The organism is Pseudoalteromonas tunicata (assembly GCF_002310815.1).
Taxonomy (GTDB): Bacteria; Pseudomonadota; Gammaproteobacteria; order Enterobacterales; family Alteromonadaceae; genus Pseudoalteromonas; species Pseudoalteromonas tunicata.
In genome coordinates this window covers 3,384,940-3,500,282 of the sequence record NZ_CP011032.1, presented here as the reverse complement: position 1 = coordinate 3,500,282, position 115,343 = coordinate 3,384,940, and the positions used below count along the sequence as shown (strand labels likewise).

The following is a 115,343-nucleotide window of genomic DNA, read 5'->3' as shown; positions in this document are numbered from 1 at the left end:
TTATAAAAAAACAACAGTTACTCGCATCCTACTTAGTTTATTTGGTGCGGTATTAACGATTTTTAGCTTGGTATTTGCGTTAGATTTACGGTGGCCGAATGAGCCATCAAAGTTAGTGATCAATGAGCCACATGATGTAAAAGCTCGGATTTTATGGGTGGACGATCATCCTGAAAATAATGAAATAGAGCGTAAGGAACTGCTTGCTAAAAAGTTTGGTGTTTATCTTACTAAAACAACCCAAGATGCGATGACTTTACTTTCGCTATATCGTTACGATGCCATCATCACAGATATGGGCCGTGAGGATGACCCGCTAGCGGGTTTAAAATTTATAAAAATGGTACGCCAGCAGTCACTCTCAACCCCTATTTTTCTTTATACAATAATGCCATCTCAAGCACTTCAAACGACCGTTTTAAATGAAGGAGGACATGGTGTTGCCACTACATCAGAGTCTCTTTATCAATTATTAGATAATTTGGCATACTAGATTTACATAAAGTACCGCAAATTTACTCTTCTGATTTAAAACTAGCTAGAGCCATCCTTAAAATACAACTTGTTGATAATATTAAAATTCAAAGTAATTCAAGATGTTTCAAATGCAGGGTTCAAAGTTGTCTTATACATTGGAATGCAGCTAGAACCTTATAAATTTTAAGTCGCATACGTCTAATAAACAGTATTTCTTCGAGAACTGATTAACTCAATTTTTCAGAAAATCAGTAACAAGTAGTCAGTTTGTTACTAAAAAACGAATAATTATTCTGCGTTCTTTTCATGTGTACAGAAAAAAGAGCGAGGATTTGACGGCTTAGCCTATTAAGAATGCAGGCAAATGCAACGAAATAAGTAAGACGTAAGCAGTTGCTTTTACGATTACTTTGGTGACCGAAGGTAATGTTCCGTTTAGCGTTACCTTTTTATTTATAATTAATTTATCAATTGGAATGAAAAATGAATATTCACCCTGCAATGAAATCATTTTCATTACTTGCATGTTTTTCTGCAGCCTTGTTATTAAGTGGTTGTGGTGGAAGTGATAGTAGTGATGATACGGTCAACCCTCCTGTAGTACAAAATCAAAAACCTCAGGTTTCTATCTCTGGTGATAAGTCAGTAGAAGAAGGTAAATCCTTAAAGCTAACAGCCCAAGCAACGGATGCTGATGGTTCAATTGCAAGTTATGCGTGGTCAATTAAGTCTGGACCAACTTTTGATTTGGGTATTAATAATGCGTCTGAATTCAGCTTTACTGCTCCGGATGTTGATGCAGATAAAAATCTCGTACTGTCTGTTTTAGTAACCGATAATCAAGGGGCTACGGCGTCTGCTGATTATGCGATTACCATTAAACGTAAAGTATCAACAGTGACCATTACAGGGTTAATCACAGATAAGCCTTTAGCAAACGCCACTATTACAGCTAAGGTTGGTGATGAAGAGTTTGCAGCCACATCTGATGCGAATGGGGTGTATTCAGTCACTTTAACGGTTGATGAGTCAGCACAAAATACATTGGTGCAGTTGTACGGTATTGGGGACAACGCAAATAACCCTGAAGTTGAATTCTATTCACAACTTAATTCAGTGAGCGTGTTACTAAGCGCTGCAGGAGAGGATGCTGTACTGAATAAAGATGAGTTATTTGGCGTCAATGTAACGAATGTTAGTACTGCTGAATATGCGCTATTTACCCGAGCTGGGCAAATTCCTACCAATGAACAAGAGTTAGCCATTGCCCGTCTTGCTATTGATGCGCAAGAAAAATTAACGCTCGCAGCACTGATTAAAATCGTGGTTGATTCTGACGATAATACATTTGTTTTGCCTGAGGGTGTGACATCAACATTTGATTTAGTTGATGATGTTAAAACCTCAAGCGAATTTATTATACAAGTTAATCAAGTTGATCCGACTTTGATTGATAAAACCATCGAAGAAATTAAAAAAGACGATACCTTAGTTGACAATGGGAGCTTACCGTTAGCAGGTCAATATTTAATTACTAGTCCGCAATATTATGGTGCAAAAAGTACGCAACTAGACCTGAACCAAGATGGGACAGGAACATTAACTGGTGAGACCAAAGTTGCAATTACTTGGGTACAAGCAGCCGATGGTTTTGTCACTCTAAATAGTGTTTCGCCTTTAGTAAATATTTTATCTGGCTCGTGCAGTATCAATAATACCTTTATTGATAATTGTCGCTATCAAGCTATCAATCATAAATTTAGAATTTTAGCTGAAGATAAAACATCAAGAAGTATTGAATGGTTTTATAAAGAGCAAGTGATTGATATTAATTTAAACCAAGTTGTTCAAGAGACTGCTACTAACTCTTTGATGACCATGATAGATAAAAATCAAACCCTAACGGTCAGTGCTGCCGACATTGAAGGTAGCTGGTATATTGATGATCTCATTCAAAATAATGGTCAGTTATTTGCTGGTCAATTTGTTTTTCAAAATGATGGTAGTGGTGAACTATTTTTTACAGATGGCTCAGTTAGTTTAGCCTTTCAGTGGCAGCTAGTTGCAAACCGCTTAGAAATATTGGGTGATACCTTTACCCATCAATTGTGGTTATTTAAAGATATTAATAAAGGCTATCAGTTTAGCAGTAATGTTATTACTCAAGATGCCCAGTCAGTATTAACTCGTACAGGCTTAATGATAAAGCAAGAAGATGTATTTCTTAATGTGAATAGCGCGGTTGGTCGTTGGTCGATTGATTTGGGCTTTAAAGTGCCTGGCAATTACGGTGATCTTGATTTTTACGACGATGGTTCTATGACTATCAATTTACAGTTAAATAGAGATAGTTGGGGATTAAAAAGTGGTGAATTGGTTAGAGATCGCTTTTATCACCCAGATTTAGGTTTGGTGGGTAAATGTCCTGCAACGTATCAATGTCAGTTAGCTCGAACTGTTGTGCATAAATTGTTAGCTGTTGATGGCGATAACTACTTGGTGACTCGAAATTGGTTTGAGAATGACAACCCAATCGATGATAGCAATAATTGGACTAATGGGGTTTATACCGGTCCAACAGGATTAACCTTCGTTTCTAATGATGTATTAAGTTATCTCTATACCCCAACGCAGGGAGTGGCAGAGTTTGCTGGATATTGGCTCTATGGTCTTAATCTTTATACCGTAGAGCAAGGCGTGGTTAACACTCGTTCATTTAATGAAGTGTATGTTACCGGGCAACCAACTCAATATAATATTTATGCCAAAGAGTGGGGTGCTGGTGATGCGGTTGGTACCTATAAGGTGAAACAAGGCCAACTTCAAACTACAATTGCAAACCAAACTTATTTTTATGAAATTAAGGCGTTTGATCGTAACTTCTTAACGGTATGCCGTTTTACTGCTGGTGGCTCGTGTGCAGCAGGTGAAACAGTAAAACTATACTTAAATAAAGAAATGGCGATAACTGATGCTACCACCCCTGTAGCGCAAAGCCACCCATTAGATGGCACCTGGTATGACCCGACAATACCTGAATTTATTCTAATCTTGCAAAATGGTAAATGGATTCAAGTTGAGTTTGCAGTGGATGACCTTGGTACGGCAGATGAGTTCCCAGGTTATGAAATCGGTAATTTCACTTGGGATCAAGCAAGTGGCTCTTTTAGTGTTGATATCTTAGAAGATACCAATGGGGTTTTAGGTTATGACTCTGATCTGACCCATACAATTACCGTCGCAGGTGATAATTTAACTATTATGGCATCTGATGGTGAAGTACTTAACCTAAAAAGGGTGATTTCAGCTTCTAATTCATTGGTTGGTGGATATACCGGGGGCGATATTTCGAATAATCGTTTCTTTGCAACTGTGATGCTAAATGAAGGAGTTGTTGTTGAGCTTGAGCACGAAGTTGGCAATTTTGGAATTAGAGCGTCAAATTATACTCATAATGCAACAACAGGATATTTCACTTGGACACCATTTGTCGATCAAATAGCAGATTCTAGTTCTGATGCCATTGTGCGCTCTCAAGGCGATAGATTGCTTTGGAAGGATAATAATGAGTTTGGTGCTATGAAACGTACTTCAGTAACAACAACGCAGCCTTATTTTAATGAAGCGAGTGTGCTTGGCTCATACAATTTATTGGCCAATGGCCAGAATGTACCTTTTAGCCTGCAATCTGGAGGCAATATGTTGCTTGGTAGCGGTGTAGATGCAATTGCATATCAGTGGCGCATGGAGCAAGGCCAATTGTTAGTTAATGAAATAACGCCGGATACAGGAACTGAAAGTGCAGGCTTTATTTTTTCACCTACGGCGTTAAATGGCACAGGCTTTGATATCAAGTTATTTAGCTGGGATCAACCCGTTGCAGCAGGTAACGATCCTGTAAATCATGACTTTATTGATGCTTCAATACAAAAAGTCTCTCAAAACAAAATATTGCTTAATACTGTTCGTCCAAAACATGCAGTTCAACTGTAATTAAAAAATAAGGATAAGGCACTCTTTGAGTGCCTTTTTAGGTTTGAAAATGAAATATAACTATTTAATCGGTTTATTAACCATTCCATTTTTGGCAAATGCAAACAGTAATCCCTCTTTTTCTGAAGTTAAAATTGGTTTTGAGGCTATACATTACAGCGAGTCACTGGGGGAAGTCGCAGGGCTTGGGAGGTTAGAGCAATCGGTTTCTGTGATGAATCCAGCTATTCGACAGATCTCTTATTCTGGTATTAATGAAAATTGGGGATTTTATATCGAAAGCGCTGCCACAATCGCGACTGAAATAGAAACAGAAACTTGGGGTATAGGTGAATTTGGTGATATTCAAGAAAATGCCTTTAAGTTAAAAGCCAATGAGATAGGTGTTAAAGCGGCCTATAACTTATCAAAAGCGATGCAATTTACGTTTGGCGGTAAAATTTATACCTCAAGCTTCACTCGTTCTAATTTTAAATTTGTACAGCCAGGTGCTGATGCATTTGATAAAGCGTTGATTGCCTTAGCTGATCCTTCCGATGATGTGGTAGCACGTTTTGTTTTACCGGGCCAAGGGTATGATGATCGTGATAGCGCGCAACAAAATAACCCTAATTATTTGGTGCCTGTCGTTTCAGTCAGTGAAGATCAAATGGGGGTGCTGTTAGTTGCAGCATTAAGGTATGACAGCCATCTTGCTGATAGTTTTAATAAAGTAAGTTGGTATATTGATGGTGAATTAAGCACACCTATGTATTCACAAACGCAAAATACTCAATATGAAACAACTACATTAACAGATAGTTTTAATGGTTATGGGGTGAGCGCAAAAGCAGGGGTGCGTTATCATGTATTTGACAATATGGCTTTAATGCTTGGAGTTGATGCGCTTTATAAAGAGCGCAAGGCGGTGACGGATACGTTAGACAGTGGTGGTAGAGTGCGTGTACCAGAAATTGAATACAGTAATGTTGCTGTGACAGCTGGGATCCACTGGAGCTATTAATATGAAGATTTTACCAATAATTTTGACCGCATTAGTATTGCTTTTACCTGGTTGTAAAACGTTGGAGTCAGTCCAGGATGATTTAGGAAGTTTGACTTCGAACATCATGGGCCCAGATGCCACCCCTGAGCAAATTGCAGCTGCATTTAATGAAGCGAATAAAAGCTTTAGCATTGCTAAAGAACAAATTAACATCGCCGAAAATGAAGAGTTAAATGCGTTTGATAAAACACGAGTTACCGAAGCACAAAAACTTTGGCAAGAGCTCGAGGCTGACTTTTCAAAAATTCAGGCAGACAAATCCAATATATTAAGCCGTAGCTCCTTGTTTTCCTCTCAAACAAATTTACAGAAAATAAATGCCAGTAGTGCAAAAATATTTGAGTTAATTACCGCAGCCACTCAAGTTAAGGATCGGATTTTATTGGTCTTAAAGCCTGTTAGAGATAACTTTACCGTATTAAATAATCTCGATACTGCAAAGAGCTTTCCTGAGCAATTTGGCAAGTTAAATGCTAAATATCAGCAATTAACTGGGATGTTAGCGCAAGGTCAAGATGTCCAAGTTGAGGCGTACTTACCGACCATGTTGGCAAATCAACTCGACCTTGAGAAGAATGCAGTGGTTGAGTTTTATTTAGCGCAAGTTATTGCTGAAATTAAGGTTATCGCAAATTCAGACAAGGCAAGCATGTTGCCAAGTACCTATGCACAAGTGCGAACATTGTTAGATGATAGCGTCTTATTTGCCAAAACGAATAACCGTGATTACCAAGCGATTGAAATGAAGCGTGATGAAATCCAACATCACTTAAATCGGATTGATAATTTGTATGCGCAACACCAAGCGTTAAAGTTGGTCAGCAAAGATCTGTCTTTTGAGAATTATCTGCTCGATATAGAGCAAAGTTTATTTTCTTTAACCCAAAAAGCGGGGCTTGGTGATAAGCGTCACTTAACATTTAAACAGCAATTTGAGCTCTTAAAAGAGAAATTTTAATCAGTTAGAACAATAGATCTAGATCTATAATTGCAATCACATTGTATTGAGGTAATCTGTAAGGCTAGACTTATTTTGTCTAGCTTTTTTGTTTGTCTTACAATAAGTTAATTTTTGAGAGTGTTATGGAAGCGTGGTTTCATTGGTTTGATTTAATAGGTGTTGCGGTTTTTGCGATATCAGGCGCATTGGTAGCTCATCGTAAAAAGCTTGATGGTTTTGGTGTGATAGTGCTCGCTGCTGTGACAGGCATTGGTGGTGGTACCATTCGAGATGTCATTCTCGATGCGCCGGTATTTTGGTTACATAATCCTAGTTATCTTTACTCAATTTTAGGTGCCTCGTTATTAACTATTTTTTGGCTTAATAAGCGCGGGAGTATGCGTAAAATTATAATTGAAAGTGCAGATGCGCTGGGCCTAGCATTTTTTGTCGTTATGGGCGTCCAAAAAGCGCTAGATTACGGTATGCCTAATATCACAGCAGTGGTGATGGGAGTGATTACGGGTTGTTTTGGTGGCATGATCCGCGATGTGCTTGCTCGTTCAACACCTATGGTATTAAAAAGTGAATTGTATGCAACAACTTGTATTTTTGGCGGGATTGTTTATACCCAATGTTTAAATTTTGATATCGCCAAAGAAATAGCCATGATTGCCGGGATGCTGGCGACTTTATCACTTCGTGCAGCAGCTATAAAATGGCGCTTGAGCTTACATGTTTTTAAATATCCAAATTGATCATTACTGATTTTTAACATCTGCAATTAAATTACTAAATAAAAAGTTTGCCTGCTGTTCAAAGCAATGAGGAGCAGGCCATACTGAACGTCATTTTTATAAAATAATCATTGAATTAAATAGTTTCAACTATCTATCCAATTTGTATCAATACCAGTCAACAGGGGGTATTCCCTGAGTAGCTAGTTTTCCTTTTTAAGTTATTTTTTTCATCTTTTACTCATAAGAATAAAACCAGTTTGGCGCAATAGTCCAATTTGGACCATGAGTGGCGCAAAATGAAATATATTTTTAGTAAGTAAAACGCTAAAGTTCACAAAGCGAATCAGATAACAAATCCTATTATTGAAAATGATTTTTTAAGTGTGCTTTCTATCAAAGCAGAGGGTGATGTCAGCTTTGTTGACTAAGGAATTAAGTTATAAATCACTATTATTAAGGAGCGACAGCTTTGTACTTTAGTGGTATTAGCTATCGTTTCAGTAACAGAATAATCAACTTAACAGATTGACCAGGAAAGAATAAAAAGAGGTTAAAAATTGACTTCGTCAGAATAAAAAAATATCGTACCCTTTTTGGGTTCTATAAAAATGATGAAGGAGATAAATTTTGAAAATAAAAACCATCTTAACTGCGCTATTTGCAACGACAAGTTTTTGCAGCTTTGCACAACAAACACTAACTGATGAGTATGGCTTACTGATTGATTCCTCCCATATAATCTCTATGTTTAGCGATGATAGCACTGAGTCTGCTATTTCCTCGGCTTTAAGTAGTATCGGCAATACTTGGAGTATTAATTCCACTGAAATGTTACGTACGTGTGAATGGTGGGAAGGTGAAGAGCCTTTGGGGACTATTGGTTCGAAGATTAATCAATCATCTTCTATTGATAACGCAGAGGCTATTCAGCGAACATGTCTTCAGTGGTCTGAATATCCAAAGTATTACTATGGTACCGCCCATATCTACTTAAGCAATGATGGGCAGCTAGATAAGCCAGTCGTTGTGGTGCAACCTTACAATGTTAATCTTGAAGATTCTGGTTATTCAGAACAACAATTTTATAGTGATATCAATCAAGGGGGGCTTGCAACTAGTTTAAGAAGCGCAGGTTATGACGTAATTTTATATCGTTATAAACAGCAGGACAGAGGGGTTGAGTTCAATGCTGATGGTGTTAAACGTTTGTTAGATGTGATTAATGACAAATCGGGGATCTCGTCCACATCACTTGTTGGGTTATCGATGGGGGGAGTGGTAACTCGTTTTGCTTTAAGAGAGCTCGAAAAAACAGGCTCGCTTAATAAAGTAGCTACTTTTGTCTCATTTGATGCACCTCACCTTGGCTCGAATTTTCCGCGCTCTATTCTCGACAATACAAATCGATTACTAAGCAAAATTGATACTAGTTTATGCGGTTTAAAAGGTGTCTGTCGTGATGCGCGCAGGAAATTAGAAGCAATAATAAGTAAACTCAATACTAAAACGTTCAATGAACTGATCATCAATACACCTTCAGGTTCTAGTGACAGAACTGCACTTTTATCCAAGTTGGCGAGCTTAGGGCATGTACAAACGATTCCTTCATTAGCACTAACTAATGGTGCTCAGAGTAGTACGCAAGGAGCTCCAAATTCGATTTTAACGTCTCATTTTAAGCTATACCGAGCATGGTATAATGGCGGTAGTGAATATTTTAAAGTATATACCACACCTAGTGTTGATAACGTATCGGGTGGCTACGCCGATTTTTATCAAGTTTTCTCTGATTTAATTGCAGGGCAAGAGCATCCAATTACACCTTATGTCACAATAGGTCAACGTCACTCTTTCGTTTCGACTCTTTCAGCTCTAGCTGGTAGTGAAAATTACTGGACTGAAGTTGCAGCCTATCCAAGTAACAATGAAGAACATATGACTTTAACATATGCGAAAGCCCGAAAAATCAGAGAGTGGTTAGATACATACCAATATTAATCATAAGGAAGTATTAATGATCAAAAAATTTGTCATGGCGCTTAGTTTGCTTGCTGTGAGCTGTTCACAAAATCTCTATGCTGATGTCAGTGTTGGAGCTGGCTATCAATATGGTGGGGCTTTAGGGGTAAAATATTCTCAAGTGCATGACAAGCATATTGTATATGCTTCTGCAGGTTTAATTGGTGCAGCTTTGGGATATCAGTATGTTATCTCATCGGACCGTAGACATATTGTAGGTTTTGCAGTTGGAGGTGAGGTATTGACCAGTGAAAAGGGGTTTTTAGCTTTAACTTATAATTACTTTTCTGAAAATGTCGATCAATCGGGCTGGACATTTGGTGGAAGTATCGGTGTAAGGCGCACGGATGTGCGGGTTTATGACAAAACTAAGCTTGATATTTTTGGCACAGAAGAAGTTGAATCAAAAGGCTTAGTGGGTATCCACTTAGGGTATCGGTTCTAACAGACATGATGTTCAATAAAAGTGGCATCCTTAATATTTAGTGAGGATGCCACTTTGTTAGCGCTGGAAATTTCCTGTGCTTAGCTTAGATAAAATAGTGCTGGTGCTTAGATGTTTTGTAATAACCAAACTAAACTGTAAAAATCTATTTAAACTAAAGGACATGGAATGTCTTTAGCTCGTATTTATTCTCGTGCCCAAGTTGGCATTCAAGCTCCGCAAGTAATTGTTGAGGTTCATTTAGGAAATGGCTTACCTTCATTTAATATCGTTGGCTTACCTGAAACATCGGTTAAAGAAGCGAAAGATAGGGTACGAAGCGCTCTAATTAATTCTCAATTTGCATTTCCAGATCAACGAATTACAGTCAATCTTGCTCCTGCCGATTTACCTAAAGAAGGTGGGCGATTTGATTTAGCGATTGCCATTGGTATTTTGATTGCGTCTGAGCAACTCACTTGTGCTGATATTGGTCATTATGAGTTTTATGGTGAGCTCGCACTCAGCGGTGAAATCCGCACTGTATCGGCTATTATTCCAAGCGTTATGGCTGCCACTGCGGCACATCGTTGTTGTGTCTTACCAAGTGAAAATGATCCACTTGCCAGTTTAATTGAAGGTTCAAATCGTAAATCTTGCACGAGTTTGCAGCAAGTTTGGCTTGATTTAAGTGGCCAAATTCCACTTGCCTTTAATCAAGGTTATCAGGCTAATGATCCTCACAATGAGATTGAATCGATACTTGACCTTAATGAGGTCAAAGGACAGCAGCAAGGCAAACGCGCGTTAGAAATTGCCGCTGCTGGTCAACATAATTTATTGTTTTTAGGACCACCAGGAACCGGCAAGTCGATGTTGGCACAGCGTATGACAGGTATAATGCCGCAGATGAGTACCACTGAAGCACTTGAAACCGCAGCAGTTTATTCCATTACTGGCCAGCAAATTGAATTAGCAAATTGGCGCAAGCGACCTTACCGAAATCCTCATCATACGTGTTCAGCGGTAGCGCTGGTGGGTGGTTCATCGAATCCTCGGCCAGGTGAAATTAGCTTGGCACATAATGGGATTTTGTTTTTAGATGAGCTGCCGGAATTTGAGCGTAAGGTACTTGATAGTCTGCGAGAGCCGATGGAAACAGGTAAAGTGGTGATCTCTCGAGCAGCTCGTCAAGCTGAGTTTCCTGCTAATTTTCAGCTTATTGCGGCACTTAATCCCAGTCCAACAGGTTGTCACACCGATAAGCGTTCAACTCCTGACCAAGTATTAAAGTATCTAAGTAAAATATCTGGCCCGTTTTTAGATCGAATCGATTTACAGGTTGAATTACCGAGGTTACCGGCGGCACAACTTCAAAGTGTTGAACATGCAGAGTCTAGCGCGCAAGTTAAAGGGCGAGTTATTGCAGCCTATGAAATACAAATAAACCGCCAAGGAAAAGCTAATGGGCTATTGAGTAATAAGGAAATCGCTAGACATTGTTTTTTAGCTGAGCAGGAATTACAATTTTTAGCTCAAGTGAGCGAAAAGCTAGGGTTATCACCTCGTTCATATCATCGAATTATCAAAGTTGCTCGTACCATTGCCGATTTAGCTGCAGAGCCTCAAATCCGATTAGCTCATTTAAAAGAAGCAATTGGTTATCGTGCTTTAGAAAGGTTGTTAAACCAGTTATCTCAGTATTAATTATGACTTTCTGCACTTAGTGGTTTGCACCTGAATTTACCAACTGTTAACATGCTGTTTGTTGATATTTATAAGGAGAAAGATATGAAAAGGTTAGCGCTTTTACTCGGTTCACTATTGAGTGTGCCAGCGGTAGCAGATGCGAATAAAGCAATGGATCTCTATCTTAATCAAAATTATCAACAAGCGTTTAATCTTTTTTTAGATACCGCTCATTTGGGTCATGCAAAAAGCCAATTTAATATTGGTGTGCAATATCTTCGAGGTCAAGGAGTAAAGGTAGATCCTATCATGGCTTATAGCTACTTAACTTTAGCACTCGATAATGGTTTTATGATGGCTAAACAGGCACGTTTGTCGGTTGAGAAAAGACTGTCAGAAACGCAATTACTTGAAGCAGAAAAAAGAGCCCAAGCATTAATTAAGCTCTATGGCGCAAAAGGCACTGATAACTTAGAAAATAAATTTGTTTATGCTCGAAGTGTTAACCCAACCCCAAAACGGACTATTAATCCTGATGCTGAATATCCGTCTGGGTTTACGCGAGATGGTATTCCAGGCTTTGCCTCGTATTTATTCGATATTGATCGCAATGGTGTCCCAAGAGATTTAGTCTTACTGCAGTCCTATCCTGATGCCGCATTTGGGCAAAGCATTAAAGAAAAATTAGAAAATTCTCGCTATCAAATTTTAAAAGTATCCGGTACTTTGCGCACTTTTACTAATGCTCAGTTTAGTGGTGTATTTCGCAGTGACAGCATGTCGCCTGAAACGAAAGCTAATATTGTCAGCAAACAAAAACAATTGTTAGGCCAAGCAAAAGCCGGTGATATTAATGCACAAGCCGAGCTAGCCAGTATGCTCACTTTAATGGGTGATGTTGTCGAATATGTGGTTGAGTTGGCGCCTGAACAAGTTGTTGCTGCACAAGAGTTACCAATTCGAATTTTCTTTAAAGACGAAATGCAACCAAGTTTCAGTTATGATCAAGATATAGAGGGGAATTTTCATAATTTCAGTTATTTGGTTTGGGTTGATCCTCAAGGTAAAGTGAGCAAGAAAAAGCCATTCTATAGCCATGTTGTTCCACAGCAACTAATTGATAATGCACTCGCTACTTTAGAAAAATGGCAATTAACCTATTTAGAACCACAAAAGGTAAAAGCTGAACAAGGCCCTTATCTGGTTGAGTTTTTTTATAATAATGAACCGAAAAATACCCGTTTTTCAAATTATTTAACGCGTAGCAATGTCAGCATTAAGGCTGTGGTTAATAAACCAAAAGAGCAGTTAGCCGATTATTGGCGTAAAGAAGCTGCAAAAGGAGGGCACGCCGAAAGCTTATTTTTATTAGGGGCTAACTGTAATTTGCCACTTCTTTCTGTTGCTGCAAAGAACGAATTTTTACCTGCGCAAGTACAAGCAGCAAAATGTATTTTGCAAAATGATGAGCTGACAACAGATGAGCAACAGCTTGTTGAGAATTGGTTGCAGCAAGCATCAGGTAAGGGAAGTTTAATCGCTAAACGAGAGCTGGCAGGTCTATACGCACGCACATCAAATATGCGTAGTGAATTAGAGCAAGCAATAGCGCTCGGGAAAGAGGTTATTGATGAAATTGATGATCCTTGGATGTTAGAATTTATGGCTGCTGCGTATGCAAAATTAGGTCAATTTGAAGATGCTGTTTCTTTGCAAAAACAAGCGGTTAAACAAGCATGGAGTAAGGACTATTTTATGGCGCCATTCGAGCAGCGTTTGATGGCTTATGAGAACTCTGAAATAGCGCCATGGTAGTGGTTACTTTATTTAACTATATGATTTCATTAACCCAATGAAATCATATACCCTTTACCTCGCACCGTCACAATTCGTTTTTGATCCTTCTCATCGCCAAGTTTCTTTCGTAAACGACCTATTAGCACATCTACGGTTCTGTCAGCTGGGCTCCAATCGGTTTGACCAATTTCTTCAGACAGCTTTTCGCGAGAAGTTGCTTTTCCAGCATTTGAAATCAAGCAAATAAGTACTTTATGCTCTGCTTCAGTGAGGCGCATTTCTTCGCCATTACCACAAATTAAAGTGCGATGCTCTGGGTGAACTTTAATATCAGCGTATTCGATATAGTCTTCTGAATCATCATTTTCAACTACTATACGTTTACACAATGCACGCATCCGAAGCTCTAGTTCTAACAAATCAACCGGTTTACAAATATAGTCATCTGCACCTTGCGCTAATCCTGCGATGCGGTCTGATTGCGAATCGCGGCTTGAGAGCATAATGACACCAATATTAGTAAAAGCATTAAGCTCTTTGGCGAGCAATAGACCATCTTTACCTGGTAAAACAATATCAACAATGGCTAATTGAATCGCTTGTAGGGGATCGAACTGGCGGGTTTGTACTATTTCTAGGGCTTGAGTTCCTGTCGTATCAATTACAAAGTTGAAGCCGCTACCATTAAAATGGCTTTCTATGCGCTTAACTAGTAACTCGTCATCTTCGACCAATAAAACTCTAACTGTCATTATTATTTATCACAAATATTGGGGAAATAAAATTATACCATCAATCTAACTTGTTCATAAAAACAAGGCGATAGTAATTTTGTATGTAAATGTAAACAATTATAGACTTAAAAGTCCATTATACGAACCAAATGCCTAAAAATGGACTAACACAATCGGTTAGCCCATTTACGAACTGCTATTTGACTTACTGTTTTGGGTAAAGTGAGTCCCACCATTGTGGTTGGTCTTTAAGTTTGGCATCAAAATAAGCCAGCATGGTATTCCACCAGTGAAAACGTTGCTCGCGAGTAATTATTTGATGGTCAGCACCTTTGTATTCAACTAACTCGACATCCTTATTGAGTAATTTAAGCGCGGTGTACATGTTATGGCTCTCACCTTTTGGTACATTCGTATCGGCATCGCCGTGGATGAGTAAAAGAGGCGTTGTTACCTTATCGGCATGAAACACTGGGCTGCGCTGGCTGTAAAGTTCAGCATTGTTCCAAGGGAAGCTGTTTTTAGATGCCTCGCCAGAGTATAAGTAACCCCACCAACCTTGGCCCCAGTATGATGTAATGTTTGAAATACCAGCATGGGCAATTGAAGCGCTAAACATATCTGTTTTTGTGGCAAGTAACATGGTCATAAAACCACCGTAAGAAGCGCCTAAGTTACCTACTTTTTTAGCATCGACATAAGGATACGATTTTAAGAATGCCTGTGTGCCTTGCATAATGTCATTGGCCGTAAATTCGCCCCACGCATTTACGTGCTTAGCTGAAAAGTCTTGGCCAAATCCTGTTGTTCCAGTAGGTTGTAAAACATAAACGACATAACCATTTGCTGCCCATAAATTAAATGGATAACGACCAGTGAAACCACGAGTAACTGGTGAGGTGCCGCCATAGTAGTAAACTAATGCGGGATATTTTTTATTTTGATCAAGGTCATGCGGTACATACACTCGACCACTAATTTCAACGCCATCTTGATTAGTAAAGTTGAACTCTTCAAGTTTAGCGATGTGAGAGTTTGCGTAAAACTCAGCGTGAGAATCCCATAAGGTTTTTGCATTATTCTTTTTTAAATTAATGTATTGCAAACGTTGTGCTGAAGATGCATTGCTGCCCGTTACTAGTAATTGCGGATTTTTATCTTTACTGATTGCAAATCGCTCAACGACATCAAGGTCAGTATTAACTTTTTTGAATTGGCTTTTTTTACTGTCAAATAAATACAACTGTTTAGTATCTTTTTCTGTAACCGAAACAATAGCATCTTTGTTATTAAGGACGCTAAAGCTCTCGATAGCAGGATCAAATTCTTTTGATAGCGCAGTGACTTTTTTTCCATCGAAGCTGACGTTATAAAGTTGACCATCGTAATTATTGGCTAATAAGCTGGCATCGATAGCACGCCCAGCGCCTTGACTAAAATCCGGACCTGCACTAATAAATAAACCATTTTTATGATAACGAGCTTGGTTAAAAGTACGGTATTGGCCAATGAGTGTTTCACTATTGTCGGCCAGGTTTACCTCAACCAGTTGCGTTAGCATGTGTGGTGGGGCTTGGTAATCGATAGGATTACGACTTAACAAGACGGTATTACGCTCGGCATTAAAATCTTCCAAGCTATGGCTATGAGATTGACTGCTTATTTGTCGGATTAAACCAGAAGTAATATCGAGTAAATAAACTTGATTGCTATTACGGGCATACGACCAGCGATCTTCTAAACCTTGATAATGTTTTGTAAGGCCGTTATTTGAAGGTGCACTTTTATACCACGAGAATATCAAGGTTTGTGGGTCAAAAAACGCAAAGTTGCTTGCGCCGTCTAATTTGTCGGTAATTACCTTGCTCGCTAAGGTTTTACGATCAAGACTGCGTAGTTGCCCGTTGATAACATAAATGAGGCTTTGATTATCTGGACTCCAAGTGAATCCAGACGCTTCGCCATTATCCCAGCTATAACGTACTTGATATTTCGCATCTCGTAACTGCGTGGTTTTAACCGCTTTATCACCATTTTTATCATCATAATGGATTGATGTAATCACCATAGCTTGCGCATCAGGAGCAAGGCTTAAGTTGCTTATTGTTGTTGCATCAAAAAGTTGCTTGGCTGAGAGTTGATTACTTTCTGTAATAAGAGAGACCTTATCGTGCTCAGCTTTACCTGTAAAATCTAATGTAACTTTGTTCCAATCAACCACTTGCTCTGCAAGTAAAAGTAAATGGTATTCACCGGTTGGCAAGGAAAGCTCAATCGACTTATCGCTGAGTGTTTTTGGCTCGCCATTAATAAATAACGTGCCTTTATCAATGCCTGCAAAGGTCATTTTACCTTGAGTGAAGCGCTCAACGGCAACGCTAAACTTGAGCGCTTGGATCCCAGGTACTGTCAGCTGCTTAACACTAGCAAGTGATTGCCAAGTTAATTCGTTACCAAAAATACTGATGTTGGTGCTGTTTTTAGTAAGCTCTGTTGCTAGGTTGGCCAATATTGCAGCTTGTTGACTGGTTTCGTAAGGTTTTAGTTGGCTGTGCTCGGCAATTGGTCCGATATAATTGATGTTCTTTTTATCTAATTCAAGAGCATGTAATTGCGTACTCAGCGCAATTAAGCAGGCTGAGGTGAGTAGTTTTTTCAGCATGGGGTTATCCGATAATTTGAAGTGGGTTCACTATAATCATTTTTAAGTAGTTGCGGCACTATTGTGCGATAAATCGGTGCAGATAAACGATAGTTAGAGATAAATTTGTCTTGATTTAAAACTTACTGGTCTGACCTTTGTTGGTTGTTATTAAATTGTAAAACAATTATTGTTAGATAAAAAAATCAAAATAACCGTTTTTATGAGATAAAAAAAGTAAACAGTTTGCATTATTTGGTTTTAATGACGAGAAATCTGCCATTTAAATGCATTAAAATTCTTCCAATAAATATGCCTTTTTGTAGGAAAGATATGAGTGCTTTAAACAACCAGAATTTATTGCAGCTACGTTTTTTAAATCAAAACATCATTGCTCAAGTAAAACCCTCTTTTAATAACCTGCCATCTAATCCGTATGCTGATGGTGCATTTCGTTTGCGCCGTTATTCAGTGGTTAAAATGATTAATGGTCAGTTGACGCTACAACCAGTAAAAGCGTTTGTGCAAAATGATGATATAAACAAATTCCAAGGTAATGTTGAGCGTGTTTATGAAAATCTCTCTAACGAGCTGCTAGCCACTGCGGGCATGAATGAAATTGTCAGTGAGTTTTGTCAGTTAAGTAATATTCCCCTTGATTCTGAGATAGAAATTCATCAATTTCGTATGTTAGCGATTGACAGTGATACGCCTCCAGCACCTGAAGGTATTCATCAAGATGGTTTTGACCATGTTTGTATTTGCGGGGTTTCACATGAAAACATCGAAGGTGGCGAGTTATTAGTATATGAAAATCGCGATGTAGAGCCTTGTTTTAAAATGGCAATAAAAGATGGCATGTTTGCACTAATTAACGATCGCCATGTTTGGCATAACGCGACACCTATGAATAAAATCGATGCGGAAAAAGTCGGTTATTTAGATTGTTTTGTACTTACGGCTTAAGAGATTTTAATCATGAATGTAGCGGCTTTACGTCAACAATTTCCAGCTTTAAATCAAAATTATAATGGGCAAACTCCTATTTTTTTTGATGGTCCTGGTGGCTCACAAGTGCCACAAACTGTGCTTGAGGCAATGAATGCTTATTTGGGTTTTTATAATTCAAATTTAGGTGGTGCATTTTTCTCAAGTGAAAAAACCGTCGATTTGATGCTTCAAGCGCGTCAAGCGGTTGCGGATTTGCTTAATTCACCAAGTGCCGATCAAATCGTATTTGGCGCGAATATGACGAGTCTAACTTTTAGCTTTAGTCGAGCAATTTCAAGAGATTGGCAAGTGGGCGATGAAATTATCGTAACGAATGCAGATCACTTCTCTAATGTGTCATCATGGCAATTAGCCGCCGAAGATAAAGGCGTTAAAGTCAATACCGCACTCATTAATGAAACGGATTGCACCCTCGATTACGATCATTTTACGAGTTTGCTGAGCGATAAAACCAAACTCGTTGCTGTGACTTATGCATCAAATACCACAGGTTCAATTAACGATATTAAGCGTATTGTTGAAGCTGCACATAAAGTTGGCGCCTTAGTTTATGTTGATGCTGTGCATTTTGCACCACATGAACTAATAGATGTGCAAGCCTTAAATTGTGATTTTTTAGCATGTTCGGCTTATAAGTTTTTTGGCCCGCATGTTGGTATTGTTTATGGTAAACGCGAGCATTTAGAAGGGTTTACGCCTTATAAAGTGGAACCTGCTAAAGATGTAATCCCTGGCCGCTGGGAAACTGGTACGCAAAGTTTTGAAGGCTTGGCAGGGGTTATCGCAGCAATTGACTACATTGCTGCTATTAGTGAGCTGCCAAAAACCGAGCCTCGTCGAATTCGGTTAGCTGATGCATTTGCTATTAGCAAGGCGCATGAAATAGCACTGAGCCATCATTTTTTAACACGTTTAACTGAATTTCCACAAATTACCTTGTTTGGTATTAGTGATATTGAGCGATTGGCTGAGCGCACTCCAACTTTCGCATTAACGTTTGCGGATCACACTCCTAATCAAGTATCACAGTTTTTAGGTCAAGCAGCGATGTGCGTTTGGGATGGTCATTTTTATGCTCAAGGTTTATGCGAGCAACTAGGGGTTTTGCATACCGGTGGAGTGGTTCGTATTGGTTGTATGCATTACAACACTATTGCTGAAATTGATGCATTGTTTGAGCGTATTGCCTTATTGTTGAAATAAAAAAGAGTAGCTAAATCTTAAAGGCGATATTCGAAAGACTATCGCCTTTTTTGTTTTGGTTAATTGCGTATTTTTTGTTCCTAAATTTAAATTGTTAGGTGATGATAGTTAAAGTGAATTCAAATGGATGAGAATATGTTCTTTTTTACATCGCAGCAGCAATATTTCAAATCACCAGTGAGCACAGTCGTATGCGAGTGTCAGAATAAAGTGAATATGCAAGCTGTTAGTCGATTAGATTATGTCAGTTTTGGCATTATTCCTTTCTTCGCTTATCGTATTACCCGTTGTTACGAATGCGCGACATGCGGCCATCAGCAAGATAACATCCAAGTAGATAAGTTTATTCCTTGGTATCAGATCGCAACAAAATTTGTAGGTTTAATGATTCTAGCAACTGCCATGCTATTATTTTATTTTCAATATCAATATGATAAAAATCTGCAAAAATCGATTATTGAGACACCTCAAGTTAATGATTTTTATTTAATTGATTACAGCCTATTTCGCCAAGAAAGCTATTATCAAAAGCAGTTTATGGTTGTAAAAGTGATAGCAGCAGATACCAGCCATATAGCAGTTCAATTAGCCAATTATCGTTATCAACGTAAAAACCAAGTTATTAAAGCCATTAAACTTGATAACTTAATTAAGCCTTATTATTTCTCTAAGGAAATAGAGCAACTCAAACGCGTTCGCGTGGCTGAGCTTTTTGAACAAGGCGTTAGTGCGTCAAGCGAAGCTTGATGCATCTTGCAGGGTGCAAGTCCCTGTCGGGTAAGGTTTAACTCACCACCCGTATCGAGTGTTGCGCCTATGGCGGAGCTGTTTTTTTTTTTCAGCGAACAAGATAGGTGAAGCGTACACAGAGAATTAAGTAGGCCACAGGGGATCCGTGTCCCTGAAGTGCTGAGATCGCTCCGATAAATACAGTCTGACTGACGAGGTTTGTAACGCCACTGAAGTCCAAGCAAAGCAACCGTAATGAGTGAGGTTGTGGCGAGTCAGCGGAGTTATTAAGCCGTGGCATGTTTAAAGAGATGCATCAGGAACTTGAGAGAGCCAAAGGTGTTCCGCAAGGACGCGGTAGGGAAGCTAAGTCAAAAGCAAGGCCAACGATGACCCTTTGGCAGTCAGACCAGTTCGTAGTAGTTTGAGACGGGAAAGCCGATCACATGGCGAAGGGGCTGGCAGTTATATCACGTGTTTAGCAGACACATAGGCCGGACAATGTAGGGCTGGACTCACTATGATAACCGAACTAAACGCGATCACATTTAAATCACAGCGCCACCCCAAACACAGGTTTCAGAACTTATACGGATTACTAAGGGAAGATTTCCTGTATCAAAGTTGGGGTCAGCTCAATAAACAAGCAGCCGCTGGTATTGATGGCATCACCATGCCTGCTTATCAGCAGCAACTTGTTGGCAACATTACTCTTATCAAGCACTACGTGCAGAGGGGCTGACTTTATTTGGCGGCATTGTTGAAATGCCGAGTCGTCCTGAAGCTCTTTATAAAGGTTTTAAGCCCAATAAAGCCAATCAAGATGGAATTTATTTTTATCAACAAGGGTTATTTGCTGACGCATTTGAAAATTTTACTGTGGCTGCCGAGCAGGGCGATATGTATGGTCAGGCCAATTTAGCTTCATTGTATCGAGATGGTGAAGGGGTTCAGGCTGATTTTTCCAAGGCATTTTTTTGGTACCAACACGCTGCCAAGCAAGGTCATAAACAAGCGAGGATTGAATTAAACCAACTGTGTAGTAATCAAGTTAAGTGTTAAGGGTATTTGTTATTTCAGTTTCAATAGAAAATATTAATAAACTGCGGTTCAAGATAAGATATTTACCAGCGTGTTAGTTAAGATTAAATATATAAATTTTTCATTTCTAGCCAGAGATTTTTAAGGGCAACAAGACTGATTGGCGCGTCAATTGGATATCTACTGTACGTTAATCTAGCGCTGATAGTGTTGAAATAGCTGCCTGAGATAGATTTATTATCCAGTACAGATTACGTGTTCGGCTGTATCAATAAATGTTTAAATGGGGATTTCAAATAAATTTCATGCTTTTTATTACCTTATCTGGTTGTTTATTGTGCAGATTTAAAGCTGATTGTAAAAAATGATAATACAAAAATAAAAGTAGAAAATATCATTTGTAAGATATATCTCACTTTTTATGTGAGATTATCGCCATGTTTACGTGTACGTAAAGTCTCTTTATCATCTGGTTGTAATACTTAAGTCTATGTAATTAAAATAAATCAAAAATCAGCTGAATATTTCTTTTATTTATTTTATATAAATTAGTTGTAACAAAATTATTAACAAGTATATTAATGCCTGTCGCAGAGACAAACAAAACAACATGGAAAGACGTAAATACGGAAGTTATAGCGATAAATTTGCGTAAAGGGGACTGGAACTTTAAGGCTATTTAGTTTTAAGTTCACAAAGGAATGCTAAGAAAGCGTTAGGAAGACCGAAAATAATAAAATTCATGGAAGTTTAATAATAAAAACAATATGGATAGTAAAAAAATAATAAAAATATGACTGAAGACAAAGATCAAACAGTCGAAGGGAGAGGTGTCCAGGTTACTAGGCACTCGAATTAGTAGGCGGTAGAGCAATCTACCGCCTTTTTATTTTGTTTTTTGTTATACTGCACCCATTCACCTGTTAACCCATCATACTATGACTTATTGCTGCACACTTTGTGGTGCTGAAGCTGTATCACACTTTCATACCGATAAACGCCGTGAATATGTTCAATGCTCAGTTTGCCATCTAGTATTTGTTCCTGAAGCTTTTTATCTCAATCGAGAAGATGAAAAAGCGATGTATGACAATCATGATAATAATATCGAGGATTTGGGCTATCTGCGTTTTTTACAGCGAGTCATTGACCCTCTCGTTGAGCAAATTACGCCTAATAGTTCAGGGCTTGATTTTGGCTGTGGACCAGGTCCTGCTTTGGCACATATGTTGACTGAGCAAGGTTATGAGATGAACGTGTATGATATTTTTTATGCTCCAGATAAAACTGTATTACGGCAGCAGTATGATTTTGTCACTTGTACTGAGGTAATCGAGCATTTTAATCAACCTGCAAAAGAGTGGCCGCTATTGCTGTCATTGGTTAAATCAGGTGGCGTTTTGGCATTAATGACTAAACTTGTGATTGATCATGCAAGGTTTTTAAATTGGCATTATAAAAACGATCCAACTCACGTTTCTTTTTTTAGTCGGGCAACATTTGAATTTTTAGCAAAACGAGACAATTTAATGGTTGAGTTTGTTGGTAATGACGTAATCATTTTTAAAAAGCCATAACGAAATCCCTCCTATTGATGTAAAATACACCCAATTACTGAACGGTTGAAAGCAAATGAGCAGAACGAAAACACGTAAAGGCGGCAGTCTTGCCCCAAAAAAATTAAGTAAAGACAAATTAAAAGAAATGCGTGCACTAAAAGAAGTGCGTGCTAAAGCAAAAACAGGCAATAAACCTGGTACGCGTAATGCTGTTGAAGGCAAAAATAGCCAACAAGAAACGAATGTAAAAAAAGATAGTCAACCAGGAAAGGGCAGTAAAAAGCCTGTTAGCCTAGTTGCAGGTGCTGCAGCTGTAATTGTGCCAGAGCCAGTGCTTAAACGTCATTTAGAGCCACAGGTCGAGCTTAAGAAAGTTGTGCCAGTTGAGTTGTCGCCTGAGCAAGAGTTAGAGCAATTAGAAAATGACCAACGTTTACTTGATTTAATTGATCGTCATGAAAGTGGTGAATTATTAGTTGGTAAAGATGCTAAATACTTCAATACCAAAATTGCGCGCCATCAAGCCCTTTGTGAATTACTGGGTATTGAAGATGAAGATGATGATGATGAGCAAGGTGATGATTTATATAGCCAATTTTTATCAAACAATTTAGCTGATGAATGGCTTGATGATGACGAGGATGATAAATGAGTGTGCTATTAATCGTAAGCTTGATTTTAGGTGCGATTATTATTGCAGGGTTGGCATTTTATGCTGGCCGTTTATTGCTCCAAGTAAAAGTACAAAATGAAAAAGTTGCTGAAAAGAAGGCTCAATATCAAGCTCAGCAAGCGCAAAAAAACCTAAAGTTATCAGACAGCATTAATTTAATTGCCAAAGCAATGAAGGAAAAGCAGTGTGAATATTCTGAAGGTTGTTTGCGAATTTGGGTATTAATGTCGCAATACCAGTTTGAACAAGAGCAAGATTTAGCTCTGGCTTATCCTGGTGTTTTTAAAATGTATGATGCAGTGAAAGAAATGCCCACTCATCAGGCGCGTAAAAAATATTCAAAGAAAGAAATTTTTCAGCAAGATTCTTTACGTTGGCGTAAAGAAGAAGAATTTGAAGCTGAAATTATGCAAGATTTGGTGTTAATCATCGAGCGCTTTCCTGCAGACCCTGCCACAAAAACGGTGATTTAATCGTTTCAGTTGTAAAAAGAGCGACCATTGAGTCGCTCTTTTTTATTGCATATCACTTATTAAGGCTAAATTACTTGTGAAAAACGAGTGAGTTTTGCTTGGCGCTGTAAATAGGCATCAAAAGCCATACAAATGATGCGAATAAATAAACGCCCCTTTGCTGTTACAGTTATCGTCTTTGGTTCAACAGACAGCATATTGTCTGCTGCTAGAGTCTGTAATTGCACTAAAGCTGATGCAAAGTAGACTTTAAAGTTAATACCATACTGACGCTCAATCGTTGGTATATCAAGTGTGAAGTGGCAAATTAATTGGCGAATAACATCGGCTCTTAGGCAATCGTCATCATTTAATGTCAGCCCTTTACAAACCGCAATACCAGAGGTTTCAACCGCTTGGTAATAGCCTTTGAGCTCTTTGGGATTTTGAAAAATACTATTGCCAACTTGAGAGATTGAAGACACACCTAAGCCGAGTAAATCACAATCTCCATGTGTGGTATAACCTTGAAAGTTACGATGTAAAAGACCTTGTTGTTGGGCTATTGCTAAACTGTCATCTTTTTTAGCAAAATGATCCATTCCAATTAAGACATAACCTGCAGCGGTCATTTGCGCTAGGGTATTTTTAAACATTGCCAGCTTGTCAGTGGCGCAAGGCAGGTCTTGGTCTTTTATTTTTCTTTGTGCGGCAAACCGATCGGGAAGATGGGCATAGTTAAAAACAGAGACTCTATCAGGTGAAAGGCTGATAAGTTGATCTATCGTCGCAGCAAAGCTCTCAGGTGTTTGTAATGGTAGGCCATAAATCATATCGGCATTAACCGATTTAAAACCAAGTTGGCGTGCTTCAATGACTAAGTTAGCAACATTTTCGGCGCATTGTTCACGGTTTACGGCCTTTTGTACATCATCATTAAAATCTTGAATACCAAATGATACTCGGTTAAATCCTAATTGAAACAGCACGGATAGCATATTCTCCGCAAGTGATCTGGGATCAATTTCGATTCCTTTTTGCGCATCTGCTTTGAACTGAAAATGCTGGTTTAGCATGTTAATTAGTCGAGTCATTTGTGCTTGATCTAAAAATGTTGGCGTGCCACCACCTAAATGAAGCTGTTCTACTTCGTAATGCTGATAAAGCTTTGCCTGCGCTGTTATTTCTTGTTCTAAATAATCGAGGTACAAGTCTGCTTTGTGTTGATGGCGTGTCACAATCTTATTGCAGCCGCAGTAGTAACACAGCTGATGACAAAAAGGGATATGAATATAAAGAGATAGCTTTTTATTGTTGGTTTGCGCCAGTGCGCTGAGCATATCTTGTTTGGAAAAGCCGTCATTAAATGACAATGCCGTGGGGTAAGAGGTATATCTTGGGCCAGATACGTTATATTTTTTGATCAGAGAATCATCCCAATCGATAGTATTTTGCACGACGAATGCCTTAAATAATGCTGATGAATGAGGCTTAAATTATAAGTGGCGAGCTCAAACATAGTTTGATCTGGCACAAGCTAACCAAAAGTAATCGTAAAAATACTAACGATTAAATATGAAAATTTATTCAGTTTAGGCATTTAAAAAAGAGTTTATAAGGTGGTTGTTTTTAGTACTAAGTGATGGTGAGGAAAAGGTTTTTATCTGGTCATATCTGTTATTATTTTTCGTGATATGTGGGTTATCCTTCATTAATAATGGTTTTTATGGTGAACTTTGATTTTAACTTGTATCAATTGTAAGAGTGCTTATTTCGGTTATAGATAGGTGTTTTTTTATAGCGTTTTACGTGGTATTTGTTGGTTTTATATTCATAATTTTGTTTATTAATATGCATAAATAAGTTGTTAGTAAGGGGAATTTCTGTGAAAAGGGGAGTAAAATCACTAAAATTAGGTAGAATATAGGCAAATGATCGTTTTTTGTTGTTTGACAGTATTTTACTTGAAATTCTGCTTAATACAGGTATCGTTAAACTCAGTAGCGAATTTTATCTCACTCTCACACTTAACTTCTTGCAGGAAAATATCGCCTCATGTCAGACTTTAGAGAACAAGCTTTAAAATACCACGCCGAACCCGTTCCAGGTAAAATCAGTATTGAATTGACTAAACCAGCTGAAACAGCAAAAGATCTTGCGCTAGCTTATAGCCCTGGCGTTGCTGAACCTGTTCGTGAAATCGCAGCAAATCCAGCCGATGCTTATAAATATACCGCTAAGGGCAATTTAGTTGCTGTTATCTCAAATGGAACTGCCATTTTAGGATTGGGTAATTTAGGGCCATTAGCATCTAAGCCCGTAATGGAAGGTAAAGCACTATTATTTAAGCGTTTTGCTGGAATTGATTCTATCGATATTGAAGTAAAGCACCGTACTACCGAAGACTTTATTAATACGGTTGAAAATATTGCTGATACATTTGGCGGTATTAATCTTGAAGATATCAAGGCACCTGAATGTTTTGAAATTGAAAAAGCACTAATTGAGCGTTGTGATATCCCAGTATTTCATGATGATCAGCACGGTACAGCGATTGTGACGGCTGCAGGTATGCTTAATGCGTTAGAAGTTCAAGGCAAAAATCTGCACGATGCACAAATTGTTTGTTTGGGTGCGGGCGCTGCTGCAATTGCATGTATGGAGTTGCTAATTAAATGTGGTGCTCAGCGTGAACATATTTATATGCTTGATCGCAAAGGTGTTATTCATACCCGTCGTGATGATTTAAATGAGTATAAAGAACTGTTTGCAAATAATACTGATAAGCGTACCTTGCAAGATGTAATTACCGATGCCGATGTCTTTGTTGGTGTATCTGGCCCTAATTTAATTTCTGCTGATGACTTAAAGTTGATGGCTGATAAACCAGTGGTATTTGCTTGTTCAAATCCAGATCCTGAAATTCATCCTGATGAAGCTAATGCTGCGCGTACAGATTTAATTATGGCAACAGGTCGTTCTGATTATCCAAACCAAGTTAATAATGTTTTGTGTTTTCCGTTTATTTTTCGTGGTGCGCTCGATGTTAGGGCAAAAAGGATTAATGATGAAATGAAAATTGCTGCTGTAAATGCAATTCGTCAAATTGCTAAAGAGCCTGTGCCTGCTGAAGTATTGCAAGCTGCCGGTGTCGATTCGTTAGAATTTGGCGCACATTATATTATTCCAAAACCAATGGATCCGCGTTTGTTGCCACGTGTAGCATTAGCGGTAGCGCAAGCTGCCGTAGCTTCAGGTGTTGCGCGAATTCCTTTACCTGAAAATTACATGCAGTAATTTTTACGTTAAAAAAAAGCCTCAACTTAGTTGAGGCTTTTTTTATTCGTCTTCTAAAACGGGTAATTCTAAGCCCATTCTGAGCATTATGTCGCGCACTTCGGCTGGAACGTGCTCAGGGTTATCTTTGCGTAAATCTTCATCATTAGGCAGTGGCTGACCAGTAAAAGCATGAAGAAATGCTTCACATAACAATTCACTGTTGGTGGCGTGGCGTAAGTTATTAACTTGGCGACGAGTGCGTTCATCGGTTAAAACTTTTAATACATTTAGTGGGATAGAAACGGTAATTTTTTTTACTTGCTCAGATTTTTTACCGTGTTCTGCATATGGGTGAATATATTCACCATTCCATTTTGTTGCCATAAATATTGGTTGCCTTAATTGAACTGCGTGCCTTGTTTGCCAATGTTGTAATTATTAAAAATCCCAAAGAATATTATCTATAATCTAAAGTTATTGGCTTTGTCGTGGCGAAATTTTATCGGTTTAAAATATATAGTCAAATACCATTTATTTAGCTATTTAGACGTATAAATGTTTTGACTTCTGCCTTGTGTTAATTTAACCTTTTAGACGTCTAAACATCTAACTGTTTGTGGGTTTTAAAATGAACGATACCAAAAAAGCGACTATCGCAGTCCGTAAAGGAATAGAAGCTGATAAACATCACGGCGCAGTCGTGCCACCTCTATATTTATCAACAACTTATTCTTTTGCCGATTTTAATACCAAGCGCGCATATGATTATGGCCGCAGTGGTAATCCAACTCGAGATATCTTAGCTGAAACATTAGCTGAGCTTGAAGGTGGCGCAAAAGGTATAGTTACCGCAACAGGCATGGCTGCGGTTCATTTAGTGACTCAGCTGTTATCAAGCCAAGACACTTTAGTGATCCCTCATGATTGTTATGGTGGTAGTTATCGTCTTTTCACTAGTTTAGAAAAGCGTGGCTTATTAAAATTAAAAGTTGTTAATTTTACTCTAGATAAGAGTTTTGATGATATTGAACAAATTAAACCTAAGTTAATTTGGATTGAGACGCCAAGTAATCCGCTTTTACGTTTAACTGATATTGCTAAAGTTGTTGCTACAGCAAAAAAATGTGGTGCTTTAGTTGCTGCGGATAACACGTTTTTATCGCCAGCATTGCAAAATCCTATTGAATTTGGTGTTGATGTTGTTGTGCATTCAACAACTAAATATATTAATGGACACTCGGATGTTGTTGGTGGTGCGGTGATTGCTCGTACTCAAGAGCTTGGTGATGAGCTTGCTTGGTGGGCTAATAATATTGGCATTACCGGCGCACCATTTGATAGTTATTTAACTTTGCGCGGTATTCGCACTTTGAATGTCCGGATCAAGCAACATGAGCAAAATGCCTTTTTAATCGCCGAATATTTAGAGCGTAGCCCTTTTGTTAAAAGTGTTTATTACCCTGGGCTTGAATCTCACCCGCAACATCAATTAGCTAAACAGCAACAGCGTGGTTTTGGCGGTATGGTTAGTTTTGATATTAAAGGTGATATCAACGATGCAGCTCGTTTTTTAACTAATTGCAAGCACTTCACCTTGGCTGAGTCTTTAGGTGGCGTTGAAAGCTTAATTTGCCATCCAGCGACTATGACTCATGCAGGAATGGATCCTCAGGCTCGTTTAGAGGCTGGGGTAGGTGATACTTTAATTCGTATTTCAGTGGGTATTGAGGATATTGAAGATTTACTCGCAGATTTAGAGCGAAACTTTTCTGAAACTCGCCCTGGTGAAGATAAGGGCCAGCCAGTAGCTGAGCCAAAGCCAGTTAAAGCAGATGAGCAAAATAACTCTTCAGCCGCATTTTGTTTTAGCCCTGCTCACGTTGCATTATGGTAATTTAAGATGACTCGTTCAGTACACAAATTTGGTGGTTCAAGCTTAAGTAGTGCCAAGCGCTATCATGCAGTGACTAATATTATTTTACAGCAAGCGGCACTTGGTGATGTTGTTGTAGTTTCAGCCGCAGGTAAAACGACTGATACCTTAGTTAAGCTTTGGCAGAGTTATCGCCAAGCCGATCAGCAGGCTATATCGGATGTTTTAGCATTACTTTCGGCAAATCAGTTTGAATTAATTGCTGATTTATTAACTGATTCTTATAAAGATTCAGCGCTTGAGCTGTTGGATGCCGAGCTTATTTCGATAGGCGAAAAAATTGCCTCGCAACATTTACAAGAGGCTCATCTTTTAGCGCATGGTGAGCTGTGGTCTGCACGGTTATTAGGTTTATATTTACAGCAGCTAAATGTTGCAGCACAAAGCTTTGATGCCAGAGAGCTGCTGACCTTAGCGCAAGGTGTATTGCAACATGAGAAAAACGTAATTGCCTGTGGGCAATTTAGTGCAACAAAATATAATGTTGTTACAGGTTTTATCGCAAGTGATGAACAAGGGCAAACCATTACACTCGGTCGTAATGGGAGTGACTATAGTGCGACTTTATTTGCGCGTTATATCTGTGCTGAGAGTGTTTCAATTTGGACTGATACCCAAGGTGTATTTAGTACTGATCCTCGCAAAGTAAAACAAGCGATTCGTTATGGTAAAATTTGCCGTGGTCAAGCAAATTTGCTTGCTCGTTTGGGAAATCCAGTTTTACATGCCAAAACACTAACCCCGCTTAAAGACACTGATATTAAACTTGTTGTGCGCAGTAGTTTTGATAGTAGCAGTGCGGCGACTGAAATCGTAAAAGAAGGATTTGCGAAACAAAAACGTTTTATCACCAATCTAGATCATTACGATTTATTAAAAGTTGCAGATTTACATGAAGGTGAAGTGGGTGAGCTAAGTCGGATAGTACAGCACGCACTTCATCATTTTGTGGAAAAAGATGAGGTATATTTACTTGTGCCAGCTGCTTTAGGTCATCAAGTTTTAACTCTGTTGGCTGGGCGTTGTAATCTAGTTGAGTCAAATGTGTCGGGTATTGCCTTGGTGTGTCAGCATGGAGATGGCCATCAATTAGCGCAATCGGCAAAAGTAATTTTGGCAGAAAATAACGTTAATTTACGTTTTATTTATAGTCATGAAGATTATTGTATTCTGCTTTGTGAGCAGCAGTTAGATACTGACAGATTAACAATTTTGCATGATAAGTTAGTCAGTGTTTCACAAGAGTTGGCTGTGGTTGTGGCGGGCTTGGGCAATGTAGGTACCGTATTCTTAGAGCAGTTAAAAGAGCAGTTAAGTCGTTTAAATCAATTATTGCCCGTGAAGCTGGTTGGCTTAATACGCAGCGAGCAAATGTTATTTAATCCTACTGGGATTGATGTGCAAAATTGGCAAGCTGCTTGGCAGACTCATGCGGTGTCATACCATGAAGCTGAATTATTAAGTCATTTAGCTGAGCTAGATTATGAGCATAAGTTAGTGATTGATATCACAGCAAGTGAGCAGTTTAGTCAATTGTATCCTCAGTTTGTTGCTCATAACTGCCACCTTATTTGTGCCAATAAATACGCTGGAACAGCTCCACTTGCTTGGTATGAGCAATTACAACAAAGCTTAAAGCAGCGTAACTTGCAGTGGCGTTATAATACGTCGGTTGGAGCTGGGTTACCGATTAACTTTGCATTAAATGATTTACAAAACTCTGGTGATAAAGTGCAAAGGCTTAGCGGTGTTTTTTCTGGTACGTTATCTTGGCTTTGCAGCCAATATACCGCTGAAGTGCCTTTTTCTGAATTAGTTATGCAAGCCAAAGCGATGGGTTATAGTGAGCCCGACCCGAGAGAAGATCTTTCTGGCCGAGATGTACAGCGTAAGTTACTTATTTTAGCCAGAGAGTTGGGTTTAAACTTAGAGCTTGATGACATTGTGCTTTCGCCTTTAATGCCCGAAGCTTTAAGTAACGGTGATTGGGAATTTTTTGTTGATAATCTTGCATTACTTGATACTTATGTCAGCGAGCTTGCTGCAAAGGCTGCGTTAGAAGATAAAGTATTGCGTTATGTTGCTGAATTGGTTTTATCGGATGATAAAGTGACAGCTCAAGTTGGCTTGCAAGGTGTTGCGAAACAAGATTCTTTAGCAACCTTAAAGCCAGGTGATAACATCTTTGTCATTAACAGCCGTTGGTACCAAGATAATCCTTTGGTGATCCAAGGTCCGGGAGCCGGCAAAGAGGTGACGGCTGCGGGTGTGCATTCTGATTTATATTGGTTATGTGTTTCGTTAGCTAAATAACCTACACTAAAATAATAAAAAGGCGCTATTGCGCCTTTTTTGTAATTAATTTTGAGTTGTTAAAACAACTCATCATCTTCCGGCTCTGGTGAGCTCACTTCGAAAATAGCTTCTGCTTTTGGTTGTGCATATTGAGTTGGCACCGTTTCTTTGGTAAAAAACTCAAATCCACTTGTATGGTCTGTTTTATCGCTTAATAATCCTGATGCATAATCAATACGCACCGAGATTAACCCATCGGGTTGGTAAACATTTGAAATTGGCATGTCTTGTAACGCAAATTCCATAAACCCTATCCAAGCTGGCAAAGCCGTTTTCGCTCCCGATTCACCAAGAAAGGTTTGATTTTTATCTAAGTTACTGTTGTAACTTGTTCGACCAAGGCTAATTCCAGGGCTGTCAAAACCGACCCAGGTTGTGGTAAGCAGGTCGCGATTAAAACCAGTAAACCAAGTATCCACAGCATCATTAGTGGTACCAGTTTTACCTGATAAATCATGGCGATTTAATTTTTGAGCGCGCCAGCCCGTACCTCGCCAAGAGGTTTTATGTTTCCAGCTACCGCCACCCCAGATACCACTTTTTAAGGCATCTGCAATTAAAAATGAGTTTTGGACGCTGATCACGCGCGGGGCGTAATGAAAACTATCCTTAATTTCATCGTTTGAACACTCAGCGCAGGCTACTAAAGGTTGTGCTTGTCTGATGGTTTTGTTATTTGCATCATCAATACGACTAATAAAATATGGCTCGATTAAATGACCGCCGTTGGCAAAAGTTGCCATTCCAGTTGCAAGTTCAAGAGGGGTGAGTGAAATACTACCAAGCGCTAGTGATTCATTACGTTGGATATCAGCTGGATTAAAACCAAAATTTAACAGGTAATCAGCGGTTTTGCTTAGTCCCACAGCCCTTAACAATCGGACTGAAATAACGTTTTTAGATTCTCCAAGTGCGCGTCTAACACGGATTGGGCCAACATAAACCTCAGGATCATTCTTTGGCCGCCAAGCCGTGCCATTTGTTTCGTCCCATTTATTAATTGGAGCATCATTTACTATGCTAGCAAGGGTGAATCCATTTTCTAATGCGGCAGAATAAATAAAAGGTTTTATGTTTGAGCCGACCTGCCTTTTGGCTTGTACCGCTCTGTTGTACTGACTTTGTTCAAAGCTGTAGCCACCAACAATGGCTTTTATTGCGCCATCTTGTGGGTTTAAAGAGACTAGCGCGCCAGATACTTGCGGAATTTGACTTAAACTCCATTGCCCATCCTGCGCTTCTTTTAACCAAATTGCAGCGCCAGGATTGAGTATTTGACTAGCACTTGAAGGAGCGGGACCTTGTTTACTATTGCGCAAGTATGAACGGGCCCATTTTAAACCATCCCATTGAACGGTGACAAAACGACCATCTTTAACGAGAGCTGTGATTGATTGGTCTTGAATATCTGTGACTACAGCAGCCTTTAAATCATTAAACTCTTTAATCTGAGCCAAATAATCGAGGATGTCACGAGGTGCCCAAGCCGCTTGCGTTTCAAAATCCCACAGATGAAGGTGTGGGCCACGGTAACCATGGCGAGTGTCGTATTGCTCTAAATTATCAACAACAGCCTTTTCGGCCATTAACTGTGTATTAGCTTCAATCGTGGTGTAAACCCGAAATCCTTTGTTATAAGCGTCCTCTTCACCAAATTGCTTGACCATTTCGGCACGAACCATTTCAGAAATATAGGGAGCAGATACTTCAATTTCAGCACCATGGAATTTCGCTGTGATTGGTTCTTTGATAGCTTCTTGATAAACCGCTTCAGTAATATATTTTTCGTCAAGCATTCTCGCCAATACAATATTACGGCGTTTTTTAGCTCTTTGAGGATGTCTAAATGGATTTAGTGCCGATGGTGCTTGGAGTAATCCTGCAAGCATTGCATGTTGCGAAAGTGTTAGTTCACTAATGTTTTTGCCAAAATAAACTTGTGCTGCCGCGCCTACTCCAAATGCGCGATTGCCAAACTCCATTTTGTTCAAATAAAGCTCTAAAATTTCATCTTTGCTCAGTAGTTGTTCAATATGAAGTGCAATAAAAATTTCTTTTATTTTACGGATATAGGCTTTTTCTCGGGTTAGAAAAAATCCCCTAGCAACTTGCATTGTCAGAGTGCTTGCACCTTGCTTTTTTTGTCCTGTAGTAATAACGACCAGCGCTGAGCGAATAATACCAATCGGGTCTACGCCTGGATGGTCATAAAAGCGGCTATCCTCAGTTGCAATAAGAGCATTTATTAGATTCTGTGGTATTTGTTCTATGCTTAATGGTATGCGTCTTTTTTCACCAAACTGATTGATTAGTTTGCCATCTTTTGTAAATACTAGTAGTGGAGATTGGAGCTGGACGTCTTTTAATACTTGTACACTAGGGATATCAGATTTAACATAATAGTACAAAGCTATTATGCTCAAAACACCTAAAGTGCTACAAATGATAAGAAAACGTAAAATGTTTTTAAATAAAGTCACTTAAATATCCTTAAACAGACTCCCATTTAGGTTTTAACACTGGTAGTATATCCTGATTAAAAAATGAATTAAAAATTTTTCGCTAGATTTTATAAAGTTATTATAATTATAAAAAAAAAGGATAGCGTTAGAGTTATGTTAACGAAACTAATAAAAAAGCCTGCTGTATGGATGGTTGGAATCGATATTGGTTCACACTCAGTCAAAGCTGTCTTATTAAGCCAAAAAGATGCACATTATCGTTTAGAAGCGATTGCTATTGAACCAATGCCCAAAGGGGCAATGGTTGAGCGCTCTATTCAAGATATTGAAGCTGTCTCTCGAGTTATCAGTAAAATTCGAAAAAAAATGCCTAAAGCCGTGCAACAGGCGGCTGTTGCTGTTTCTGGTCAAACAGTTATTACCAAAGTCATTTTTATGGATGTGGCTCTGACTGATAGCGAATTGGAATCTCAAATTGAAATTGAAGCTGATAGCCTCATACCTTATCCGTTAGATGAGGTAAGCCTTGATTTTGAAAAGCTTCACATTAATGAAACTGACCCGTCAAAAGTAAATGTTTTATTATCAGCTGCACGTACAGAAAGCATTGAAGCGCGTGTAGGTGCTATTGATGCAGCAGGTTTTGAGCCAAAAGTGGTTGATGTTGAAGCTTATGCTCTCAGCAGAACTATAGATTTATGTTACGCATCATTACCTGATGATGCCGTTAACAAAATTGTGGCATTTATCGATGTAGGTGCGTCATTGACTTTGGTTAGTGTGGTTCATAATGGCCAAACGATTTATACCAGAGATCAAGTGTTTGGTGGTGAACAATATACCAATACTATCGTTTCATATTATAACAAGAGTTTTGATGAAGCGGAGCTTGCTAAAATCAATGGTGATTTACCGCCAAACTACACTTTTGAAGTATTAGCTCCATTTCAAACCGCATTCTTACAGCAAGTACGTCGAGCTGTGCAGATGTTTTTGACAACAAGTGGTAAAGACCAGATAGATTATATTGTCTTGTCTGGAGGGACCTCTTTAATTCGAGGTCTTGATAAGTTACTTGTTGATGAATTAGGAATTCACTCTATTATTATCGACCCCTTTAATGGTATGGAACTTGCTCCAACAATTGACCGAGAACAATTGGACAAGAATAAGGCGCAATTGGCAGTTGCAACAGGATTAGCCTTGAGGAGTTTTTCATCATGCCACATATAAATCTGTTGCCTTGGCGCGAAGCATCGCGAAAAGAGGCCCAAAAACAGTATCTCTCTATTTTATTTTTGGTCACTTTAGTTTCATTTGGGTCAATGTTTGTTATCAGCATGGTCTACTCATCCATGAAGGAAGGGCAAAATTTACGAAATGGCTTTTTAACGGCCGAAATAGTGGTACTAGATAGGCGAATAGCTGAAATAAAAGAGCTTGATAAGAAAAAAGAGAGCTTACAGCAGCGTATGCGTCTTATCGAAGAATTACAAAGCAGTCGTAATTTGGGTACCCAAATTATGGATGAACTTGCCAAAATGGTACCGTCAGGTGTTTATTTGACAAGTTTAGAGCGTAAAGATCGTGCACTTCAAATTGTAGGCAAGAGCGAGTCAAATAATCGATTATCTTCAATGCTGCGTCAGTTAGAAGGCTCCTATTTATTTGAAAAGCCGGTCATGCAAGACATTGTCGCTGTTGAAAAACAGTCTCGTTTGTTAAGTGATTTTAAGATGCAGTTCAGTGTTAAGCCGTTTGAAGAGATAGGAGAGGCTAACAAATGAATATAGATTTAAAATCACTCAATGAAATAGACTTTAGTGAGTTAGATTTAGAAAATATTGGTTCTTGGCCCCTAGCCGTAAAATTTATTGCTGCAATAGGCGTTGCGTTAGCTGTGTCACTTTTAACTTATAATCTCTTTGTTTCCGGTGAAATTGAAGCTTACGATAATGCGGTGGTAAAAGAAGAAGAGCTGCGGACAACCTTTAAAGTTAAATATGCTGTTGCAAGTAATTTAGAAACTTACAAACAACAAATGATTGATATGGAAGATAAGTTCTCTCAATTACTTAAACGATTACCAACCTCTAATGAAACGCCTGGTTTACTCGATGATTTATCTTATGTTGGTACTACAAGTGGTTTAACCTTTAATAAGATTGGTTGGTTACCTGAGATAGAAAAAGAGTTCTATACTGAGCTACCAATAAAAATAGAGGTTGTCGGTAGTTATCATGAGTTTGGTGAGTTTGTTAGTAAAGTAGCTCAGCTACCTCGGATTGTAAGTTTGCATGATTTTAGTATCGAATCTAAAGGTGATGAGCGTTTACATTTTAGTGTAGTTGCAAAAACATACCGTTATGAGGAGGCTCAATAATGAAAAAAGTCGCCTTGGTTGTGTTGCCTCTATTACTTACAGGTTGTTTTGATGATATTACAGAACAGCAAGAGTTTATTAATCAAGTTCGAGCTGGAACTAAAGCAAAAGTTGAACCGATTCCTGAAATAACTCAATTTGAGCACTTTGCTTACAATGCACAAGAGCTTAGAAGTCCATTTGTGGCACCAAAACCTGAAGTGATTCAAGATAATTTATTACAAGTTCAAAATTGTTTACATCCCGATCCAAAGAGGAAAAAAGAGCCTCTAGAAGGTTATCCTTTGGATAATATTAAGATGAAAGGTACATTAGGAAGTGGCTTAGATACTTGGGCGTTAATCACAGCTTCAGATGATACGCTTTATCGAGTGACACGCGGTAACTACATGGGGCTTTATCACGGTAAAGTTTTGCAAGTTAAAGGTAGTTACATTGAACTATTAGAAATGATACCTGATGGTGCAGGATGTTGGAAAGAACGCCTGACAAAAGTAGAAATAGTGGAGGCGGGTAATGCATCCAAAAAATAATATAGGGCTTAATTATATGCACAAGGGAATAACTAAGTTGAATCAACGTCTATCAGCAATTATTAGTTTGTTGTTTATACTGATGGCATCTTCAGCGAGTGCCGTGCCTCTATTATATGATGTACGATACAATCCACTGTTAGAAGGCGAAACTGAAATTGAATTTGTATTCGATGAAGAAGTTTATATTGAGCCGAAGATTCAGGTATTTAGTGAACCAGCTCGTATCGAATTATTTTTCGATGAAGCTGATTATGAAGAAAACCTAACTGAAGTTTTAATCAACAAAGCGGGTGTAAAAAAGGTAACAAACGAATTTGTTAATGATGGTTTTAAAGTAACTATTTACTTAGATCATTTAAAAATTTACCAAACGCGCACAGATAAAAACTTGTTTTATCTCCATGTTTCAGATAATCCGACTCAAGATGTTGCTGAAACAAATACAATTGATGATTCTCAAACGTATATAAATAAGATTCAAGCTGTAGATTTTCGTCGTGGCGAAAAAGGCGAAGCGCGTATTCTAATTTTCTTACAAGAAAACATGGCCGCAATTGATGTATCTGAAAAAGCAGGCAAGGTTGTCGCTGTTTTCCACAATACAGATATTCTTGATGATTTATTATACCAATTAGATGTAATGGATTATGGTACGGTTGTAAATACTATCGAAACATTTAAAGATGGCGCAAATAGTCGCATTGTCATCGATACAACAAGTGAGTTTGATTATAACTATCAGCAACTTGATAATATCTTTACCCTTACGGTTGAAAAAGATACGTCGAAGAAAAGCTTTCTAGGTGATGGTAAAAATTACCAAGGCAAACCAATGTCACTTAACTTCCAAGACATTTCCATTCGTTCGGTATTGCAAATTATTGCCGACTTAAATGGTTTTAATCTAGTGACAAGTGATTCGGTTAATGGGAATGTAACCTTACGTTTAGATGGTGTACCTTGGGACCAAGCACTTGATATCGTGCTTCGAGTTAAGGGATTAGACAAACGTATGGATGGTTCGATCTTAATGGTTGCACCAACAGAGGAATTAGCAGCAAGAGAAGCCAAAGAGTTAAAGGCTAAACAACAAGTTGAAAATCTTGAGCCTCTATATAGTGAATACATTCAGTTAAACTACGCTAAAGCTGAAGACTTTTCGACATTACTAATATCTCAAGGTAACTCAATTATGTCTTCTCGAGGTGCGGTTTCAGTCGATACTCGTACCAATACCTTATTAATCAAAGATACTGCAAAAAGTATTGAAAATGTTCGTCGCATGGTTGAAACCTTAGATGTTGCTGTTAAGCAGGTTGTAATTGAATCTCGTATGGTAACAGTCCGTGATAGTGTGCAAGAAGACTTAGGGATACGTTGGGGGTTTAGTGATCAACAATTAACTGATGGTATTGCGGGTACTTTGGCAGGCGCTCAAAAAATTTCAAATGGAGTTATTCCAACCTTAGCTGAGCGTCTTAATGTTAATTTAGCGGTAACAAATCCGGCTGGTAGCATAGGTATGCATATTGCTAAGCTTGCCGATGGTACTTTAATAGATCTTGAGTTATCAGCTCTTGAGCAAGAAAATAAAGCCGAAATTATTGCAAGCCCGCGAATTACAACTGCAAATCAAAAGAAAGCACGAATTGAACAAGGTACTGAGATCCCATATGTACAAGCGGCTTCTAGTGGTGCTACAACGGTTGAATTCAAAAAGGCAGTATTAAGTCTTGAAGTAACGCCTCATATCACTCCTGATAACAAAGTAATATTAGACTTGGTTATTACGCAAGATACTCCTGGTGATACTGTACAGACTCCGACAGGTAATGCAGTGGCTATTAATACCCAAGAAATAAGAACGCAGGTATTAGTTGAAAATGGCCAAACAATTGTGTTGGGTGGTATTTACCAGCAGCAAGTCATTAATAGTTCTTCGAAGGTACCATTGCTTGGTGATATCCCTTATTTGGGTGCACTGTTTAAGCGTACTAGCGAGAAAACAGAGAAGAAAGAGTTGTTGATTTTTGTAACTCCGAAGATTTTGAAAGACTAAAACAAAATAAAAAGGCCCTAAAGGGCCTTTTTATTTCATTTCACTTGAAATCCCTATTCGAATACTGAGATAATCAGCCCCTTAATTTTTGGGGCCAGCTCAGTAGGCGGGGTTTATTTTAAATTTTAGAGTTAGATTGTAATAAACAGATATGGCTGAAAAACGTAATATATTTCTAGTGGGCCCTATGGGTGCAGGTAAAAGCACCATTGGTCGTCATTTAGCAGATCAACTTCACCTTGAGTTTTTCGACTCTGATCAAGAGATCGAACGTCGCACGGGTGCTGATATTGCTTGGGTTTTCGATATCGAAGGTGAAGAAGGCTTTCGACGTCGTGAAGAGACAGTAATTTCTGATTTAACTGAAATGCAGGGTATCGTATTAGCAACTGGCGGTGGTTCAGTGCTTAGTAAAGATGTCCGTAATAAGTTGTCAGCACGTGGTATTGTAGTTTATTTGGAAACTCCAATCGAAAAACAAGTGGCTCGTACGCAAAGAGACAAAAAACGTCCTCTATTGCAAACTGAGGAAGATCCGAAAGAGGTTCTTGAACGCTTATCTGAAGAACGTGTACCTTTATACGAAGAAGTTTCAGATATAGTTGTTCGCACTGATGAACAAAGTGCTAAAGTAGTAGCCAACTTGATTATAGAAAAACTCGACTTTTAAGAGTTATGGAGAACCGCTTATGCTTGAATTGACCGTTAATTTAGATGAGCGTAGTTATCCAATTTATATTGGCCCCGGTATATTTGAAGCCGGGGTTAACCTTCTTGATTATATCAAAACGCGACGTCCTGTTGTTGTTACAAACGAGACTGTAGCGCCACTGTATTTAGATTTATTATTAAATAAATTAGCGCCTTGTGAGCCTTTACATATTGTATTACCTGACGGTGAGCAATACAAAACATTAGAGTACTTTGAGAAAGTAAGCGCATTTTTATTGGAAAATAATTGTGGCCGCGATACTTGTCTAATTGCTTTAGGTGGTGGTGTCATTGGTGATTTAACTGGTTTTGTTGCTGCTTGTTATCAACGAGGTGTGCCGTTTATTCAAATACCCACTACGCTTTTATCACAAGTTGATTCATCTGTTGGAGGAAAAACCGCAGTAAATCATCCCTTGGGTAAAAACATGATAGGTGCATTTTATCAGCCTGACTTAGTCTTAATTGATACCAATAGTTTAATAACCTTGCCTGAGCGTGAGTTTGCTGCAGGTATGGCTGAGGTTATCAAATATGGTTTGATTTATGATACTGAATTATTTGCTTATCTTGAACAGCATGTTGAGCAGATAAAAGATCAATCGACAGAGCATTTACAGCATATCATTTTTCGTTGTTGTCAGATTAAAGCTTTAATTGTGGCAGAAGATGAAACTGAACAAGGTCAACGCGCGTTACTTAATTTAGGTCATACATTTGGGCATGCTATAGAAGCGCAAATGGGATACGGTAATTGGTTACATGGTGAAGCTGTTGCTGCAGGTATGGTAATGGCAAGTAAGCTAAGTTATCAGCGTGGGAAATTATCAAACGTAGAGCTACAGCGAATTATCAACTTGTTAATAGCATACGACTTGCCAACACTTTTCCCTCAAGAAATGGGTTTAGACGTTTTTGTCAAACACATGAAAAAAGACAAAAAAAATAAGCTAGGAACCATTCGTTTTATTCTTCCTAAAAATTTTGGTCAATGTGAGCTTGTTTCTGATGTAACAGAAGCTGAGTTAGAGGATTTGATATCTTCAAATGCAGGCTAGGATTTTACCAAGCAGACAAGCCTTGGTCGATCGTATCGAATTACAATATGAATATGGCCAACCAATTATATCCTTATTAGGTCAAGCTGGGCTTGGTAAAAGCTATTTGCTTGAAACCTTTCTTTCTAATAAGTATCCTGAATTAACAAAAATCTATTTATCTGTGCATAGTAAAAGCTCTGAACTTGAAATTATGCAACAAATATTAGAGCAGAGTTTTAAATCTCCTCTTATTGATCAATCGCTTTCACTTTGCGAAAATTTTAAAGAGTTGAGCTTTAACCATGCATTAGGGCCAATTTTGTTGGTGATAGATAATGCCCAATATTTAAGTGAAGAGCTGTTGAGCGATATTGAGCTGTTAACTCAATATCATCAAGTACTGATTTTAACTGCTTCGGTAAGTAGCTTGGCATTTAAACAAGCAACCACTATTTATCTTGAGCCTTTAAGTGGTTCTGAGAGTAGACAGTTTCTTGCAATGTATTATGAACATTTACCACATTCGTTTGATCCAGTTTTTACGCATTTTATAGAAGCCGCGCAAGGGAACCCTAATTTATTACTGAATTGGGGTGAAATGAAGGTTGATACAAAAACAGCTGATCCTATTGTAAAAAAGCATCAATACCTAAGCTGGCTTATTTCATTACTTATTTTATTGGTTGTAGTGATTGTGAGCTTTTTTTACTTCTTTTTTGAGGTGCCACGGATTTTACCTACTCAAGCTGAGCCTCAAGATTCACCTCCAGTGGTGCTTGTTTTAGACAAAGATGATACCAGTGCAAATAACATGGAAGAAATTGCGTCTAAAGAGTCTGTAAGCTCAGGTGATGATCAAAAGCTTATAGCTCAGGCTTTGTTAGATTCAACGCCAGTAGCGCAAAGCGATATGCTTAGAGCGACTGACGAACCTAACCATACTTTACAGCCTCTAGACATCGCGGTGAGTGCTCAAGAGTTAAAAAGTGCACAACCTAAACAAATCTTAGCTGAGTTATTACAACCCAAGGCTGATGAAAAGTCGGACTTAGTTAGATTAGAGCAGCCAAATGAGCCTATAACCTCTGATGAGAAAAACGCCGTTTTATCAACACAAAATATAGAGCAAGAGCAGAATGATTTAGTACATTCTGACTGGTTCAAAAAGCAAGATGAAAAATTGATCATGCTGCAATTAATAGCCCTTAGCAATGAGGACGTTTTAATTGAATTTTTGGCAACCCATGAATTGATTGAACCAAAAGTCTATCAAACAATACGTAACGATAAAGATTGGTGGGTTGTGACCATTGGACCATATCAGGATATTTCACAAAGCCAGCTAGCTAAAGGAAAGCTTGACCCGCAGTTACTGCAATTGCAGCCTTTTTCTAAATCAATCGCTACAATTAATAATGAAATCGCTCGCTTAAAACGTAAGTAATCTCCTCATATTTAGGGTAAAATTGCCCAATCAAAAAGATTGTTAATTAATAAATGAAACAAAAAACACGCGCTTTTTTAAAATGGGCTGGCGGAAAATATAGTCTAGTTGATGAAATTACGGCTCGCTTACCTGAAGCTGAAACATTAGTAGAGCCTTTTGTTGGGGCTGGTTCCGTTTTTCTAAATACAGATTATTCACATTACGTGCTTAATGACATCAATGCCGATCTTATTAATCTGTATAAAGAGTTAAAGCATGCGCCTGATGAATTTATTAGTGATGCAAAAAAGTTATTTGTTGATTTAAATAATTACAGTGATGCTTATTATCAATACCGTGTGCAGTTTAACGCTAGCCAAGACGCGTATGAACGAGCTGTATTGTTTTTATATTTAAACCGTCATGGTTATAACGGCCTTTGTCGTTACAATTTAAAAGGGATATTTAACGTACCTTTTGGTAAATATAAAAAGCCATACTTTCCAGAAAAAGAACTATATTTTTTCGCTGAAAAATCACAAAAAGCGACTTTCACCTGCAAAGGCTATGCTGATGTATTTAATGACTTACCTCGCTCATCGGTAGTGTATTGCGACCCTCCTTACGTTCCTCTTAGTAAAACAGCCTCGTTCACTGCCTATGCGAAAGGTGGTTTTGATTTAGATGATCAAGCTCAGTTGGCTAATTTTGCAGAGCGAGCGGCATTTGAGCAAGGGATCCCAGTGTTAATTTCAAATCATGACACTGTTTGGACTCGCAAAATTTATACTCAAGCCTCATTAGACATGATCCAAGTGAAAAGGACAATAAGCCCTAAAGGTGGTTCTCGCAACAAAGTGGGTGAGTTGATGGCACTTTATCGCTAATAAGCTAAAGGTGATTAAGGCACAACAAGTTGAACAAATCCATAAATAAGGCCAATAAACAAGATTAGAGCGATAAGTGCAGTAATTATGATTGGTAACGGAGAGAGTTCTTGAAAATCTTGCTTTCTTTTTTGCTCGCTTTGAACACCGAGAAATCCGGCAAATACACTTTGGAGAATGGCAATGAAGCGGTTCAAGCTATTTGACAGGTATATATTGAGTTTTTGAGATTGAGCTATCTTGCTCAGATTCACTCAATAATTCTAGTAAATCAAGATAATGAAATTGCGCACTTCTGCTATCGCCTTTTAACCAAGCGAACCAACTTTTATTTGAATCGGTATTTAAGCGACATTGAGCAATAGCACGATTGTAAGCATAAACATTATCATAACTACTAGGGCAGGCGCAGCCAAAATTTTGGCCGGAGGTTGAAGTAAATACTGAAAAAGTTGAAGCCGAAAATAAAACAATTGATGAAACAATAGTTACCCGTTTTAATCCTTTTATTTTCATTGCTAAAGCCCTTTAAGCATAAACGTGCCTAAAGCTTAATCAAAGAAGCATAAAAAGACAAGGATGGTGTAAATAAAAATTATACTCGCCTATCAGATTAATGAAATGTTAAATGTTTGTAAAGGTGAAATTTTAAATAAAATAGGTTACATTATCAGCCCGTTCAAAGTGAGGTGACTATGTCTAAATTTTTAATTGCTCCATCAATTTTATCGGCCGATTTTGCACGACTCGGTCAAGATGTTGAAGCTGTTTTAGCTGCGGGTGCAGATGTTGTACATTTTGATGTGATGGATAATCACTACGTGCCAAATCTCACAATTGGACCAATGGTGTGCCAAGCGCTTCGTAATTATGGAATTACAGCGCCAATAGATGTTCATTTAATGGTTAAGCCGGTTGATAGCCTTATACCAATGTTTGCCGATGCGGGAGCCAGTATTATTACGTTTCATCCTGAAGCCAGTGAGCATGTCGACCGCACATTACAATTAATAAAAGATCATGGTTGCCAAGCTGGATTGGTGCTTAATCCTGCAACTTCACTTAGTTATCTTGAACATGTAATGGATAGACTCGATGTTATTTTATTGATGTCAGTTAATCCTGGCTTTGGTGGACAAAGTTTTATTCCTCATACGTTAGAGAAATTACGTCAGGTGAAAGCATTAATTAATGCCTCTGGCCGTAATATTCGTTTAGAGGTCGATGGTGGAGTAAATGTTGATAATATTAAAGAAATTGCTGAAGCCGGCGCTGATATGTTTGTCGCAGGCTCAGCGATTTTTAATCAACCAGACTACAAAGGTGTGATTGATCAAATGCGTGCGCAATTAGCGTTAGTTAAATAAATTAGAGTTTCACTTTGCTCAACGCCTTGAAGCGATTAAAATTGCGCAGCTGAAAAATCTATTATTGACCTCCTATGCTTAGTGAGGTGCCATTTTTGAAAAAGAAGGAATAACATGACTAAACCTGTTGTATTAAGTGGTATTCAACCAACTGGTGGAATGACGATTGGTAATTATATTGGTGCAATCAACCAATGGCTTACGTTGCAACAAGATCATGATTGTTTCTTCATGTTAGTTGATTTACATGCAATTACAGTGCGTCAAGAGCCTGCGGTTTTACGTCAGCGTGTACTCGACGGGATTGCACTTTATGCTGCTTGCGGTATCGACCCTGAAAAATCGGCATTATTTGTTCAATCTCAAGTGCCTGAACATGCTCAATTAAGCTGGGTGCTTAATTGTTATGCGCAAATGGGTGAACTAAACCGTATGACGCAGTTTAAAGATAAATCAGCAAAAAATGTGAATAATATCAACGTAGGTTTGTACAGCTACCCGGTACTTCAAGCGGCTGATATTTTATTGTATCAGGCTGATCAAGTGCCAGTCGGTGAAGATCAAAAGCAGCATTTAGAATTAACACGTGATATCGCCAATCGTTTTAATAATTTATATGGTGATGTATTTAAAATTCCAGAGCCTTATATCCCGCAATTTGGCGCACGCGTAATGAGCTTGCAAGATCCAAGTAAAAAAATGTCTAAATCAGATGAAAATCCAAATGGATACATCATGCTATTAGATGAGCCTAAGCAAATAGAAAAGAAACTAAAAAAAGCAGTCACTGATTCTGATGAACAAGCACGTATTTATTTTGATCCACAAGAAAAAGCGGGTGTATCAAATTTATTGACGTTACTTTCTGTCGCAACAAAACGTTCAATCGAAGAATTAGTACCTGATTATGAAGGCAAAATGTATGGTCATCTGAAAAAAGATACCGCAGACGCCGTTGTATCTATGATTGAGCCAATTCAAGCTCGTTTCAAAGAAATTCGTAACGACCAAGCTTTATTAAACCAAATCATGCGCACTGGTGCTGAAAAAGCAGGCGTACGTGCTGAGAATACATTAAAAGCTGTCTATGACGCTGTAGGATTTATTCCTCGCCAGTAAGTGAGTTTAATAAAGATAAAACCAGGCTGATTTTGCCTGGTTTTTTATTTTTGGAGTAAATTTTATGTTGTTGATGATCGATAATTACGATTCATTCACTTATAACTTAGTGCAGTATTTTCAACGCCTTGATCAAGAAGTGGTGGTTAGACGCAACGATAAGCTTGATTTAGCTACAATTACTCAATTAAATCCCGATCATATTGTTATCTCTCCTGGTCCAAAATCTCCTACTCAGGCCGGAGTTTCGTTAGATGTGGTTACACATTTAAAAGAGTATTTTCCCATTTTAGGCATTTGCTTGGGTCATCAAACCATTGCTCAAGCCCTTGGTGGGAAAGTGATTCGTGCAAAAGAAGTGATGCATGGTAAAACATCGATTATTAAACATAATAATCAGGGGGTTTTTAAAGGGTTGGTCAATGACTTAACGGTTTGTCGCTACCATTCTTTGGTTGTTGCAGAACAATCTTTACCTGAGCAGTTAACTGTTACTGCTTGGACTGAAGATGCTCAAGGTCAAATTGATGCAATTATGGGATTAAAACACCGTTTTTTACCTTTAGAGGGGGTGCAATTTCATCCTGAGGCAATTTTGACTCAATCTGGTTTGGAATTATTAGCTAATTTTATAAAAAGTTATTAGATACTCTTTTTCAATTATTTCATCATAAACTCAGTTTTAAGCGTTCAAATATGATGAGTTTGGGCTAAATGATTTAGCCAATTAACTCTTCGATTACAGTACCTATTTGTATTTTTCTCAGTTTAACATTTAAGCTCTCTGCTTTATCTGTTTTCTTACTTAACCTAAGTGCAACTCTTGTATTTTATAGGTCAAATCGTTGACTTCGCTCTGATTTAAATGGTTCAAGTAGCTATATTTATTGGTTTATCACTGAATTTGAGTTTGTTAACAAATTTAATATAAAAAATTCTTGGTATATTAATGCAATATTAGACGATGATGTTAAATCAAGCCGCCAAGTGCAGTGTTGGGGGTTGGCGAGATATGGGCGTAAATACTTATTCATATTCATTGAAATAATATCTTATCCCTTGTATATAAAGGCTTATAGCGCTTTTTGTCGCAAGACATTAAGTGTTTTTTTTGAAATAATGATACTCAAATTAGTGGTAGTTTTAGTGCTAACACCGTGCAACAGATAAAGGTTGTAACCTTCTTTATCTGTTTGTACTCATACATAAAGGAAAAACAATGACTGTAAATCGTGAATTATTCGACGAAGTAATGGTACCTAACTACGCTCCATCAGCGGTGATCCCTGTCCGAGGTGAAGGCTCTCATGTTTGGGATCAAGCCGATAATGAATATATAGATTTTGCTGGCGGTATTGCAGTTAACTGTTTAGGTCATTGTCATCCTGCTTTAGTTAATGCGCTAAAAGTTCAAAGCGAAAAATTATGGCACGTTGCGAACGTAATGGCGAATGAACCCGCTATTCGTTTAGCTAAAAAATTAGTTGATGCGACGTTTGCCGACAAAGTTTACTTCGCAAACTCTGGCGCCGAAGCAAATGAAGCCGCTTTAAAACTTGCCCGTCGTTTTGCGCTTGATAATTATGGTGAGCACAAATCACAAATTATTGCTTTTAACCAAGGTTTCCACGGTCGTACTTTTTTTACTGTGACTGTGGGTGGTCAAGCCGCTTATTCTGATGGTTTTGGCCCAAAACCTGGCAATATTGATCACTGTAACTACAATGATTTAGCTGCTTTTGAGGCGCTAATTTCAGATAACACCTGTGCGGTCATGCTTGAACCTTTGCAAGGTGAAGGCGGTATTATCAGCCCTACAGTTGAATTTATTCAAGGCGTGCGTGCGCTGTGTGATAAGCATAATGCATTGCTTATTTTTGATGAAGTGCAAACAGGTGTTGGTCGTACCGGTCATTTATACGCTTACCAAGGCTTAGCTGTAACTCCAGATATTTTAACCACGGCAAAAGCGCTTGGCGGTGGTTTTCCAATCGGTGCAATGTTAACCACAACCGATATTGCGAAGCATTTAAAAGTAGGGACTCACGGTTCTACTTATGGTGGTAACCCACTGGCATGTGCCGTAGCAGAAGCCGCTTTTGATACTGTAAATACACCAGAAGTACTCAACGGTGTTAAAGAAAAAGAAGCGTTATTTCGCCAGTTATTTACACAAATTAATGATAAATACCATGTGTTTAAAGAGATGCGTGGTGAAGGTTTATTGTTAGGTGCCGTGGTCGCAGAACAATACCAAGGAAAAGCGCGTGATTTTATGCTGGCAAGTATCGATAACGGCTTAATGGCGCTGGTAGCTGGCGTAAATGTTGTGCGTTTTGCTCCATCTTTAGTGATCCCAGAAGCGGATATTCGCGAAGGTATGGCGCGTTTTGAAAAGGCTGTTGCGCAAGTAGTTAACGCACAATAATTAATTTTTGATGGGTAAATTTTGTTTGTTTACCCATTTTATACCGTCACTGAATTTGAGGGAGTAAGCGCGCTTATGATGATCATTCGCCCAATCCGAAAAGATGATTTTCCCGCACTGCTAGAAATAGCAGAAGAATCGGGCCATGGTTTTACTTCTTTACCTGTTAATGAAGAATTATTAACGAAAAAAATAGCCCGTTCAGAAGCCTCATTTGCAAAAAATGTTTCGCAACCTGAAGATGAAGGTTATTTGTTTGTGATTGAAGATACACAAACGAAGGAAGTGGCAGGCACCGCGGCAATTGAAGCCGCCGTTGGATTAGATGATGCTTTTTACCATTACCATTTAAGCAAAGTTATTCATTCATCACGCACTTTACATGTTTATAAAGCGGTTGATATTTTAACCCTTTGTAATGATTACACTGGTGCGACTGAATTATGTACTTTATTTTTACGCGATAAATATCGCAAAGATGGTAACGGAAAATTATTGTCTAAAATGCGCTTTATGTTTATCAAAGCTCATCAGCAACGTTTTGCTGAAACAGTACTTGCAGAAATGCGTGGTATTTCAGATGACAGTGGCCGCAGTCCTTTTTGGCAATGGCTTGAAGAACATTTCTTTTGTATGGACTTTCCAACCGCAGATTACCTAACTGGGATTGGCCAAAAAATCTTTATTGCCGAGTTAATGCCGAAATACCCGATTTACGTCAATTTACTAAGTAAAGAAGCGCAAGCGGTGATTGGTCAAGTACATGACAAAACTCGTCCCGCTATCGAATTATTAAAAAGTGAAGGTTTTACCTTTAACGGTTATGTTGATATTTTTGATGCAGGTCCGACGGTCGAAGCTAAAGTCGGTAACATCCGTACAGTTCGTATTTCTGAAAAGCGTAAAGTAGTGATTGGCCACAATTCTGGTGGTCGTCAAATGATGCTATCAAATGATGGTTTAGTGGAGTTTAGAGCAACGTTAGCCGATTTGCATGTTGTGCTTGATTCAGATGAAATCGTTATCTCACAAGAGATAGCAGATGCTTTATTACTTGTTGCAGGCGATACGTTAAGTATTGCCGCACTTTAAGCTATAGGAGAGTCGTAAATGTCTCATGCAGCTCAATTTATTAATGGTCAATGGCTAGAAGGTCAAGGTGCATTATTTAGCTCACTTGATCCGGCTAAAAATTCAGTTATTTGGCAAGCGAACGCTGCCGATGCCAAGCAGGTTGACTTAGCGGTTAACTCTGCCCGTGAAGCGTATTATGTCTGGGCAGACCTATCATTTGCAGAGCGTCTTGCTGTAGTGAAAAACTTTGCCTTACAATTAGAGGCGAATAAAGAGCAACTAGCCCAAACAATAGGTTTAGAAACAGGTAAACCTTTGTGGGAAACTCGTACCGAAGTGGCTGCGATGATAGGCAAAGTAGCTATTTCTGAAAAAGCGTATTTAGAGCGTACCGGCACAGTCGAAAATCCAATGCCGCAAGGTAAAGCATTTATTCGTCATAAAGCACACGGTGTAGTTGCCATTTTTGGCCCTTATAATTTTCCTGGGCATTTACCTAATGGTCATATTATTCCTGCATTACTAGCTGGAAATGCTGTGGTATTTAAACCATCAGAATTAACGCCTTTAGTCGCTGAGCTGACTCTTAAACTTTGGCAGCAAGCAGGTTTGCCTGCAGGTGTGATTAATTTAGTTCAAGGTGAAGTTGAAACCGGTAAAGCGCTGGCGTCACATCGAGGGATTGATGGCTTGTTTTTTACTGGTTCATCACGCACTGGTCACTTTATTCATCAACAATTTGCTGGTCAGCCGGGGAAAATATTGGCGCTTGAAATGGGGGGAAACAATCCTCTTATCGTTAAAGATGTTGCTGATACTAAAGCTGCAGTTCACGATATTATTCAATCTGCATTTATTTCTAGTGGTCAGCGTTGTACATGTGCTCGTAAGTTATTTTTAAGTGCCGATCAGCAAGGCGATTTAATATTAGCGCAGTTGATTAAAGCAACTCAAGCGATAAAAATTGGTCACTTTGATGATGAAGATCAACCGTTTATGGGATCAATGATTTCTGAAGCGGCTGCATTATCAATGGTTGCGGCACAGCAGCAGTTAGTATCCCTTGGTGGCAAAATACTTGTTGAACTTAAGCATATAGCAGGAACAGGCTTTGTTACTCCTGGTATCATAGATTGTACTGATGTAAAGGATTTCCCTGATGATGAACATTTTGGCCCTTTGCTAAAAGTATTTCGCTTTACCGATTTTGATGCTGCCATTGCGCTTGGCAATGACACCAGTTTTGGTTTGTCGGCTGGTTTATTAAGCGATAATCAAGCTGATTATGAGCATTTTTTACGTCGAATTCGTGCTGGTATCGTTAACTGGAATCGACCAATTACAGGTGCATCGAGTGCGGCACCATTTGGTGGAATTGGTGCTTCAGGTAATCACAGAGCAAGTGCATTTTATGCCGCAGATTACTGTGCTTACCCCGTAGCTTCGGTTGAACTTGAGCAAGTGAGTTTACCAACAAGTTTAAGTCCTGGGCTTGTGCTTTAATTGTAAATTCCAAATGAAAAAAAGCAGCTTTGGCTGCTTTTTTCATTTAAATTGTTTGCTAGTAATTACGAGCTCTTTCTGCTTAAATAACTAGCAAAGCTTAAGCAAATTGAGATAGGAAAATTTATGGTAACTAATACGCAGGGTTATGATGATCTCATCATGTATTTGACTCAGCACTTATCTTTATTTGAAAAACCAGGCCAAGTTGCGCCAGGTGCCCCTACGGTTATTTCATTCATTGAAGACTATATTGCCGAACAAATAATGAATTTTTGCCAGCAACATAAAGGTTTGAATACTGAGCAGCGCAGCCTCATTGTGCGTGAAATTGATGGTATTGTGTATGACTTACAAGAAGTACTCTCGGGCGTGATTAATCAACCAATCACAATAGAACAAAAAGAGTTTATTGATGAGTTTATTTGCCTAGTGAAAAACCTTTTCGATTCTGCTGTTGCGGATGCTAACGTCTAATTAAGGTAACCATAAAAGTGAAATATCGCTTTTTTGTTGCACTCTAAAATCAAATCCATACACTCTGCTGGTAGCCTTTTTTGGCTTAATAATTATCAGGAGAGCGTAATGCAAGCAAATGTAAAATGGGTTGAAGGTGATACGTTTATCGGTCGTTCTGCTTCTGGGCATAATGTTGTTTTTGATGCGGGTCATGACAGTGCTGCACCAAGTCCGATGGAAATGGTTTTAATGTCTGCAGGATGCTGTTCTTCAGTGGATGTGGTGAGTATTTTACAAAAATCAAAACAAAACTTTACCAATGTAGAAGTGCAACTTACAAGCGAAAGAGCAGAATCAGCACCGCGAGTGTTTACAAAAATGAACTTACATTTTGTTGTTACTGGTTATGGTGTTTCAGAGAAACATGTGGCCCGTGCTGTTGAATTATCAGCTGAAAAGTATTGTTCTGTAGCACTGATGTTAGATAAGACGGTAGATGTCACCCACAGTTTTGAAGTGCTAGAAGCATAATAGCCGAAAAAAAACTTTTTACTGGTCGTGTATTCGTATAAAATCCTCAGTCTTTTTAATGCTGCTTCGTGCAGATTACTCAGCCAGAAGTGAGGGTGGTTTATCGTGAACGAACCATTTACCAAACTTAAGCTCCATGGTTTTAATAATTTAACTAAGAGCTTAAGCTTCAGTATTTACGACATTTGTTATGCAAAAACTGAACAACAACGTAAAGAATATATTGAGTACATTGACGAACAATATAATGCGGATCGCCTAACCGATATTTTAGGTGAAGTTGTTGATATTATTGGTGCTAATATTTTGAATGTTGCGCGCCAAGATTATGATCCTCAAGGGGCGAGTGTCACAATTTTAGTCTCTGAGGAGCCTATTATTAATGATGTTGATCAAGACGAAAAGCCTGGTCCTTTACCTGACTCTGTTGTTGCCCACTTAGATAAAAGTCACATTTGTGTGCACACTTATCCTGAGTCGCATCCTCATGATGGGATCTGTACCTTCCGTGCTGATATAGAAGTGTCAACGTGTGGGGTTATTTCGCCTCTTAAAGCGTTAAACTTTTTAATTCATTCTTTAGAATCTGACATTGTGACGATAGATTATCGTGTACGTGGTTTTACTCGTGATGTGCACGGGAAAAAGCATTACATCGATCATGCTATCAATTCGATTCAAAATTTCATGACCGCAGACACCCGTGATGCCTATCAGATGGTGGATGTGAATGTGTATCAAGAAAACTTGTTTCACACCAAAATGATGTTAAAAGAAACGGATTTAAATACTTATTTATTTGGTATTACAACCGATGACCTAACTCAAGCTGAAGAAGATGAAATTCGTGCAAAACTAACGCGTGAAATGCAAGAAATCTTTTATGGTCGGAATTTACCAGACCCAGTTAAAGTTTAAAGAAAAAGCTGCTTTTGCAGCTTTTTTTATCGCTCAATTTTAACCGTTAAATAGGTAAACTACTCGGACTTAGGCTCGCCAATCCTCGTTTTTTATTGATGATATCTTCTATCAGTGGTCGTAATAATAACTCCATTGCTAACCCCATTTTTCCTCCTGGTACCACCATAGTATTGCGGCGAGACATAAAACTGCCATCAATCATTTGTAGGTAATAAGGGAAGTTAACATCTTCAATGCCGCGAAAACGAATGACGACAAAGCTTTCATCTAATGATGGAATATCTTTAGCACTAAATGGATTTGATGTATCAACCGTTGGTACGCGTTGAAAGTTGATATGAGTCCGTGAAAACTGTGGTGTGATGTGATTAATGTAATCATCCATACTACGTACAATCGAGCCCATAACTGCTTCACGAGAGTGCCCTCGTTCAGTGGTATCGCGGATCATTTTTTGGATCCACTCTAAATTGATAATTGGCACCATGCCGATGAGCAAATCAACGTGCTTAGCAACATCGTGATTCTCATCAACAGCGCCGCCATGTAATCCTTCATAAAAGAGAATATCAGTATTTTCTTCAAGAGGTCGCCAAGGGGTAAAGGTCCCAGGGAGTTGATTGTATGGAACTGCCTCGTCAAAGGTGTGCAGATAACGGCGAGTTTTGCCGGTACCCGTTGCGCCATAGGTACTAAAAAGCTCTTCTAGCGCGCCAAAGTCGTTTGCTTCAGAGCCAAAATAACTGATATGACGGCTTTCTTGTTGTGCTTCGCGAATTTTTTTATCCATTTCAGGGCGGGTATAGCGGTGGAAGCTATCTCCTTCAACAAACGCTGCCTCAATATTCAAACTACGAAAAATATGTTTAATCGCATTCGTAGTGGTGGTTGTGCCAGCACCAGAGGAACCTGTAATAGCAATGATCGGATGTTTAGCTGACATAAATGTACCAATAAAGTTAGTCAGACTTTTATAAAGCTATGTGGTCACGAGGTCAAGCTTGTTAAGCATATAATGGCTGTGATACAACAAGTGATGGAATAGTTAATCTGATGAAATCATGAAAAAAATAATAATATGCAGCGCTTTTATTAGTGTATCGGCTTGGGCGGCCGGCCCGATGGGAAGTGATATATTTATCGCTGACTTAAAACAAAATGATGTGCTCAGCGTTGACAATATCACTCAGCGATTAGGTTACGATAACCAGCCTTTACTAACCCCTGAGGGGGTTTATTACACTGCGGGATTTGAAAAAAATCAGCAGTGGCAAACCGATATTATGTTTTATGACTTTGTTACAAAACAAACTAAAAACCTAACCCAAAGTGATGTAAGCGAATATTCACCGACTTTAATGCCTTCGTTATCTGCACTGTCGTTAATTGTTGTTGAAGAGGATGGCGCGCAAAAATTATGGTCTTATTCTTTAGCTGAACCACAAAAACGTATGCGTATTTTTGAGAGTATTGCTCCGGTTGGTTATCACGCGTGGGGTAACAATAATGAATTAGTAATGTTTATTTTGGGTGAGCCACATACTTTACAGTTTGCTCAGTTGGGTAAAGAAACGAGCAAGGTGATAGCGCATGATATTGGCCGAACATTAACTTATAGTGCTTCTATTGAGCGTTATGCTTTTAGTTTGTATGAAAATGGCACGCAGTGGCTTGCACAATTTAACCCATCAAACGGGCAAGTCGATAAATTATTGCAATTACCACTTGAGGTTGATTATTTCGCTTGGCGTGAACAGCAATTAGTTTTTGCAAAACAATCAAAACTTTATACTTGGTCAGCGCCTCAAGCAGCCCCTAAATTATGGCTTGATTTATCGGCTTATTGCCAAACTAAAATCACACGGCTTAATTTTTCAGTAGATGGTAATCAATTTGCTTTTGTTTGTGATGAATTAGCTGTTGAACAATCGCAGATCTGATGCAATAAAGCTTGAATAGGGCTAAGCTATGTATTTAATCAAGGAAAGAGGCCAATAATTTGGCCTCTTTAGTAAATAACCTCCGTGCTAGATAAGAGATTATAGTGTTTTTAAGTAGCTATTTACTGATGCAACCTCTCTAGTACGAAGGTTTATACAGTCAGTGACGCTCTCGTTTAATTTGCTTAATGAGCGGGAAAAACCGGCAACCTCTTCTACTTTTGGCGCAAAAAATGCCGTTGTTTTGTCTAAATCAGCTTGGCTACAACCACCGCCTAAATAGTTTGGCAAGCTTGGCAGAACAAATGGCGGCAGCTTTTTACTCACTAGCGCGTAATTATCCATCACCCATTGCTGAAATAATGCTTTGCGTTCTTTTTTGTATAAGTTGCCACCCATCACATAACGCATATCCGAAGCGGTTACTTTATCACCTAAGGTATAATTAAGCGCCTCAGTTTGAAGTGCAGCTGATTTGAAATAACTTAAGTTAACCAATAAATTAGTTCTTTTTTCAGGATCTTGGGTTGTTTCAAAAGCAGTTTGATATGCTTTTAATAACGCAGCATCACCATTAAAAGCTGCAATTTTTAAATATGTGCCAGCTAAATATGGGTCGACTTGTGTACTGTCGGCAAGGTAGCGTTGCGCTTGTTGTTTTGCTGTTGCGATAATAGCGGGATCTTGAGCTTCAAATGCCAACAAACTCACTAGCTGTGGGCGTAATTTGCTGATAGAAGGATCTTCATTTTTTACTGCAACTAAACCGTATTTAGTAATGGCGCTTTGCGCTTTAGCACTAATATATTTTTGCCACAACGCCTCATTGCTTTCATCGATAAAGACGCCTTTTTGTGACTCAATATAACCAAGCGCCATACCAACAACACGAGGGTGAGCATCATCAATAAATTGGCCTAATGTTTTTAATAAATCGCCACCTGAAAGTAAGCCTGCACTTAATAGAGCGTCAGAGCCTGAAATAAAGGCGCGTTTTTCACGTGGCGTTAGCACTTTTTCAGCATTAGCCAGTAGCGCATTTAGTTGTGGGGTTGGTAATACCCAGCGATAGTAACCCATAGCGTTTTCATCTGGATAAATCCATTCGGGTTCAAAGTCTAACTGCACGGTTTGGCTTGGCTTATTAAGTAAAATTTTAGCTGTTTTTACTTCATCACCACGACCATATTTTATTACAACTGGTACTGTCCATAACTGTGCGGGAGCATCAACACCAGCATTGGCAAAGCGAGTTTGTTTGATGGTGAGCTTTGTTTTGTCTTGCGTGATATTGAGTAATGGGAAAGACGATTGCTCAATAAAAGATTTTAATACGCTGGCCACATCTTGTTTTGAGCTTTTTGCCAATGCAGTCCAAAGATCCGAGGCTTCGGCGTTCTTAAACGCAAATTGTTGCATGTAAGCTTGAATACCTTGCTGGAAGGCATCTTCACCAATCCAGTTTTCCACCATAGATAACACCGCGCTGCCTTTTGAATAAGCAAGCCCAAGGCCATCCATAATATCGGCTTCGGTTTTAATTGGTTTGCGAATTGGTTTAGTTGATAAACGCGCATCTGCATCCATCACATTATTTTGTGGCAAGCTTAAGTTAGATTCAAATTCAGGAAACAGCTGATGAGTGACTTTAGCTGCCATCCAGCTGGCGAACGCTTCATTGAGCCATAAGTCATTCCACCATTTCATGGTCACTAAATTACCGTACCATTGATGCGCAAGCTCATGAGCAATAACTGAAACCGAGCTTTGTTTGGCATTTTGATTCGCATGGGCTTCATCAATAAGCAAAATATCTTCGCGGTAAGTAACTAATCCGGCATTTTCCATGGCCCCAAATGGGAATTCAGGAACTGCTACTGAATCGAGTTTTGAGTAAACATAAGGAATACCAAAATATTGCTCTAATGCATTTAAAATCGCAGGCATATGTTTGGCTGCATAATCACCTAACGCAATTTTACCTTTTGTCGTGACTATGTTGCCTTCAATCGGCATCCCTTTGATGGGTAGTTGCTCAAAGTCACCAACCGCAAAGGCAACTAAATAAGAAGGTAGTGGTTTAGTGGTCGCAAACTGATGAGTTGTTTGGCCATTGTTACTTTCTTGTTTTACAGCTTCGGTATTCGCAAATACTTTTAGATTACTCGGTGAGGTAATATTTAATTGAAATGGAATTTTATATTCTGGTTCATCAAAGACCGGAAAAGCGCGGCGTGCGTCACTCATTTCAAATTGTGTAAACAAATATGGAGTGCCATGGTCGATGGTTTTATATAAACCAACTGATTGCTTGTTAAACGGTGCATCAAAATCAATCGTCAAAGTATAGTTACCAGGATTAATCTCATGAGCACAAATAAGTTGTACTTTACCGGTCTTCAGTGCATTGGCGGTCATGGTACATTGGCCATCACCACTGAGTTTGACTAGCTTTGCGTTGTAGTCCTCGCCATTTAGCTCAATAATTTTTGTTTTTGTCAGTACTTCGAGCGTAATTGTCGTAGAGCCTGAGAACTGTTCTTGTGCTGGGTCTAAAATTAAAGATACGCTTTGAGCGCTTGGTTTTGCGAATTTTTCGATGACATATTCATTGGCTTGTGCGCAGATACTGGCAGAGGCAATTGCCAAAGATAGTGCGCTCAGGGTGAGCTTTTTCATACGTTCCCTTAGAGTATTGTTATTGTTTAGGTTATGAGGTGATTTAAAAAATTACTATGCCAAGGCATGGATACTTTGTCTAGTCACTATCAAGGCTTTAAGCGATTAATAAAGCGCTGCCAAGTTATTTGGCTATTAAGCTGCCTTATACCAAGCACAATGGTGCAAAGAGTAGCTAAATCAAGGCTATCGTTTGCTTTGTATTCGTTAAAGCCAAGTAAATAGTTAAATAATTCTTTTTGTTTAAGTTGGATTGCACTGATTCGGACTTGTTGTTCGAAGTTGATGCGAAATGAGCTGATGGCAACTTTTCGGCCATCATGATCAACGTTAGGGATGCCGCATTTTTGTAAATACCCTTGTCGTTCACCTTCGCCTGAAAACCAAATACGTGCTTTTTCGCTATATCGGCCGCTTTTTGACGGTAAATCATGCAGTAAACGGGCATTGTCATTTAAAGAGTTTAAGTAGTCATTAAAACCGGCTTGTATTAAGCCTGGATGGATGGGGATGAGGCGACTTTGTATTTTACTGTTGGTATGGAAATTAAAAAACCAGCCATGATCAGTTTTAATAATATCTTGAGTCGTTAAACAGCCTATTTCGTCACTGAATGCACCGGTATAATAAGCGAGTAAAGGAAGCCAAAAATGCCAATCTTTGGCTTGCTCTTTAATCACTTTATGATCGGAATAAATATAGCCACTAAACAGAGCATGGAGCTCCATTGCAGTAAAAGGACGCCGACCTAAGTGTGTTTTCAAATTAATATCGCACTAATAAATTGAGAGCGGTATTATTTTAAACTCAAATTGGTGGAATAACCTATTAAAAATATTTATCTTTTAACCAGCCATATTGGTAATAAGCTGCTTGTCCTAAGCGTCTAAATTGGGCGAAGGGAAAAGTAGGCGCAGGAGTTTGGTATAAGGGCAATGCCGGAGCTTGTTCACCCGCAAGTTGTTGTGCAAGTCTAAACCCTGCTTGCGCGCTAAACGCGACGCCTGAACCACAATAACCTATGCTATAGGCACTCCCGTTTTGATTAATAACATGTGGCATATCATCAAGTGCAGCAGCAATCCAACCACTCCAAAAATAATCGACTGTTATTTTACCAAGAATAGGAAAGCAGGTTGCCAAAGCTGCGGTTAAATTAGCTTGATAACGAGGCTTATCTTGGTCTTGCCCACGTACAGCACCTCGACCCCCAAATAAAATGCGATTATCGGGCAATAAACGGTAGTAATACTTAAGTGTACGAGTATCCATGGTGACTTGATGAGTTTTAATTCCCGTCGCTTGTAGTTCTTCTTCTGTTAATGGACGAGTGACTAAAATATTACTTAAAATTGGTAAGTAGCGATTAGCAATGACGGAGTTATTTTGCTTATTGTTATACGCATTGCCAGCACAGACAACTTGTTTGGCGGTAATAGTGGCATGCTCTGTTGCAAGGGTATGGTGATTATTTTGTTGCTGCCAGTGTTTAACAAGTGTTTGTTCAAAGACATCCACACCTGCATTTTTCACCATATCGCTATAACCAAGTACTAATTTAAGTGGATTGATACCAAAACCATCGTCTAGGCGCAGCGCACCATAAGCTTGATGATTAATCATATACTCATTTTTTAATGTATCTGGAGTAAGAAATTGTGCATTACCACCTAAATTGTCACTGATAAATTGACTTTGGCTTTGAAGTGAATACAAGGCTTTGGCGTTGTGCGCAATTTTTAAATAGCCATATTCTTGTTTATCGCAGTCAATTTGGTGTTCTGATATTAAATCTTCAACTCGTTGCACTGCTTGGCTAAACTCGTGGTAAATACCTTGGGTAATTGGCATGCCCCATCTATCCGCCATTTGCCGATAGCTCAAGCGACCTGAGCCTTTAAGGACAAAGCCTGCATTTCGACCGCTTGCGCCAAACCCTATTTGGTTTGCTTCGAGTACGCAGCAATCAATGTTATATAAAGTACTTAAATAATAAGCCGTGGTTAAGCCCGTAAAGCCGCCGCCAATGATTGCGACATCAACTTGACGATTTTGTTTTAACGGTGCACTAGTAGCTGGTGGATAGGCAAGTGTGCTTGCCCAATAACTCTTGGCTAATGGGGCTTTACTACAGTTAGGTGATATTAGAGGGTCGTAGTGCATAGTTTAAAACTCAAGAAACATTTCGACGGCATCACAATGGCATTCATTACCACATAATGTGCATACATAACCTGATTCAGCACCGTCATTAACCCAGCGATCGGGATGTATTTTAACGGTTTTTCCGCCGGCTTTGCTAAAGTAACGAAATGCTGCATTGCCCGGACTTTGCTGCCATACATGGCAAATGCCCCCCTTTGCACCTTGCTGTTTCAGTGCCGCAATGGATGCATTTAGTAATTTACCACCAAGACCATTTTGACGTACTGATGGATGTAAAGTATTTGATTTGAAATAGCAGACATCTTCACTAGGGATGGGCCAAAGATTGCTGCTACACCATTTATCTAGAGGCCAAAGGCCTGCCGCGTAAGTTAAACGAAAGCCAACCACACGATTGTCTAAGAGCGCAACAAAGCTAGCGTTAATCTCATTTTTAATAGAGTAGTGGTAGATTTTTTCAATGCTTGGGGTATCGAGGTAGTTGTCACCATGAACCAAGTTACCCAATGCGATAACTTCTGAAAAATGTTCAGGTTTAAATTCTGTTATTATTATCATGACTGCCTTAGCTGAATGCGAGAGTTAAAAACAAGCTTCAGCTAAGGACGTTAACACTGTTTGCTATTAGCTATCAAGTAACGCTTTTGCCACATCGATTGCGGTTAGCTCAAGGCACGCTTCTTCTTCAGTCCATTGAATGCCAACAAAAGTATTATCTTCGCTTAAGTCTTCAACCCAGTACTCTAGATATTCTTCTTTGCTGATTGAAACTGGTGTGTAGTCAGCCCATTCATCACAACAATGTTTCTTCGCAGTTTCTTTATTGCTCCAAAGCAATAAAACATCAACGTCTTCGAACTGCTCTGAGTCACATACTACATAGCCGCCATCGGGTGCAGTTAAGGCCCATAATAATTCATTTTGGTTTACTTCTTGAGTGAAAATCGCTAGTTGTGAAGTTTGCTCGGTCATGTTCTTGTGCTCAATATTTTAAATTATTGCCAAATATACTTTGGTGTTTGAAAAAGTGCGCTAGTTGATAGTTAGCAAGAGCTAAACATCACACTCATTATAGATCTGAATTAAATTCGTGGATCACAATTTACCTCAAAGGCCCGCTTAATATCATTTTAAATGGCGGTGGTTAATCGCTGTTTTTATGAAATAAACTGCAATATCTGGTCTGATCCAATCAAGCTGGCAATATAAACTGATTGCAGAATAATCAAAAGCTTTAAATGAATAATCTCTGACTCAGATTGTCATTAAGTATTCTCAGTAATATTGATATGATTGATGAAAAGAATGTGCTCATTAGCTAGTGCGGTATCACCAATGAGCAATCTGGGTATTAAGTGCGGCTGGTTACTTCAAGAAGATGATAGCCAAATTGCGTTTGTACTGGTCCTTGCACCGTATTAACAGGTGCGGAAAAAACAACGGTATCAAATTCTGGTACCATCATACCAGGACCAAACTCACCTAATTCGCCGCCAGCTTGTCCTGATGGGCAAGTTGAGTGATCTTTTGCAACTTGTGCAAAATCAGCACCTGATTCAATTTGTTTTTTTAATTCAAGACAATGTTCTTCACTGTCTACTAAAATGTGGCGTGCGCTTGCTAATGTCATGATATTCCTTATTTGTACTCAATATTGGTTGCTTGTTAGTTTAAATCAAAAATTAAAAGATGCTAACTTTTAGCAAACCAATAAAGGGATAATCCTTTCATCCAATCAATAATTAATTAGTTGTAGTTAAAGATTGTAAAAAAACACGTGCTTCGGCCGGATTACTGAAGTTCTTTTCGACGTGCCCAGACTGATCTTCATAAATCACTTTGCATTTGTTAATCGAAACAAAGCTAATTGGATGATGCACTGGTGTTAAATTTGTATTTTGTAATGGCATAATATTCTCCTGAAATTATTTATAAAATAGTGGCCTCTCTTTAAAGTTTTATGACAATGAGCATTAAAGTGACGAATTATTTATAGCGGCTTTAAAGAGATTCTTCAATAGCTTTAATAAAATCAGCATCTTCAGGCGTTGTTTTACTATTAAATTTCAGCACAGTTTTTCTGTCTTTACTGACGATATACTTATAAAAGTTCCATTTTGGTGAGCTAGTTTGCTCTGCTAAATGTTTAAAAATTGGGTCTGCATTTTTGCCACGAACAGATATTGGGGCAAACATATTGAAGGTTACACCATAGTTAATAAAGCATACTTTGGCTGTGTCTTTTTCATCATCTTCTTCTTGAAAGAAATCATCTGATGGAAAACCTAAAACAACTAAACCTTGGTCTTTGTATTTTTTATGGATGGCTTCTAAGCCTTTAAATTGAGGAGTAAACCCGCAGTTACTGGCCGTGTTAATAATTAATAAAGGCTTATCTTTAAACTGACATAAATTAATTGTTTTGTCTGAACGTAACTTTTTCATTTCTACGTTGGTAAAGTCATCGCACTCTGAAGCTAAGGCGTTAGCGCTTAGTACTGTTAATGAAAGTAATAGAGCTTTTAACATGATAGTCCTTATGAGTTATTTCACACGGTTAAGTACGTTTTAGTTTTAACCTAAGATCATTGAGCTTTTAGATAATGTCACGAAAATTACCAAGAGTCTTTACTCAAAAGCCATTTTGTTACTTGTTCGATAATATGCGCGCTGATAAATTAGCACCTTTGTTGTACTTTAAATTTAACCTTGAGGCAAAAATGATCCGTAAAGCGATAGCGACTGACTTAGCTGCAGTAGTTGATATTTATAATGAAACCATAGCAAGTAGAATAGTCACTGCGGATTTAACACCGGTAAGTTATCAAGAGCGGCAGGCTTGGTTCGATGGCCACACTGATCTGCGGCCATTATTTGTCTATCAATCTGGTAGCGAAATTTTAGGTTGGGTTAGTTTTAAAACGTTTTATGGCCGACCTGCCTATCAAGGCACGGTTGAAATAAGTATTTATGTCGCAAGCCATGCCCGTGGGCAAGGGATTGCAAAGCAGCTGTTAGATTATGCTGAGCACTATGCCCAAACTATTGCTGTTAATGTTTTTTTAGCGTTTATTTTTAGTCATAACATACCGAGTATTACATTTTTCTCTCGTTATGGTTTTGCAAATTGGGGTCAATTACCAGAAATCGCTAATATGGACGGCACCTTATGCAGTTTAACCATACTTGGTAAAAAATTAATAAATACAAATAGCTAAACTAAAATATTTTCTCTTAACTATAGAGATAAAGTGCCAGCCGCTTTTAATTGAACTATGCTTTGACTTCGATGAAAAAAATCATTAATCGCAAAGTTTTGGGAGTAGTTGATGAAAGAAGTGGCTCTTGGTAAAAAATTACTGTGGTTAACGACGAGTGTCGTTCTTATTACTGTAGTGGCTTTGTCAGGTGTATTGTGGTGGCAATTAAAGCAAAATAATCAATTGCTTTCTGAGCAGGCACAAAAAATCATTCTTGATGAAATAGAAGTTAAACTCAACGCCAAAGCTGGGCAAGAGTCCGCGCGCATCGCTGGTTTTATTAACGAAGCGTATCGAATACCATTTACTTTGGCGGCAGAGCTTGGTTTAAGTGCAGAAAAAGCCCCGCTAAGCCGAGAAGCTGTGCAGCTACTCGACATGGCGGTAATAACGCAAAACGAAAATATTTCATCGGTTTATTCTCAGTTTGAAGCCAATGGCTATGACAATCTTGATCAGCAATATGTTGCTGGTGCAAGTCATTCTGTAGTGGGCTCTGGTGCGTTAGAAATTTACATAACACGGGATAAAGATGGCCAAGTTCTACAACAACCGGTTGAAAATTCAACAGATAAATATTTAGATAAAGTTAATGAATTTGGTAAGCGTGAAGCTGAGTGGTATTTGTGCGCGCGCGATACTAAAAAACCATGTTTAATGGAGCCTTATTTATACGAGATTTCACCAGGCTACTCTGAAATGATGACCTCACTTACCGTGCCAATTTTAAAAAATGGCCGATTTGTTGGTGTAACTGGGGTTGATTTAAACCTTCCGGTCTTACAAAAAATAGCCAAAGAGTTATCGAGCCAGCTTTATAACGGTAAAGCGCGAGTCACCTTACTAAGTGAGTTAGACCTAATTGCAGGGGCAAGCCATTACGAGCAAAAAATAGGTCGTCCATTTAAGGAGGCGGTTCAGAATGATATTTTTTCGTCTTATCAACAATTAAAGCAAGGTAAAAGCTTAGTTTCTTCGGATATAGATTATTTAGTTTCTGCACCTATAAGCATTCCATTAGCAGAATCACAATGGCGCTTACTGATAGAAGTGCCCAAAGACTTGGCTTTATCTGGTGCGTTGGAGCTGAAAAGTACATTAGCTGATAATGCTCAATCACTCGGTCAAACTATTTTGATGTTAGGTCTGGTTGTGGCGCTTGTCGTTTTAGTTATTATGAGTGCGGTTATTAAAACCATAATAGCACCGCTTAATTTAATCCAAACACGTGTTGATAATCTTGCCAGTGCAGAAGGTGACCTCACGCAAACTATCGTTGTTGAACATCATGCAGAATTAATAGCACTCGCTGGTGGCTTTAATAAATTTTTATTCAAACTAAGAGAGCTTATTTCGCAGCTTAAGGATATTGCTGAGCAAAGTAGGCAGCAATCGATCAATTCTGCAAATTTATCGGAAGAGTCCAATCGTTATTTGAGTGAGCAATTTAGTGAAATAGAAAGCGTTGTCACTGCAATGAATGAAATGAGTGCCACGGCCGAAGAAGTTGCCAATGCTTCTGAATTTGCTGCAGGCCAAACCAATGAAATCACTCAGCATATTTCTGATTGTGAAAAAAGCTTATCGGATGCGGTGAAACAAGTTGAAACCATGTCTCATGAAATATCTGAAGCAAACCAAGCAGTGGCCAAAGTATCGGCCCGTAGCCGAGATATTAATCAAATATTAGAGGTAATAAGAGCAATTGCAGAACAAACCAATTTATTAGCCTTAAACGCTGCAATTGAAGCGGCAAGGGCGGGCGAGCAAGGCCGAGGTTTTGCGGTGGTTGCTGATGAAGTAAGGGCGCTTGCCTCAAAAACCAGAGCCTCAACAGATGATATAAGCCGATTAATTGAATCATTACAGGTTGAAGTGGCTAATGCATCTGGCATTATCGAAAAAGGGGTAGCTAGAGCTTCAGACTCGGTGAAACAAACCAGCTTTGCGTTTAATACCTTACATGCAGTGGTTGAGCAGGTAAAAGCGGTAAGCGACCAGGTAACACAAATAGCGACAGCAGCAGAAGAGCAAAGCGCGGTAACCGAGGAGATTAATCGTAATCTGACTCGCATTTCTGATGCCGCAGGCCATCTTTCTGAGTTATCAGGTCAAGCAGGTGCAGGTAGTGCTGAATTAGCGCAGTTAGTGCATCAGCAAAATACTCAGTTAGATAAACTCAGAACTTAGAACTCAAATTTAAATAGGCAAAAAAAACCTAACTATTTTGTTAGGTTTTTTTATGTTTTGATAAAGGTGTTTATATGTTGCGATTTAATAAAGCCACCTAAGTGTTGTAACAAACCCTAAAGGTTTAGCTCTCAACTGCACCCATATTAGAGTTTGGTTCTTTTAATACCGACATTTTAGGTGGTTGCATGGCGATGATCATATCGCCACTACTCGGTGTTCTGTCTAAGCCGACTGTAAAAGGTGTTAAGTGAATAAACTCTTCATCGGTTAATTTGAAAATAAATAAAGGTACTGCATCTTTATTTACCTCAAGATAGTCTTGCCAAGTAAAGGCATCAGCTAATTTGGTGCTACTAACTTTGCCTCCTTTTGCCACCATGCTACTTAAACGCGCATACGAGGCGCTATCACCAAATAAGATTTGGCGCGAGAGGAAGGTGGCACTGTCTTTATTCGCTTTTGCATGAGCATCGGAAGATTTTAGTGAGTAGACATTTTTTTCGCCTAGCATGTGCGAAAAGTACTGTACACCCAATGCATTATGATGGCGGTTAGGCGACAGCGCCAAGACTGATTTCAAATTCGACATCGGTAAATAGCGTTCTGCATGCTCTGACTGAGGATTGCCGTAATAGCAAGTTAAACCATCCATACGAGCCATTTTACAGTTCTCCCACGCAGGGTCTGATAAATGCACTTCTATTTTTTGATCTTGTAACCCTTTCGCTATTGCGCGAGCTAAATGGTTGGCGCCAATAATAAGTACAGTTGATGGTTTTGGCTGGCGCATTTTAAGCAATTTAGCGATAGGTATAGCCGTTAAGCTTTGTAATACAACTGTGACAATGATCACGGTAAAAATAAGAGGAACAATTTTCTGTGCATCTGCAATACCTGCTTTGGCCATACTTAGTGCAAACACTGAACCGACAGCTGCAGCAACGATCCCACGAGGAGCAATCCACATTAAAATTGCACGAGCGCGCCAAGGTAGTGTTGAATTGTGAGTTGATACTGCGATACATGCTGGGCGTGCGACAAACAAAACAATGAGTAAAAATACCACCACGCTTGGGCCTAAAAGCATTAAATCAGATAGTTTTAACCTTGCAGCCAATAAAATAAACAGGGTAGAGATTAAGATTTGAGATAAATCTTCTTTAAACTCCAAAATTGAATCAAGTTCAAGGTCGTCTTGATTTGCTAAATAAATGCCAAATACAGTCACTGCTAGTAGGCCAGATTCGTGACTGATAAAGTTTGAAACGGTAAAGCTGATGAGTACTAGCGCCAGTACCCCAAACTTATGCAGCTCGTATGGCAGCCACTCTCTTCTGATTAAAAAAGCAGTAAGCCAGCCAGCTAAAATACCAATCGATAAGCCAACACCGACCGTGGTAATTAACGCTATTAAGGTATGACTTAGTACACCTGTTTTTCCGGCAAGCATTACAGCCTCAAAAACCAGTACCGCAAACAGCGCACCGATAGGGTCAATTACAATCCCTTCCCAGCGCAAAATACGGTCAACTTCTTTGGTTGGTCGCATTGCATTTAATAACGGGGCAGTAACAGTTGGGCCTGTAACAACTAAAACAGCGCCAATCACAGCAGCTACTCGCCAGTCTAAGCCAAGCAACCAATAACTACTTAAGCCCAAAATAACACAGGTCACCACCATACCTATGGAGCACAAATTACGCACAACCTTGCCAATGCCCTTTAACTCTCGAAAGTGTAAAGTTAAAGAGCCTTCAAATAAGATGACGGCCACAGACAATGAAATAAGTGGAAATAGTAAATCACCAAACAAGGCGTCGGGGTCAAGTACATTAAATACAGGGCCAAGTAATAAGCCTGTCACGAGTAAAAATAAAATAGCGGGTATTTTTACCGCCCATGCTAGCCATTGGGCTAGTACAGAGCAAAGTGCGATACCGGCAATATAAATAGCTGTCATTAAATCTCTAAAATCCTAGTAAGGTTGCTCTAATTATACGCATATTTGCGAATTAACTGTTTGAAATAAAAATTATATTAACAATATTTAGCGTGAAAATATAAAAGTGAGTAATACCAAGATAGATAGTTTGAAGAGGAACACAATTTTAAGACGTAACTTTTTACGACGCGAGTAAAGATGCAAACTTAAGGTCAATTATCAGCTTCACATCTTGATAAATAGAGCGTACTTTTAAGGGACAAATTTTTGAAGCTCTCATTGAGTGCAAAGTTGCTATAAAAAAGATAATCTTGGTTTTTATGTAACGGTGATTTTAATCGAAGTAAAAATGGTGGCCCCTCCCAGACTCGAACTGGGGACCTAACGATTATGAGTCGTGTGCTCTAACCAACTGAGCTAAGGGGCCATTTATAGATGCGTTAACAAGCGTAACTTGCTAAGCGGGTTGCAGTATAAAAATTTTTACTGCGGTTGTCACTAGCAAAAAGCTTAATTCTTTGAATATGAAGCACAAGTGATTAGTTTCTGTGCAGTTGTGTTTAGTTACAGGGTGTTTACGTTAAAAAGTACTGTGATTTTTGTGGCATAAAAAAGCCAGCATCAGCTGGCTTGAATAGAAACTTAGGAAATAAATATTAAATGCCTAATTTTTTCTCTAAATAGTGGATGTTGGTGCCACCATTTTGGAAGTTTTCATCTGCCATAATGATTTTGTGCAGTGGAATATTGGTTTTAATACCATCAATCACTAATTCACTAAGTGCATTTTTAGCACGAGCAATGGCGATATCACGATTTTCACCGTAAGTGATTAACTTGCCAATCATTGAATCATAATATGGTGGCACAGTGTAATCGGCATAAATGTGTGAATCCCAACGGATCCCTAAACCACCGGCTGGGTGAAAACGTGTGATACGCCCAGGTGATGGAATAAACGATACCGGATCTTCAGCATTGATACGGCACTCAATAGCATGACCACGAATAACAACATCTTCTTGTTTAAATGAGAGCGGTTGGCCGGCGGCAATCTTTAATTGCTCTTTAATCAAGTCGATGCCAGTTACCATTTCAGTCACTGGGTGCTCAACTTGAATACGGGTATTCATTTCGATGAAGTAAAACTCACCATTTTCATACAAGAATTCAAATGTACCAGCGCCACGGTATCCAATTTCGATACAAGCACGAGTACAGCGCTCACCAATGAATTTACGCATTTCAGCGGTAATACCTGGCGCTGGCGCTTCCTCAACTACTTTTTGATGGCGACGTTGCATTGAACAATCACGCTCACCTAAATGAACTGCGTTACCTTGGCCATCAGCCAGTACTTGAACTTCGATATGACGTGGGTTTTCAAGGAATTTCTCCATGTAAACCATGCCATTACCAAAGAACTGTTTCGCTTCTTGCTGAGTAAGTGCAATTGAGTCGATTAATTCAGATTCGCTGCGAACAACACGCATACCACGACCACCACCGCCGCCAGCAGCTTTGATGATTACTGGGAAGCCGATACGTTTAGCGATTTGCTTATTGCGTTCGTTGTCTGCGGTAAGTGGGCCATCTGAACCTGGTACACAAGGCACGCCGGCTTTACGCATCGCTTCAATTGCAGCTACTTTATCACCCATGATACGAATGGTATCACCACGCGGGCCGATAAAAATAAAACCGCTTTTTTCAACTTGATCGGCAAAATCAGCATTTTCAGATAAAAAACCGTATCCTGGGTGAATCGCAACCGCATCGGTTACTTCTGCCGCAGCAATAATACGAGGAATATCTAAATAACTTTCTGATGCGGCTGGCTTTCCGATACAAATGGTCTCATCGGCTAAAAGCACATGTTTTAAATCTCTATCTGCTGTAGAGTGAACCGCTACGGTTTTAATCCCGAGCTCTTTACAGGCACGCAGAATACGAAGTGCTATTTCACCTCGATTTGCGATAACTACTTTATCTAACATAGAGTTGGCCTTCTAACTTGCTCGATTATTCAACGATGAATAGCGGTTGATCAAATTCAATTGGATCTTCGTTTTCAACCAAAATAGCTTTAACTACACCGGCTTTATCTGAAACGATTTGATTCATCATTTTCATCGCTTCAATAATACATAGCGTATCGCCAACATTCACTTTTGAACCCACTTCAACATAAGAAGCTGACTCAGGTGATGGTGAACGATAGAAAGTACCTACCATAGGTGATTTTACTTGATGACCAGTTGCAGCCGCTGGTGCTGCTTCAACAGCTACTGGCGCTGCAGCTGCAACAGGTGCCGCTGCAGGAGCTGGTTGTTGTGCATAATATTGTTGTGGTGCTGCAAACATTTGTGCATTGCTGAAGTTACTACGGTTAATACGTACCGATTCTTCACCTTCAGTAATTTCTAGTTCTGCAATTCCTGATTCTTCTACCAGTTCGATTAATTTTTTTATTTTGCGAATATCCATCGAATACCCCACCTTTGGGTTAGCAATTAGTAATGTGTGTTTTGCAACCGGTTAACCGCAGCATTTAATGCCATGTGATAACCCATTGCTCCGAATCCTACAATCACCCCTTCTGCAATATCCGAAAAATACGAATGATGGCGAAAAGGTTCTCGTTTGTGCACGTTTGATAAATGCACTTCATAAAAAGGGATCTCAACGCTTAGCAACGCATCACGCAGTGCCACACTGGTATGAGTCCAAGCGGCTGGGTTAATAATAATAAAATCCACTTTTTGCCAAGCGTTGTGGATTTTATCGATTAACTCATGCTCAGCATTGCTTTGCAAATGCTCAAGTTCAATCCCTAATGTGTCGGCTTGTGCGTTCAGCGCAGTGACAATATCAGTTAAACTTTGCGAGCCATATGTTTCTGGTTCGCGTTTTCCTAACATATTTAAGTTAGGGCCATTTAGGACTAAAAGTTTAAATTTTGCTGTCATTATACGTGAACATCCCGATAAGTTACTTGTTCATACAGAACGAATCAATTTGATGCTTAAACTTAAGTGCTTGAACATCAAATAGCAACTTTTTTTCACTTTAGCGCACTATTATAGAGAGTTCGAAGGAAATAGCAGCAAAATACTGGTCTAATCAGCGGGGATGAAAAAGCGGCCATCTAGCCGCTTTTTGGGGTTAATTTAGCTCTTGTTGGCTAAGTTGCTGTAAATGTGTACTGAATTCCTTGGCATTTTTAAATCCTGTCACTCGCTGAGCGCTAATTTCTTCACCTTGCTGATTAAAGAACAAAATGCTCGGAAGTCCGAAGATCGTGAATTTTTCCATAAATTCTATTGTCGTTTCGTCCGATTCAGTTAAATCAGCTTGCAGTAATAAGTAGTTTTTAAACTCAGTTTGCACACTTGGCGCAGGAAACGTTTTATGCTCAAATTCTTTACAGGCCACACACCAATCTGCGTAGAGATCAAGCATCACCAGTTTGTTCTCGGCTCGCGCCTGCTCAATTCTACTTTCAAGTTCAGCTAAATTTTTAATCTTGATAAACTGACTTTGACCAATTGAGACAGTTTCTTGAGTAGCAATTTTGTCACTGGCGATCACTTGAGCTGGAAAAATCTGCTGCTTAAGCACTGTTAAACTAAAAAACAATAGAATAAAAGCACTTACCCATAATACTGTTTTTGCTTTAGCTGCTTGTGTTTGAGTATGCCAGTAATATAAATAAGCGGCAGTGGAGATCCCTAATAGCGCAGCTAAGGTAATAATTATTTCAGCATCCAAAATACGCTCTAGTAAAATAAGCGGTACAACCAACATGATAAAACCAAATAAAGTTTTAACTTGATTCATCCACGCGCCTGCTTTTGGTAATAATTTACCACCAGATGTACCTAACAGTAATAAAGGCACACCCATACCTAAACTCAATACATAAAGGGTAATACCACCCACAAAGTAATCGCCGCTTTGTGCAACATAAAGCAGCGCTGCTGAAAGTGGTGCGGTAGTGCAGGGGGATGCAATTAAACCCGATAAAATACCCATTAAAAATACACCTGCGTACTGGCCATTTTTTTGTTTGTTACTGACTTGCGTTAAACGAGTCATCCAAGACTCTGGCAATTTAATATCAAATAAACCAAACATCGACATGGCAAGTACCACAAATAAAAGACTAAATGCGATTAGGATATAGGGATGTTGTAAATAACCTTGTACTTGGCCGCCTAAAGTCGCGACAACCAATCCAAGTGCGGCATAAGTAATCGCCATGCCTTGAACATAAACAAAAGAAAGCATAAACGCTTTTTTAGTTGAGAGTTCGCCAGATTGGCCAGCAATTAAACTTGATAAAATAGGGAACATAGGAAAAACACATGGCGTGAGTGCTAACGTTAAGCCAAGTAAAAAGAAGATAGCAAGGTTAGCAACAAGACCTTGGCCAGCTAAACGCTCAGTGAGGGTTTGATCTCTGTCGTCATTTTTTGAGTTAGTTGAGTCTGTGCTTTCAATTTTTGTTATTGCAGTATTTTGTGTTTCAAAGCCATGCTTATCTTGGTAATTGACTAAAGGAATGCTAATAGTTTCAAATGGATAGCAAAGGCCTGCTTCAGCACATCCTTGAAAGCGAATTTTGTATTCAGCGTTTGCATTTATTTGATCAAATTTAATTATGGTGGTCATTTCATCAAAATAAACTTCAGAATGGCCGTAAGTTTCATCTTCAATCATTACTCCTTGCGGTAAAACGGGTTCGGCCGCTTGGGCATTTTTAGCAACAAACTGAAAACGTTTTTTATAAAGGTAGTATCCTTTGGCGATATCAAAAGAAATGAAAAGTTGCTGACCTTGTTGATCAAAATCGAGTTTAAACGCTTGGTCTACAGCTAAAAAGGTGGGTTGTTCATTTTTAATTAGGTCATCGAGCACATTATTAGCATGTGCAAAAGAAAAACAAAAAAAGCTAAGTAAGAGTAAGATGCGATGCATTAACTGAGTACCTTATTAATCCAGTTAAAATAGTCTTGGTTACCCGCAATAACAGGCACAACCTGAATTTCGGGAACCTCATAACTATGATGTAGTTTTATGAAAGGAATTAACTCATCAATTTTGCTTTGTTCGGTTTTGATGATTAATTTACTTTCGGTGCTTGTTTCAAGCTTTCCTTGCCATAAATAATGAGATTCAATCGTTGGCAAAATATTGACGCATGCCGCAAGTTGCTGTTGTAAAAGTAACATGGCAAGCTCCCTTGCCGCCATTTCATTTTCACAGGTACAAAAAACTAAACAATAATTTGTCACAGTATCTCCTAAGTCAACTGACATGATACGGCTAGGGTTAGTTCCAAGTTTGTTTCCTTATAACGTATTTTTTGTCGAAGATCAGTATTTGACTACTTAAAGTCTTGAAAATAGACCGACGTACCCCCACTTTAATTTCATTCACGAGCAAAGAGAGTCTCCATGTTTAAAGCATTATTTGTGTTATTTATTATTGTTCCGATTATTGAAATCGCGTTGTTAATTCAGGTGAGTGACGTTATAGGTGGATGGAGCACAATTGCACTTGTTATTTTAACCGCCTTTATTGGTGCTAAATTAGTGAAACAGCAAGGTATAAGTGCGTTACAAAATGCCCAGCTGCAAATGGCCCAAGGGCAGATGCCAACCAATGAATTATTAGCCGGCGTGTGTATCATTATTGCCGGTGTATTATTGTTAACCCCAGGTATAATGACGGATATTTTTGGTCTATTACTACTGGTGCCTGCGGTACGCGCCAAATTAGCCAGCCAACTGGGTAAAAATGCCCACATGAAAATGGGATCTCAAAATTCAGGATTTTATTATCAGCAGCATTCACAACAACAGAGTAATGTGTACGAGAGTGAAGAATATACCGAGATCCGTAGCGAACGTATTAGTAAGACAAACTCAACCATTGAAGGTGAGTTTCAGCGTAAAGAATAATTTTTTATCAAATATGCTTGGGATTTGAACATAGCATCCCCATTTATGTAGGCATACTAAACTTAGTCAATTTTTTCTGAAACAACAGAGATAGTTAGGAGAACAACCCAATGAATATTCGTCCTCTACACGACCGTGTGATTGTTAAACGTCTTGAAGAAGAAACAAGATCAGCTGGCGGTATCGTACTTACCGGTTCTGCAGCAGAAAAATCAACACGTGGTACTGTGTTAGCAGTAGGTAACGGCCGAGTGTTAGATAACGGCGAACTACGCGCGTTAGAAGTTAAAGCTGGCGATACCGTATTATTTGGTTCTTATATTGAGAAAGTTGAGAAAATTGAAGGTCAAGAATACTTGATCATGCGTGAAGACAACATCCTAGGGATCGTAGGTTAATCAACCTAAGGCAAACCCTTCATTAATAATTAATGTTTTTACGAAATAAACGAATTTAGAGGATTTTGAACATGGCAGCAAAAGAAGTGCTATTTGCAGGCGAAGCGCGCGGTAAAATGTTAGTTGGCGTAAATATTTTAGCTGATGCAGTAAAAGTAACATTAGGCCCTAAAGGTCGCAACGTTGTAATCGACAAATCATTTGGCTCACCAATCATCACTAAAGATGGTGTAACCGTAGCGAAAGAAATCGAATTAACAGATAAATTCGAAAACATGGGCGCACAAATGGTTAAAGAAGTTGCGTCTAAAGCTAATGATGCAGCGGGTGATGGTACAACTACAGCAACAGTACTTGCACAGTCAATCGTGAACGAAGGTTTAAAAGCAGTTGCAGCTGGCATGAACCCAATGGATCTTAAACGTGGTATTGATAAAGCGGTCATTGCAGCCGTTGCTGAATTAAAAGCTCTGTCAGTTCCGTGTGCCGATGCAAAAGCGATTGCACAAGTAGGTACAATTTCAGCCAACTCAGACACAGAAATCGGTGAAATCATTGCAACAGCAATGGAAAAAGTAGGCCGCGAATCTGGTGTTATCACTGTTGAAGATGGTCAAGCACTTGAGACAGAATTAGATGTTGTTGAAGGTATGCAATTTGACCGTGGTTATTTATCACCATACTTCATCAATAATGCAGAAAAAGGCGCTGTTGAATTAGATAACCCATACATTTTATTAGTAGATAAAAAAATCTCTAATATTCGTGAGTTATTACCAACACTTGAAGCAGTTGCAAAATCAGGTAAACCATTACTTATTATTGCAGAAGACCTTGAAGGTGAAGCATTAGCAACACTAGTTGTAAACAACATGCGCGGTATTGTTAAAGTATCAGCAGTTAAAGCGCCTGGCTTTGGTGATCGTCGTAAAGCAATGTTACAAGACATTGCGGTATTAACTGGTGGTACCGTTATTTCTGAAGAAATCGGTTTAGAGCTTGAAAAAGCAACATTAGAAGATTTAGGTACTGCAAAACGTGTTGTTATTACTAAAGATGATACAACAATTATTGATGGTGCTGGCGAAGAAGACGGTATTGTTGGTCGTGTTGCACAAATCAAAGCACAAATCGAAGAAGCAACGTCTGATTACGACAAAGAAAAGCTACAAGAGCGTATGGCTAAACTGTCAGGTGGCGTAGCGGTAATCAAAGTAGGCGCAGCAACCGAAATCGAAATGAAAGAGAAAAAAGACCGCGTAGATGATGCATTACATGCCACTCGCGCAGCGGTTCAAGAAGGTGTTGTACCTGGCGGTGGTGTTGCACTTGTTCGTGCAGCAAGCAAACTTGCTGACTTACGTGGTGATAACGAAGATCAAAACCACGGTATTAAAGTTGCCCTTCGCGCAATGGAAGCACCACTTCGTCAAATCGTAACGAATGCGGGTGATGAAGCATCTGTTGTTGTTAACGCTGTTAAAGCTGGTGCAGGTAACTTTGGTTACAATGCAGCTACTGGTGAATACAACGACATGATTGAAATGGGTATTTTAGATCCAACTAAAGTAACGCGTTCAGCATTACAATTTGCTGCTTCAATCGCAGGTTTAATGATCACAACAGAAGCAATGATTGCCGAAGTACCAAAAGACAACTCAGCACCAGATATGGGCGGCATGGGTGGAATGGGCGGTATGGGTGGAATGATGTAATAGGGTTTAAACTCTATTCTGTGTGACCCAATCATTTTATAAACGAAAGCCTGAATAGCGATATTTAGGCTTTTTTGTTTGTGCTATTGGCTATTTTCACCTTAGGGTAATTGTTTTCATGGTTTCATCATTCGTACAAAAGACATTAACCATTCTTTCGCTAACGGCTGCTCTTCCGGCTAAAGCGGTCGTTATGTTAATTGAAATTCTGGACAATTCATCTCACAGCTTTGACCATATTTACTTGTGTAGTTAGCAGATATTAAGGATGGGTTTCTTCAATAGCTACACTCTTATACATTTTTTTACAAACCTATACGTCACATTCTAATTTGGTTAGTTACCATTCGTTTACATTAACTCACTTTAACTGGAAGAAAGAGTGAATACTTTCAAATTATTGTTTATTTCAACATTATATGCTCTCAGCCACATCATGCTGATAACGTCCACACAAGCTTGGGCCGATACAGAGAATATTCGTGATGGTGCCTATCTTGATATAGGAATTGGCTTAGGTGTTGAGTCGGATCCATTTATTTTTGACGATGAGAATGATTCAGGTTTTGACTTATACATAAATGGTCGTTATCAAAAATATGGTTTTTTTGTTGAGTTCCCCCACGGAACTTCTAAACAGCAAGCTACAGTATTATCTTTAGGCTATAATTTTCTTAATACTGATAATTGGGCATATGACCTTCAGTTAGCAATGAATCATAGAGATTTAGATCATATATTACCTGAGTCTCATATCAACAGTCGAAGAGTAAGCCACTCCAAACTAGGATTGCGAATTTTAGGTGATTTTGATAATACTCACTTGAAGCTTATTGTCGCAGGAGCTAGTGGTGACCCTGATGGAGGTTTGTACACTTCAGCTTGGTTAAGTCAGAATTACAATTTTTATAACTGGAATGTCTACGCTAGTTTCGGGGTAGAGTATCGTAATAAAGATGTAGTTAATTATTTCTATGGCATTAATGAAATTGAAGGCTTAGCTTATTATCGAGGTGAAGCTGGCTTTGAGTATACGGGACAAGTAGGGGCTAGTTACCCGATTAACGAAGATTGGGTTTTTGAGGGGTTTATTAGAACAACGCTGCTGCCCTCAGGAGTAAGTGAAAGTCCTCTAGTTGATGGTAATAAGGTTGCGGAAGCAGCATTAGTGGTGAAGTATGTATTCTAATTTTACCAACAAAGCATTTATTCTACTTACTATTCTACTAGCATTATTTACGCTTTTTGTTTTACCTAGCGTTGTTCTAACTACGCAAGCAAAACAATCAGATAGCTTGCCTGAGCTAAAGATTATACCCACCAAGTGTGTTTCTTTAAAACAGGGTCAAGTCTGTTATGTCAATGTAACGGTTGTTTGGCAAGTAGGAGATGCGGGTGATTATTGTTTATTTTCTTCGTTGCAAAGTAATTTACTACAGTGCTGGTTATCGAGTAAACAAGGAACATTCTCCCAAGAAGTTGAAATAACTGATGATCTTATTTACACATTAACCGATACAAAAAATGAACAGGAGATAATTAGCAACCGACTTCCCTTAGCTTGGGTATATAAAAAAGAGAAGTTTTCCCACTCGTCATGGCGAGTCTTTTAATTTCCACTTAAGCTCCTAGGCAATAATAAAGCGCATTGAATCACCATTTAGTGCGCTTTTTCATTTTAGCTAACCTGTTATCAAGCCACTTTATACAAAAAGCTACATTTCTAAATATCTTTATACGTCAAAACCAAGTTAGTCACTTTAAGCTTGTTTCGTAAAACAAAAACTAAAATCGAATTTAATAACTTAAGGAATGTTTCAGATGCTTAAAATTGAACGTAAAAAATGGTTACTTGCAATGGTTGCAAGCTTTTCAATATTAGGTTGCTCAAGTGGTAAAGCAAACAAAGCTGAACAAGTTACATTACCGCCCATCCCTCCAGTCCAGCAACAGTTTAACTATCAGACTATTATTGATAAAGCCATTTCTGATGCAGTGCCGGGCATTGTACTATTGGTTGAAACCCCAGATAATAAATTCCTTGGCGCTGCGGGTCTTGCTGACATAGAGACTCAAGCGCCAATGCAAATTTATCATGTTATGCCTAGTGGTAGTGCGGGTAAAAAGCTAACGGCATTGTTAACTGTATTGTTTGAGCAAGAAGGTCTACTTAACTTAGATGACAAGATTCACAATTTTTTGGATGCTGAGATATTGGCCCAAATTGAAAACAGTGACAACATAACTATCAGACAATTGCTCAATCATACGGCGGGAGTTTTCGATTATTTAGATGAAACAACAGCAGACAATTTTTATAATGCAGTTTTAGCGTCTGATCCTCAGCAGTTAAAACTAGATCAATTTGCGCTCACTTTTGCACTCAATAAACCCGCTTATTCTACTCCTGGAGAAACATTTAATTACTCTAATACAGGATATTTATTAATTGGATTAATTCTTGATAAATTATTAGCAGAGCACCACTCTGTTGCCATAAGAAATCGAATTTTAGAACCTCTTGGAATGCATTCTAGTTTTTATGGGGGTATAGAAATGCAATTTGGAGATATTGTTTCAGGGTACTTTAAAGACGATATAGTCGGCACTTTTAACACTAAGCCCTTTTATGAATCTATCGGTTTTGCCGATGCACCACTAAGATCTAACGTTGAAGATTTGGCACTACTATTAAGGAATATCGTTGCAGTAGACTCCTCACTTTCTGAAGATGTACGGGCGCGTTTCTTTGAACCTGAATCAATTGTAAAAATAAATGAAAGCACTGAATACGGTCTAGGTATTTTTAAAGAAAAGTTAAATAACAAAACAGTTTACCATCACGGAGGTTTAGAAGCTGGATATACTACGGCTAATATTTTCATTGATGATACACAGACTAGTATTACTGCTTTTTTTAATTGCGGCTTAGATGTGCAATGTGAAGCGGAATCAGACCAAGTGATACATGCTATCTTGGACAATGAATTAAAATAATAAATTAGAGACGCTAGTAAAACATATTATGACCTTAACAACACAGCATACCGCCCATATTTTACTCGTTGAAGACGACATTAGCCTAGCTGATTGGATAAAAGAGTACCTTGAAATGAAGCACTATCAAGTCACAGTGCAAGAACGTGGTGATTTGGCTGTGCAAATTATTCAGGAGCAGAATCCAGACTTAGTCATTCTTGATGGCATGTTACCAGGTTTGGATGGTATTGATGTGTTAAAAGCCGTTCGCCCCGCTTTTGCCAATACCATTATTATGGTGACTGCACGAGATGAAGAATTAGATGAAGTACTCGGCCTTGAAATGGGGGCTGATGACTACTTAACTAAACCCCTTAGGGCCAATGTACTTTCTACTAAAATTCGTAAGCATTTAGAACGACAAACTATTATGAAACGAAGTCAGGATATTGAGAGTGAAGTAGGGCGTAGTTCAGATAGTTTTCAATATGGTGATTTTAGCATTGACAAGCAAGCTCGTTCGGTTGAGCTTAATAACAAGATAGTTGATATCTCCTCAAATGAATTCGATTTATTGTGGCTACTTGCAGAACGTGCAGGCAATACAGTTACACGTGATGAGTTAATTCAAGCATTGAGGGGCTTTGATTACGATGGCTTTGACCGCACTGTCGATTTAATCGTCTCTAAATTGCGTAAGAAATTGAATGATAACCCAAGTAAGCCATACCGCATTAAAACGGTTTGGGGCAAAGGTTATTTGTTGGTAAAGAGTGCCTGGTAATTTATGCGTTATTTACTAATATCTTTGGTTGGTGTAACCATTTTAGCCACGGCCAGCCTAGGTTGGTTGTTTGATAGGGTCTATGAGCAATACCAACAAGATCAGCAACCTTTAACATCGATTGAAATGGCTGAAGCACTAGGTCGAGACTTAGCGATAGCAATGGATAAAACATCAAACACCGACGAACTGTTATCGAATTGGCCAAATACAAGCGATTATAATATTTCATTAAGTGCTATTGACGAAGCAGAATTACCGCAAGAACTAATACAACAACTTAAGCAAGGAGATGTGGTTATTCTAGCAACTCAAAATACCCAATTGTTCCACTATTACCTTAGTGTTAAAAAACAAATACTGGTACTAGAATCACCTAGGCTAACGCAGATTAATCAATACACTTACCAGCAATATATGCTGACACTTTCTTTTTATCTGTTGCTCATTTTGCTCTTTCTGATTTGGGCCTTTCCTTTGTTAAAACAGTTATCTTCATTAAGAAACGCCGCTAAGTCATTTGGTAATGGTAAGTTAGATGAGCAAATTCCGGCAAACTCAATTTCTTATATTAGAGATATTGAACTTGAATTTAATACAATGGCTAGGCGTATAAATAGTCTAGTTGGCGATGTTAAATTACTTAGTACAGCCGTATCTCACGATCTACGAACACCATTAGCTAGGATACGATTTGGTCTTGATACCTTAGAAGAGGTTGTAGATGATAAACATCGAAACAGATTGCAACAAAAATTAGGCAAAGACGTTGATGAAATGACATTGCTTGTTGAAGCTTTATTGAACTTTGCTCGGCTTGACCAACAAACACTGACACTGAAAAAAGTGTCAGTGGAACTGGTTGAATTAATCAATGAGTGCATTGAGAGCAAGCAAAGTGAAAAAGTTGAAATCGGATTTAGCTGTAGCGCTAGTCAAACGAGAGTAATAGCTGACCGAAATTATCTAAAGATGGTTTTCAACAATATTATTCAAAATGCGATAAATTACGGCCAAGGTAAAGTCATTATTACACTGGAATCTGATAAGAACTCATTTATTTTTCGAGTCTCAGATAATGGCAAAGGAATCGCGGTAGATTTACGAGAACAAATCGTTAAGCCCTTTATACGAGCAGCGCAGAGTGATTCAAACTACAAAGGGCATGGTGTAGGTTTAGCTATTGTAAAACGTGTGCTTGATTGGCACAACGCCACGCTAGTCATTGGCGACTCAAAAGAACTTTCTGGTGCTGAGTTTAAGGTTTTATTACCCAAAAATAATTAATCAAATAGTAAGCGAGGTAAAAAATTGAAAACCATACATACATAGATAGATGTATTGTATTTTCATTAATAACTAAAGTGTGCTTGATGAGGCGTAAAATCGACAGAATAAAAAACCATGTTGAATTGTCTCAACATGGTTTTTTATAATTTAGATAGACTCAACAGTGAATTACCAAATATCCTTAGGTATCTCTTTATCAAGTTTCGGGTGAGCTTTACGGTCAAAAGTAGGAACCTTTCCTGCTTTTAATTGATTTTGATAATCTTTACTAAGCCATACCACTACGCCAGATAACATAAAGAGTGCGATAATATTAACAATGGCCATCAAGCCCATTGAAATATCTGCAAGCGTCCAAATTAAACCTAGCTCACTAACAGCACCAAACATCACCATACCTAATACCATAATACGGAAAATAAACATGCCTTTAGCGTGATTATGTTCTAAGAACATTAAATTGGTTTCAGCGTAAGAGTAATTAGCAACAATAGAAGTAAAGGCAAAGAATAAAATAGCGATTGCAATAAAATAAGCGCCCCACGGGCCAACTTGAGATACAAGGGCTGCTTGAGTGAGCGCAATACCAGTAAGGCCTGAGTTTGGCTCTAGCAGGCCTGATAATAAAATAATCGCGGCTGTAGCAGTACAAATAACGATTGTATCAACAAATACCCCCAACATTTGCACATATCCTTGAGATGCCGGGTGCGGAGGATTAGGTGTTGCTGTAGCTGCAGCATTGGCTGCACTACCCATACCAGCCTCGTTTGAAAATAAACCGCGTTTAATCCCTTGGATCATTGCTTGCGTGATACCGTAACCAATCGCGCCAGCGCCTGCTTGTTCAAGACCAAATGCAGATTTAAAAATAAGCATCGCAACATCGGGTAAAGCAGTGATATTGATAGCCACTATATAAAGTGCAACTAATAGATAAACACCAGCCATAGCAGGCACCACAGCTTCAGCAAAACGCGAGATAGTTTTGATACCACCAAAGATAATAAAAGCAGAGCCAATAACTAACGCAATACCAACGTAGTGTTTTGGTAAATCAAAGGCCACTTCAAACGCTGCAGCAATAGAATTAGATTGCACGGCATTAAATACTAAACCAAATGCTAAAATTAGGCACAGGGAGAAGATCACACCCATCCAGCGTTTGCCTAATCCTATTTCCATATAATAAGCAGGACCACCACGGAAATTACCTGCGTCATCGCGTGTTTTATAGGCTTGCGCTAAGGTACTTTCAGCAAAACTAGTGGCCATACCGATTAAAGCAATAAGCCACATCCAAAAAATAGCACCCGGGCCGCCTAAATAAAGTGCTACTGCAACACCGGCCATATTACCGGTGCCAACTCTTGCAGCCAATGAAGTACAAAATGCCTGGAACGATGAAATTCCATCTTTAGAATTTTGCCTGCTATTAAACATTACTTTGATCATATGTGGGAATTGCGTAAATTGAATAAATCCCAAGCGGATCGTAAAGTACAAACCTGCAAAAACTAAAAGATAAACTAAAATTTGGCCCCAAAGTAAATCACTGAAGCTATTTATGAGTTCAATCATAAAAAAGATACCTTATATAAATAGTAAGTAGCGCTTAAAAACGGTGGGCTAATCTATCACAATAAATACATCAGTGCGAAAAGCTAACGGTCTGACCATTTCAAATGGGTTATTTCATTTAGTTATCCACAGGTTTTTGTGAATAAGGTGAGGGTAAGGTGGTGTTAAGTCTGTATGACTAACTAAGTGAAATAAATCGTAAATTTATGCAAAATAACGCTTGCCAAAAAAGTTCGCCGCCCTATAATGCGACCCCACTGACACGGCAGCACACCACGCTTAGCGGGGTATGAAGGTTGAGTCAGAGAGTTAAGTAAAACTTAGTTTGCTTCGAAAGAATTTAAAATTAAGTGTTGACTTGAAAAGTGAAACGTTTATTATAGCGCTCCACTTCGCAGCAAGCTCTTAGGGTTGGCGCTGCAACGTTCTTTAACAATTTAAGCAATCATCTGTGTGGGCACTCGTACAGATTGAGTTCTAACAGCTTAGTTCGAAACTTCGGTTTTGAATGAAGCAAAAAATTTAGAGTCTCAATTTAGTAAAGTGAGTGGCTACACAGTCATAAACAGAATTCATTGAGCAGTCGAAAGACTAAAAACTTTTAATTGAAGAGTTTGATCATGGCTCAGATTGAACGCTGGCGGCAGGCCTAACACATGCAAGTCGAGCGGTAGCACAGAGAAACTTGTTTCTTGGGTGACGAGCGGCGGACGGGTGAGTAATGCTTGGGAACATGCCTTTAGGTGGGGGACAACAGTTGGAAACGACTGCTAATACCGCATGATGTCTACGGACCAAAGTGGGGGACCTTCGGGCCTCACGCCTAAAGATTGGCCCAAGTGGGATTAGCTAGTTGGTGAGGTAATGGCTCACCAAGGCAACGATCTCTAGCTGGTTTGAGAGGATGATCAGCCACACTGGAACTGAGACACGGTCCAGACTCCTACGGGAGGCAGCAGTGGGGAATATTGCACAATGGGCGAAAGCCTGATGCAGCCATGCCGCGTGTGTGAAGAAGGCCTTCGGGTTGTAAAGCACTTTCAGTCAGGAGGAAAGGTTACGTTTTAATAGAACGTAGCTGTGACGTTACTGACAGAAGAAGCACCGGCTAACTCCGTGCCAGCAGCCGCGGTAATACGGAGGGTGCGAGCGTTAATCGGAATTACTGGGCGTAAAGCGTACGCAGGCGGTTGATTAAGCGAGATGTGAAAGCCCCGGGCTCAACCTGGGAACTGCATTTCGAACTGGTCAACTAGAGTGTGATAGAGGGTGGTAGAATTTCAGGTGTAGCGGTGAAATGCGTAGAGATCTGAAGGAATACCGATGGCGAAGGCAGCCACCTGGGTCAACACTGACGCTCATGTACGAAAGCGTGGGGAGCAAACAGGATTAGATACCCTGGTAGTCCACGCCGTAAACGATGTCTACTAGAAGCTGGGGTCCTCGGACAACTTTTTCAAAGCTAACGCATTAAGTAGACCGCCTGGGGAGTACGGCCGCAAGGTTAAAACTCAAATGAATTGACGGGGGCCCGCACAAGCGGTGGAGCATGTGGTTTAATTCGATGCAACGCGAAGAACCTTACCTACACTTGACATCCAGAGAAATCGCTAGAGATAGCTTTGTGCCTTCGGGAACTCTGAGACAGGTGCTGCATGGCTGTCGTCAGCTCGTGTTGTGAGATGTTGGGTTAAGTCCCGCAACGAGCGCAACCCCTATCCTTAGTTGCCAGCGAGTAATGTCGGGAACTCTAAGGAGACTGCCGGTGATAAACCGGAGGAAGGTGGGGACGACGTCAAGTCATCATGGCCCTTACGTGTAGGGCTACACACGTGCTACAATGGCGAGTACAGAGGGCAGCAAGCTAGCGATAGTGAGCGAATCCCTTAAAGCTCGTCGTAGTCCGGATTGGAGTCTGCAACTCGACTCCATGAAGTCGGAATCGCTAGTAATCGCAAATCAGAATGTTGCGGTGAATACGTTCCCGGGCCTTGTACACACCGCCCGTCACACCATGGGAGTGGGTTGCACCAGAAGTAGCTAGCTTAACCTTCGGGAGGGCGGTTACCACGGTGTGATTCATGACTGGGGTGAAGTCGTAACAAGGTAGCCCTAGGGGAACCTGGGGCTTGATCACCTCCTTATCACGATTTAGAACTGATTTGTTCGCAGTGTCCACACAGATGATTGTTAGTTAAACGGCTTAGGCTGTTTAATTAATATTGCTCTTTAAAAATTTGGAAAGCTGATAGAAAAAATTCTTTGAATCGAAAGATTTGAAAGAGTTTTCAAAAGTAAAATTATGCCATTTGCATCGAAAGATGTGATTGGTGTCTACTTTAGTATTCAATATTTAACTTCTGGCGAAGTTTAAATCAGTCCTTTATGTATAACTCAAACTATTTTGGGTTGTATGGTTAAGTGACTAAGCGTACACGGTGGATGCCTTGGCAGTTGGAGGCGATGAAGGACGTATTAACTTGCGATAAGCCTAGTCAAGCTAGTAAAAGGCGCTTGAGACTAGGATTTCCGAATGGGGAAACCCAGTGAGTTTACTCACTATCATATAGTGAATACATAGCTATATGAGGCGAACGCGGAGAACTGAAACATCTAAGTACCCGTAGGAAAAGAAATCAACCGAGATTCCGGAAGTAGCGGCGAGCGAAACCGGAGCAGCCCTTAAGTTTATTTGTGATTAGTGGAATGTTCTGGAAAGGACAGCGGCACAGGGTGATAGCCCCGTACACGAAAATCTATAGTAAGTGAAATCGAGTAGGTCGGGACACGTGTTATCTTGACTGAATATGGGGGGACCATCCTCCAAGGCTAAATACTCCCAACTGACCGATAGTGAACCAGTACCGTGAGGGAAAGGCGAAAAGAACCCCTGTGAGGGGAGTGAAATAGAACCTGAAACCGTGTACGTACAAGCAGTAGGAGCACCTTCGTGGTGTGACTGCGTACCTTTTGTATAATGGGTCAGCGACTTATATTTTGTAGCGAGGTTAACCAATTAGGGGAGCCGTAGGGAAACCGAGTCTTAACTGGGCGTATAGTTGCAAGGTATAGACCCGAAACCCGGTGATCTAGCCATGGGCAGGTTGAAGGTTGAGTAACATCAACTGGAGGACCGAACCCACTAACGTTGAAAAGTTAGGGGATGACTTGTGGCTAGGAGTGAAAGGCTAATCAAACCGGGAGATAGCTGGTTCTCCCCGAAATCTATTTAGGTAGAGCCTCGGACGAATACTTACGGGGGTAGAGCACTGTTAAGGCTAGGGGGTCATCCCGACTTACCAACCCTTTGCAAACTCCGAATACCGTAAAGTACTATCCGGGAGACACACGGCGGGTGCTAACGTCCGTCGTGAAGAGGGAAACAACCCAGAGCGCCATCTAAGGTCCCAAAGTGTATGTTAAGTGGGAAACGATGTGGAAAGGCCCAGACAGCCAGGAGGTTGGCTTAGAAGCAGCCATCCTTTAAAGAAAGCGTAATAGCTCACTGGTCGAGTCGGTCTGCGCGGAAGATGTAACGGGGCTAAACATACCACCGAAGATGCGCCTGCGTACTTTGTATGCGGGGTAGGGGAGCGTTCTGTAAGCCGTTGAAGGTGATTCGAGAGGGTTGCTGGAGGTATCAGAAGTGCGAATGCTGACATAAGTAACGATAATGGGAGTGAAAAACTCCCACGCCGGAAGACCAAGGGTTCCTATCCCATGTTAATCAGGGTAGGGTGAGTCGACCCCTAAGGCGAGGCGGAAACGCGTAGTCGATGGGAAACGGGTTAATATTCCCGTACTCGGCATGAATGCGATGGGGAGACGGAGCAGGCTAGGCAGGCATGGCGTTGGTTGTCCATGTGAAAGTAAGTAGGTTGGAGACTTAGGTAAATCCGGGTTTCCTTAAGACTGAGATACGAGACGAGCTACTACGGTAGTGAAGTTGTTGATGCCATACTTCCAGGAAAATCCTCTAAGCTTCAGTTCATGAAGAATCGTACCCCAAACCGACACAGGTGGTCAGGTAGAGAATACTAAGGCGCTTGAGAGAACTCGGGTGAAGGAACTAGGCAAAATAGTACCGTAACTTCGGGAGAAGGTACGCTGCTGATGGTGAAGGGACTTGCTCCCGGAGCTATTGGCAGTCACAGTAACCAGGTGGCTGGAACTGTTTATTAAAAACACAGCACTGTGCAAAATCGCAAGATGACGTATACGGTGTGACGCCTGCCCGGTGCCGGAAGGTTAATTGATGGGGTTAGCGGCAACGCGAAGCTCTTGATCGAAGCCCCGGTAAACGGCGGCCGTAACTATAACGGTCCTAAGGTAGCGAAATTCCTTGTCGGGTAAGTTCCGACCTGCACGAATGGCGTAATCATGGCCACGCTGTCTCCACCCGAGACTCAGTGAAATTGAAATCGCAGTGAAGATGCTGTGTACCCGCGGCTAGACGGAAAGACCCCGTGAACCTTTACTATAGCTTGGCACTGAACATTGAACCTACATGTGTAGGATAGGTGGGAGACTTTGAAGCAGGAACGCTAGTTCTTGTGGAGTCGTCCTTGAAATACCACCCTTGTAGTTTTGATGTTCTAACGTAGGTCCCTAATCGGGATTGCGGACAGTGCCTGGTGGGTAGTTTGACTGGGGCGGTCTCCTCCTAAAGAGTAACGGAGGAGCACGAAGGTTTGCTAAGTACGGTCGGACATCGTACGGTTAGTGTAATGGTAGAAGCAAGCTTAACTGCGAGACGGACAAGTCGAGCAGGTACGAAAGTAGGTCATAGTGATCCGGTGGTTCTGAATGGAAGGGCCATCGCTCAACGGATAAAAGGTACTCCGGGGATAACAGGCTGATACCGCCCAAGAGTTCATATCGACGGCGGTGTTTGGCACCTCGATGTCGGCTCATCACATCCTGGGGCTGAAGTCGGTCCCAAGGGTATGGCTGTTCGCCATTTAAAGTGGTACGCGAGCTGGGTTTAGAACGTCGTGAGACAGTTCGGTCCCTATCTGCCGTGGGCGTTTGAGAATTGAGAGGGGTTGCTCCTAGTACGAGAGGACCGGAGTGAACGAACCGCTGGTGTTCGGGTTGTCATGCCAATGGCACTGCCCGGTAGCTACGTTCGGAATCGATAAGCGCTGAAAGCATCTAAGCGCGAAGCGAGCCTCGAGATGAGTTCTCACTAGAGCTATAAGCTCTCTGAAGGGCCGTTGGAGACTACAACGTTGATAGGTTGGGTGTGGAAGCGCTGTGAGGCGTTAAGCTAACCAATACTAATTACCCGTGAGGCTTAACCATACAACGCCAAAGTGGTTTGTATGAAGCACTGAAGAACAAGCAAGAAGTTAAATAGCACTGAAGTAGACGAATTTGAAATCAGCCTTCCGAATTTTAGTTAATTGCCAAGGCGATTAACGAACCAGATTTGCTTGGTGACAATAGCGTTTTGGACCCACCTGATCCCATTCCGAACTCAGTAGTGAAACGAAACAGCGCCGATGGTAGTGTGGGGTTACCCATGTGAGAGTAGGACATCGCCAGGCTCTTAATTTAAAGAAAGCCTTTGAGAAATCAGAGGCTTTTTTGCGTTTGGAATTTAACACTTCAGAATGAAATATATTATTTCGCAGCTAGCCTCCATTAATAATGAGGGGTTACCAGAGGAAATACACAGTTTGAGATTGAAACTATCAGAAATAAAAGACATAAAAAAACCTGACTCGCGTCAGGTTTTTTTATTATTGGTCCCAGTATGCTTGCTGAAGACTATCTTCACGCTCTGGTAGGCCCTTGGTTAAGCGAGGAGAGTGCTGAACTAGTACTTCATAGCTCACTCTGTTTGCATATTTACTGATTTGTGAAAGTGATGAGTATGTGAGGGCATTTAATTTATGCTTGCTCGAGTTTGGTACGTGAATATGATGATATACATTCGCGCTCAAATCATGAAGCACAGCAGCAAGGGCTGCATCACCTGCACCATTGGTATTTTTAATACTGTCAGGTCCACCCATATAAGGTGCGGTGTGAGAATAAATTTTGACTGGCTTTTCACAATCTTGAAAGCGCATACCACGAGAATATTCATAGCGATTAAAATCTGGGATCGCCCCTGGCATTAGCATATGAGTGGTATCGCGTTTCCATTTATCATCGATATAGCCACCTAAAAACATGCCTTTTTCACCAGCGGTACAGATCACAAGGTCAACCCAATCAAGCGCTTTTTCAGTGGCGAGGAGTGGGTCTTCAAATCCAGTGATCGCTAGGCCTTCTTCTTCATTCATTGCAAGAATATCAACATGATTTTTAACAAACTCTTGCCACCAAGTTGGATCTTGTTCAATTAAAAATTTAGTTCCAAGGGTGAGCACCACAGGCACATTGGCAGCATTGGCGTATTCAACAGCTTTTAATGTTGCTTGAGTCATGGTATCGCAGGCTTCTGTACGCATTAAGTAGGCACTGATCACTAAGGCTGAGGACTCAGTGATTAATTGCTCTGAAATTGACTCTGGACGCAAGCGATTCATTAATCCAGGGCTAATCGCGAAGGTGCGCTCGCCAGATCCGTCAATCAAAGTAAAACAGCGTCCAATTGGACCATCAACCGGTTGTAAGTATTCTAAATCAACACGACTTGAAGTATTACTTAAAAAGCGGTAAGCGTAGCTGCCGATTTTAATATTTTCGCTCATTACACCGAGCAATACCGAGCGGTCGTCAGCTAATACCGAGTAATTGTGCATTGTATTGCCAATCGTGCCGCCAGCAAACTCATAATCAACCATCTTGTTGTTTTTGAGATGCTCGTACAGCGCGTGGGTTGTTTCATCATCAATAACTTGAGACATCGCGCGTTTGAGGCCAAATTGCGCTAAAAAGTTATTATCAACTTTTGCTTCTATATCAACGACGATTTGGTCTATTCCGACGATATAGTTATTCTGCAGCTTGGTATGTTGCTGAAATTGATTACTGAGAGGATCTTTCGCCTCAACAGGAAAATAATGTTTGTGCCTACGGCGTCCTGGAAATTTCATGATTTATCTACATTGATTAGCTAAAACAAAAAGCGGCGAATTATAGCGTAAAGGCGAGGTTAAGTGCTATGACTTGACGCAATTTCACTAAATAATGCTCGGTTGTTTGTAAGACTAGATTATTTTTACGATCTAGAGAGGGTATAATTGCATAGTTTTTAATGTAGGTGCAGTCAACAACATATGAAAAGTGATGAGTATTGGATGCAACAGGCATTGTTGCGAGCAGATAAAGCTGAAGCTGAGGGCGAAATCCCAGTAGGTGCCATTGTAGTGTATCAAGATGAAATTATCGCTGAAGGTTGGAATCGCTCGATTATTAGTCATGATCCGTCAGCCCATGCTGAAATGTTGGCTATTAGAAATGCTGGTATCGCATTACAAAATTATCGCATGATTGATTGTACTTTGTACGTCACACTCGAACCATGTGCAATGTGTGCTGGAGCCTTGGTGCACAGCCGTATGAAACGAGTGGTATATGGTGCAGACGATTTAAAAACAGGTGCAGTAAAATCGGTGATGAATATCGTACAGCATTCGCAATTTAATCATCAGCTCGAAGTAACTGAAGGCGTATTAGCACAAGAGTGTGGGTTACGCTTATCTGCTTTTTTCAAGCGCAGAAGACAAGAAATCAAAGCGTTGAAACAAGCAAATAAACTAAAAGAACAAGAATAGAAAACAAGGTATTTCAACTAAACTGCTGGTGATACGATTGTATCGTCTTGTGGAGTATCGTGCTCGGTGAGCATACCAAAGAGTCTTCTGCGCATGGCAATTTTACGGCGCAGCGCTTTTATTAGAATACGTCTTCTAGGGTTGCTCTTGTTGAATGTACGTTTTTTAATTTTTAAGTTTCTTCTTTTCAAAATTTTTCTCCAAAAGTGTGAGAGCGGAGAAACAATTCACAATTAATTTAAGTGTTTATATAAACAGTTTAATTAGGATTGTTATGTTTATCAGTTAACTGCCGTTGGCTCTAAGGTAGGACTATCTGAAAACTCGGTTTGTTCATCTTTATTTTCATCTAACCAGACTAGAGTATCATAATAGCGACGAATATTGTCAACATAGGTCACCGCAACATCGCCTCTAGCATAGCCATAACGAGTTTTGCGATAGTAGCGTTTTTTTACTAGAAGCGGTAATCGTTTTTTAACTTCGGCCCATTTATCTGGATCTGCGCCTTCTTGCTCGGTGATGACTCTGGCATCATTTACATGGCCCCAGCCAACGTTATACGAAGCAAGCGCAAACCAAAGTCTATCGGGTGAGTTAATTCGTTCAGGAATACTATTGAGCAAACGGGCTAAATAAAGCGCTCCCCCTTTGATATTTTGTTCCGGTTCAAGACGGTTAGTAACACCAACTTGTTTTGCCGTAGGTTGAGTGAGCATCATGATGCCTCGAACCCCAGTAGGTGATTTTGCTTTAGGATCCCACATGGACTCTTGATAGCTCAGTGCCGCCAAAAGGCGCCAATCAAGCTCATTGGCATATTGCATAAACCAGTCTTGATATTTTGGTAGGGTCGTTTTAACCGCATTTATAAATGATAAAGTATTGATATAATTAAATTGACGAACATGACCAAAGTATTTTTCTTCAAGTTCGTGTAATAAACCAGACTGCCGTGTTAAACCAAAAAACTCAATCATTAAGGCATAGAGCGAATCATCATCAGACTCTGCTAGCATCCAAGCGACGGGCTCTTCTTTTGTTACCGAAAAACCAATACTTAGCTCGGGGTGGTAACGACGAAACAGCGCCAAATTGTTTGAGTCGGCAATGGTGTAGTCTAACGAACCATCCAAAATAAGTTGCAGTAACTCAGCTTCATCCATGTCATCGGTTTCTTGCCAAGTTAATTCTTCAAAGCGTAATTTAGCTTGTTTTAAGCTTTCAGCATGACTACTTTGAGACAAAACCATTAAAGAGCCCGAAAGCTGCGAGAAGTTTCGAGGGCGTTCGTTGCCTTGTTTAAATACTAATTTTTGACTGATGCTGCGATATTGCGGTGCAAAACGATAATGTTTAATTCGTTCTTTATTAATAGAAAGTCCTGATGCAATTAGGTCGATATTGCCATTTTTTAAGCGGGGAAAAATATCTGCTCGGCTAAAAAATGGCACAACTTCGAGTTTTACACCTAAAAAATCGGCAAAGGCAGAAGCCAGTTCAAATTCAAAACCAGCTTCACCATCATTATCTAAATAATAAGTGCTTTGACCCACTAAAATCCCAACGCGAAGCTTTTCTTGTTGTACAATTTTTTGTAATTGCGTGGTATTTTCTTGCTCTGTACAGGCAAGTAAAACACAGCAACTAATTAACAAGAAAATAATCCGCATCATAAACTTCAAATAAAGGTATCTGCTTATTTTATAACAGATGTTTGGGAGTGGGTCACGTAACAATCTAAATCGTCTTTTTAAGTTAAGCAGTCTAGAAATCTAAACGTAAATTTGTATTTAGCTTTTAATTTGGCTAATTTTTGATTTTAGAGTTAAAACCAAGTTTTATTTCCACTATAATAGCGCCTTTATTGATATATCGTTCAATCCTTAACCCCGGATGAAAATACCTATGTTGATCCTACGTGGTGCTCCAGCACTCTCTGATTTTAGAATTCAAAAGATCTTAAAAAGCTGTGCTGACGCAAATTTAGCTGTCACAAATGTTTATGCTGAGTTTATGCATTTTGCTGATCTCACTGCTGATTTAAAAGCGGCAGAATTAGATAAACTGAAAAAACTATTAACTTATGGGCCAACTGCGGTTGAGCACACTCCAGCAGGAACGTTAATTTTAGTTACACCACGTCCAGGCACTATTTCTCCGTGGGCTTCAAAAGCTACGGACATTGCAAAAAATTGTGGTTTAAGTCAGGTTCATCGTGTTGAGCGCGGTATTGCTTATTATGTTGAAGGTGATTTCACTGCTGAGCAATTAAATGAAGTGGCTAAATTAGTTCATGATCGTATGACAGAGGCTACACATAATTCACTTGAAGCGGCTTCTGCGCTATTTAAAGTTGAAGAGCCACGCCCTATGTCATCGGTTGACATTTTAGGCGGTGGTCGTGAAGCGCTTGTTCGCGCAAACGTTGAGCAAGGTTTTGCGCTTGCTGACGATGAAATAGACTATTTAGTTGAGAACTTCCAAAAGTTAGGTCGTAATCCTAACGACATCGAATTATTCATGTTTGCTCAGGCAAACTCTGAGCATTGTCGTCATAAAATCTTTAATTCTGATTGGACAATTGATGGCGAGAAGCAGCCTAAATCATTGTTCAAAATGATTAAAAATACCTATGAAGTGAATCAAACAAACGTATTGTCGGCATATAAAGATAATGCAGCGGTAATGAAAGGCTCGTTTGCGGGTCGTTTTTTCCCAAATGCCGAAGGTCAATATAGCTATCATCAAGAAAACATTGAAATTTTGATGAAAGTTGAAACGCATAACCACCCAACTGCGATTGCTCCATTTTCGGGTGCATCAACAGGTTCTGGTGGTGAAATTCGTGATGAAGGTGCGACCGGTCGTGGTTCAAAACCAAAAGCAGGCTTAGTTGGTTTTACGGTATCGAATTTACGTATTCCAGGGTTTGAACAACCATGGGAAAGTGATTTTGGCAAACCGGCTCGTATCGTAAATGCGCTTGATATTATGGTTGAAGGCCCATTAGGTGGTGCTGCATTTAATAATGAATTTGGTCGTCCAAATTTATTAGGTTATTTCCGTACTTATGAAGAACAAGTAAATAGCCACAATGGTATTGAAGTGCGTGGTTACCACAAGCCGATAATGCTTGCCGGTGGTTTAGGTAATATTCGTACTGATCATGTACAAAAAGGTGAAATTCCAGTTGGCGCAAAACTCATTGTATTGGGTGGCCCAGCAATGAACATAGGTTTAGGTGGTGGTGCTGCATCAAGTATGGCATCAGGCCAATCAAACGAAGACTTAGATTTTGCTTCAGTACAACGTGAAAATCCTGAAATGGAACGTCGTTGCCAAGAAGTGATCGATAAGTGTTGGCAATTAGGCGATGAAAATCCAATTGCGTTTATCCATGATGTGGGCGCTGGCGGTATCTCAAATGCGTTTCCTGAGTTAGTTAACGATGGTGGCCGCGGTGGTAAATTTGAGCTTCGTAATGTACCAAATGATGAGCCGGGCATGGCACCGCACGAAATTTGGTGTAATGAATCGCAAGAGCGTTATGTATTAGCTGTTGCCGCTGAAGATTTTGCTCGTTTTGAAGCGATTTGTAAGCGCGAACGTGCGCAATATGCAGTGATTGGTGAAGCGACCGAGGAGCGTCATTTAACAGTTTCTGACAGTCATTTTGATAACAACCCAGTTGATTTACCGCTTGAAGTTTTATTGGGTAAAGCGCCAAAAATGCACCGTGATGTAATGACACAAAAAGCGACGGGTGAAGCTCTAAACTTTGATGGCGTGACATTAGATGATGCAGCTAAACGCTTATTACGTTTACCAACCATCGCAGAAAAAACATTTCTAATCACTATTGGTGATCGCACTGTAACTGGCTTAGTGGCACGTGACCAAATGGTTGGCCCATGGCAAGTACCGGTTGCTGATTGTGCAGTGACTGCTGCAGCATTTGATACGTATCATGGCGAAGCAATGTCATTAGGCGAGCGTACACCTGCGGCATTATTAAACTTTGGCGCATCAGCACGCTTGGCGGTCGCTGAATCGTTAACAAATATTGCTGGTGCTGATATCGGTGATTTAAATAACATTAAGTTATCAGCAAACTGGATGTCTGCTGCAGGTCACCCAGGTGAAGATGCTGGTCTGTATGAGGCTGTAAAAGCCATTGGTGAAGAGTTATGTCCTGCATTAGGTTTAACGATTCCAGTGGGTAAAGATTCAATGTCTATGAAGACACAATGGGAAGAAAATGGCGAGAAAAAAGCCGTTACTGCACCATTATCATTGATCATTACTGCATTTGGCCGTGTTGAAGATATCCGTAAAACGGTTACACCTCAGTTTCGCACAGATAAAGGTGATTCAAGCTTAATTTTACTTGATTTAGGTGCCGGTCAAAACCGTTTAGGTGCATCAAGCCTTGCGCAAGTTTATAAGCAATTAGGTGATGTAACGCCTGATGTTGATAGCCCAGAATTATTAAAAGGCTTCTTTAATGCAATGCAAACCTTGGTTGCAGAGCAAAAATTATTAGCGTATCACGATAAATCAGACGGTGGTTTATTCACGACAGTGGCTGAAATGGCATTTGCTGGACGTGTTGGTGTGACCATTGCTATCGATGCGTTGGGTGACTCTGATTTAGCAGCATTATTTAATGAAGAGCTAGGCGGTGTTATTCAAGTTCGCAATAGCGATAAAGATGCTGTATTAGCTGTTTTAGCACAACATGGTTTAAGTGCGGTAAGTCATGAGATTGGTTCGTTAAACGACACTGATTCAGTGGTATTTACACGTGGTGGTACTACGGTGCTTGAACACAGCCGTGTTGAATTACGTACTATTTGGGCAGAAACAACCTTCCAAATGCAAACGCTGCGAGATAATCCAGCGGGTGCAAAACAAGAACACGAAGCAAAATTTGATGTTAAAGATCCTGGCTTAAATGTTAAGTTAACGTTTGATATCAATGAAGATATCGCAGCTCCTTATATCCTTAAAGGTGCTGCGCCTCGCATGGCTATTTTACGTGAGCAGGGTGTAAACTCGCACGTTGAAATGGCGGCAGCGTTTAATCGAGCTGGTTTTGCTGCAATTGATGTACACATGAGTGATATCCTTGAAGGTCGTATTTCACTTGATGAGTTTAAAGGCTTAGTGGCTTGTGGTGGATTCTCCTACGGTGATGTACTTGGAGCAGGTGAAGGTTGGGCGAAATCAATTCTCTTTAATGATCAAGCTCGTGAACAATTCATTTCGTTCTTTGAGCGCACAGATACCTTTAGTTTAGGTGTGTGTAACGGTTGTCAGATGTTGTCATCAATGCGTGAGTTAATTCCGGGTACTGAGCATTGGCCTCGTTTTGTAACTAATAAATCAGAGCGTTTTGAAGCGCGTTTTAGCTTAGTTGAAGTACAAGAAAATCCATCTGTGTTCTTTAGTGGTATGGCGGGCTCGCGTATGCCAATTGCGGTTTCACATGGTGAAGGTCATGCTGAGTTTAAAAACGCAGCGGCACTACAAACTGCAATAGCATCGGGAACGGTAGCACTTAAGTTTGTTGATAATTATGGTAATCCAACCATGCAATATCCAAACAACCCGAATGGTTCACCTGAAGGTATAACGGCTATTACTAGTTTAGATGGCCGAGCGACTGTGATGATGCCGCATCCAGAGCGAGTATTTCGTACAGTTGCAAACTCTTGGCATCCAGATGAATGGTTAGAAGATAGTCCATGGATGCGTATGTTCCGTAACGCACGCAAAAATATCGGTTAATTAGTAACCTTTAAAAAGCCGCTGAAAAGCGGCTTTTTTGTGGATTAAATTTGTGAGAGATCGCCTAAAAAGTGTAGTGTAATAACTCGTAATTGCATTTTGAGCAATAGAGTATATGTTCTTTTGCTTCATCTATTTTATTGTTTAATATGGTTATTTTAATTTTTAATGTTTTTTGTTAGTAACACTGTCATAAAAAGTTAAATAATATCACCTAGGTAGAGTCAACAGCGGCAACTATAATTTCATCAAACAAATTGCTCATTAGGCAAGAAGATGGACCTTACTAAACTTAATACAGAAGCGGCTAAAAAAAATACTGCTGAAGATGTGATTGGACAATATCAAGCATGTATTAACGAGTTTGAAAAACTTGGTTATGACGATCCTTATTTACAAGAGATTAAAGCTGAAATGCTAAAGCTACAAATGAGTATTTCAGGTTAATAACATAGTAAGCATACAATTGAGTTATAAACTCAATTTTTTTATGGGGATCAAAGTCGCTTTTCAATTTTAAAATTTATTATTTATTCAGGTAGGCTAGTTTAATTTACGTCTCAGTCTCATTTTTCGGTCATCCAAAAACCAATTCACACGCTATAATTTTAGTTCTCCAGTAGTTTATTATCGCCAAAAAATTATATTAGCTACATGCCACAAAGCAGATTTGATATTCTACTGACAAGATGCGGCTAAGTGTTTATATCCTCGATTATGATTTTAAAGGGTTTTATATAATCGGTAATGTCCAACTTTAGCACCATTTTTATACCTGCTGTGATTCCTTCTGGTTTTAAAATTCTAATGACACATTCCATAACGCTTTAATCTAAACAGATTACGACTGATTCTAGATTGTGTAACTGGCCTTATGAGTTATTAAAAGGCCTAAGTGCCTTGTCTTTTTTATAGGTGATTTGACAGAAATTGATAGAGGGTTTTAACTCGATTACTATGTTTTAAATCGCGGTGATAAACAAACCATAATGATTCACTTAATGGCATATCGATTGCCGTAATTTTGTGTAAATCAGGATGCTGTTTAGCTTGCTGCAAATCGAGTGGGCCAATACCAAAGCCATCAATAACAGCTTGATGAACGTCAGGAAAATTATTGCTTTGATAAATCACATTCTCTTCTGGAATATGCTCAGTAATATGCTTTACAAATGGAATGGAGCGTTTACCACCACTGGGTAATACCCAAAAATGTTGCTTAAATTCAGCCGATGAGCTCGGTGATCCATGCTCGGCAACATATTCTTCAGTTGCATAATAAGCAAATTCAACGTCAGTCAATTTTTTTACAATAATGTCGCCATCAACTGGTTTTTTACCAATGCGAATTGAGACATGCACCGCACCACTTTCAAGCGGCACAATATCGTCAGTCGAAACCAGTTCAATGCGTAATTTAGGGTGTTGTTTAATAAATGCTCTTAATGCCGGATTGAGGATTTTAGAATAGGTTAATACTGATGTGATCCGTAAAATGCCAGTAATTTCACCTTCACTATCACAGAGCATATTTTGCAAACGCGTAATTTGGCTGTGCACCTGGGGCATTTTATTTAACAGTAAAAAGCCTGCGTCGGTAAGTTGGTAGCCTCGCTGATGGCGAATAAACAGTTTAATACCTAATGAATCTTCAAGCTGATTGACGTGACGAAGTACCGTTGTGTGGTTGATATTAAGTGTAATAGCCGCCTTACTTAAGCTGCCATCAATCGCGACCTGATAAGCAATGCGATAATCATCCCAACTGGTTTTTTGCATAATGGCGCCGACTAATAATGATAAAAACGAATTTTAGTGTAGCGAGACTGTGCAAAAATGCACATCCATTTTTCATTTTTTGCTATTTTTTAAAAATTCATTTGCCGTACACTGTTATTATCTTTTCGGTTAGGAGTCAATCATGTTTAAAAATACAACAACAAATTATGGAGTCGTAGCAATACTTCTGCATTGGTTGATGGCTGTAGCCATTTTATTTTTATTCGGTTTAGGTCTCTATATGGTCGAATTAACCTATTACGATGCTTGGTATAAAGGGTCGCTCGATTTACATAAAAGTATTGGAGTGAGTTTATTTTTATTGCTGGTAATTCGGTTTGCTTGGCGCTTATTTAACCCAACACCAGCACCCGTTGATAACGCACCTTCGGCAAAAAAGCTTAACCAAGTCGCACACTACATGCATTTGCTGCTTTATGTTGTAATGCTGTGTTTAATGTTAACTGGCTATTTTATTTCTACAGCAGATGGGCGAAGCATTGATGTATTTGGTTTGTTTAGCATGCCTGCATTGCCAATCAGCATTGACCAACAAGAAGATATTGCGGGCGAAATTCATTTTTGGCTTGCTTGGAGCTTGATTACATTTGCGGGTGTACATGCACTTGCGGCATTCAAACATCATTTTATTAACAAAGATCGTACACTCATTCGGATGTTTAAAGTGAGTGAAACTTCATCATTAGGAAAGTAAATTATGAAAAAATCACTGTTGGCAGTCTCATTGGCAGCTGCGTCACTTCTAACATTCAATACCTCAGCTGTAAATGCGGCAGAGTATAAAGTAGATGTTGCTGGCGCTCATGCATTTATCAACTTTAAAATTAAACATTTAGGTTACAGCTGGCTGCATGGTCGTTTTAACCAATTTGATGGTAACTTCTCATATGATGCGGCTAAAATTAATGATTCTCAAATTAGCATTGAAATCGATACTACAAGTTTAGATTCGAATCATGCTGAGCGTGACAAACATTTAAAAGGTAAAGATTTTTTAGATGTTAAAAGTTATCCAAATGCGAGTTTTAAAAGCACGCAAATTAAATTTGATAACGAAACTAACGGTACAGTTACAGGTGTATTTACTTTACATGGCGTGAGTAAAACGATTAGTTTTCCAGTGGAGAAAATTGGTGAAGGTCAAGATCCTTGGGGTGGCTACCGTGCTGGCTTTGCAGGAACAACGTCTTTAAAATTAACCGATTATGGTATTAATTATAATTTAGGCCCAGCTTCAACTCATGTAGAGATTGAGTTATCAATCGAAGGTATTCGCCAATAAAATCTTATGGCGCCACTTTGGCGCCATATTGCCCGACCTCTTGTTGTAGCATGATTTTTAAATCTGAATGAAACTGCTCTGGCAACCAGCGGCTGAGTACTTGGTAATATTGTGGTAATGAATAAATACTAAGAAGAGCTTGGTCAAGTTGTGCAATATTGTCTTTTCCTAATGAATTATTACTACAGCCTATGTAGCCGACACTATAAGAGGGAGCTTCCTTTATAGTAAAAATTTCGATCTCATCAATAAAGCCAAGTTTTTTTGCTAAATAAAGTTGCTCATCGGGATAGCCCAATAAAAGATCAACTCTATTTTTATGTAGCATAGTCATTAAGCTATTAAGCACGTCATTACCTGCACGATATATTTTTTGTTCTGCAGGGATCGACTTTATTATGGCGTCTAAACTTTTACCGAACGAACGATTAGATGAAGCCGCCAGAACTAAATTGTGATTTGAGCTTAGTTCAGCTAAAGAAATAGGGTTATTACTTTGTAATTTTAATTTTAACGCGGTGGATTTCTTCATCATTATGGTCGGGGCTAAACCTATAGTAGAAGGGTGGTTGGAAAAATGAAAGAGTTTAAGTCTTTCAGGTGTTTTATAAAGTGATAGAAAACAAAAATTATGCTGTGGATTAGCCAATTCATGAAGTAGGCGACTGCCAGGTAATTGACTGTAGCTAAAAGAATACCCAGGTAATTGTTGATGTAATAATTCGATAACCCCCCGATCTCGCCCTTGAACTTCTAATTCATCGGTATTGATGTAATAGGGAGCGAAATCAATAATGATCCAATTTATTAGTTGCGCATTAATTTGAAAAGAAATAAAAAAACAGGCGATAAAATAAAGCTTTTTACTCATTTTCCCGCCTTTGTGATTTAAATATTAAAACAAGTATGGTCTATCATCATCAGCAGGCAAATTTAGTTATCGTGATTGCAATTATAAAAGAGGTATGTTGCCATACCTCTTGGTCTTAAACGTTAGCTAAGCGTTTATTTGATTTGTATTTGTCTTGTAAAACAACTTGGTTCAAAGGTAGGTAATCTTGGTCCATCAATTTAAATTTATTTATTAGCGCTTGTAAGGTATCGGCTTGATGTTCAACCTGCTTAAAGTTTGTCGCTAGATTGTTAAGCATCGCTGCATTTTCTTGAGCGCCGCTATCAACTCGTTTTACTGAGTGGGTTACAGAGGTTACTTGGCCAGATTGAAGTTGCATCGCTTCGGTTACTGAGTTGATTACATCTTTTACTTCATGGCTTGAAACCGTGATGTGGCGTAAAATAGTTCCTGATTCTGTAGCAAGTACCACGCCTGATTGCACTTTACTTGCCGACTCTTTTATCAAGACCGAGATTTCTTTCGCGGCAGCGGCAGAGCGTTGAGCGAGATTTCTGACCTCAGCGGCCACAACAGCAAATCCACGCCCTTGCTCTCCTGCGCGAGCGGCTTCAACCGCGGCATTAAGCGCAAGTAAATTAGTCTGAAAGGCGATTTCATCAATCACACTGATAATACTCGACATTTTTTTAGCTGAGTGATTAATTTCTTGCATCGCAGCAATTACTTTTGCAACAACTTGCTCACCATTATTGGCAAAGTCATAGGCTTTAACGGAAAGCTCCATTGATTGCTCAGTTTGATTTACCGTTTTAATAATTGCGTCATTCATTTTTACCATCGCATTGCTGATGGTTTGTAAATTATCAACTTGTTCAAAAACACTTTGATTAATGTGGTTGGTTTCTTGCGATGATTGTTGTGCTTTTTGTGTCACAATATCTGCGGTTTTATGGATATCTTCAATCATCAACACTAGATTTTTGACTGTTTGGTTAATACTTTGTTTTACTAATTCGTATTCTCCCTCACTGTTATAAGAAATTGAATGAGTTAAATCACCCGTTGCAACAGCACCCATCACATGTTTCGTCTGGCCAAAAATAGTGGCTAGGGTATCTGAGGTGGCATTTACAGCCTCAACGAGCTTGGCAAAATCGCCATTACTTTGAATTTGAATACGTTTGTCGAGCTGGCCTTTCGCCAGAGCTTGCATTACATCTGACACTGCATGAACAACAACATCACAGCGAGTTGCGGCATTATTAACATTGTTTTTTAAATCGAGTAATTGGCCTGATGCGTCAACGGCAACTTGCTGCTCAAATTCACCTCTAGCAACCTTTTGCATCACGGCTATAATGTCAGAAATCACAGTGTTGGTATCTTTTGCGGCGGTATTAATACAGTTTTTTAATGTTGCTAAATCACCGTTAGCGAGCACGGTTAACTGGTTAGTAAAATTGCCTTGAGATAGCGATTGCATCACTGAGACTGCATCATCAATAAATGAAGAGGTTGCGCTGGCTGATGAATTAATTGCTAATTTTAATTGTGCTAATTGCCCATTTGCAGGGCTCTGTACTTGGCTGCTAAAGTGACCATTTTCAATATCACGCATCACATTAATAATGTCTGAAATCACGTTGTCTGTATCATGAGCAGCTGTATTTATACAATCTTGTAAGGTTTTGAGTTCACCTTTGCTTGGCACATCAAGGCGCACATTAAAATTGCCTTGAGACAATGATTGCATCACATTTACCGCCCCTGAAATGACCGTTGAGGTACTTTTCGCTGAGTCATTAATCGCTGTTTTTAATTGATTTAATTGTCCTTTGGCTTGGCATTGAATTGTTTTACTGTAGTCCCCTTGCTCAATAGCAGCCATCACAGTGACAATCTCATTAATCACAACTTCGGTATTGATAACCGATAGGTTAATTGCTTCTTTAAAGTTTAGTAAGTCTCCTTGGCAGTCCGTATTTACCCTATTATGGTATTTCCCTTGTTCAACTTGCTGCATTACGTTAACACCTTCTTGTACAAATTGACCCAATGAGCTGGCTGTAAGGTTGACGTTTTCAGTTAACAGTGCGAGCTGGCCTTGATTTTTCCCCTTAGCAACCTGATCAAAGCGACCATTGCGCATGGTTTGCATCACATGGCTAATTTCTTCGATTGCTAGGTCTATGCTGGTGGCTGAGGTATTGATGGTATTTTTTAATATGTCTAGGTCGCCATTAACTTGTACACTGACTCTTGCTTTAAATTGCCCTTCAGCCAATTGTGACATGGTGCTGTTAATGTCTCCCACTGCGCCTTGCAACGAGGTTAGCATTTCATTGAGTGATTTTGCCGCTTGTGCGGTTTCATCATTGCCAAAGACAGGAGCGCGCATTGAAAATTGCCATTTGTCTTTTAGTTTTAATAAAAAATTTGATAATTTTTTAATTGGCATAGCAATGCTCGCTGCAAATCGAATCGCTAAAAATGCAATCAAACCAGTGGCTATAATGAGGCTGATGGTAAATATAGTCGCTAGATTACTTACTAGAATAAACGCTTCACTTTGGTGTTGTTCAGCAATCAGCGCCCATCGATTACCATGAAGATCAATCCCCTCAAATGCGCTTAAGACAGCATCGCCATTATAATTTGTTGTTTCAATAACACCTTTCTCACCTTTTAAAGCACGATTAATATTGTCGTGATTAGCAAGGCGATTGACAGGCTCCGCAAAACTTTTAGCGACTGTCATTGAGGGATCAAAAAAGCTGTTTGAACGCAGTTTTAAATCAGATCCAACTAAGTAAGATTCACCTGTTTCACCTAAACCAAAGTTAGAGTTCATAACTTGGGTTATTTTATCCAGTGGTAATTGCAAAATTAATACACCTACGAGCTCACCCTGTTCAAAAACTGGGGTTGAAATAAAGCTAGCAGGAGATGCGTAAGATGGCGTGTAAGGTTGGTAATCTATCATGCTGACTGAATTATCTGCACTTTTTCGTGCCTGTTCAAATGCATGTGCAAGACCGCTATCTTTATATGGGCCATTTATTAAATTGGTTGCAAAATCCACCTCTTTATAAACGCTGTAAATAACATTTCCCGAAGTTGCATCAACTAAAAAAAGGTCGTAATAACCAAAGTCGGTTACAAATTGGGCTAAATCAGGGTGAAATTTTTGATGTGCTAAATCATAGGGTAAGCCATCTTTATTACTTTGTAGTAAGTGCTTTGAGCCAACAGGATAATGATTATTACTGATATAAACGGTTTGTAAGTCTCTGGCAGGTTCGGAGAGTTGTTCATAAATCGCATCAACATTAATCGACTGAGTGCTTTTTTCTTTATAGGTCGCGGCAAATTTAGAGTGATAAAAATCGGATAACTGAGAAGTATCTTGTTTTGCCACAAGGCCAAAACTCTCACTAAAAGCATTAAAGCTCTGCTTTAATGCTGATTGATGTGAGAGGCTTTTAAGTTGTTGGGTTGCTTGATTCAAATAGTTTTCTATTGCATTGGATTTTAGGCTTGCAATCGCAGATAGGTTATCCGCTTTGATATTATGAATTGCACTACTTGAATTATAGAGTGCGGTAATGGCTAACAAGGTTGCAGGTAAAATGCCAATAAGTAGGAGTAAATAGGTTAACTTTTTCTGTAACGTGAGTTGATTGAACATGCTCATCATGCCAGCGTCCTTACTAGTTAAAATAAATTGAGAGATCAGTACTTAAAGAAGTATAGGTACAATTTAATATTTTGTAGTAAAAGCAGGTTATTTATCTTTAATGATGCGTTTTAGGTATTTTGTTAGCTGTTATCTATAGTTATATCATTACATCGAGAGAGTAATCTGTGGTTGTAGTGCGGTTGTGTAACAAATTTCCTACTCATGGTCTCTTTTGCTATAATCGCGCGCTTGTCGCTGAGTGAGTAGATTGAGATGTTTAAATTTATTGTTAAATTGCACCCTGAGATTTCTATTAAGAGTCGTCCGGTCCGTAAACGCTTTACCAAGTTATTAGAAAATAACATTAAAATTGTAATTCGTCGTATCGATGAAGCTGCAAAAATTATTAATAACTATGACAATGTCAGTGTGGTCTCAAAAAGTGATGACCCATTAATACGTGAAGCCTTGATAGATGGATTAAAAAGAATTCCAGGAATTGTGCAATTTATCGAAGTGCAAGAAATCATATTTGAAACCTTAGATGATATTTACCAAGCTACCTTAAAGCTGAATTACGATATTGTGACTGGTAAAACATTTTGCGTTCGTTGCAAACGCCAAGGAAAACATGAATTTACATCAACTGATGTCGAGCGTTATGTTGGTGGTGGTTTAAATCAAAATGTGCCAGGTGCAAGTGTTCGTTTAAAACATCCTCAAGAAACAATCAAGATTGAAATAAAGGATCAGCGTGCTTATATTGTGACAGAAACGCATTTAGGCATTGCAGGCTTTCCATTACCAACACAAGAAGATGTTTTGTCTTTGATGTCAGGTGGATTTGACTCTGGAGTTGCAACCTATCAAATGATCCGCAAAGGCGCACGCACACACTTTTTGTTTTTTAACTTAGGCGGCGCAGCACATGAAATTGGTGTGAAGCAGGCTAGCTACTTCTTATGGGATAAATACAGCTCAACCCATAAAGTAAAATTTATTAGCGTAGATTTTGAACCTGTTGTTGCTGAAATCCTCGAAAATGTTGAAAACAGCCAAATGGGCGTGGTGCTTAAACGCATGATGATGCGTGCCGGTAGCTTAGTTGCTAAACAATTTGGTATCGATGCCTTAGTGACCGGCGAAAGTTTAGGTCAAGTTTCGAGTCAAACCTTAGCCAATTTAAACGTAATTGACCAAGTCACTGATACGTTAATTTTACGCCCGCTCATTCAGTACGATAAGCAAGAAATTATTAATATTGCTCGTCAAATTGGTACCTCAGAAATGGCTGAGTCGATGCCAGAATATTGTGGTGTCATTTCTAAAAAGCCGACGGTAAAAGCAAAGCTTGAGACGATTGTAGCTGAAGAAACGAAATTCGATTTTGATATTCTTCAAACTGTGGTTACTAATGCGCGTGTAATGGATATTCGTGATATCCAAAAAGAAGCCAAAGAAGAAGTAAAAGAAGCTGAGTCTGTGCAAGACTTACCAAGTGGTGCTGTGGTGGTTGATATTCGTTCACCTGAAGAGGAAGATGCTAAGCCGCTTGAGCTAGATGGTATTGAGGTTATTCATTTGCCGTTTTTCCGTATTGCCACTAAATTTGGCGACTTACCACAAGATAAAGAGTATTACCTTTATTGTGCTAAAGGGGTGATGAGCCAGTTACAGGCGCTAATACTGCATGAAAATGGATATCACAATGTCAAAGTGTATCGCCCCTAGTTAAGCGAGCAATACTCAGTGAATTAATGTAAAGGCGTATCGAAAGGTGCGCTTTTTTTTGCTTTTTCTAAAGCAAGAATGGCATGAAGCATTGCAAGATTATTTGGCGTATCAATATGTTGCAGTTTTGCCATTTCAACCACATAACCACAAATTGCCGATATTTCAGTTGGTTTACCAAGAGTAATATCGCGATTCATCGATGAGTAGTTAGCAGCTGTTGAGCGCATTACTTGATAGGCTAAATGCAATGCTTTTGCTAACTCTAACCGCACACCTTGCGACTGTGCCACTAAATACACTTCATAAACTAAATTAAAAACTTCAGTGGCAAATTTTGGCGCGGTTAATTGGCCATTTTGTACTTCATATGCCGCACTAAGCGGGTTAATCGCTACATTAATCAGTAGTTTATGCCATAAAAGCTGATCAATGTCTGCCACTAAATTTAAGTTTTGCAAGGCGGGTTTTAAAAACTCAGCAACGCGATGCTGTGTTTGTTTAGCTGCATGGTTAATGGGTCCTAAATTACTAGCACCTGAACCGGTATGAATGACATGTAAGGGCGATGCTTTATAAGCTGCTTGTGTGGTTGTTAAAAAAAATAACTGCTGCTGAGCGATTAGTAGCGGGGCGATTTGTTCAATGCTTCCCATGCCATTGTGGCTTAAAATAATGACCGCATTTTTTGTTAGCCGCGGTTTTATTTGCATAAATGCATCAAGAACAGCAAACGCTTTAGTTGGAATAATGACAAACTCAATAGGCTCAATATCGTTATTGGCTTGATTTTTAAAGTCACACAATTCAACAGTTTTATCTAATTGATATTGATATTGTTTAGCTGAATTTGGCTGTTTTAAGCAAAAAGTGACATCGGCTACTGATTTTAAGAAATAGCCATACAGCAAGCCAATGGCGCCTTGGCCAATTATGTGGACTCTAGGCATTTTTTTTAGCTCGTTTTTGCCAAAGCATGAAGACGATAAAATAACTAATGGCACCAAGCGTATCAGCAATAAAATCCCCTAATGATGCCTGACGATGGGGCAGAGTATCTTGCATTATTTCCACTGCACCACCATAAGCGGCCAAAATAAGCACGTAAACCCAAATTGGCGCTTTGAATGCATGTGATAAAAGCGCCGCTAAAATAAAGAAAATACCAAAGTGAGCTACTTTGTCGATGTGAGGAAATAATATAATGCCAGACTTAATTTCTTTGGCAAACAAAGCAGTAAAGACTAATACAGCGATAAAAAATAATATTTGATAAATGCGTCGGCTCACAATACGAACTCTTAGATAAAATAGGCCGCTAGTATAACAAACAAACCCCGTGAAATTGATGGTTTTTTGTTAAATCGGTTGCCATTTTAGTCTTTGGTTACAATTTTTATTTCGCTGTCCAGACAGGCTTTTTTAGTTATCGTAATTAAACTTGTTTTTTGAATGTCGCCACTGATATGGGTATAATCAGCCCATTATTTTATAGGAGAGCACTTATGCCATCTTTTGATATTGTATCTGAAGTTGAAATGTCTGAAGCACAAAATGCAGTTGATAATGCCAATCGTGAAATTGCGACTCGTTTTGATTTTCGTAATATCGATGCCACATTTGAGATCAGTAAAGAAACCATCACTATGCATGCTGATGCTGATTTCCAGCTGCAACAAATGTTTCCAATTTTGACTGGTTGCGCTGTTAAACGTGGTTTAGATGTTAAAAGCTTTGAAGTAAAAGAAGTTTCTTATACTGGTCGTCGTTGTAGTCAGCAAGTTGCTGTACAGCAAGGCATCGAAAAAGAAATGGCGAAAAAAATCGTTAAATTAATCAAAGATGCAAAAATTAAAGTGCAGGCGTCGATTCAAGGTGAAGAAGTGCGGGTAACAGGTAAAAAGCGTGATGATTTGCAAGAAGCGATGCAATTAATTCGTACCTCTGATTTAGGTCAGCCTTTTCAATTTAAAAACTTTCGCGATTAATTCTTTGTCGCAAAATTAAAAACAAGTAAGCGCGAAAAAACGCTTGCTTGTTTTATCTAACTCCTTTCATAGACATCTGAACGTCCATTGACAATTCTTGCTATTCTCATCACAATACGCGCCATTGTGCCTATCACGTTTAAGTCAAAACTATTTTTGATATGCGCATTCTCAATTTAGGTGCCTCAAACAAGCAAATTATTATTAACGCTTGTTTATAAGAGGATAATCGGGAAGTTGGTGCCATGTTTATGAAATCCAACGCTGCCCCCGCAACGGTAATAGCGTCACTCTTTAATAATGTCTGACAGCCTAAGCCCGGAGACCGGCCTTAATTATTTATTAGCTACTTACATTTGTGCGGTGGGCACAAAGGAGACATCATGTTTTACCAATCTAAAACTGCACTTGCGGTGTGTGCTGCTATTTCTTTCAGTATTAATGCTCAAATCAATTCAAACGAACAACCTATTGAACGTATCACAGTTACGGCTAATAAATTTGAGCAAGTGCTTAATCATTCCCTCGCGACAGTTAATATTATTGATCGTGCTGAAATTGAACAATCAAATATTCGCGACTTGCCTTCGTTGTTAAATACAGTGGCAGGTGTTGATTTGGTCCGTAACGGGGGCTTTGGCCAAAAAGCCGATATTTTTGTGCGTGGTGCAACAGCAAAACACACGTTGGTTTTAGTCAATGGTGTACGTATTAGTGATGCCAATTCTGGCGCTGTTTCGTTTACTAATATTCCAGTTAACAGCATTGAACGTATTGAAGTGGTAAAAGGTGCTCGCGCGGCTATTTATGGTTCTGATGCCATTGCTGGGGTCATTAACATTATCACTCGTCAAGCAACAGAGCATGAGATTTCAATTACTACCGGTTCAAATAATTATATTAATTATCAGCAAGTCGGCAGCGTTTCGGCTGAGAATATAGCGCTTAGTTTTAACCTTGGTTTTGAAGAAACGGATGGCTATGATGCCACTCAAAAAGACCCAACCTTACCTGTAAGCAAAGATCATGATGACGATGGTTACCAAAATAAAAACCTGGGTGTGAACCTTGCCTATGATGCAGCCGATTTAGGGGTATTTGCCCTAGTTGCTCAATATAGCGAAGGTGAGGGAGAGTATGATAATGCTTGGGGTAACGATGCTTATGAGTTTGAAAACTATACCAGCAAATTATCATGGTCGAAAAAGGTAGCGGATTTTGCACACTATGCTTCGTTAAGTTTTTCACAAGAAGAAAATACTCAAACAGGCACGGATGTTCAACAAGTTTATAGCACAGAGCGTGTAGATCTTGAATACCGTGGTTTATATACGTTATCAGATGCCGTGCAAATTACTGCTGGATTCAATCGTTTAACTGAGGATTTAGGTCGTGCTTCAGCCGAGCTTTCAATTGCTGAACGTGATAACCAGGCTTTTTTCGTGGGCGGTTTTTATCAAGATCATAAATTTATAGCCAATGCCGTGGTGCGCACCGATGATTATGAACATCACGGTCGTGCCAATACGTACACCACAGGTGTGGGCTATCAATTTAATTCTCAAACGACGTTTAGAATCAATCATGGTACTGCGTTTAGGGCGCCATCACTGACAGATGCGTTTGTAAAAAATAGCCCTTGGTATTTACCTAATGAGCAAATTAAACCAGAAGAAGCGACCAATAACGAAATTGGTTTTAGTTTAGATACCGGTTCGGCTCAGTACGATGTCGCAGTATTTCGTAATAAAATTGATAATTTAATTGCCAATAAATACGATGTTGCGACTAAAAAGTACATTCCATACAACGTCGACTCTGCCACAATGGAAGGGGCTGAGTTTAGCGCGAATGTGCAGGCTTTTGGTATGAGTCATAATATCAATTTAACGTTATTAGATGCAGAAGATGATCAAGGCAAAGATTTAGTTCGTCGCCCTTCAGAAACATTTAATTATTCAATATCAAAAGCATGGGATTTATTAGATGTGAGTTTGGCGATGCAATACCGCTCATCACGTCCTTCATTAGCACTTTATAATGCCGCAGCGGGCAAGTCTGAAGCGACAACATTGCCAGCATTTACGATCTTTAATTTATCAGCAAACTACGAAGTTTTTAATGGCTTTAAGTTTCATGCTCGTATTGAAAACTTAACAGATAAACAATACATCACTGCAGGTACAGGTTATACCGCAACGGGTGAAGTATTAGGTTATGTGCCATTAGGTCGTCAGGTTTATGTTGGTGGTAGTTACCGCTTTTAATTGTGACTAACAAGACAAAATAACTAAGTGAAAAGGCGAACACTGATTCGCCTTTTTTGTACTTATTCAATGAGGTAATTGGTAAAAATTGCGCTAAATTTTGCAATTTTTGGGGCGATCATAATGCTGCAATACCCTTGGTTCGGATTGGCATTGTAATAATCTTGATGGTATTGCTCAGCAGAGTAAAACACAGGAGCTGGGCTGAGCTCAGTCACTATCGGTGCCGATAACGTCGGTTGTAAGGCCGCGATTTTTTCTTGGATGCTTTGTTGTTGTTGGTCGCTGTGATAAAAAATCACACTACGATATTGCGTACCAATATCGTTACCTTGGCGATTAAGTTGCGTTGCATCATGCAAGACAAAAAACATAGCTAACAGTGTGTCGAAAGTCACCACTGTTGGGTCAAATTCAATTTGAACGACTTCGGCATGTCCTGTTTGTCCAGTGCAAATTTGTTGATAGGTTGGCGCTACTATTTCGCCTCCGGCATAGCCAGAAAGTACTTGCACAACGCCTTTTACTTGGCGAAAAGCGGCATCGATACACCAAAAACAGCCTCCACCAAAAGTTGCTAATTCTGTTTGAGTTGTCATTCACAGTCCTCAGTAAAAAACAGCGTATTGTTGGTCAATACGCTGTTATTGTAATCCGGATCACAATTGGTCATAGTCACCGCAGTGACAGCTTAACTTATTGAGTAGGATGATCTTTGTCTTGTTGCTCTAACTTATGCAATAAAAACTCAGGTGATTGGGTTTTCTTCGCTAAGGCATAATACGCACAAGGTACAATAAATAAAGTTAATACGGTGGCGGCAATAACACCGGTAAATACCACGATACCAATGACCATTCGGCTTTCAGCACCTGGGCCTGTTGCCATGACCAAAGGCACTGAGCTCATCACAGTCGTAAGTGATGTCATAACAATTGGACGCAAACGTTGGCTTGCAGCTTGAATAATGGCTTGTTTAAATTCAATGCCTTTATCACGTAACTGATTAGCAAATTCAACAATTAAAATACCATTTTTAGCACTTAAACCAATCAGCATTACAATGCCTATTTGACTATAAATATTAATGGTTGAACCGCTAAAATGCAGACCGAGCAGTGCGCCAACCAAACCTAGCGGTACCGTCAACATGATAACAAAAGGATGAATAAAGCTCTCAAATTGAGCCGCTAATACCAAAAAGGTAACCATTAACGCCAAAACAAATACTGCGGTCATGGCTGATGCACCTTCGTAAAACAGCTGCGACTCACCTTTGTAAGCAATTGAGCCTTCGATGTCGTTTTCTTCAAGTGCTACGGTATTTAAAAAGTTGAGCGCTTCTGAAAGTGGATAGCCATCAGCTAAGTTAGCACTGATAGTAATGGCGCGCATTCGATCAAAACGGTTTAGCCGTGCTGCGGTCGCGCTTTCGGTTAAAGTGATTAAACTATCAAGCGGTACAAATTCCCCAGAGCGTGATTTTAAATAAATGTCGGCAATGGCTTTTGGGTCGCTAAAGTTATCTTTAGTGCCTTTAATCATCACGTCATATTCTTCACCTCGGTCGATAAATGTCGTGACGCGGCGTTGGCCGAGCATTGATTCAAGAGTACGACCAATTTCAGCAACAGAAATCCCTAAGTCGGCAGCTTTGTTTTTATCGATATGGACTAAAAACTGTGGAAATGTCTCTTTATAATCGTGGTCAATACGAACCAAGCCCGGATTGGTTTTAGCGCGCTCTATTATTCTATCGCGCCAGCTGGCTAATTCATGGTAATCGTTGCCTTGTAAAACAAATTCTACTGGGCGGCTATTACCGCCGCCGCCAATCCCTGAGCGCATAATGGCAAAGGCGCGTACATCGGTTACGCTTTGAAGCTCTTGACTGATTTCATCCATTACTTGCCATGTTGAGCGGGTGCGGTTTTCCCAATCATCCATCCCAACAATAGCAACACCACCTTGACCGCCCCAACCAGGTACTCGAACCAACACCCGGCTCAGCTCTCCTGACTCGGCATAAGGCAGTAATTTGTCTTCAATTTTAGCCATGTTGGCCGCATTATTTTCATAACTTGCGCCTTCTGGGCCATTCATCATGATGAAAAATGTTCCACGGTCTTCTTTTGGTGTCAGCTCTGAAGGTAAAATTTGCATCAATAAGAAACTGGCGACTGCGGCTAGAATCAGCACTAATGACATGCTGTTGGTTTTTTGCAAATTACTTTCAAGTACGGCTTGGTATTTTTGCTCAACGCGCGTTAAAAAACGCTCAACCATTTGGTTAAATTTAGATTCTTTATTCGATGGTTTGAGTAATTTTGAGCACAATGCCGGAGAAAGCGTCAGCGCCGTAATACTTGAAAAAATAACCGCAGCGCTCACCGCCATGGCAAATTCAGTAAATAAACTTCCAACGCGGCCTTCCATAAATACTAACGGCACAAATACCGCAATCAGCACTAAGGTTGTGGCAATAATTGCAAACCCTACTTCACGCGCACCACGATAGGCTGCCAGTAAACGAGGCTCGCCCAGTTCAATACGACGGTGAATGTTTTCAAGCATTACAATGGCATCATCAACCACTAAGCCAATGGCAAGTACCAAGGCTAATAAAGTTAATAGATTAATCGAGTAACCCATGGCATATAAAAACATAAAACTACCAATTAGGGCGACAGGTACGGTAAGAGCTGGAATAAGCGTGGCGCGTAAATTACCTAAAAATAAATAGATAACTAGCACAACAAGGATCATCGAAATAATTAAGGTGCGATATACTTCGTTGATTGATTCGCTAATAAAAATAGATGAATCGTAGCTATCTTCGATGGTGGTGCCTTGCGGTAAACTTTGTTTAATTTTGTTAAGTTCGGCGCGAGCATTTTCAACCACGGTTAAGGTATTGGCTTTAGCTTGTTTAATGATGCCAAGGCCAATCATATTGCGGCCATTACCTCGAAACAGGTTTTCTTCATCTTGGGCTTCAAGTTTAACGTCAGCAACTTCGTTTAATCGCACTAAATAACCATCAAGGCCACGTTTAACAACAAGGTTTTCAAAGTCTTCTTGGTTTTTATAGCTGCGAGCGGTGCGTACTGTAAAGTCACGGTCAACTGATTCAATTTCACCAGCTGGTAACTCAACGTTTTCGGCGCGTAATACGGTTTCGATTTCAGATGCTGTGATGCCACGAGCAGCCATTTGGTCTCTGTTGAGCCAAATTTTCATCGCATAACGACGCTCACCGCCAACACGCACATTAGCTACGCCATCAACGACCGCAATGCGGTCAACAATATAACGTTGTGCGTAATCAGACAGCTCAAGCGAGTTCATGGTATTGCTGTTAAGTACAAACCAAGCAATTGGGCTATCGTCGCTATCAGATTTTGTTACCTCAGGTGGGCGTACTTGATCTGGCAGATTATTGAGCGCCCGCGATACTCGTTCGCGCACATCGTTTGCTGCGGCATCGATATCACGATTGATATTAAATTCAATTGTGATATTTGAGCGACCATTACGACTTGAAGAGTTGATGTTTTTTATCCCTTCAATGCCTGATATTTGGTTTTCGATTATTTGGGTGATTTTTGTTTCAATAATTTCAGATGACGCCCCCGGATATGAAGTGCTAATTGAAACGATCGGTGTATCAATATCGGGATATTCGCGCAGTGGCAACATAGAAAATGCTACTATGCCAAAAGTAAGTAACAACAGGTTGATTACGATTGCAAAAACCGGTCGTTTGACTGAAATATCGGTTATTTTCACTGTGCGTCACCTTTTACTTCAACGCTGCTACCTGGGCGAATTTTAATGATACCTTCAGTAACTACTTGTTGTCCTTCGCTTAGCCCTTGTGCAATCGCTACCTGACCGTGTAAGCGTTGTAAAATAGTCACTTCTTTACGGTTCGCTAGGCCATTTTCTACTACATAAACAAAGTGCTGATTTTCAATTGGAATAATCGCTTTCTCAGGAACTAAAATCGCATTAAATTCAGACAGTTTAACAAAAGTGTGTAGTAACATGCCTGAGCGTAATTGCTGATTTTTGTTATCAAAACTAGCCGTAACAGGCACACTACGCGTAGCTGGATTGATACGAGAGCTAATGTTGCTGAGCACACCTGAAAAGGTTATATCTGGGTATGCAGGGCTTTTTGCTGTTACAACCATATTAGGTTTTAGCGCTGCAAGGTATTTTTCGGGCACATTGAAATCAACTTTAATGGTGCTGATGTCATCAAGAGTAGTGATTTCGTTAGCGCTAGTAATAAATGCACCCGGTGAAATTAAGCGCTGTCCTAAGCGGCCTGAAAATGGTGCGGTAATGGTCATTTCGGCTAACTTTATTGTTGCTGAAGCGAGTTGCACCTGAGTAGCTTCAAATTTAGATCGCTGTTCTTCAAGTAATGATTTTGCTGTGGCTTGGCTTTTTGCAAGCTCAGTTAAGCGATTGAGTTGTCGTTGCTCTTCTTTTAAATTAATTTGCAGTTCTGCTACTGCAGATTTTTCTTGTTCTGAATTAAGCTGAACGAGTACTTGACCTTTTTTGACTATATCTCCGTCATTAAAAAATACTTCGGTAACGTAGTCATTTTGTGCACTTTTAATAAAAATAGCTTCATTGGCTCTGCTAGTGCCGAGGGATTCTAAATCGATACTTTGAGTTTGCATCGTGACATTAACTGCACTCACAATGACAGGTTTATTAGCAAAGGTTTGATTTGCATCAGAATGCTTGGGTAAATATAAATAGATACAAGTTACAACCAGCAGTATGATTAAAAATGGGAATAAAATTTTACCTAATTGATAATTGCGCATAAGTTAGTTTCGCTATGGTTAGGGGCTAAGTAGTTTACGTAATACTGACTAAAATTGATCTACCATGTATCTCATAAATAAGGCAATTGACCGTAAAAGCAATGTCTTATTAGGAACAATCATCGCTATGTTTAAAGTGTAAACAGTGTTGTATTGTTTTAACAGAGTAATTAATTAAGAGTTAATTAAAGAACGTTATGAAAAAATTAAGCGAATGCCCTTATTGTAGAACTATTCGAGCTATGGTGATCTGGGGGATACTTATGGCTATTATTTATTTTAGTTTTTATCGTTATGGTTAGGCTTTTAAAAGAGCAAATGCGCTTGGTGATCCAAGCGAGTAGTAATAAACATGGTGTCGAGACTTTTTTAGTCAGTAGTTTAGCGCTACTTATTTTAATGTTAGCGATTAAGTTAAAGCCCGGTACCATCTTAATTGCCGAAATAATGCTGATTAGTGCTTGTTTGGTGGGAATGTTAATTGGTTATTTTAAAATGACTGAACCACGCTTTAGTTTGGTTTTTTATCAAGACCAATTAGAGTTTCATCACAAATATGGTTGCTGGGAATTAACTCGCGAGAACCTTGCTGTGGCAGGAATACCTAGTATTGGTGATGAGCTGTTAAATAAGCCCCTTAATTGCGTTGGACTCAAAGTTAAAGATTACGATAGTTTTTTGCAGCAGCTTGCGCCACGTTTAGCTGCACGAATATTAATCGAACAACGACATTTATTGCGTGAGTCATTACGTGAAAAATACCAACAAATACAAGACGTAGAGTCATTTTTAGTTGAAAATACCGATTTTTGCAGTCAAAAAGGGCAGGTTTATAGTGGATTGATCGCTATGTTTGCTAATAGAATGATTAACTTACGTCAACTTATTGGCTATGATTTATTAATCCCGCTTAATATGCTGGATCGAAATGCTGATCAGTTTGTTTATTTAATTCATCGTTGGCAACTCAATGCCGAGAGTATTTTGAGTCCAGTAAGTGATGAATTATCGTTGTAATATAAAAAGCATAACAGGAACAAGATCATGAGTTTGGAAAGAGCTTATATTCTGAGTGGTCGTAATACTATTATCCACAAAGAAAAAAAGTATGACTTAGTATTAGTCAATGGTGATAATCACCCAAAGATTAAAGTGACTCAGCATGGTCTTGAACCATTTAAAGAAGAACTGCCAAAAAACCGTCGCGATGCTAAAGAGCGCTATCTTGAAGTGATGCACATAGCAAGTCCTGAGGTCTTTAGTGAAGAGAAATCTTTACTTTTTATTCAAGCACTTGACGGTCGTGAATATAAAATTGATTACACAAAAATAGGAACTAAATTGTTCGTTCGTATCCATCAGGAAAGTTACCTTTAGTAATCAATAGCTGGCTCGTTTTTTGCTTCATCTGTTTCAGTCTTAGTACAGGAATAGATTATGTATAGAAACTTGGTATGCCTCACTCTTTCAGTATGCTTAGTGACTGCTTGTGGTGGCGGTGGTGGGGGAGATTCAACAAATACACCGGCTCCACTGCCTGTAAGTAGTATTAATGCAGGTAGCGATCAAGCAGCAGCAGAAAAATCAGTTATCACACTCGCCGGTCAAGCAACACCTTCAGGTGGTGAATTCGTATGGTCACAAGTAAGTGGCCCTCTATTAAGTAATTTTCCACTCACTGGTGCAACGCAATCAGTGACATTACCATCGGTTAAGCTTACAACGCAGCTAGTATTCGATCTCAAATACACTACGCCAGCAAAAGAAATTTTGATGGATTCAGTCACTGTCACCGTGAACTCGGTTAATCAATTACCAATAGTTTCCATCAAACAAACTGCACCGGCCCAATTGCCTTCTAAATACAACGATACCATTATACTTAGTAGCGATGGTTCCAAAGATCCCGATACAGATGGGGTAATTGTTGGCTATAAATGGTTACAAACCGCAGGTGAACCATTAGAAATTACTGACTTAACTAATAAAGATTTAACCTTTACTCATCCACTGTTAGAGCAAGATAGCCAAGTGCAATTTAGTTTAACGATTACTGATGATGAGGGGGGGAAAAGTACTAACTACCATGATTTGATTTTACGAAAAACCACGCAAGTAATTGCCGCTGATGCAGGAGATGCGCAAACAGTTGGCGAGTTTGCAACCGTGAATCTCGATGCTTCAGCTTCAAAAGCCCTAACCGACAGCTATAGCTGCTACTGGCAACAAGTGTCAGGTACTTTGGTGAATTTAATTGATGCAGAGCAATGTCAGTCGCGTTTTATCGTGCCAGATATTGATATCGCCGAGCAATTAATTTTTGAGGTAACTATTACTGATGATAATAGCCGCACTGCTACGGCACAAACTCAAATAAACCTTCAACCTTTACCCCTTGGCCTTAATAATGATTCTGGTATGAATAAATGCTACAGCAACAGTGCTGCAATTAGTTGTGGTAATGCGGATTTTCCAGGCCAAGATGCAGAGCTTGGGCGTGATGTTGTTGCTGATTATCTCGATAAAGTCGGTGCTGGTACACTCGCATTTGATTTTACCAAGCTTGATGAATTTGCTGATGAATTACCTGATACTGCTACTAATTTTAGTTGTGTACGTGACAACGTAACAGGGCTGATTTGGGAAGTGAAACAAGCAAATATAGGTATTATTCCTAATACTCAACTCCGTGAAGGACAAAATAGTTATAGTTGGTTTTACACTGGCGAGGGTAATGGTGGAGTGCCAGGCTTTGCAGCTGCAGCTAAATCGTCTTGTCCAAGTGATGTTGATTGCGGTATTGAAACCTATGTCGCCCAAGTGAACGCCGCTAATTT

At 39.4% G+C, this 115,343-nt stretch carries 94 protein-coding genes, 1 tRNA gene, 3 rRNA genes and 1 riboswitch (2 of these 99 only partly in view); of the genes, 63 read left to right on the top strand and 35 right to left on the bottom strand.

The annotated features are described in order from the left end of the window. The 9 genes from PTUN_RS15815 to PTUN_RS15775 form a co-directional block, all read left to right on the top strand. A protein-coding gene (locus tag PTUN_RS15815; RefSeq protein ID WP_009840570.1) for a response regulator crosses the window boundary here: on the top strand, window positions 1–493 show its 3' portion. 458 nt of this gene lie to the left of the window's left edge; 493 of the gene's 951 nt are visible here — the last part of the coding sequence; the start codon falls outside the window, past its left edge; it ends in the stop codon at window positions 491–493. 467 nt (window positions 494–960) lie between these two features. Next, on the top strand, window positions 961–4,470 hold the full coding sequence (locus PTUN_RS15810) for a carboxypeptidase-like regulatory domain-containing protein (RefSeq protein WP_009840569.1): 3,510 nt from the start codon (window positions 961–963) through the stop codon (window positions 4,468–4,470). A 49-nt stretch (window positions 4,471–4,519) separates the two neighbouring features. Next, a complete protein-coding gene (locus PTUN_RS15805; RefSeq protein ID WP_009840568.1) occupies window positions 4,520–5,473 on the top strand; it encodes a hypothetical protein in 954 nt (317 codons plus the stop codon). A gap of 1 nt (window position 5,474) precedes the next feature. Next, window positions 5,475–6,473 (top strand): hypothetical protein, encoded by a 999-nt coding sequence (locus PTUN_RS15800; protein WP_009840567.1) that lies wholly within the window; start codon window positions 5,475–5,477, stop codon window positions 6,471–6,473. Between the two features lie 125 nt (window positions 6,474–6,598). Further along, window positions 6,599–7,213 carry a trimeric intracellular cation channel family protein gene (locus PTUN_RS15795; protein ID WP_009840566.1) on the top strand — a complete coding sequence of 205 codons (615 nt, stop codon included), beginning with the start codon at window positions 6,599–6,601 and terminating at the stop codon, window positions 7,211–7,213. Between the two features lie 609 nt (window positions 7,214–7,822). Then, window positions 7,823–9,193 carry an esterase/lipase family protein gene (locus PTUN_RS15790; protein WP_009840565.1) on the top strand — a complete coding sequence of 457 codons (1,371 nt, stop codon included), beginning with the start codon at window positions 7,823–7,825 and terminating at the stop codon, window positions 9,191–9,193. Between the two features lie 16 nt (window positions 9,194–9,209). Continuing rightward, a complete protein-coding gene (locus PTUN_RS15785) occupies window positions 9,210–9,659 on the top strand; it encodes a hypothetical protein (RefSeq protein WP_009840564.1) in 450 nt (149 codons plus the stop codon). 168 nt (window positions 9,660–9,827) lie between these two features. After that, the gene (locus tag PTUN_RS15780; RefSeq protein WP_009840563.1) at window positions 9,828–11,345 is read left to right on the top strand and encodes a YifB family Mg chelatase-like AAA ATPase; all 1,518 of its coding nucleotides are present in this window, start codon (window positions 9,828–9,830) and stop codon (window positions 11,343–11,345) included. 84 nt (window positions 11,346–11,429) lie between these two features. Then, complete coding sequence (locus PTUN_RS15775) at window positions 11,430–13,142, top strand: tetratricopeptide repeat protein (RefSeq protein ID WP_040644336.1); 1,713 nt, start codon at window positions 11,430–11,432, stop codon at window positions 13,140–13,142. A 29-nt stretch (window positions 13,143–13,171) separates the two neighbouring features. Here the strand turns inward: PTUN_RS15775 and PTUN_RS15770 are convergent, their stop codons facing one another. Together PTUN_RS15770 and PTUN_RS15765 are read right to left on the bottom strand one after the other, a co-directional pair. After that, complete coding sequence (locus tag PTUN_RS15770) at window positions 13,172–13,876, bottom strand: response regulator transcription factor (protein ID WP_009840561.1); 705 nt, start codon at window positions 13,874–13,876, stop codon at window positions 13,172–13,174. A 187-nt stretch (window positions 13,877–14,063) separates the two neighbouring features. Beyond that, window positions 14,064–16,520 (bottom strand): alpha/beta hydrolase family protein, encoded by a 2,457-nt coding sequence (locus PTUN_RS15765; RefSeq protein ID WP_009840560.1) that lies wholly within the window; start codon window positions 16,518–16,520, stop codon window positions 14,064–14,066. 312 nt (window positions 16,521–16,832) lie between these two features. On the opposite strand from PTUN_RS15765, the gene PTUN_RS15760 reads away from it, so the two are divergent. The 8 genes from PTUN_RS15760 (at window position 16,833) to PTUN_RS15725 (ending at window position 23,188) form a co-directional block, all read left to right on the top strand. Further along, on the top strand, window positions 16,833–17,465 hold the full coding sequence (locus PTUN_RS15760) for a 2OG-Fe dioxygenase family protein (RefSeq protein WP_009840558.1): 633 nt from the start codon (window positions 16,833–16,835) through the stop codon (window positions 17,463–17,465). 12 nt (window positions 17,466–17,477) lie between these two features. After that, entirely contained in the window at window positions 17,478–18,713 is a 1,236-nt protein-coding gene (locus PTUN_RS15755) for a cysteine desulfurase-like protein (RefSeq protein ID WP_009840557.1), read from the top strand. 135 nt (window positions 18,714–18,848) lie between these two features. Continuing rightward, the gene (locus PTUN_RS15750; RefSeq protein ID WP_040644335.1) at window positions 18,849–19,460 is read left to right on the top strand and encodes a hypothetical protein; all 612 of its coding nucleotides are present in this window, start codon (window positions 18,849–18,851) and stop codon (window positions 19,458–19,460) included. Between the two features lie 502 nt (window positions 19,461–19,962). Next, window positions 19,963–20,184 carry a hypothetical protein gene (locus tag PTUN_RS15745; protein ID WP_232521787.1) on the top strand — a complete coding sequence of 74 codons (222 nt, stop codon included), beginning with the start codon at window positions 19,963–19,965 and terminating at the stop codon, window positions 20,182–20,184. 23 nt (window positions 20,185–20,207) lie between these two features. Beyond that, window positions 20,208–20,504 (top strand): tetratricopeptide repeat protein, encoded by a 297-nt coding sequence (locus PTUN_RS15740; protein WP_009840554.1) that lies wholly within the window; start codon window positions 20,208–20,210, stop codon window positions 20,502–20,504. 917 nt (window positions 20,505–21,421) lie between these two features. Beyond that, on the top strand, window positions 21,422–22,060 hold the full coding sequence (locus tag PTUN_RS15735; protein WP_009840552.1) for a class I SAM-dependent methyltransferase: 639 nt from the start codon (window positions 21,422–21,424) through the stop codon (window positions 22,058–22,060). A gap of 55 nt (window positions 22,061–22,115) precedes the next feature. After that, on the top strand, window positions 22,116–22,694 hold the full coding sequence (gene yihI, locus PTUN_RS15730; protein WP_009840551.1) for a Der GTPase-activating protein YihI: 579 nt from the start codon (window positions 22,116–22,118) through the stop codon (window positions 22,692–22,694). Next, window positions 22,691–23,188, top strand: a complete 498-nt coding sequence (locus PTUN_RS15725) for a DUF2489 domain-containing protein (protein WP_009840550.1) — start codon at window positions 22,691–22,693, stop codon at window positions 23,186–23,188. The genes yihI and PTUN_RS15725 overlap by 4 nt, the downstream gene beginning before the upstream one ends. Window positions 23,189–23,253: 65 nt before the next feature. Here PTUN_RS15725 and hemN read toward each other — a convergent pair whose 3' ends face one another. Then, window positions 23,254–24,624: an oxygen-independent coproporphyrinogen III oxidase gene (gene hemN / locus PTUN_RS15720; RefSeq protein WP_009840549.1), complete on the bottom strand. Its 1,371-nt coding sequence runs from the start codon at window positions 24,622–24,624 to the stop codon at window positions 23,254–23,256. Window positions 24,625–25,222: 598 nt separating this feature from the next. On the opposite strand from hemN, the gene PTUN_RS15715 reads away from it, so the two are divergent. Continuing rightward, on the top strand, window positions 25,223–26,464 hold the full coding sequence (locus PTUN_RS15715) for a malic enzyme-like NAD(P)-binding protein (RefSeq protein ID WP_009840548.1): 1,242 nt from the start codon (window positions 25,223–25,225) through the stop codon (window positions 26,462–26,464). Window positions 26,465–26,506: 42 nt separating this feature from the next. Here PTUN_RS15715 and metJ read toward each other — a convergent pair whose 3' ends face one another. Beyond that, on the bottom strand, window positions 26,507–26,830 hold the full coding sequence (metJ, locus tag PTUN_RS15710) for a met regulon transcriptional regulator MetJ (RefSeq protein ID WP_009840547.1): 324 nt from the start codon (window positions 26,828–26,830) through the stop codon (window positions 26,507–26,509). Window positions 26,831–27,074: 244 nt separating this feature from the next. On the opposite strand from metJ, the gene metB reads away from it, so the two are divergent. Next, a complete protein-coding gene (gene metB / locus PTUN_RS15705; RefSeq protein ID WP_009840546.1) occupies window positions 27,075–28,340 on the top strand; it encodes a cystathionine gamma-synthase in 1,266 nt (421 codons plus the stop codon). Between the two features lie 6 nt (window positions 28,341–28,346). Next, complete coding sequence (gene metL / locus PTUN_RS15700; RefSeq protein ID WP_009840545.1) at window positions 28,347–30,692, top strand: bifunctional aspartate kinase/homoserine dehydrogenase II; 2,346 nt, start codon at window positions 28,347–28,349, stop codon at window positions 30,690–30,692. 59 nt (window positions 30,693–30,751) lie between these two features. Here metL and PTUN_RS15695 read toward each other — a convergent pair whose 3' ends face one another. Next, on the bottom strand, window positions 30,752–33,214 hold the full coding sequence (locus tag PTUN_RS15695; protein WP_009840544.1) for a penicillin-binding protein 1A: 2,463 nt from the start codon (window positions 33,212–33,214) through the stop codon (window positions 30,752–30,754). Window positions 33,215–33,349: 135 nt separating this feature from the next. Between PTUN_RS15695 and PTUN_RS15690 the strand changes: the two genes are divergently transcribed. From PTUN_RS15690 to PTUN_RS15650, 9 genes are all read left to right on the top strand, one after another. Further along, window positions 33,350–34,429, top strand: coding sequence for a pilus assembly protein PilM (locus tag PTUN_RS15690; protein ID WP_009840543.1), 1,080 nt, complete (start codon window positions 33,350–33,352; stop codon window positions 34,427–34,429). After that, on the top strand, window positions 34,417–34,983 hold the full coding sequence (locus PTUN_RS15685) for a PilN domain-containing protein (protein WP_009840542.1): 567 nt from the start codon (window positions 34,417–34,419) through the stop codon (window positions 34,981–34,983). Before PTUN_RS15690 ends, PTUN_RS15685 begins: the two co-directional genes overlap by 13 nt. After that, complete coding sequence (locus PTUN_RS15680) at window positions 34,980–35,579, top strand: type IV pilus inner membrane component PilO (protein WP_009840541.1); 600 nt, start codon at window positions 34,980–34,982, stop codon at window positions 35,577–35,579. Before PTUN_RS15685 ends, PTUN_RS15680 begins: the two co-directional genes overlap by 4 nt. Then, window positions 35,579–36,112 carry a pilus assembly protein PilP gene (locus tag PTUN_RS15675; protein WP_009840540.1) on the top strand — a complete coding sequence of 178 codons (534 nt, stop codon included), beginning with the start codon at window positions 35,579–35,581 and terminating at the stop codon, window positions 36,110–36,112. The genes PTUN_RS15680 and PTUN_RS15675 overlap by 1 nt, the downstream gene beginning before the upstream one ends. After that, entirely contained in the window at window positions 36,096–38,174 is a 2,079-nt protein-coding gene (locus PTUN_RS15670; RefSeq protein ID WP_040644334.1) for a type IV pilus secretin PilQ, read from the top strand. The genes PTUN_RS15675 and PTUN_RS15670 overlap by 17 nt, the downstream gene beginning before the upstream one ends. Window positions 38,175–38,325: 151 nt before the next feature. Continuing rightward, window positions 38,326–38,844: a shikimate kinase AroK gene (gene aroK / locus PTUN_RS15665; RefSeq protein ID WP_009840538.1), complete on the top strand. Its 519-nt coding sequence runs from the start codon at window positions 38,326–38,328 to the stop codon at window positions 38,842–38,844. Between the two features lie 19 nt (window positions 38,845–38,863). Further along, entirely contained in the window at window positions 38,864–39,943 is a 1,080-nt protein-coding gene (gene aroB / locus PTUN_RS15660; RefSeq protein ID WP_009840537.1) for a 3-dehydroquinate synthase, read from the top strand. Beyond that, the gene (locus tag PTUN_RS15655; protein ID WP_009840536.1) at window positions 39,933–41,369 is read left to right on the top strand and encodes an AAA family ATPase; all 1,437 of its coding nucleotides are present in this window, start codon (window positions 39,933–39,935) and stop codon (window positions 41,367–41,369) included. The genes aroB and PTUN_RS15655 overlap by 11 nt, the downstream gene beginning before the upstream one ends. A 53-nt stretch (window positions 41,370–41,422) precedes the next feature. Next, window positions 41,423–42,238 (top strand): Dam family site-specific DNA-(adenine-N6)-methyltransferase, encoded by an 816-nt coding sequence (locus PTUN_RS15650; protein WP_009840535.1) that lies wholly within the window; start codon window positions 41,423–41,425, stop codon window positions 42,236–42,238. 14 nt (window positions 42,239–42,252) lie between these two features. Here PTUN_RS15650 and PTUN_RS15645 read toward each other — a convergent pair whose 3' ends face one another. Both PTUN_RS15645 and PTUN_RS15640 read right to left on the bottom strand, forming a co-directional pair. Then, entirely contained in the window at window positions 42,253–42,492 is a 240-nt protein-coding gene (locus PTUN_RS15645) for a DUF2970 domain-containing protein (RefSeq protein WP_232285051.1), read from the bottom strand. Next, the gene (locus PTUN_RS15640; protein ID WP_009840533.1) at window positions 42,437–42,754 is read right to left on the bottom strand and encodes a hypothetical protein; all 318 of its coding nucleotides are present in this window, start codon (window positions 42,752–42,754) and stop codon (window positions 42,437–42,439) included. Before PTUN_RS15640 ends, PTUN_RS15645 begins: the two co-directional genes overlap by 56 nt. Window positions 42,755–42,933: 179 nt before the next feature. Here PTUN_RS15640 and rpe point away from each other — a divergent pair, with 179 nt between their 5' ends. From rpe to speD, 9 genes are all read left to right on the top strand, one after another. Further along, complete coding sequence (gene rpe / locus PTUN_RS15635; protein WP_009840532.1) at window positions 42,934–43,605, top strand: ribulose-phosphate 3-epimerase; 672 nt, start codon at window positions 42,934–42,936, stop codon at window positions 43,603–43,605. Window positions 43,606–43,719: 114 nt separating this feature from the next. Beyond that, window positions 43,720–44,724, top strand: a complete 1,005-nt coding sequence (gene trpS / locus PTUN_RS15630; RefSeq protein WP_009840531.1) for a tryptophan--tRNA ligase — start codon at window positions 43,720–43,722, stop codon at window positions 44,722–44,724. 64 nt (window positions 44,725–44,788) lie between these two features. Further along, window positions 44,789–45,370: an anthranilate synthase component II gene (locus PTUN_RS15625; protein ID WP_009840530.1), complete on the top strand. Its 582-nt coding sequence runs from the start codon at window positions 44,789–44,791 to the stop codon at window positions 45,368–45,370. A 573-nt stretch (window positions 45,371–45,943) separates the two neighbouring features. Next, a complete protein-coding gene (locus PTUN_RS15620; RefSeq protein WP_009840529.1) occupies window positions 45,944–47,152 on the top strand; it encodes an aspartate aminotransferase family protein in 1,209 nt (402 codons plus the stop codon). A gap of 75 nt (window positions 47,153–47,227) precedes the next feature. Continuing rightward, window positions 47,228–48,244 (top strand): arginine N-succinyltransferase, encoded by a 1,017-nt coding sequence (gene astA / locus PTUN_RS15615; RefSeq protein ID WP_040644333.1) that lies wholly within the window; start codon window positions 47,228–47,230, stop codon window positions 48,242–48,244. Window positions 48,245–48,262: 18 nt separating this feature from the next. After that, complete coding sequence (astD, locus tag PTUN_RS15610; RefSeq protein WP_009840527.1) at window positions 48,263–49,729, top strand: succinylglutamate-semialdehyde dehydrogenase; 1,467 nt, start codon at window positions 48,263–48,265, stop codon at window positions 49,727–49,729. Between the two features lie 126 nt (window positions 49,730–49,855). Further along, window positions 49,856–50,206, top strand: a complete 351-nt coding sequence (locus tag PTUN_RS15605) for a DUF3802 family protein (RefSeq protein WP_009840526.1) — start codon at window positions 49,856–49,858, stop codon at window positions 50,204–50,206. Window positions 50,207–50,314: 108 nt separating this feature from the next. Further along, entirely contained in the window at window positions 50,315–50,719 is a 405-nt protein-coding gene (locus tag PTUN_RS15600; protein ID WP_009840525.1) for an OsmC family protein, read from the top strand. 105 nt (window positions 50,720–50,824) lie between these two features. Next, window positions 50,825–51,637: an adenosylmethionine decarboxylase gene (gene speD, locus PTUN_RS15595; protein ID WP_009840524.1), complete on the top strand. Its 813-nt coding sequence runs from the start codon at window positions 50,825–50,827 to the stop codon at window positions 51,635–51,637. Between the two features lie 46 nt (window positions 51,638–51,683). Here speD and PTUN_RS15590 read toward each other — a convergent pair whose 3' ends face one another. Beyond that, complete coding sequence (locus tag PTUN_RS15590; RefSeq protein WP_009840523.1) at window positions 51,684–52,583, bottom strand: phosphoribulokinase; 900 nt, start codon at window positions 52,581–52,583, stop codon at window positions 51,684–51,686. Between the two features lie 118 nt (window positions 52,584–52,701). On the opposite strand from PTUN_RS15590, the gene PTUN_RS15585 reads away from it, so the two are divergent. Further along, the gene (locus PTUN_RS15585; protein WP_009840522.1) at window positions 52,702–53,580 is read left to right on the top strand and encodes a hypothetical protein; all 879 of its coding nucleotides are present in this window, start codon (window positions 52,702–52,704) and stop codon (window positions 53,578–53,580) included. Window positions 53,581–53,679: 99 nt separating this feature from the next. Here the strand turns inward: PTUN_RS15585 and PTUN_RS15580 are convergent, their stop codons facing one another. The 8 genes from PTUN_RS15580 to PTUN_RS15545 form a co-directional block, all read right to left on the bottom strand. Further along, the gene (locus PTUN_RS15580) at window positions 53,680–56,259 is read right to left on the bottom strand and encodes a M1 family metallopeptidase (protein ID WP_009840521.1); all 2,580 of its coding nucleotides are present in this window, start codon (window positions 56,257–56,259) and stop codon (window positions 53,680–53,682) included. Window positions 56,260–56,348: 89 nt separating this feature from the next. After that, complete coding sequence (locus PTUN_RS15575; protein ID WP_040644332.1) at window positions 56,349–57,023, bottom strand: site-specific integrase; 675 nt, start codon at window positions 57,021–57,023, stop codon at window positions 56,349–56,351. A 64-nt stretch (window positions 57,024–57,087) separates the two neighbouring features. After that, window positions 57,088–58,422: an NAD(P)/FAD-dependent oxidoreductase gene (locus tag PTUN_RS15570; protein WP_009840519.1), complete on the bottom strand. Its 1,335-nt coding sequence runs from the start codon at window positions 58,420–58,422 to the stop codon at window positions 57,088–57,090. A 3-nt stretch (window positions 58,423–58,425) separates the two neighbouring features. Next, entirely contained in the window at window positions 58,426–58,983 is a 558-nt protein-coding gene (locus tag PTUN_RS15565) for a GNAT family N-acetyltransferase (RefSeq protein WP_009840518.1), read from the bottom strand. A gap of 66 nt (window positions 58,984–59,049) precedes the next feature. After that, window positions 59,050–59,397: a DUF2750 domain-containing protein gene (locus PTUN_RS15560; RefSeq protein ID WP_009840517.1), complete on the bottom strand. Its 348-nt coding sequence runs from the start codon at window positions 59,395–59,397 to the stop codon at window positions 59,050–59,052. Window positions 59,398–59,776: 379 nt separating this feature from the next. Next, window positions 59,777–60,055, bottom strand: coding sequence for a peptidylprolyl isomerase (locus PTUN_RS15555; protein WP_009840516.1), 279 nt, complete (start codon window positions 60,053–60,055; stop codon window positions 59,777–59,779). A 112-nt stretch (window positions 60,056–60,167) separates the two neighbouring features. Next, complete coding sequence (locus PTUN_RS22005) at window positions 60,168–60,335, bottom strand: hypothetical protein (protein ID WP_009840515.1); 168 nt, start codon at window positions 60,333–60,335, stop codon at window positions 60,168–60,170. Window positions 60,336–60,426: 91 nt separating this feature from the next. Continuing rightward, complete coding sequence (locus PTUN_RS15545; protein ID WP_009840514.1) at window positions 60,427–60,954, bottom strand: glutathione peroxidase; 528 nt, start codon at window positions 60,952–60,954, stop codon at window positions 60,427–60,429. 134 nt (window positions 60,955–61,088) lie between these two features. Between PTUN_RS15545 and PTUN_RS15540 the strand changes: the two genes are divergently transcribed. After that, window positions 61,089–61,643, top strand: coding sequence for a GNAT family N-acetyltransferase (locus PTUN_RS15540; protein ID WP_009840513.1), 555 nt, complete (start codon window positions 61,089–61,091; stop codon window positions 61,641–61,643). Window positions 61,644–61,754: 111 nt separating this feature from the next. Beyond that, a complete protein-coding gene (locus PTUN_RS15535; protein ID WP_009840512.1) occupies window positions 61,755–63,875 on the top strand; it encodes a methyl-accepting chemotaxis protein in 2,121 nt (706 codons plus the stop codon). A 124-nt stretch (window positions 63,876–63,999) separates the two neighbouring features. Here PTUN_RS15535 and PTUN_RS15530 read toward each other — a convergent pair whose 3' ends face one another. The 7 genes from PTUN_RS15530 to cutA form a co-directional block, all read right to left on the bottom strand. Then, entirely contained in the window at window positions 64,000–65,838 is a 1,839-nt protein-coding gene (locus PTUN_RS15530) for a cation:proton antiporter (protein WP_009840511.1), read from the bottom strand. Window positions 65,839–66,170: 332 nt separating this feature from the next. Continuing rightward, a tRNA-Ile gene (locus tag PTUN_RS15525) sits at window positions 66,171–66,247 on the bottom strand. Window positions 66,248–66,476: 229 nt separating this feature from the next. Next, on the bottom strand, window positions 66,477–67,817 hold the full coding sequence (gene accC / locus PTUN_RS15520; protein WP_009840510.1) for an acetyl-CoA carboxylase biotin carboxylase subunit: 1,341 nt from the start codon (window positions 67,815–67,817) through the stop codon (window positions 66,477–66,479). Between the two features lie 25 nt (window positions 67,818–67,842). Next, window positions 67,843–68,307 carry an acetyl-CoA carboxylase biotin carboxyl carrier protein gene (gene accB / locus PTUN_RS15515; protein ID WP_009840509.1) on the bottom strand — a complete coding sequence of 155 codons (465 nt, stop codon included), beginning with the start codon at window positions 68,305–68,307 and terminating at the stop codon, window positions 67,843–67,845. A gap of 26 nt (window positions 68,308–68,333) precedes the next feature. Further along, window positions 68,334–68,789, bottom strand: coding sequence for a type II 3-dehydroquinate dehydratase (gene aroQ, locus PTUN_RS15510; protein ID WP_009840508.1), 456 nt, complete (start codon window positions 68,787–68,789; stop codon window positions 68,334–68,336). A gap of 196 nt (window positions 68,790–68,985) precedes the next feature. Further along, window positions 68,986–70,800: a protein-disulfide reductase DsbD gene (locus PTUN_RS15505; RefSeq protein WP_009840507.1), complete on the bottom strand. Its 1,815-nt coding sequence runs from the start codon at window positions 70,798–70,800 to the stop codon at window positions 68,986–68,988. Beyond that, window positions 70,800–71,117: a divalent-cation tolerance protein CutA gene (cutA, locus tag PTUN_RS15500; RefSeq protein ID WP_232285049.1), complete on the bottom strand. Its 318-nt coding sequence runs from the start codon at window positions 71,115–71,117 to the stop codon at window positions 70,800–70,802. The genes PTUN_RS15505 and cutA overlap by 1 nt, the downstream gene beginning before the upstream one ends. A gap of 162 nt (window positions 71,118–71,279) precedes the next feature. On the opposite strand from cutA, the gene PTUN_RS15495 reads away from it, so the two are divergent. From PTUN_RS15495 to PTUN_RS15460, 8 genes are all read left to right on the top strand, one after another. Further along, window positions 71,280–71,786: an FxsA family protein gene (locus tag PTUN_RS15495; RefSeq protein WP_009840505.1), complete on the top strand. Its 507-nt coding sequence runs from the start codon at window positions 71,280–71,282 to the stop codon at window positions 71,784–71,786. Between the two features lie 110 nt (window positions 71,787–71,896). After that, a complete protein-coding gene (locus tag PTUN_RS15490; protein WP_009840504.1) occupies window positions 71,897–72,184 on the top strand; it encodes a co-chaperone GroES in 288 nt (95 codons plus the stop codon). 71 nt (window positions 72,185–72,255) lie between these two features. Continuing rightward, on the top strand, window positions 72,256–73,899 hold the full coding sequence (gene groL, locus PTUN_RS15485) for a chaperonin GroEL (protein WP_009840503.1): 1,644 nt from the start codon (window positions 72,256–72,258) through the stop codon (window positions 73,897–73,899). 382 nt (window positions 73,900–74,281) lie between these two features. Then, window positions 74,282–75,088 carry a MipA/OmpV family protein gene (locus PTUN_RS15480; protein WP_232285048.1) on the top strand — a complete coding sequence of 269 codons (807 nt, stop codon included), beginning with the start codon at window positions 74,282–74,284 and terminating at the stop codon, window positions 75,086–75,088. After that, window positions 75,078–75,512 (top strand): DUF3019 domain-containing protein, encoded by a 435-nt coding sequence (locus PTUN_RS15475; protein ID WP_009840501.1) that lies wholly within the window; start codon window positions 75,078–75,080, stop codon window positions 75,510–75,512. Before PTUN_RS15480 ends, PTUN_RS15475 begins: the two co-directional genes overlap by 11 nt. A 208-nt stretch (window positions 75,513–75,720) precedes the next feature. After that, window positions 75,721–76,896: a serine hydrolase domain-containing protein gene (locus tag PTUN_RS15470; protein ID WP_157742137.1), complete on the top strand. Its 1,176-nt coding sequence runs from the start codon at window positions 75,721–75,723 to the stop codon at window positions 76,894–76,896. Window positions 76,897–76,924: 28 nt separating this feature from the next. After that, window positions 76,925–77,662, top strand: coding sequence for a winged helix-turn-helix domain-containing protein (locus PTUN_RS15465; RefSeq protein WP_009840499.1), 738 nt, complete (start codon window positions 76,925–76,927; stop codon window positions 77,660–77,662). 3 nt (window positions 77,663–77,665) lie between these two features. Continuing rightward, window positions 77,666–78,949: an ATP-binding protein gene (locus PTUN_RS15460; RefSeq protein WP_009840498.1), complete on the top strand. Its 1,284-nt coding sequence runs from the start codon at window positions 77,666–77,668 to the stop codon at window positions 78,947–78,949. A 171-nt stretch (window positions 78,950–79,120) separates the two neighbouring features. Here the strand turns inward: PTUN_RS15460 and PTUN_RS15455 are convergent, their stop codons facing one another. Further along, on the bottom strand, window positions 79,121–80,533 hold the full coding sequence (locus PTUN_RS15455) for an alanine/glycine:cation symporter family protein (protein WP_009840497.1): 1,413 nt from the start codon (window positions 80,531–80,533) through the stop codon (window positions 79,121–79,123). 602 nt (window positions 80,534–81,135) lie between these two features. Here PTUN_RS15455 and PTUN_RS15450 point away from each other — a divergent pair. From PTUN_RS15450 to rrf, 3 genes are all read left to right on the top strand, one after another. After that, window positions 81,136–82,677, top strand: a 16S ribosomal RNA gene (locus tag PTUN_RS15450). Window positions 82,678–82,948: 271 nt separating this feature from the next. Beyond that, window positions 82,949–85,837 (top strand): 23S ribosomal RNA (locus tag PTUN_RS15445). Window positions 85,838–85,967: 130 nt separating this feature from the next. Further along, a 5S ribosomal RNA gene (gene rrf / locus PTUN_RS15440) occupies window positions 85,968–86,082 on the top strand. The 16S, 23S and 5S rRNA genes sit together here, the layout of an rRNA operon. A gap of 195 nt (window positions 86,083–86,277) precedes the next feature. Here rrf and PTUN_RS15435 read toward each other — a convergent pair. Further along, window positions 86,278–87,582, bottom strand: coding sequence for an inosine/guanosine kinase (locus PTUN_RS15435; RefSeq protein ID WP_009837882.1), 1,305 nt, complete (start codon window positions 87,580–87,582; stop codon window positions 86,278–86,280). A 183-nt stretch (window positions 87,583–87,765) separates the two neighbouring features. On the opposite strand from PTUN_RS15435, the gene tadA reads away from it, so the two are divergent. Then, window positions 87,766–88,263, top strand: a complete 498-nt coding sequence (tadA, locus tag PTUN_RS15430) for a tRNA adenosine(34) deaminase TadA (RefSeq protein ID WP_009837881.1) — start codon at window positions 87,766–87,768, stop codon at window positions 88,261–88,263. Window positions 88,264–88,280: 17 nt separating this feature from the next. On the opposite strand, the gene PTUN_RS21815 is transcribed toward tadA, so the two are convergent. Both PTUN_RS21815 and mltF read right to left on the bottom strand, forming a co-directional pair. Beyond that, the gene (locus PTUN_RS21815; protein ID WP_157579375.1) at window positions 88,281–88,454 is read right to left on the bottom strand and encodes a hypothetical protein; all 174 of its coding nucleotides are present in this window, start codon (window positions 88,452–88,454) and stop codon (window positions 88,281–88,283) included. A gap of 90 nt (window positions 88,455–88,544) precedes the next feature. Then, entirely contained in the window at window positions 88,545–89,939 is a 1,395-nt protein-coding gene (mltF, locus tag PTUN_RS15425) for a membrane-bound lytic murein transglycosylase MltF (RefSeq protein WP_009837880.1), read from the bottom strand. A 232-nt stretch (window positions 89,940–90,171) separates the two neighbouring features. On the opposite strand from mltF, the gene purL reads away from it, so the two are divergent. Both purL and PTUN_RS21810 read left to right on the top strand, forming a co-directional pair. Then, window positions 90,172–94,056 (top strand): phosphoribosylformylglycinamidine synthase, encoded by a 3,885-nt coding sequence (purL, locus tag PTUN_RS15420; protein ID WP_009837879.1) that lies wholly within the window; start codon window positions 90,172–90,174, stop codon window positions 94,054–94,056. A gap of 276 nt (window positions 94,057–94,332) precedes the next feature. After that, window positions 94,333–94,503, top strand: coding sequence for a hypothetical protein (locus PTUN_RS21810; RefSeq protein ID WP_009837878.1), 171 nt, complete (start codon window positions 94,333–94,335; stop codon window positions 94,501–94,503). A 462-nt stretch (window positions 94,504–94,965) separates the two neighbouring features. Here PTUN_RS21810 and PTUN_RS15415 read toward each other — a convergent pair whose 3' ends face one another. Further along, window positions 94,966–95,835, bottom strand: coding sequence for a LysR family transcriptional regulator (locus PTUN_RS15415; RefSeq protein WP_009837876.1), 870 nt, complete (start codon window positions 95,833–95,835; stop codon window positions 94,966–94,968). A gap of 142 nt (window positions 95,836–95,977) precedes the next feature. Between PTUN_RS15415 and PTUN_RS15410 the strand changes: the two genes are divergently transcribed. Beyond that, window positions 95,978–96,550, top strand: coding sequence for a cytochrome b (locus PTUN_RS15410; RefSeq protein WP_009837875.1), 573 nt, complete (start codon window positions 95,978–95,980; stop codon window positions 96,548–96,550). A 3-nt stretch (window positions 96,551–96,553) separates the two neighbouring features. Next, window positions 96,554–97,138: a YceI family protein gene (locus tag PTUN_RS15405; RefSeq protein ID WP_009837874.1), complete on the top strand. Its 585-nt coding sequence runs from the start codon at window positions 96,554–96,556 to the stop codon at window positions 97,136–97,138. A 4-nt stretch (window positions 97,139–97,142) separates the two neighbouring features. Here PTUN_RS15405 and PTUN_RS15400 read toward each other — a convergent pair whose 3' ends face one another. Further along, window positions 97,143–98,009 (bottom strand): transporter substrate-binding domain-containing protein, encoded by an 867-nt coding sequence (locus PTUN_RS15400; RefSeq protein ID WP_009837873.1) that lies wholly within the window; start codon window positions 98,007–98,009, stop codon window positions 97,143–97,145. A gap of 115 nt (window positions 98,010–98,124) precedes the next feature. Continuing rightward, window positions 98,125–101,691: a methyl-accepting chemotaxis protein gene (locus tag PTUN_RS15395; protein ID WP_040643693.1), complete on the bottom strand. Its 3,567-nt coding sequence runs from the start codon at window positions 101,689–101,691 to the stop codon at window positions 98,125–98,127. A gap of 255 nt (window positions 101,692–101,946) precedes the next feature. On the opposite strand from PTUN_RS15395, the gene thiI reads away from it, so the two are divergent. Continuing rightward, a complete protein-coding gene (gene thiI, locus PTUN_RS15390) occupies window positions 101,947–103,404 on the top strand; it encodes a tRNA uracil 4-sulfurtransferase ThiI (protein ID WP_009837871.1) in 1,458 nt (485 codons plus the stop codon). A 23-nt stretch (window positions 103,405–103,427) separates the two neighbouring features. Here the strand turns inward: thiI and PTUN_RS15385 are convergent, their stop codons facing one another. After that, window positions 103,428–104,354: a ketopantoate reductase family protein gene (locus PTUN_RS15385; protein ID WP_009837870.1), complete on the bottom strand. Its 927-nt coding sequence runs from the start codon at window positions 104,352–104,354 to the stop codon at window positions 103,428–103,430. Next, window positions 104,347–104,694: a VanZ family protein gene (locus tag PTUN_RS15380; protein ID WP_009837869.1), complete on the bottom strand. Its 348-nt coding sequence runs from the start codon at window positions 104,692–104,694 to the stop codon at window positions 104,347–104,349. Before PTUN_RS15380 ends, PTUN_RS15385 begins: the two co-directional genes overlap by 8 nt. A gap of 215 nt (window positions 104,695–104,909) precedes the next feature. On the opposite strand from PTUN_RS15380, the gene PTUN_RS15375 reads away from it, so the two are divergent. Continuing rightward, entirely contained in the window at window positions 104,910–105,392 is a 483-nt protein-coding gene (locus PTUN_RS15375) for a YajQ family cyclic di-GMP-binding protein (protein WP_009837868.1), read from the top strand. A gap of 161 nt (window positions 105,393–105,553) precedes the next feature. Further along, a riboswitch (cobalamin riboswitch) is annotated at window positions 105,554–105,740 on the top strand. Window positions 105,741–105,775: 35 nt separating this feature from the next. Beyond that, a complete protein-coding gene (locus PTUN_RS15370) occupies window positions 105,776–107,659 on the top strand; it encodes a TonB-dependent receptor domain-containing protein (RefSeq protein WP_009837867.1) in 1,884 nt (627 codons plus the stop codon). Window positions 107,660–107,721: 62 nt separating this feature from the next. Here the strand turns inward: PTUN_RS15370 and msrA are convergent, their stop codons facing one another. From msrA to PTUN_RS15355, 3 genes are all read right to left on the bottom strand, one after another. Further along, entirely contained in the window at window positions 107,722–108,258 is a 537-nt protein-coding gene (gene msrA / locus PTUN_RS15365) for a peptide-methionine (S)-S-oxide reductase MsrA (RefSeq protein ID WP_009837866.1), read from the bottom strand. Between the two features lie 97 nt (window positions 108,259–108,355). Continuing rightward, window positions 108,356–111,448: an efflux RND transporter permease subunit gene (locus tag PTUN_RS15360; RefSeq protein ID WP_009837865.1), complete on the bottom strand. Its 3,093-nt coding sequence runs from the start codon at window positions 111,446–111,448 to the stop codon at window positions 108,356–108,358. Continuing rightward, the gene (locus PTUN_RS15355; RefSeq protein ID WP_009837864.1) at window positions 111,445–112,506 is read right to left on the bottom strand and encodes an efflux RND transporter periplasmic adaptor subunit; all 1,062 of its coding nucleotides are present in this window, start codon (window positions 112,504–112,506) and stop codon (window positions 111,445–111,447) included. The genes PTUN_RS15360 and PTUN_RS15355 overlap by 4 nt, the downstream gene beginning before the upstream one ends. A 294-nt stretch (window positions 112,507–112,800) precedes the next feature. Between PTUN_RS15355 and PTUN_RS15350 the strand changes: the two genes are divergently transcribed. The 3 genes in view from PTUN_RS15350 to PTUN_RS15340 are tightly spaced (at most 60 nt apart) and all read left to right on the top strand, a layout consistent with a single transcriptional unit that may run on beyond the window. Beyond that, a complete protein-coding gene (locus PTUN_RS15350; protein WP_009837863.1) occupies window positions 112,801–113,523 on the top strand; it encodes a DUF2982 domain-containing protein in 723 nt (240 codons plus the stop codon). Window positions 113,524–113,550: 27 nt separating this feature from the next. Beyond that, window positions 113,551–113,883: a hypothetical protein gene (locus PTUN_RS15345; RefSeq protein WP_009837862.1), complete on the top strand. Its 333-nt coding sequence runs from the start codon at window positions 113,551–113,553 to the stop codon at window positions 113,881–113,883. Window positions 113,884–113,943: 60 nt separating this feature from the next. Continuing rightward, window positions 113,944–115,343, top strand: the 5' portion of a protein-coding gene (locus PTUN_RS15340) for an Lcl C-terminal domain-containing protein (protein ID WP_040643692.1). 274 nt of this gene lie beyond the right edge of the window; only the first 1,400 of its 1,674 coding nucleotides appear in the window; its start codon is at window positions 113,944–113,946; its stop codon lies beyond the right edge, outside the window.

Coding starts and splice junctions, on each gene's coding strand:
- PTUN_RS15810 (WP_009840569.1), top strand. CDS start 961: ATGAATATTCACCCTGCAATGAAATCATTTTCATTACTTGCATGTTTT.
- PTUN_RS15805 (WP_009840568.1), top strand. CDS start 4,520: ATGAAATATAACTATTTAATCGGTTTATTAACCATTCCATTTTTGGCA.
- PTUN_RS15800 (WP_009840567.1), top strand. CDS start 5,475: ATGAAGATTTTACCAATAATTTTGACCGCATTAGTATTGCTTTTACCT.
- PTUN_RS15795 (WP_009840566.1), top strand. CDS start 6,599: ATGGAAGCGTGGTTTCATTGGTTTGATTTAATAGGTGTTGCGGTTTTT.
- PTUN_RS15785 (WP_009840564.1), top strand. CDS start 9,210: ATGATCAAAAAATTTGTCATGGCGCTTAGTTTGCTTGCTGTGAGCTGT.
- PTUN_RS15780 (WP_009840563.1), top strand. CDS start 9,828: ATGTCTTTAGCTCGTATTTATTCTCGTGCCCAAGTTGGCATTCAAGCT.
- PTUN_RS15775 (WP_040644336.1), top strand. CDS start 11,430: ATGAAAAGGTTAGCGCTTTTACTCGGTTCACTATTGAGTGTGCCAGCG.
- PTUN_RS15770 (WP_009840561.1), bottom strand. CDS start 13,876: ATGACAGTTAGAGTTTTATTGGTCGAAGATGACGAGTTACTAGTTAAG.
- PTUN_RS15765 (WP_009840560.1), bottom strand. CDS start 16,520: ATGCTGAAAAAACTACTCACCTCAGCCTGCTTAATTGCGCTGAGTACG.
- PTUN_RS15760 (WP_009840558.1), top strand. CDS start 16,833: ATGAGTGCTTTAAACAACCAGAATTTATTGCAGCTACGTTTTTTAAAT.
- PTUN_RS15755 (WP_009840557.1), top strand. CDS start 17,478: ATGAATGTAGCGGCTTTACGTCAACAATTTCCAGCTTTAAATCAAAAT.
- PTUN_RS15750 (WP_040644335.1), top strand. CDS start 18,849: ATGTTCTTTTTTACATCGCAGCAGCAATATTTCAAATCACCAGTGAGC.
- PTUN_RS15745 (WP_232521787.1), top strand. CDS start 19,963: ATGATAACCGAACTAAACGCGATCACATTTAAATCACAGCGCCACCCC.
- PTUN_RS15740 (WP_009840554.1), top strand. CDS start 20,208: ATGCCGAGTCGTCCTGAAGCTCTTTATAAAGGTTTTAAGCCCAATAAA.
- PTUN_RS15735 (WP_009840552.1), top strand. CDS start 21,422: ATGACTTATTGCTGCACACTTTGTGGTGCTGAAGCTGTATCACACTTT.
- yihI (WP_009840551.1), top strand. CDS start 22,116: ATGAGCAGAACGAAAACACGTAAAGGCGGCAGTCTTGCCCCAAAAAAA.
- PTUN_RS15725 (WP_009840550.1), top strand. CDS start 22,691: ATGAGTGTGCTATTAATCGTAAGCTTGATTTTAGGTGCGATTATTATT.
- PTUN_RS15715 (WP_009840548.1), top strand. CDS start 25,223: ATGTCAGACTTTAGAGAACAAGCTTTAAAATACCACGCCGAACCCGTT.
- metJ (WP_009840547.1), bottom strand. CDS start 26,830: ATGGCAACAAAATGGAATGGTGAATATATTCACCCATATGCAGAACAC.
- metB (WP_009840546.1), top strand. CDS start 27,075: ATGAACGATACCAAAAAAGCGACTATCGCAGTCCGTAAAGGAATAGAA.
- metL (WP_009840545.1), top strand. CDS start 28,347: ATGACTCGTTCAGTACACAAATTTGGTGGTTCAAGCTTAAGTAGTGCC.
- PTUN_RS15690 (WP_009840543.1), top strand. CDS start 33,350: ATGTTAACGAAACTAATAAAAAAGCCTGCTGTATGGATGGTTGGAATC.
- PTUN_RS15685 (WP_009840542.1), top strand. CDS start 34,417: ATGCCACATATAAATCTGTTGCCTTGGCGCGAAGCATCGCGAAAAGAG.
- PTUN_RS15680 (WP_009840541.1), top strand. CDS start 34,980: ATGAATATAGATTTAAAATCACTCAATGAAATAGACTTTAGTGAGTTA.
- PTUN_RS15675 (WP_009840540.1), top strand. CDS start 35,579: ATGAAAAAAGTCGCCTTGGTTGTGTTGCCTCTATTACTTACAGGTTGT.
- PTUN_RS15670 (WP_040644334.1), top strand. CDS start 36,096: ATGCATCCAAAAAATAATATAGGGCTTAATTATATGCACAAGGGAATA.
- aroK (WP_009840538.1), top strand. CDS start 38,326: ATGGCTGAAAAACGTAATATATTTCTAGTGGGCCCTATGGGTGCAGGT.
- aroB (WP_009840537.1), top strand. CDS start 38,864: ATGCTTGAATTGACCGTTAATTTAGATGAGCGTAGTTATCCAATTTAT.
- PTUN_RS15655 (WP_009840536.1), top strand. CDS start 39,933: ATGCAGGCTAGGATTTTACCAAGCAGACAAGCCTTGGTCGATCGTATC.
- PTUN_RS15650 (WP_009840535.1), top strand. CDS start 41,423: ATGAAACAAAAAACACGCGCTTTTTTAAAATGGGCTGGCGGAAAATAT.
- PTUN_RS15640 (WP_009840533.1), bottom strand. CDS start 42,754: ATGAAAATAAAAGGATTAAAACGGGTAACTATTGTTTCATCAATTGTT.
- rpe (WP_009840532.1), top strand. CDS start 42,934: ATGTCTAAATTTTTAATTGCTCCATCAATTTTATCGGCCGATTTTGCA.
- trpS (WP_009840531.1), top strand. CDS start 43,720: ATGACTAAACCTGTTGTATTAAGTGGTATTCAACCAACTGGTGGAATG.
- PTUN_RS15625 (WP_009840530.1), top strand. CDS start 44,789: ATGTTGTTGATGATCGATAATTACGATTCATTCACTTATAACTTAGTG.
- PTUN_RS15620 (WP_009840529.1), top strand. CDS start 45,944: ATGACTGTAAATCGTGAATTATTCGACGAAGTAATGGTACCTAACTAC.
- astA (WP_040644333.1), top strand. CDS start 47,228: ATGATGATCATTCGCCCAATCCGAAAAGATGATTTTCCCGCACTGCTA.
- astD (WP_009840527.1), top strand. CDS start 48,263: ATGTCTCATGCAGCTCAATTTATTAATGGTCAATGGCTAGAAGGTCAA.
- PTUN_RS15605 (WP_009840526.1), top strand. CDS start 49,856: ATGGTAACTAATACGCAGGGTTATGATGATCTCATCATGTATTTGACT.
- PTUN_RS15600 (WP_009840525.1), top strand. CDS start 50,315: ATGCAAGCAAATGTAAAATGGGTTGAAGGTGATACGTTTATCGGTCGT.
- PTUN_RS15590 (WP_009840523.1), bottom strand. CDS start 52,583: ATGTCAGCTAAACATCCGATCATTGCTATTACAGGTTCCTCTGGTGCT.
- PTUN_RS15585 (WP_009840522.1), top strand. CDS start 52,702: ATGAAAAAAATAATAATATGCAGCGCTTTTATTAGTGTATCGGCTTGG.
- PTUN_RS15580 (WP_009840521.1), bottom strand. CDS start 56,259: ATGAAAAAGCTCACCCTGAGCGCACTATCTTTGGCAATTGCCTCTGCC.
- PTUN_RS15570 (WP_009840519.1), bottom strand. CDS start 58,422: ATGCACTACGACCCTCTAATATCACCTAACTGTAGTAAAGCCCCATTA.
- PTUN_RS15565 (WP_009840518.1), bottom strand. CDS start 58,983: ATGATAATAATAACAGAATTTAAACCTGAACATTTTTCAGAAGTTATC.
- PTUN_RS15560 (WP_009840517.1), bottom strand. CDS start 59,397: ATGACCGAGCAAACTTCACAACTAGCGATTTTCACTCAAGAAGTAAAC.
- PTUN_RS15555 (WP_009840516.1), bottom strand. CDS start 60,055: ATGACATTAGCAAGCGCACGCCACATTTTAGTAGACAGTGAAGAACAT.
- PTUN_RS22005 (WP_009840515.1), bottom strand. CDS start 60,335: ATGCCATTACAAAATACAAATTTAACACCAGTGCATCATCCAATTAGC.
- PTUN_RS15545 (WP_009840514.1), bottom strand. CDS start 60,954: ATGTTAAAAGCTCTATTACTTTCATTAACAGTACTAAGCGCTAACGCC.
- PTUN_RS15540 (WP_009840513.1), top strand. CDS start 61,089: ATGCGCGCTGATAAATTAGCACCTTTGTTGTACTTTAAATTTAACCTT.
- PTUN_RS15535 (WP_009840512.1), top strand. CDS start 61,755: ATGAAAGAAGTGGCTCTTGGTAAAAAATTACTGTGGTTAACGACGAGT.
- PTUN_RS15530 (WP_009840511.1), bottom strand. CDS start 65,838: ATGACAGCTATTTATATTGCCGGTATCGCACTTTGCTCTGTACTAGCC.
- accC (WP_009840510.1), bottom strand. CDS start 67,817: ATGTTAGATAAAGTAGTTATCGCAAATCGAGGTGAAATAGCACTTCGT.
- accB (WP_009840509.1), bottom strand. CDS start 68,307: ATGGATATTCGCAAAATAAAAAAATTAATCGAACTGGTAGAAGAATCA.
- aroQ (WP_009840508.1), bottom strand. CDS start 68,789: ATGACAGCAAAATTTAAACTTTTAGTCCTAAATGGCCCTAACTTAAAT.
- PTUN_RS15505 (WP_009840507.1), bottom strand. CDS start 70,800: ATGCATCGCATCTTACTCTTACTTAGCTTTTTTTGTTTTTCTTTTGCA.
- PTUN_RS15495 (WP_009840505.1), top strand. CDS start 71,280: ATGTTTAAAGCATTATTTGTGTTATTTATTATTGTTCCGATTATTGAA.
- PTUN_RS15490 (WP_009840504.1), top strand. CDS start 71,897: ATGAATATTCGTCCTCTACACGACCGTGTGATTGTTAAACGTCTTGAA.
- groL (WP_009840503.1), top strand. CDS start 72,256: ATGGCAGCAAAAGAAGTGCTATTTGCAGGCGAAGCGCGCGGTAAAATG.
- PTUN_RS15475 (WP_009840501.1), top strand. CDS start 75,078: ATGTATTCTAATTTTACCAACAAAGCATTTATTCTACTTACTATTCTA.
- PTUN_RS15470 (WP_157742137.1), top strand. CDS start 75,721: ATGCTTAAAATTGAACGTAAAAAATGGTTACTTGCAATGGTTGCAAGC.
- PTUN_RS15465 (WP_009840499.1), top strand. CDS start 76,925: ATGACCTTAACAACACAGCATACCGCCCATATTTTACTCGTTGAAGAC.
- PTUN_RS15460 (WP_009840498.1), top strand. CDS start 77,666: ATGCGTTATTTACTAATATCTTTGGTTGGTGTAACCATTTTAGCCACG.
- PTUN_RS15455 (WP_009840497.1), bottom strand. CDS start 80,533: ATGATTGAACTCATAAATAGCTTCAGTGATTTACTTTGGGGCCAAATT.
- PTUN_RS15435 (WP_009837882.1), bottom strand. CDS start 87,582: ATGAAATTTCCAGGACGCCGTAGGCACAAACATTATTTTCCTGTTGAG.
- tadA (WP_009837881.1), top strand. CDS start 87,766: ATGAAAAGTGATGAGTATTGGATGCAACAGGCATTGTTGCGAGCAGAT.
- mltF (WP_009837880.1), bottom strand. CDS start 89,939: ATGATGCGGATTATTTTCTTGTTAATTAGTTGCTGTGTTTTACTTGCC.
- purL (WP_009837879.1), top strand. CDS start 90,172: ATGTTGATCCTACGTGGTGCTCCAGCACTCTCTGATTTTAGAATTCAA.
- PTUN_RS21810 (WP_009837878.1), top strand. CDS start 94,333: ATGGACCTTACTAAACTTAATACAGAAGCGGCTAAAAAAAATACTGCT.
- PTUN_RS15415 (WP_009837876.1), bottom strand. CDS start 95,835: ATGCAAAAAACCAGTTGGGATGATTATCGCATTGCTTATCAGGTCGCG.
- PTUN_RS15410 (WP_009837875.1), top strand. CDS start 95,978: ATGTTTAAAAATACAACAACAAATTATGGAGTCGTAGCAATACTTCTG.
- PTUN_RS15405 (WP_009837874.1), top strand. CDS start 96,554: ATGAAAAAATCACTGTTGGCAGTCTCATTGGCAGCTGCGTCACTTCTA.
- PTUN_RS15400 (WP_009837873.1), bottom strand. CDS start 98,009: ATGAGTAAAAAGCTTTATTTTATCGCCTGTTTTTTTATTTCTTTTCAA.
- PTUN_RS15395 (WP_040643693.1), bottom strand. CDS start 101,691: ATGATGAGCATGTTCAATCAACTCACGTTACAGAAAAAGTTAACCTAT.
- thiI (WP_009837871.1), top strand. CDS start 101,947: ATGTTTAAATTTATTGTTAAATTGCACCCTGAGATTTCTATTAAGAGT.
- PTUN_RS15385 (WP_009837870.1), bottom strand. CDS start 104,354: ATGCCTAGAGTCCACATAATTGGCCAAGGCGCCATTGGCTTGCTGTAT.
- PTUN_RS15375 (WP_009837868.1), top strand. CDS start 104,910: ATGCCATCTTTTGATATTGTATCTGAAGTTGAAATGTCTGAAGCACAA.
- PTUN_RS15370 (WP_009837867.1), top strand. CDS start 105,776: ATGTTTTACCAATCTAAAACTGCACTTGCGGTGTGTGCTGCTATTTCT.
- msrA (WP_009837866.1), bottom strand. CDS start 108,258: ATGACAACTCAAACAGAATTAGCAACTTTTGGTGGAGGCTGTTTTTGG.
- PTUN_RS15355 (WP_009837864.1), bottom strand. CDS start 112,506: ATGCGCAATTATCAATTAGGTAAAATTTTATTCCCATTTTTAATCATA.
- PTUN_RS15350 (WP_009837863.1), top strand. CDS start 112,801: ATGGTTAGGCTTTTAAAAGAGCAAATGCGCTTGGTGATCCAAGCGAGT.
- PTUN_RS15345 (WP_009837862.1), top strand. CDS start 113,551: ATGAGTTTGGAAAGAGCTTATATTCTGAGTGGTCGTAATACTATTATC.